The sequence below is a fragment of the Pantoea sp. USHLN256 genome, assembly GCF_037149875.1.
In the GTDB taxonomy this organism is placed as follows: Bacteria; Pseudomonadota; Gammaproteobacteria; order Enterobacterales; family Enterobacteriaceae; genus Pantoea; species Pantoea nemavictus.
Window position 1 is genome coordinate 1 of record NZ_JBBCQO010000013.1, and the last position, 110,894, is coordinate 110,894.

The 110,894-nt window shown below is 55.0% G+C and carries 98 protein-coding genes and 1 riboswitch; of the genes, 33 read left to right on the forward strand and 65 right to left on the reverse strand.

Annotated features, from left to right (window positions below):
* Window positions 1-201: 201 nt before the first annotated feature.
* The 4 genes from WFL93_RS21400 to WFL93_RS21415 form a co-directional block, all read right to left on the reverse strand.
* A complete protein-coding gene (locus tag WFL93_RS21400; RefSeq protein WP_007888570.1) occupies window positions 202-747 on the reverse strand; it encodes a YfaZ family outer membrane protein in 546 nt (181 codons plus the stop codon).
* A gap of 138 nt (window positions 748-885) precedes the next feature.
* Window positions 886-1,431: a YfaZ family outer membrane protein gene (locus WFL93_RS21405; RefSeq protein ID WP_336779000.1), complete on the reverse strand. Its 546-nt coding sequence runs from the start codon at window positions 1,429-1,431 to the stop codon at window positions 886-888.
* 83 nt (window positions 1,432-1,514) lie between these two features.
* Window positions 1,515-2,210 (reverse strand): LrgB family protein, encoded by a 696-nt coding sequence (locus WFL93_RS21410; RefSeq protein ID WP_049851289.1) that lies wholly within the window; start codon window positions 2,208-2,210, stop codon window positions 1,515-1,517.
* Entirely contained in the window at window positions 2,203-2,625 is a 423-nt protein-coding gene (locus WFL93_RS21415; RefSeq protein WP_180822875.1) for a CidA/LrgA family protein, read from the reverse strand. The genes WFL93_RS21410 and WFL93_RS21415 overlap by 8 nt, the downstream gene beginning before the upstream one ends.
* 103 nt (window positions 2,626-2,728) lie before the next feature.
* Between WFL93_RS21415 and WFL93_RS21420 the strand changes: the two genes are divergently transcribed.
* The gene (locus tag WFL93_RS21420) at window positions 2,729-3,631 is read left to right on the forward strand and encodes a LysR family transcriptional regulator (protein WP_180822874.1); all 903 of its coding nucleotides are present in this window, start codon (window positions 2,729-2,731) and stop codon (window positions 3,629-3,631) included.
* 93 nt (window positions 3,632-3,724) lie between these two features.
* On the opposite strand, the gene WFL93_RS21425 is transcribed toward WFL93_RS21420, so the two are convergent.
* The 4 genes from WFL93_RS21425 to soxR form a co-directional block, all read right to left on the reverse strand.
* A complete protein-coding gene (locus WFL93_RS21425; RefSeq protein ID WP_009128655.1) occupies window positions 3,725-5,374 on the reverse strand; it encodes a Na+/H+ antiporter in 1,650 nt (549 codons plus the stop codon).
* Window positions 5,375-5,513: 139 nt separating this feature from the next.
* On the reverse strand, window positions 5,514-6,863 hold the full coding sequence (locus tag WFL93_RS21430) for an NCS2 family permease (RefSeq protein ID WP_049851286.1): 1,350 nt from the start codon (window positions 6,861-6,863) through the stop codon (window positions 5,514-5,516).
* A gap of 297 nt (window positions 6,864-7,160) precedes the next feature.
* Window positions 7,161-7,826 carry a glutathione S-transferase family protein gene (locus tag WFL93_RS21435; RefSeq protein WP_009128649.1) on the reverse strand — a complete coding sequence of 222 codons (666 nt, stop codon included), beginning with the start codon at window positions 7,824-7,826 and terminating at the stop codon, window positions 7,161-7,163.
* Window positions 7,827-7,868: 42 nt separating this feature from the next.
* The gene (gene soxR / locus WFL93_RS21440; protein WP_009128647.1) at window positions 7,869-8,345 is read right to left on the reverse strand and encodes a redox-sensitive transcriptional activator SoxR; all 477 of its coding nucleotides are present in this window, start codon (window positions 8,343-8,345) and stop codon (window positions 7,869-7,871) included.
* 98 nt (window positions 8,346-8,443) lie between these two features.
* Here soxR and soxS point away from each other — a divergent pair, with 98 nt between their 5' ends.
* Together soxS and WFL93_RS21450 are read left to right on the forward strand one after the other, a co-directional pair.
* Window positions 8,444-8,875, forward strand: coding sequence for a superoxide response transcriptional regulator SoxS (gene soxS / locus WFL93_RS21445; protein WP_036621487.1), 432 nt, complete (start codon window positions 8,444-8,446; stop codon window positions 8,873-8,875).
* A 257-nt stretch (window positions 8,876-9,132) separates the two neighbouring features.
* The gene (locus WFL93_RS21450) at window positions 9,133-9,414 is read left to right on the forward strand and encodes a YjcB family protein (protein WP_008109973.1); all 282 of its coding nucleotides are present in this window, start codon (window positions 9,133-9,135) and stop codon (window positions 9,412-9,414) included.
* 56 nt (window positions 9,415-9,470) lie between these two features.
* Here WFL93_RS21450 and WFL93_RS21455 read toward each other — a convergent pair whose 3' ends face one another.
* Together WFL93_RS21455 and WFL93_RS21460 are read right to left on the reverse strand one after the other, a co-directional pair.
* On the reverse strand, window positions 9,471-10,421 hold the full coding sequence (locus WFL93_RS21455; RefSeq protein ID WP_009128641.1) for an ATP-grasp fold amidoligase family protein: 951 nt from the start codon (window positions 10,419-10,421) through the stop codon (window positions 9,471-9,473).
* A gap of 8 nt (window positions 10,422-10,429) precedes the next feature.
* Complete coding sequence (locus tag WFL93_RS21460) at window positions 10,430-11,686, reverse strand: polysaccharide biosynthesis C-terminal domain-containing protein (protein WP_009128638.1); 1,257 nt, start codon at window positions 11,684-11,686, stop codon at window positions 10,430-10,432.
* Between the two features lie 525 nt (window positions 11,687-12,211).
* Between WFL93_RS21460 and WFL93_RS21465 the strand changes: the two genes are divergently transcribed.
* Window positions 12,212-12,607 (forward strand): IS3 family transposase, encoded by a 396-nt coding sequence (locus WFL93_RS21465; protein ID WP_008109970.1) that lies wholly within the window; start codon window positions 12,212-12,214, stop codon window positions 12,605-12,607.
* A 932-nt stretch (window positions 12,608-13,539) separates the two neighbouring features.
* Here WFL93_RS21465 and WFL93_RS21470 read toward each other — a convergent pair.
* On the reverse strand, window positions 13,540-14,493 hold the full coding sequence (locus WFL93_RS21470) for a DMT family transporter (protein WP_336779001.1): 954 nt from the start codon (window positions 14,491-14,493) through the stop codon (window positions 13,540-13,542).
* Between the two features lie 72 nt (window positions 14,494-14,565).
* Window positions 14,566-15,429 (reverse strand): AraC family ligand binding domain-containing protein, encoded by an 864-nt coding sequence (locus WFL93_RS21475; RefSeq protein WP_442955903.1) that lies wholly within the window; start codon window positions 15,427-15,429, stop codon window positions 14,566-14,568.
* Between the two features lie 89 nt (window positions 15,430-15,518).
* Here WFL93_RS21475 and WFL93_RS21480 point away from each other — a divergent pair, with 89 nt between their 5' ends.
* A complete protein-coding gene (locus WFL93_RS21480; protein ID WP_009128632.1) occupies window positions 15,519-16,046 on the forward strand; it encodes an isochorismatase family protein in 528 nt (175 codons plus the stop codon).
* A 101-nt stretch (window positions 16,047-16,147) separates the two neighbouring features.
* Here the strand turns inward: WFL93_RS21480 and ssb1 are convergent, their stop codons facing one another.
* On the reverse strand, window positions 16,148-16,702 hold the full coding sequence (gene ssb1 / locus WFL93_RS21485) for a single-stranded DNA-binding protein SSB1 (protein ID WP_009128630.1): 555 nt from the start codon (window positions 16,700-16,702) through the stop codon (window positions 16,148-16,150).
* A gap of 224 nt (window positions 16,703-16,926) precedes the next feature.
* On the opposite strand from ssb1, the gene uvrA reads away from it, so the two are divergent.
* A complete protein-coding gene (gene uvrA / locus WFL93_RS21490; RefSeq protein WP_336779002.1) occupies window positions 16,927-19,755 on the forward strand; it encodes an excinuclease ABC subunit UvrA in 2,829 nt (942 codons plus the stop codon).
* A gap of 218 nt (window positions 19,756-19,973) precedes the next feature.
* Entirely contained in the window at window positions 19,974-21,038 is a 1,065-nt protein-coding gene (locus WFL93_RS21495; protein WP_009128625.1) for an NAD(P)-dependent alcohol dehydrogenase, read from the forward strand.
* Between the two features lie 6 nt (window positions 21,039-21,044).
* Here the strand turns inward: WFL93_RS21495 and WFL93_RS21500 are convergent, their stop codons facing one another.
* The 7 genes from WFL93_RS21500 to dnaB all read right to left on the reverse strand — a co-directional run bounded on the left by WFL93_RS21500 (window position 21,045) and on the right by dnaB (window position 27,743).
* Window positions 21,045-21,395 carry an MmcQ/YjbR family DNA-binding protein gene (locus tag WFL93_RS21500; RefSeq protein ID WP_009128623.1) on the reverse strand — a complete coding sequence of 117 codons (351 nt, stop codon included), beginning with the start codon at window positions 21,393-21,395 and terminating at the stop codon, window positions 21,045-21,047.
* Window positions 21,396-21,398: 3 nt separating this feature from the next.
* The gene (locus tag WFL93_RS21505; protein ID WP_049851282.1) at window positions 21,399-21,815 is read right to left on the reverse strand and encodes a secondary thiamine-phosphate synthase enzyme YjbQ; all 417 of its coding nucleotides are present in this window, start codon (window positions 21,813-21,815) and stop codon (window positions 21,399-21,401) included.
* Window positions 21,816-21,923: 108 nt separating this feature from the next.
* Window positions 21,924-23,453: a catalase gene (locus WFL93_RS21510; protein ID WP_442955904.1), complete on the reverse strand. Its 1,530-nt coding sequence runs from the start codon at window positions 23,451-23,453 to the stop codon at window positions 21,924-21,926.
* A 178-nt stretch (window positions 23,454-23,631) separates the two neighbouring features.
* Window positions 23,632-24,825 (reverse strand): amino acid aminotransferase, encoded by a 1,194-nt coding sequence (locus WFL93_RS21515; protein WP_336779003.1) that lies wholly within the window; start codon window positions 24,823-24,825, stop codon window positions 23,632-23,634.
* Window positions 24,826-24,873: 48 nt separating this feature from the next.
* Window positions 24,874-25,488, reverse strand: coding sequence for a YitT family protein (locus WFL93_RS21520; RefSeq protein WP_009128614.1), 615 nt, complete (start codon window positions 25,486-25,488; stop codon window positions 24,874-24,876).
* Between the two features lie 228 nt (window positions 25,489-25,716).
* Window positions 25,717-26,208 (reverse strand): Lrp/AsnC family transcriptional regulator, encoded by a 492-nt coding sequence (locus tag WFL93_RS21525; protein ID WP_008109951.1) that lies wholly within the window; start codon window positions 26,206-26,208, stop codon window positions 25,717-25,719.
* A 128-nt stretch (window positions 26,209-26,336) separates the two neighbouring features.
* Window positions 26,337-27,743, reverse strand: coding sequence for a replicative DNA helicase (dnaB, locus tag WFL93_RS21530; protein ID WP_036621482.1), 1,407 nt, complete (start codon window positions 27,741-27,743; stop codon window positions 26,337-26,339).
* Between the two features lie 73 nt (window positions 27,744-27,816).
* Between dnaB and WFL93_RS21535 the strand changes: the two genes are divergently transcribed.
* Complete coding sequence (locus tag WFL93_RS21535; RefSeq protein WP_009128608.1) at window positions 27,817-28,800, forward strand: quinone oxidoreductase; 984 nt, start codon at window positions 27,817-27,819, stop codon at window positions 28,798-28,800.
* Window positions 28,801-28,996: 196 nt separating this feature from the next.
* Here the strand turns inward: WFL93_RS21535 and pspG are convergent, their stop codons facing one another.
* The 3 genes from pspG to traF all read right to left on the reverse strand — a co-directional run bounded on the left by pspG (window position 28,997) and on the right by traF (window position 31,872).
* Entirely contained in the window at window positions 28,997-29,263 is a 267-nt protein-coding gene (pspG, locus tag WFL93_RS21540; protein ID WP_336779004.1) for an envelope stress response protein PspG, read from the reverse strand.
* 251 nt (window positions 29,264-29,514) lie between these two features.
* Complete coding sequence (gene dusA, locus WFL93_RS21545) at window positions 29,515-30,513, reverse strand: tRNA dihydrouridine(20/20a) synthase DusA (protein ID WP_180822867.1); 999 nt, start codon at window positions 30,511-30,513, stop codon at window positions 29,515-29,517.
* Window positions 30,514-30,621: 108 nt separating this feature from the next.
* Window positions 30,622-31,872 (reverse strand): conjugal transfer protein TraF, encoded by a 1,251-nt coding sequence (gene traF, locus WFL93_RS21550; protein WP_009128602.1) that lies wholly within the window; start codon window positions 31,870-31,872, stop codon window positions 30,622-30,624.
* Window positions 31,873-32,324: 452 nt separating this feature from the next.
* Here traF and zur point away from each other — a divergent pair, with 452 nt between their 5' ends.
* Window positions 32,325-32,846, forward strand: coding sequence for a zinc uptake transcriptional repressor Zur (gene zur, locus WFL93_RS21555; RefSeq protein WP_009128600.1), 522 nt, complete (start codon window positions 32,325-32,327; stop codon window positions 32,844-32,846).
* A gap of 72 nt (window positions 32,847-32,918) precedes the next feature.
* On the opposite strand, the gene WFL93_RS21560 is transcribed toward zur, so the two are convergent.
* The 4 genes from WFL93_RS21560 to WFL93_RS21575 form a co-directional block, all read right to left on the reverse strand.
* Window positions 32,919-33,131, reverse strand: coding sequence for a CsbD family protein (locus WFL93_RS21560; RefSeq protein ID WP_009128598.1), 213 nt, complete (start codon window positions 33,129-33,131; stop codon window positions 32,919-32,921).
* A gap of 163 nt (window positions 33,132-33,294) precedes the next feature.
* On the reverse strand, window positions 33,295-34,617 hold the full coding sequence (gene dinF, locus WFL93_RS21565) for an MATE family efflux transporter DinF (protein ID WP_336779005.1): 1,323 nt from the start codon (window positions 34,615-34,617) through the stop codon (window positions 33,295-33,297).
* Window positions 34,618-34,753: 136 nt separating this feature from the next.
* A complete protein-coding gene (lexA, locus tag WFL93_RS21570) occupies window positions 34,754-35,368 on the reverse strand; it encodes a transcriptional repressor LexA (protein ID WP_009128593.1) in 615 nt (204 codons plus the stop codon).
* Window positions 35,369-35,473: 105 nt separating this feature from the next.
* Window positions 35,474-35,842, reverse strand: a complete 369-nt coding sequence (locus tag WFL93_RS21575) for a diacylglycerol kinase (protein WP_009128590.1) — start codon at window positions 35,840-35,842, stop codon at window positions 35,474-35,476.
* Between the two features lie 126 nt (window positions 35,843-35,968).
* Between WFL93_RS21575 and plsB the strand changes: the two genes are divergently transcribed.
* Window positions 35,969-38,392 carry a glycerol-3-phosphate 1-O-acyltransferase PlsB gene (plsB, locus tag WFL93_RS21580; protein WP_049851274.1) on the forward strand — a complete coding sequence of 808 codons (2,424 nt, stop codon included), beginning with the start codon at window positions 35,969-35,971 and terminating at the stop codon, window positions 38,390-38,392.
* 47 nt (window positions 38,393-38,439) lie between these two features.
* On the opposite strand, the gene ubiA is transcribed toward plsB, so the two are convergent.
* The 4 genes from ubiA to WFL93_RS21600 all read right to left on the reverse strand — a co-directional run bounded on the left by ubiA (window position 38,440) and on the right by WFL93_RS21600 (window position 41,122).
* Window positions 38,440-39,324 (reverse strand): 4-hydroxybenzoate octaprenyltransferase, encoded by an 885-nt coding sequence (ubiA, locus tag WFL93_RS21585; protein ID WP_009128586.1) that lies wholly within the window; start codon window positions 39,322-39,324, stop codon window positions 38,440-38,442.
* A gap of 7 nt (window positions 39,325-39,331) precedes the next feature.
* Window positions 39,332-39,850: a chorismate lyase gene (gene ubiC / locus WFL93_RS21590; RefSeq protein ID WP_180822864.1), complete on the reverse strand. Its 519-nt coding sequence runs from the start codon at window positions 39,848-39,850 to the stop codon at window positions 39,332-39,334.
* A gap of 92 nt (window positions 39,851-39,942) precedes the next feature.
* Complete coding sequence (psiE, locus tag WFL93_RS21595; protein WP_008109934.1) at window positions 39,943-40,353, reverse strand: phosphate-starvation-inducible protein PsiE; 411 nt, start codon at window positions 40,351-40,353, stop codon at window positions 39,943-39,945.
* Window positions 40,354-40,423: 70 nt separating this feature from the next.
* Window positions 40,424-41,122, reverse strand: coding sequence for a UTRA domain-containing protein (locus tag WFL93_RS21600; RefSeq protein ID WP_009128579.1), 699 nt, complete (start codon window positions 41,120-41,122; stop codon window positions 40,424-40,426).
* Window positions 41,123-41,346: 224 nt separating this feature from the next.
* Between WFL93_RS21600 and WFL93_RS21605 the strand changes: the two genes are divergently transcribed.
* The 6 genes from WFL93_RS21605 to WFL93_RS21630 all read left to right on the forward strand — a co-directional run bounded on the left by WFL93_RS21605 (window position 41,347) and on the right by WFL93_RS21630 (window position 47,653).
* On the forward strand, window positions 41,347-42,408 hold the full coding sequence (locus WFL93_RS21605; protein ID WP_009128577.1) for an ABC transporter substrate-binding protein: 1,062 nt from the start codon (window positions 41,347-41,349) through the stop codon (window positions 42,406-42,408).
* Window positions 42,409-42,471: 63 nt separating this feature from the next.
* Window positions 42,472-43,281, forward strand: a complete 810-nt coding sequence (locus WFL93_RS21610) for an alkaline phosphatase family protein (protein ID WP_336779006.1) — start codon at window positions 42,472-42,474, stop codon at window positions 43,279-43,281.
* Complete coding sequence (locus WFL93_RS21615) at window positions 43,281-44,126, forward strand: ABC transporter permease (protein WP_336779007.1); 846 nt, start codon at window positions 43,281-43,283, stop codon at window positions 44,124-44,126. Before WFL93_RS21610 ends, WFL93_RS21615 begins: the two co-directional genes overlap by 1 nt.
* 10 nt (window positions 44,127-44,136) lie before the next feature.
* On the forward strand, window positions 44,137-44,922 hold the full coding sequence (locus WFL93_RS21620) for an ABC transporter permease (protein WP_336779008.1): 786 nt from the start codon (window positions 44,137-44,139) through the stop codon (window positions 44,920-44,922).
* A gap of 2 nt (window positions 44,923-44,924) precedes the next feature.
* On the forward strand, window positions 44,925-45,917 hold the full coding sequence (locus tag WFL93_RS21625) for an ABC transporter ATP-binding protein (protein ID WP_336779009.1): 993 nt from the start codon (window positions 44,925-44,927) through the stop codon (window positions 45,915-45,917).
* A 110-nt stretch (window positions 45,918-46,027) separates the two neighbouring features.
* On the forward strand, window positions 46,028-47,653 hold the full coding sequence (locus tag WFL93_RS21630) for a Na/Pi cotransporter family protein (protein ID WP_049851269.1): 1,626 nt from the start codon (window positions 46,028-46,030) through the stop codon (window positions 47,651-47,653).
* Window positions 47,654-47,735: 82 nt separating this feature from the next.
* Here the strand turns inward: WFL93_RS21630 and gntU are convergent, their stop codons facing one another.
* From gntU to gntR, 3 genes are all read right to left on the reverse strand, one after another.
* Window positions 47,736-49,076 (reverse strand): gluconate transporter, encoded by a 1,341-nt coding sequence (gene gntU, locus WFL93_RS21635; RefSeq protein ID WP_009128561.1) that lies wholly within the window; start codon window positions 49,074-49,076, stop codon window positions 47,736-47,738.
* Between the two features lie 2 nt (window positions 49,077-49,078).
* On the reverse strand, window positions 49,079-49,615 hold the full coding sequence (gene gntK / locus WFL93_RS21640; protein ID WP_036621490.1) for a gluconokinase: 537 nt from the start codon (window positions 49,613-49,615) through the stop codon (window positions 49,079-49,081).
* A 142-nt stretch (window positions 49,616-49,757) separates the two neighbouring features.
* A complete protein-coding gene (gene gntR, locus WFL93_RS21645; RefSeq protein WP_336779010.1) occupies window positions 49,758-50,753 on the reverse strand; it encodes a gluconate operon transcriptional repressor GntR in 996 nt (331 codons plus the stop codon).
* A 173-nt stretch (window positions 50,754-50,926) separates the two neighbouring features.
* Here gntR and WFL93_RS21650 point away from each other — a divergent pair, with 173 nt between their 5' ends.
* Together WFL93_RS21650 and WFL93_RS21655 are read left to right on the forward strand one after the other, a co-directional pair.
* Window positions 50,927-52,498, forward strand: a complete 1,572-nt coding sequence (locus WFL93_RS21650; RefSeq protein WP_336779011.1) for an AbgT family transporter — start codon at window positions 50,927-50,929, stop codon at window positions 52,496-52,498.
* Window positions 52,499-52,728: 230 nt separating this feature from the next.
* Complete coding sequence (locus WFL93_RS21655; protein ID WP_336779012.1) at window positions 52,729-53,220, forward strand: GNAT family N-acetyltransferase; 492 nt, start codon at window positions 52,729-52,731, stop codon at window positions 53,218-53,220.
* An 80-nt stretch (window positions 53,221-53,300) separates the two neighbouring features.
* On the opposite strand, the gene ggt is transcribed toward WFL93_RS21655, so the two are convergent.
* Window positions 53,301-55,052, reverse strand: a complete 1,752-nt coding sequence (gene ggt / locus WFL93_RS21660; RefSeq protein WP_336779013.1) for a gamma-glutamyltransferase — start codon at window positions 55,050-55,052, stop codon at window positions 53,301-53,303.
* 206 nt (window positions 55,053-55,258) lie between these two features.
* Here ggt and WFL93_RS21665 point away from each other — a divergent pair, with 206 nt between their 5' ends.
* Entirely contained in the window at window positions 55,259-55,543 is a 285-nt protein-coding gene (locus tag WFL93_RS21665; protein WP_009128550.1) for a DUF2756 domain-containing protein, read from the forward strand.
* On the opposite strand, the gene ugpQ is transcribed toward WFL93_RS21665, so the two are convergent.
* The 10 genes from ugpQ to WFL93_RS21715 all read right to left on the reverse strand — a co-directional run bounded on the left by ugpQ (window position 55,540) and on the right by WFL93_RS21715 (window position 65,620).
* Window positions 55,540-56,283 (reverse strand): glycerophosphodiester phosphodiesterase, encoded by a 744-nt coding sequence (gene ugpQ, locus WFL93_RS21670; RefSeq protein ID WP_336779014.1) that lies wholly within the window; start codon window positions 56,281-56,283, stop codon window positions 55,540-55,542. The genes WFL93_RS21665 and ugpQ overlap by 4 nt on opposite strands.
* On the reverse strand, window positions 56,280-57,353 hold the full coding sequence (locus WFL93_RS21675) for a sn-glycerol-3-phosphate import ATP-binding protein UgpC (protein WP_049851265.1): 1,074 nt from the start codon (window positions 57,351-57,353) through the stop codon (window positions 56,280-56,282). The genes ugpQ and WFL93_RS21675 overlap by 4 nt, the downstream gene beginning before the upstream one ends.
* The gene (ugpE, locus tag WFL93_RS21680) at window positions 57,354-58,199 is read right to left on the reverse strand and encodes a sn-glycerol-3-phosphate ABC transporter permease UgpE (RefSeq protein ID WP_009128544.1); all 846 of its coding nucleotides are present in this window, start codon (window positions 58,197-58,199) and stop codon (window positions 57,354-57,356) included.
* Window positions 58,196-59,083: a sn-glycerol-3-phosphate ABC transporter permease UgpA gene (gene ugpA / locus WFL93_RS21685; protein WP_049851264.1), complete on the reverse strand. Its 888-nt coding sequence runs from the start codon at window positions 59,081-59,083 to the stop codon at window positions 58,196-58,198. The genes ugpE and ugpA overlap by 4 nt, the downstream gene beginning before the upstream one ends.
* A gap of 63 nt (window positions 59,084-59,146) precedes the next feature.
* Window positions 59,147-60,463, reverse strand: a complete 1,317-nt coding sequence (ugpB, locus tag WFL93_RS21690; protein WP_049851263.1) for a sn-glycerol-3-phosphate ABC transporter substrate-binding protein UgpB — start codon at window positions 60,461-60,463, stop codon at window positions 59,147-59,149.
* Between the two features lie 289 nt (window positions 60,464-60,752).
* Complete coding sequence (gene livF, locus WFL93_RS21695) at window positions 60,753-61,466, reverse strand: high-affinity branched-chain amino acid ABC transporter ATP-binding protein LivF (RefSeq protein WP_008109901.1); 714 nt, start codon at window positions 61,464-61,466, stop codon at window positions 60,753-60,755.
* Window position 61,467: 1 nt separating this feature from the next.
* Entirely contained in the window at window positions 61,468-62,235 is a 768-nt protein-coding gene (livG, locus tag WFL93_RS21700) for a high-affinity branched-chain amino acid ABC transporter ATP-binding protein LivG (protein ID WP_009128534.1), read from the reverse strand.
* Window positions 62,232-63,503 (reverse strand): high-affinity branched-chain amino acid ABC transporter permease LivM, encoded by a 1,272-nt coding sequence (locus tag WFL93_RS21705; RefSeq protein WP_049851262.1) that lies wholly within the window; start codon window positions 63,501-63,503, stop codon window positions 62,232-62,234. The genes livG and WFL93_RS21705 overlap by 4 nt, the downstream gene beginning before the upstream one ends.
* Window positions 63,500-64,426, reverse strand: coding sequence for a high-affinity branched-chain amino acid ABC transporter permease LivH (gene livH, locus WFL93_RS21710; RefSeq protein ID WP_008109897.1), 927 nt, complete (start codon window positions 64,424-64,426; stop codon window positions 63,500-63,502). Before livH ends, WFL93_RS21705 begins: the two co-directional genes overlap by 4 nt.
* A 66-nt stretch (window positions 64,427-64,492) precedes the next feature.
* A complete protein-coding gene (locus tag WFL93_RS21715) occupies window positions 64,493-65,620 on the reverse strand; it encodes a branched-chain amino acid ABC transporter substrate-binding protein (RefSeq protein WP_049851261.1) in 1,128 nt (375 codons plus the stop codon).
* A 401-nt stretch (window positions 65,621-66,021) separates the two neighbouring features.
* On the opposite strand from WFL93_RS21715, the gene panM reads away from it, so the two are divergent.
* Window positions 66,022-66,408, forward strand: coding sequence for an aspartate 1-decarboxylase autocleavage activator PanM (panM, locus tag WFL93_RS21720; protein WP_336779015.1), 387 nt, complete (start codon window positions 66,022-66,024; stop codon window positions 66,406-66,408).
* 173 nt (window positions 66,409-66,581) lie between these two features.
* On the opposite strand, the gene rpoH is transcribed toward panM, so the two are convergent.
* From rpoH to ftsY, 4 genes are all read right to left on the reverse strand, one after another.
* Window positions 66,582-67,439 (reverse strand): RNA polymerase sigma factor RpoH, encoded by an 858-nt coding sequence (gene rpoH / locus WFL93_RS21725; RefSeq protein WP_009128524.1) that lies wholly within the window; start codon window positions 67,437-67,439, stop codon window positions 66,582-66,584.
* Between the two features lie 239 nt (window positions 67,440-67,678).
* Complete coding sequence (gene ftsX, locus WFL93_RS21730; RefSeq protein WP_009128523.1) at window positions 67,679-68,662, reverse strand: permease-like cell division protein FtsX; 984 nt, start codon at window positions 68,660-68,662, stop codon at window positions 67,679-67,681.
* Window positions 68,652-69,320, reverse strand: coding sequence for a cell division ATP-binding protein FtsE (ftsE, locus tag WFL93_RS21735; RefSeq protein WP_009128521.1), 669 nt, complete (start codon window positions 69,318-69,320; stop codon window positions 68,652-68,654). The genes ftsX and ftsE overlap by 11 nt, the downstream gene beginning before the upstream one ends.
* A 5-nt stretch (window positions 69,321-69,325) precedes the next feature.
* Window positions 69,326-70,777: a signal recognition particle-docking protein FtsY gene (gene ftsY / locus WFL93_RS21740; RefSeq protein ID WP_180822856.1), complete on the reverse strand. Its 1,452-nt coding sequence runs from the start codon at window positions 70,775-70,777 to the stop codon at window positions 69,326-69,328.
* 231 nt (window positions 70,778-71,008) lie between these two features.
* On the opposite strand from ftsY, the gene rsmD reads away from it, so the two are divergent.
* Together rsmD and WFL93_RS21750 are read left to right on the forward strand one after the other, a co-directional pair.
* Window positions 71,009-71,608, forward strand: coding sequence for a 16S rRNA (guanine(966)-N(2))-methyltransferase (rsmD, locus tag WFL93_RS21745; protein WP_009128516.1), 600 nt, complete (start codon window positions 71,009-71,011; stop codon window positions 71,606-71,608).
* A complete protein-coding gene (locus WFL93_RS21750; RefSeq protein WP_008109883.1) occupies window positions 71,598-71,867 on the forward strand; it encodes a DUF1145 family protein in 270 nt (89 codons plus the stop codon). The genes rsmD and WFL93_RS21750 overlap by 11 nt, the downstream gene beginning before the upstream one ends.
* Window positions 71,868-71,906: 39 nt before the next feature.
* On the opposite strand, the gene WFL93_RS21755 is transcribed toward WFL93_RS21750, so the two are convergent.
* Window positions 71,907-72,263, reverse strand: coding sequence for a DUF2500 domain-containing protein (locus WFL93_RS21755; RefSeq protein ID WP_336779016.1), 357 nt, complete (start codon window positions 72,261-72,263; stop codon window positions 71,907-71,909).
* 164 nt (window positions 72,264-72,427) lie between these two features.
* Here WFL93_RS21755 and WFL93_RS21760 point away from each other — a divergent pair, with 164 nt between their 5' ends.
* Together WFL93_RS21760 and WFL93_RS21765 are read left to right on the forward strand one after the other, a co-directional pair.
* Entirely contained in the window at window positions 72,428-73,057 is a 630-nt protein-coding gene (locus WFL93_RS21760; protein WP_007891292.1) for a lysoplasmalogenase, read from the forward strand.
* A 92-nt stretch (window positions 73,058-73,149) separates the two neighbouring features.
* Window positions 73,150-75,426, forward strand: coding sequence for a zinc/cadmium/mercury/lead-transporting ATPase (locus WFL93_RS21765; protein WP_336779017.1), 2,277 nt, complete (start codon window positions 73,150-73,152; stop codon window positions 75,424-75,426).
* On the opposite strand, the gene tusA is transcribed toward WFL93_RS21765, so the two are convergent.
* Complete coding sequence (gene tusA / locus WFL93_RS21770; protein ID WP_007891299.1) at window positions 75,423-75,668, reverse strand: sulfurtransferase TusA; 246 nt, start codon at window positions 75,666-75,668, stop codon at window positions 75,423-75,425. The genes WFL93_RS21765 and tusA overlap by 4 nt on opposite strands.
* Window positions 75,669-75,976: 308 nt before the next feature.
* Between tusA and WFL93_RS21775 the strand changes: the two genes are divergently transcribed.
* Together WFL93_RS21775 and WFL93_RS21780 are read left to right on the forward strand one after the other, a co-directional pair.
* Window positions 75,977-76,642 (forward strand): 7-cyano-7-deazaguanine/7-aminomethyl-7-deazaguanine transporter, encoded by a 666-nt coding sequence (locus WFL93_RS21775; RefSeq protein WP_049852346.1) that lies wholly within the window; start codon window positions 75,977-75,979, stop codon window positions 76,640-76,642.
* A gap of 239 nt (window positions 76,643-76,881) precedes the next feature.
* Window positions 76,882-77,439 carry a DcrB family lipoprotein gene (locus WFL93_RS21780; RefSeq protein ID WP_007891305.1) on the forward strand — a complete coding sequence of 186 codons (558 nt, stop codon included), beginning with the start codon at window positions 76,882-76,884 and terminating at the stop codon, window positions 77,437-77,439.
* Between the two features lie 108 nt (window positions 77,440-77,547).
* Here the strand turns inward: WFL93_RS21780 and glgP are convergent, their stop codons facing one another.
* The 6 genes from glgP to asd all read right to left on the reverse strand — a co-directional run bounded on the left by glgP (window position 77,548) and on the right by asd (window position 88,449).
* A complete protein-coding gene (glgP, locus tag WFL93_RS21785; RefSeq protein ID WP_007891307.1) occupies window positions 77,548-79,995 on the reverse strand; it encodes a glycogen phosphorylase in 2,448 nt (815 codons plus the stop codon).
* 21 nt (window positions 79,996-80,016) lie between these two features.
* The gene (gene glgA, locus WFL93_RS21790; RefSeq protein ID WP_007891308.1) at window positions 80,017-81,450 is read right to left on the reverse strand and encodes a glycogen synthase GlgA; all 1,434 of its coding nucleotides are present in this window, start codon (window positions 81,448-81,450) and stop codon (window positions 80,017-80,019) included.
* Between the two features lie 59 nt (window positions 81,451-81,509).
* Entirely contained in the window at window positions 81,510-82,805 is a 1,296-nt protein-coding gene (gene glgC, locus WFL93_RS21795; protein ID WP_007891309.1) for a glucose-1-phosphate adenylyltransferase, read from the reverse strand.
* Window positions 82,806-82,815: 10 nt separating this feature from the next.
* On the reverse strand, window positions 82,816-84,795 hold the full coding sequence (glgX, locus tag WFL93_RS21800; RefSeq protein WP_336779018.1) for a glycogen debranching protein GlgX: 1,980 nt from the start codon (window positions 84,793-84,795) through the stop codon (window positions 82,816-82,818).
* The gene (gene glgB, locus WFL93_RS21805) at window positions 84,795-86,981 is read right to left on the reverse strand and encodes a 1,4-alpha-glucan branching enzyme (RefSeq protein WP_336779019.1); all 2,187 of its coding nucleotides are present in this window, start codon (window positions 86,979-86,981) and stop codon (window positions 84,795-84,797) included. Before glgB ends, glgX begins: the two co-directional genes overlap by 1 nt.
* Before the next feature lie 358 nt (window positions 86,982-87,339).
* The gene (gene asd, locus WFL93_RS21810; RefSeq protein ID WP_336779020.1) at window positions 87,340-88,449 is read right to left on the reverse strand and encodes an aspartate-semialdehyde dehydrogenase; all 1,110 of its coding nucleotides are present in this window, start codon (window positions 88,447-88,449) and stop codon (window positions 87,340-87,342) included.
* Between the two features lie 221 nt (window positions 88,450-88,670).
* On the opposite strand from asd, the gene WFL93_RS21815 reads away from it, so the two are divergent.
* Window positions 88,671-89,264 (forward strand): YhgN family NAAT transporter, encoded by a 594-nt coding sequence (locus WFL93_RS21815; protein WP_007891319.1) that lies wholly within the window; start codon window positions 88,671-88,673, stop codon window positions 89,262-89,264.
* Window positions 89,265-89,338: 74 nt separating this feature from the next.
* Here the strand turns inward: WFL93_RS21815 and panS are convergent, their stop codons facing one another.
* The 3 genes from panS to lysC form a co-directional block, all read right to left on the reverse strand.
* Window positions 89,339-90,262, reverse strand: a complete 924-nt coding sequence (panS, locus tag WFL93_RS21820) for a ketopantoate/pantoate/pantothenate transporter PanS (protein WP_007891320.1) — start codon at window positions 90,260-90,262, stop codon at window positions 89,339-89,341.
* Between the two features lie 174 nt (window positions 90,263-90,436).
* Entirely contained in the window at window positions 90,437-91,129 is a 693-nt protein-coding gene (aqpZ, locus tag WFL93_RS21825) for an aquaporin Z (RefSeq protein WP_007891321.1), read from the reverse strand.
* Window positions 91,130-91,393: 264 nt separating this feature from the next.
* Window positions 91,394-92,749, reverse strand: a complete 1,356-nt coding sequence (gene lysC, locus WFL93_RS21830; RefSeq protein WP_049852340.1) for a lysine-sensitive aspartokinase 3 — start codon at window positions 92,747-92,749, stop codon at window positions 91,394-91,396.
* Window positions 92,750-92,860: 111 nt separating this feature from the next.
* Window positions 92,861-93,055: riboswitch (Lysine riboswitch) on the reverse strand.
* A gap of 373 nt (window positions 93,056-93,428) precedes the next feature.
* On the opposite strand from lysC, the gene pgi reads away from it, so the two are divergent.
* The 5 genes from pgi to WFL93_RS21855 all read left to right on the forward strand — a co-directional run bounded on the left by pgi (window position 93,429) and on the right by WFL93_RS21855 (window position 99,393).
* Window positions 93,429-95,075 (forward strand): glucose-6-phosphate isomerase, encoded by a 1,647-nt coding sequence (pgi, locus tag WFL93_RS21835; protein ID WP_336779021.1) that lies wholly within the window; start codon window positions 93,429-93,431, stop codon window positions 95,073-95,075.
* 525 nt (window positions 95,076-95,600) lie between these two features.
* Window positions 95,601-95,849: an exopolysaccharide production protein YjbE gene (gene yjbE, locus WFL93_RS21840; protein ID WP_007891326.1), complete on the forward strand. Its 249-nt coding sequence runs from the start codon at window positions 95,601-95,603 to the stop codon at window positions 95,847-95,849.
* Window positions 95,850-95,921: 72 nt separating this feature from the next.
* Window positions 95,922-96,569: a YjbF family lipoprotein gene (locus tag WFL93_RS21845; protein ID WP_336779022.1), complete on the forward strand. Its 648-nt coding sequence runs from the start codon at window positions 95,922-95,924 to the stop codon at window positions 96,567-96,569.
* Window positions 96,566-97,303, forward strand: coding sequence for a capsule biosynthesis GfcC family protein (locus WFL93_RS21850; RefSeq protein WP_336779023.1), 738 nt, complete (start codon window positions 96,566-96,568; stop codon window positions 97,301-97,303). The genes WFL93_RS21845 and WFL93_RS21850 overlap by 4 nt, the downstream gene beginning before the upstream one ends.
* The gene (locus WFL93_RS21855) at window positions 97,303-99,393 is read left to right on the forward strand and encodes a YjbH domain-containing protein (RefSeq protein WP_336779024.1); all 2,091 of its coding nucleotides are present in this window, start codon (window positions 97,303-97,305) and stop codon (window positions 99,391-99,393) included. Before WFL93_RS21850 ends, WFL93_RS21855 begins: the two co-directional genes overlap by 1 nt.
* A gap of 513 nt (window positions 99,394-99,906) precedes the next feature.
* Here the strand turns inward: WFL93_RS21855 and metH are convergent.
* Complete coding sequence (gene metH, locus WFL93_RS21860) at window positions 99,907-103,590, reverse strand: methionine synthase (RefSeq protein WP_336779025.1); 3,684 nt, start codon at window positions 103,588-103,590, stop codon at window positions 99,907-99,909.
* Window positions 103,591-103,788: 198 nt separating this feature from the next.
* On the opposite strand from metH, the gene iclR reads away from it, so the two are divergent.
* Window positions 103,789-104,622, forward strand: coding sequence for a glyoxylate bypass operon transcriptional repressor IclR (gene iclR, locus WFL93_RS21865; RefSeq protein WP_007891835.1), 834 nt, complete (start codon window positions 103,789-103,791; stop codon window positions 104,620-104,622).
* Here the strand turns inward: iclR and aceK are convergent.
* The 4 genes from aceK to metA form a co-directional block, all read right to left on the reverse strand.
* Window positions 104,619-106,352: a bifunctional isocitrate dehydrogenase kinase/phosphatase gene (gene aceK, locus WFL93_RS21870; RefSeq protein ID WP_336779026.1), complete on the reverse strand. Its 1,734-nt coding sequence runs from the start codon at window positions 106,350-106,352 to the stop codon at window positions 104,619-104,621. The genes iclR and aceK overlap by 4 nt on opposite strands.
* Before the next feature lie 66 nt (window positions 106,353-106,418).
* Window positions 106,419-107,720, reverse strand: a complete 1,302-nt coding sequence (aceA, locus tag WFL93_RS21875; protein ID WP_007891833.1) for an isocitrate lyase — start codon at window positions 107,718-107,720, stop codon at window positions 106,419-106,421.
* 16 nt (window positions 107,721-107,736) lie between these two features.
* A complete protein-coding gene (gene aceB / locus WFL93_RS21880) occupies window positions 107,737-109,335 on the reverse strand; it encodes a malate synthase A (protein ID WP_336779027.1) in 1,599 nt (532 codons plus the stop codon).
* Window positions 109,336-109,598: 263 nt separating this feature from the next.
* Complete coding sequence (gene metA / locus WFL93_RS21885) at window positions 109,599-110,528, reverse strand: homoserine O-acetyltransferase MetA (RefSeq protein ID WP_007891827.1); 930 nt, start codon at window positions 110,526-110,528, stop codon at window positions 109,599-109,601.
* Window positions 110,529-110,894 lie beyond the last annotated feature (366 nt).

Sequence of the window (110,894 nt, forward strand, 5' to 3'; positions counted from 1 at the left end):
CAAAGGTGGGGGTGATCGACCTGAAGAATAAGTCGATCACCATGGGTAAGAATGTTAAAAAGTGTTCACCATGTCCCTGAACACCCGTTTACCATGTCCCCGGACTGTACACCTGTGGAAGAGGGCCGGGGTGAGGGCCAGCGCGCACCCTAACGCAAAAGGGCGACCCATTGGGTCGCCCTTTCTTATCCGATCCTGAAATCAGAAACGCAGTGACGCGCCAACGTATGGGCCATCGACCAGTACGTTGTCTTTGCGGCTGCCTTTGTTGTTCAGCTCGATGTACTGATAACCCACGCGCAGGTTCAGCAGAGAAATTGGCGTGAAGCTCAGGCCACCAGACGCTTCCTGGTAGCTATCAAGACGATCGGAGAACGCTTCCGGCGCATAGTAATATTCGCCGTACAGGCCCCACATGCTGTTGAAGCTGTATTGCGCTGCGCCACCGACTGCGACGGTGAAGCCATCACGGCCATCTTCCGGATGGGTGAACAGGGCTTTCGCGGTTGGCGCAATGCGGAAATCGCCCACGTCGATGTTATAGCCCAGGCCTGCACCGTAGGTGCTGCCATCGTGATCGCTACGCAGCCAGTTGCCTTTCAGGAACAGGCCTGGTGAAGTGGTGCCGAGACCAAGGTTCAGGTTGGTGCTGTGCTCACCCACGTCAACACTGCCCTCAATTGCCTGCGCGCCGCTGCTCAGCAGTGCCAGACCTAAAACGCTTCCAGTAACAAGTTGCTTAAACATGTGATTCCACTCCATGAAGGACATTTAATTCGGCGGCAAGGGTAACAGCCTGATAGCAGGAGACAACTTTATTTGGAAAGCTTTACGTAAAAATGGATTACAGCGGGGAAAACGGCCGGTTAAGGCCGTCTGGATATATCAGAAACGGTAGGCAGCGCCAATAAACACGCCATTGATCAGATTCTGGTCATTCTGACCATATTTGCCATAAGTTGACAGATAACGATAACCCGAACTTAGCGTCAGCCAGTTGGCCGGTTGGTAATGAAGGCCAGCCTCGAACTGGTACAGGTGGTGCATGTGACGCGTGGCGAAATCCGGAGCCACTGAGTAATCAAGATAGAGCCAGATTTTGTCCACTTTCGGCAGAGGAGCCATAAAGCGCACTCCCGCATTCATGCCGCGGCTCCCGGATTTATCGTTATCAAGATCGGCCCAGAACGCGCCCACGCGCGGTGCTACCGATAATGCGCCGAAAGCAAATCCATAGCCAATACTGCCTTCAACCATCTGGGTTTTGCGTTCACCGTTCATGTATTCGGCGCCATACTGCAGGCCCAACGCGGTTTTTTCCGTATTGAGAGTGGCAGAGAAGAAATCGCTGCCCCCTTTAATGCCGATTTCCGCTGCGCTGATCCCAGTGGAGGCCAGCATCAGGCCAACTGCTAAATAATGCTTTTTCATTGTCGCTTCCTTGTTGTTTGCGCGAACAAACAGTAAGCAAAACGACAAGGAAGCAAAATAAGCCCTGGCTTGAAAATGAACCGCTATGCTGCCCACAGCAGATGGCTCAGCAGCGGAGCCAGAATCACCGTCACTACGCCCGACAGCATCATCACCAGGCTGGATACCACGCCCTCCTGCTGGCCGAGTTGATAGGCACGCGCGGTACCCGCGCCATGTGATGCCGCACCAAAACCTGCGCCCTTCGCCACGCCCTGCTTGATGGCGATACGCAGAAACAGCACATCCCCCACCGCCATGCCGAACACGCCGGTGATCACCACAAATAGCGCCACCAAATCGGGCTGGCCGCCAATAGGTTGCGCCGCCGCCAGCGCGAATGGCGTGGTAATCGAGCGCACCGCCAGACTGCGCTGGATGGTTTCCGGCAGCGTCAGCAGACGCGCCAGCCACACCGAGCTGCAGACCGCCACCAGCGTGGCGGTAAGTACGCCGACACTCAGCGACAGCCAGTGACGTTTGATGATCTCGAGGTTCTCATACACCGGCACGGCGAACGCCAGCGTTGCCGGACCCAGCAACCAAATCAGCCAGTGACTTTCGGCAATGTAATTTTTCCAGCTCACATGGGTGAGCAGCAGCAGCGCCACCAGCACCAGCGGCGTTAGCACCAACGGCATCAGCAATAGCGTGCGCCAGCGACGATAGAGCATTTTGTTGATGTAATAGACCAGCAGCGTGAACGCCAGACACAGCAGGCTTATCAGCAGATCATTCATGGTGCGCCTGCTTACGCGCGGCACGCGCCAGTTCGTAGCGATATAAACGATCGACCACCAGAGAAGTGGAAGCCAGCACCAGTAAAGTGCTCACGCCAATCACCACGCAGATGCGCCAGCCTTCGCTGCGCAGCAAGTCGCTGTAGTTCACCACCGCCACGACCGCTGGAATAAAGAACAGCAGCATTTCCGCCAGCAGCCAGTTAGCGCCCGCTTTCACCCAGCGCAGCGGCACAATGCGCGTCATGATCAACCCTAACAGCAGCACCATGCCGACCACGTTTGCGGGCAACGGCAAATGCAGCCAGCTCACCAGCCGGTCGCTGAAGATAAACAAACCCACATACAGCCCCAGCTGCAGCGGAACAAAAGCGTGTTGCAGGAGATCCGTTCTGCGCGGACTTAATGCCATCATTTCTTTTTCCCCGATGAAAAATTCAGGGGGCTAGTATAAATCCGCCGCAAACTGTGAAAGAAATGAATTAAAATCATTCAAACTATGCCAAAAAGGAATGCTTATGGACGTGCGAGCGCTGCGCTACTTTACCGAAGTGGTCCGCCAGCAAAGCTTTACCCGCGCCGCCGAGAAGCTCTACGTGACGCAGCCCACCATCAGCAAAATGCTACGCCAGCTGGAAGAGGAGCTGGGCTGCACCTTGCTACTGCGCGAAGGACGCAAACTGCATCTTACCGACAGCGGCCAGGCAGTTTATCAGCGCGGACTGGCGATTCTGCAGGAGTTTCATCAGCTTGAGGCGCAGCTGGGCGACATCAACCAGCTGAAAACTGGCGAGCTGCGCCTGGGGATTCCCCCGATGGTCGGCATGCAGATGGCCGGATCAATCTCCGCCTTTCGCCGCCGTTATCCCGGTGTTGAATTGAAAATTGCCGAATTTGGCGGCCTGACGGCGCAGCAAGCGGTGCTGAGTGGCGCGCTCGATATCGCCCTCACCGCGCTACCGATCGATGCCGAGCTGCCGCTCAACACGCTGGAGTTGATGCATCATCCGCTGTGCGTGCTTTTACCGCGTAGCGACATCTGGCTCAACCACACTCAAGTCGGACTAAAAGAGTTAGCCAAACATCCGCTGCTGATCCTCAACGAAGAGTTCGCGCTCAATCGCCAGATCAGAAAAGCGTTTCAGCGCCTTAATTTGACGCCGAATATTGCGCTGCGCAGCGCGCAGTGGGATTTTCTTGCGGCGATGGTGCAAGCGGGCATGGGCTTGGCGATTCTGCCGGAGCCGATCTGTCAGCGGCTGGATAAGCAGTCGCTGCTGTGGCTGCCGCTGGAGTCGGAGCTGCAGTGGAGTTTAGGTTTGATTTGGCGGGAAGGCAGCTACTTGTCGCGCAGCGCTCAGGCGTGGATTGATTGCTGCCGTGAACACTGGCCGGATACGGCGCCGCGGCTGTCGGTGTGAAAACGAAAGCAGCACATAGCGTAGCGGCGCGATTTATCGCGCAATAAATTGCGCCGCTACAGTCCGAGCAATAGACATTGCTCAAGGTGACTGCTACTCCTCTTTCTCTATCAGCAGCGCTTCCAGCAGATCGAGATCGTGCAGCAGTTTCTGCATCGTCTCGTTGGAAATTTCCTGGGTGGCACGCAGGTGATACACCTCGGCGCGCTCGGCACGCAGCGCGTTGAGGCGGAAACGACGCTCAAGGTTTTCGGCAAACTGCGCCTGCTCGATATCGTTTTTACCCTCGGCGCGGCGACGCAGATTACCGATCACCCGCAAACTCACTTCCTTCAGCAGCTCCGGATCGATGTTCTCTTCGGTGTCGGTCTCCAGACGCTGCTCCATTTTGTGCAGGCTTTCAATCGCCACGCCCGCCATGGCCGCACGCGCGAATTGAATCTCTCGACGATGACCTACCTTATCGATGCTCTCCACATCGCGCAGCAGAATCGGCAGCAGCACCACGCCAACCAGCAGCGAAATCAGAATCACGCCGGTGGCGATGAACACCAACTCGTAGCGCGCCGGGAACGGATCGCCGTTGCTGAGGAACAGTGGAATCGATAGCACACCCGCCAGCGTGATGGCACCGCGCACCCCGGCAAACGAGGCAATCAGCAGTTCGCGCAGTGAGTAGTTGGTAAACTCCAGCGGCTTCTTCTTCAGCAGGCGCATGCTGGTGCGCTTCATGATCCACAACCAACCAAAACGCACGACCATCAGCGCGGCATAAACCAGGAAGACGTCAGTGAACAGCATCCACAGTTCGACGTTTGGATCGGCGTTGGCCTGCGCAATGGAGGTGGCCAGGATGTCTGGCAGCTGCAGACCGAGCATCAAGAACACCATGCCGTTGAAGACGAATTCCAACATCTGCCACACGCTATTGGCGCGCAGGCGCATGGCGAGCGGCGCCTGACGGATAATGCCGGAGCGCGTGATGGTCATACCCGCCGCCACGGCAGCGAGGATACCCGAGACGCCAAGGTGTTCCGCAATCAGGTAGGAGGCGAACGGTAACAGCAGCAGCAGCACGGTTTGGGTGGCCGGATCGTCCCCGCTCCAGCGGCTGAGCAGACGCAGCGAGCGGCCATACAGCCAGCAGATCACCACGCCGGCAACCAAACCGCCGACCGCCACTTTGAGGAACTCGACGCTGGCGCCGCCCCAGGTAAACACCATGGTGCCCATCGCCACCGCGACGGCAAACTTCAGCGACACCAGGCCAGATGCGTCATTCATCAGGGCTTCGCCCTGCACAATCGACATGATTTTTTTCGGGATACGCCCTTCACCCACAATGCCGGACAGCGCCACGGCATCGGTTGGCGAGAGCACCGCCGCCAGCGCAAAGGCGGGAATCAGCGGAATCCCCGGCACCAGCCAGTAAATCAGGTAGCCAATCCCGACCACGGTTATCAGCACCAGAACCAGCGCCAACCCCATGATTTCACGACCGTGATGGAGAAACTCGTTAATCGGCGTTTTCCAGCCATCTGCAAACAGCAGCGGCGGAATAAACAGCACGAGGAACAGTTCCGGATCAAAATCGACATGCAGGCCGAAGACGGGAAAAGCGAGTAATGCACCGGCGGCAATTTGCACCAGCGGCAGCGGAATTTGGAACGGCAGAATGCGTGCCGCCACGCTGGAGAGTGAAACCACCAGCGTCATGATGAGAATAGTAAAGAAGATTTCCATGCTGTCCTTAGGCGAATCAATTTCATTAAAGCGATGTTGTTGCGTGGGAAAGTGTAAAACAAAACGCCGCACAGCGGGGCAACCCGATGTGCGGCGTGGAGCAGAAAGAGAATAATCTTGAAATTTATTCGCTTTAGAGTCAGATGGCCCAGCCACCGGCATAGAACGCCACCAGAGCGACAGCAATCACCACGGTGCCGACGTTGAGTTTGCGCCACTCGCCGGCAAACAGGCGACCAATCACCAGTGAAGCGAAGCCGAGCATAATGCCGGTCACAATGTTGCAAGTGAGTACGATGAACACCGCGGTCAGCAAGCCAGACATCGCATCAACGAAATCGTTGAAGTCGATTTTGGCCACGTTGCTCAGCATCAGCAGGCCCACGTACATCAGCGCCGGAGCAGTTGCGTAAGCCGGAACCAGATACGCCAGCGGCGACATGAACAGAATCATCAGGAACAGCAAACCGACCACAATCGCCGTCAGACCGGTTTTCCCGCCGGCTGCGGTGCCCGCCGCCGATTCGATATAGACCGCAGCCGGCGATGCGCCGACCAGACCTGCAAACACGCTGCTGAGTGAATCGGTGGTTAACGCGCGGCCGCCGTTGATGATCTGCCCCTCTTTATCCAGCAGATTGGCCTGCCCCGCTACCGCGCGGATGGTACCGGTGGCATCAAACACCGCCGTCATCACCAGCGCCAGCACGCTTGGCAGCACCACCGGTTGCAGCGCACCCATGATATCCAGGCTAAACATCGCCGATTGACCGTTAGCATCCTTCAGGCTTGGCATGGCAAACAGACCTTGATAGGTCACCGCCGGATCGAAAATCAGACCAATAATCGAGATGGCGATGATGGTCAGCAGAATGCCGCCCGGCACGCGCCGTTTCTCCAGGCCGAAAATCGCCGCCAGGCCTACCAGCGCCATGATCACCGGAAACGAGGCGAAGTGGCCCAATGCCACCGGCAAACCTGCCGCCGGGTTCTTCACCACCAAACCAATGCCGTCAGCGGCGATCAGCAGCAGGAATAGACCGATGCCGACGCCGGTCCCGTGCGCGACGCCCATCGGTAAGTTACGCAGGATCCACGCGCGAATGCCGGTTACCGAAATTAGCGTAAACAGTAAGCCCATCAGGAAAACGGCGCCCAGCGCCACCGGTACACTAATGTGCTGGCCGAGCACCAGGCTAAAAGCGGTGAAGGCGGTCAGTGAGATAGCGCAGCCAATCGCCATTGGCAGGTTGGCCCACAGGCCCATGACGATCGAACCGATGCTTGCCACCAGGCAGGTAGCAACGAACACCGCCGTTGGCGAGAAGCCCGCTTTGCCCAACATGCCGGGCACCACAATAACCGAGTACACCATCGCCAGAAACGTGGTGAGACCCGCCAATACTTCCTGACGCACGCTGCTGCCGCGTGCAGAAATGTTGAACCAGGCGTCCAGTTTTCCACTGGCCGGGCGCGATTCGCCAGACATAATCATTCCTCAATATTTTTGTGATGTGAGTCGCCGCACGGCGCACGTTTGCCGCTCCCTGATGAAGCTTTTCCTGAAGAAAATCAGGCAAACGTTTACGTCGCCGCGTATTCCAGGTCGTAAAAGGGGGACACGGAAAAAAGGCAAACGATTATCTGGCCTTTGGCATGGCGTTTTCAACTACTAATCGCGGGTAATACAGGATAAATCCAGCCAATGGGTTTCCCAGGTCGCCATGAATGGCGCCCCTACGATCATGGGCTTTGTCGGGCGTCATTCATGCCGACCTGGCTGCAATCAACTCTGCAGTTGAATCGGGCCGCCCTGCTCTAACGCGCGCTGCCAGGCGGCGCGCTGCTGCATGGTTTCCAGCCAGCGCGCGGTGGCGGGCATATCACGCAGGGAACCGCGCATTTGCAGTGCCAGCAGCGGGAAGCTCATCTGCACATCGGCGATACTAAATCGTGAACCGGCAAAAAAGGGATGCTGCGAGAGATGTTGTTCGATCACGCTGCCGTGCAACGCCAGCTGTTTGTTCAGCCAGGCTTTTTGAATTCCTTTGCTCAGCGCGATCCCCGCCGGACGCAACAGCCACGGCACCGGCTTTTTGCCCAGCTGTGCAAACACCAGCTTCATCACCAGCAGCGGCATCAGCGATCCTTCGGCGTAGTGCAGCCAGTAACGCGCCTGAATCTGCTCCTCTTCATCGCTTAACATCAGCTGATGTTCGCTGTCATATTTCTGCTGCAGGTATTCAAGGATGGCGCCTGACTCAGCAACCACACGATTGCCATCGGTAATAACCGGCGATTTTCCCAGCGGATGCACTTTCTTTAAAGAGTCGGGTGCCAGCAAGCTATTCTCGCGCTGGTAACGTTTAATTTGGTAAGGCACCGCCAGCTCTTCCAGCAGCCATAACACGCGATGCGAGCGGGAATTTTCCAGATGGTGAACGGTGATCATGCGGTTTTCCTTGCCGGTAAGTGTGCTGGCAAGTATAGCGGATTAACGCTTCTGCTCGTCTTGCTCGGGATCGAGTAACACCGCACCCGAACCTTGTTCGCCCAGGCGGTCACCCGGATTGCGCAGCGGGCAGTCACGCATTGATAAACAGCCGCAACCAATGCAGCCATCAAGATCGTTACGCAAGCGGGTGAGCGTTTCGATACGTTTATCCAGCTCTTCACGCCAATGTTGGGTTAGCGCATCCCACTCCTGCGTCGACATACGCTTGTTGGCCGGCACATGGTTCAGACTATCGCTCACCGTGGCGAGTGGAATGCCGATGCGTTGCGCAATTTTAATAATCGCCACGCGGCGCAATACGTCGCGGCTATAGCGACGTTGATTGCCGCCGTTGCGCGAGCTGAAAATCAATCCTTTGGTTTCATAAAAGTGCAGCGCGGAGACCGCTACGCCGCTACGTTTGGCGACTTCGCCCGGTGTCAGCACCGGCTTCGGGTAATTGCGTTCTTTTTTCATTTAGGGCCTTTACCTCAAGTTAACTTGAGGAATTATACTCGCACCCCAGCAAAACTTCGAATTTCTAACCAGGTAATAACCATCAGAAGGATGAGGCTATGATGCAACAGGAAATCATTCATTCGCTGACCCACTGGATCGATCAGAATCTGGATAAAGCGCTATCAATTGATGAAGTCGCAGCAAAATCAGGTTACTCAAAATGGCATCTGCAGCGTATGTTCCGTGCCGTCACGAAACAAACGCTGGGTGGCTATATTCGCGAGCGTCGCCTGACGCTGGCCGCAGAAGCACTGCGTCAAACTCAGCGTCCGGTATTTGATATCGCCATGCAGTACGGTTACGACTCGCAGCAGACTTTCTCGCGCGTGTTCCGCCGCCAGTTCTCGCAAACGCCGACCGCTTATCGTCATACCATGCGCCGTCAGGCGATGATTCAGCGTCCGCGCCTGCTCAGCTTTGACTGTGTGGATAGCAGTATGAACAGCTTTGCCCAGCGTACTACCGGCGAGTGCTGCCCGGTAAGCTAACCTTTTCAGCGCGCCCCGTGCGGGCGCACCTCCCCTTTCCTGCCTGTCTCCTCCCCCAATTTTCGATAAAAATTTTTCTACCATACAAGGTATAAATTTTGTTCAAAATTTAAAATCGAGTGATATAATGTGAGCCAAGTCACACTTTCCTGTTTGCAGTAAGACGGCCAGAAGGGCTTCCCTGACCTTCCTTCTTTGCCGCCCGTGATGTCGATCGAATGTCGGGGATATCACTGATCCTAAGAGGTTTGCTACAGATGGCTACGTTAACCACCAGTTTGATCGTTATGCGCTGGGAACTCCTGAGCGCGGTAATGATGTTCTTCGCCAGCACCATGAAAATTCGTCTGCGTCAAAACAGTCATCACGTAATGGCGCTGCTGTGCGGGGGAATTGGGGTTGGCATGTCCTGCTGGTTTGTTACCGGCCTGCTTGGCATTACGCTGAGCATGGAGAATCTGCACAACTTTATGGAAATCTCGAAGAACGCCTTTATCGAAGTGATGAGCCAAACGCCGACCGACTGGCCAATGCCTTAGTCGCTGCCCATAAAAAACCCCGCTTGCGCGGGGTTTTTTATTTTGCTGTGTGATTCTTAAATTTTCTTCAATACGGCCGGAATAGTCACTTCCGCCACCGTGACGCCCGGTATCTTCGTACCGCGACGATCCTGAATCCACATATCACCCATCATTTGATTTAGCCCGCGATCCAGACCGGTAACCAAGCCAGCGCCCGGCGTGAAGGTTAATTCGCCGAAGTAGATCTGGTCGTTATCGATGTACCAATCCACGCGCACATAATCGAAATCACTCGCCAGCTTTTTACTCAGCGCCAGGGCGTGCTGTAACGAGGCCATCTGCGGCGTAACGTCCAGGCCAGTATCACGAATCTTGTGATACGCCTCGTTAAGATTGTTAACGTAAAAATTCATCGACAACAGCGGATTACAGCGGTTGTAGATCACCTGCAGCACATATTCAAAGCTGCCATCGCGCTTATTGAACATGTGGAATTTGTAATCGATCGGCGCCGTTTTACCATCGCCAATATACTGCTCGACCAGGATGCGCGGCTTAATGTAGCGGTAATGAATCTCACGCGCTTCGTTAGCAAAGTCGGTCTTCAGCCAGCGGTGGCAGTCGCTAATGATCTGCTGCTTCTTCAGTGCATCCGGCTCTTCCAGCAGGATTTCGACCATATTAGACGCGTGATTCGGCTTAATAACCGTGTTTTTCCAGCTCGGCAGCGTATGCAGCGAGCTTGGATCGCTGGTTTCATACACCAGTGGGATCAGGTATTCGCTGCCCACTTTCTCGGCGATGTATTCGCGCACCGAATATTTGTCCGACAGACGGCCATAGATCTGATAATCACCGTGGACAAATTTGCGGTACAGCACCTTCTCGTTAAAGACTTTCGGCTCACGCAGATTGGGCAGCCTGCGGAACTTGTGAAAGTAGTAGATACGATCCTGGGTAGCCCAGGGCATCTTCTTAATGAAGTACTGCACGCTTCTTCTGAGTTCTTCTTTCAACTTGAGCATATCTGACCTCATTTGTAGGTTTTGTAGTTGAGTGAGGAAACCTGGATTTTTTGGATGACGCCGTTTTTGAAGAAGTAATTCATTACGGTAAGGGACAGCAATTCTGAGATGAAAACGCTCCAGGCGGCACCCATGATGCCGTAGCTCTGGATCAGCCACCATGACAGCGGCAAGCTGATAACCATCAGGCAAACAATTTTCTTCAACAGATAATTAAACCCGCCTTCTTTAACCATGTAGCGATACGCCACGGTCCCCATCGCCGAAAAGCAGGTTGCTAACGACAACAACGTAATGAGACTTCCTGACTGTGTGTACTCGTGACCATACAAAGCGATGATGATTTTTTCGCCGTACATCGCGATCACCGCTAACAACAACAATGAAACACCCATGACATAACCATTAAGCCGTGCTGTCAGCTTGATGGCGGCTTCTCCACGCTCACGGAAAATTTCCGAGAAGCAGGAAGTGATGATGGCGACCGGGATAAAAATCCATGAAGCCGAAATAGTATTGGCGGCAGCGAACAGGCCGAGGTCGCGCGCAGAGGCGATACCCGCCAGGAACATCTGTGCCGCTTTCACCTGCACCGAGATAAAGATGCTGGAGATAGCCAGCGGCAGTCCGGCGTACAGCAGATAGCGCAGATAGGTACCGCGCTTCTCTTGTGGCGGCGCCACATCCTGATTCTCGCGATAAAAGTTAAAGCGCTTAATCACGTACGGCACCAGCGTGACGGCGACAATCGAAACGGTCAGCCACAGCGGATTGAGGTGCAGCCAGGCGATGGCAAAACTCAGGGTGAAACCCAGCAGCAAACCGACAGAGTTGGCGATGGTATTTAGCCGCGAAGCCAAACGCGCGTTGTTATAAACGCTGAAAGTGTCCTGCGTGACGAAAACCGAAGAAATAAACGAGGCCAGAGCAAAGGCAAGGAAATTTTCCTGCATGTTGTACCAGACCCAAATCAACACCGGCAGCGAAGTGAGCAGCAGTAACACCATGCGCATGTTGCGCGCTACGGTCATCAGGCGCAGACCTTTCGGCGCACTTTTACTGATGCGCTTAAACAAAATGGTTTCTGTCCCGAAAATCGCCACGGTTTGCACCATGGAGAATAGCGAGGCGGAAAACGCCATTTGGCCAAAGATGGTTGGGCCAAAGGATTTTGCCACGTAGGAGGTCACAAATATGACGCCGAACACGGAGACAATCTTTTCAGACATCATCCAGGCGGCATTAGACATTACGCTCAATTTCATTGACTGATCCTTAGTATTACGAACTACAACAACTTTCGGTACAACATCCTTGAAATGAATTAACAAGCGCTCAGTGGGCCTGACTTATTTTAAGAACTTCAAACCAAACTGGTCCGAAAAATGAGACTCGCGTCGATAATTAGAGAATATATTCAGGAAAATTCTGATTAAATCCGGCGCGAAACTCAGTGGATGTAAACGATTTCAGCCTAAATTCTAAGCAAAGGTTTACTGGCATAGCCCGATATTTCTGTAAGGGGTTTATGCCGTTTTCCATGGAATGTAGTATTTTTCTGCATTTGGGATGGAGAGAATTTATATCAAAAACCTAACGCCCGGAAGGCGTTCATTGGCATTCATAATAAAATAAGATTTATCCCATGATGATATTTCTTATAAATATCTTAATTTAACCCTCGCAATTCAAATCGCGCACTTTAATACTGCATTAATAGTGTTTTTGCAGTGCCAGATATTAATACAGTAATTCTCATCCACTAATTGATAAGAAAGGTAATAGCATTTATGAGAAAGTCACGATATAGCGAAGAGCAAATCACAAATGCCATTAAAGCTTCTGAAACGGGAGTGAAAGTCAGGGAAATTTGTGAGGAGCTTGGCATTTCCGAGGCCACTTTCTATAGCTGGAAGAAGAAGTTTTCTGGGCTATCCTCCGAAGAAGGCAGAAAAATCAAGGAGCTAGAAGACCAGCTTCTTAACCTCACGCGTGAGCTGCAATCACTGAGTTCCGATAAAGAGATGCTGCAAAGCGTATTGAAAAACTTCTTCACCACCAATGAAAAGCGCCAGGCGGTTAACTTCCTGCAAACCACATTCGACATAGGTACCCGTCGTAGCTGTCGTTTACTGGATATTAGCCGTAGCGTTTATCATTATCCTGCAGGTACAGATAATCGCTAACACCATTAAGGCCGATGTTATTTGACTTAATGCTGAGATTTGTTCTTACCAGAAGATATGAAGATCATTTAATTCGGCGTTCACAACATAACAATTCGAACCAATTTTTCCTGATGAATTCCATCGCGGAATTGCTTCCTTTTTTGCGGTAAAATAGATTCACATCAGCAAAAGTCTCTCTATTCAAGCCATTTAAACGAAGTCCAATCTCATTACGGTGAGATTGGCGCTTCGATTATTACTTTATCAACATTAATCATCTGACCTGAATGCAGACATTTCTGTTAAGCATTAATGAACAACTGCATGTAACCGCTCACACACTCACTCTGTTTTAGAGTGGATCTGTTCAGGCATTCATTTGTCATTATGCTGATGCACGTAGACTAAAATTCGTTGCGCGCTGCCAGGAATAGTCCGGATAAGAAACGTTATCTCCCCTAAACAATAACCGCAAAAAAGCGCGAGAAAAGATAAATAGTCGGGGATTAATCATCGCTGCGCTTAATGGTTTTTTATCCGCATCACATCGAATGATTCTTAACACCACACTATCTCCTTAAGCAAAAAGTGGCTTTATAGCCGTTTTATTCAGTGCCAAAGGGCAATAAACGGTAGGTTAGATGCATGTTTTTCGCATTATCTGCATGCGCTTTTGCCGCTTTAGGTCCCCCGCTAGCAGGAATCACAGCCGCTTATTGAAGGTTTAGGTCACCTTAAGGCTAACCTTTAAGCGCCACAGCGCTGCCAGAGCACGATGGCTTATGACAAATGAGCACTAAATTAGTGTCTAAATTCGGCAGGAATGTTATATCGAGGTTCAGATGAAGGGTAGAAATGGCAATAGCGTCCGCAGATCGGGTTGGTCAAATTCTTAAAATACAGGGGAATACGCTGCCGAAATGATTCTTCAGCAGCGTTATTTTGCTGATTTATACCGCTGTGATTTGCGGCTGCGGTTTGATACGCATCGCGTAGATCACACCAATAATCAGACAGCCAATACCCACCGCGGTTAACAGCGGCGGCCAGCTTTGTCGCCAGAGGAAGGTCCACAGCAAACCCGCTAAGGTTTCAAACACGATTAACGGTCCCATGATCACCGTCGGCACGCGCTGACTGGCGGCATTCCAGCACAGCGTGCCCAACCAGGAACAAATCAGCCCAATTGCTAACATCAATAATAGAAAGTGTTGCGGCTGCGGTCCGAACGGCAGATCAAATCCAGGTTGCTGCCAGTAAAGCTGCCCGCAAACTAATAGATAGAACACCAGCGCCAGCGGCAATGTCACTAACCCTTGCGCCGTCGCCCAGCTTGAGGGTTTGTGTTGGGGATGGGCACGCATCCACAAACCGTTGCGCAGCGGATACCATGTCCAGCATGCCACCGCCAGCACGGCTAAAAGCAAACCGGTTAAATAACGCGACCAATCAAAATCCGGCCCCTGGGTTTGCAACTCCGCGGCATTCACACAAGCCAGCCCTACGGCAATAATCAGCAGAGCGGGCGTCAGCTTGCGCCACGGCAAGCGTCCTTCGAGGTGGCCATAGCAGAGATTCGCGGTCACGGTGATCACCACCGGCAAGGTGCCGATAATCATCGTTGAAATCGGTGCGCCGGTGCGTTGAATCGCACTGGCGAGTAAGGCGTAATACAGCAGATTACCGATTAGCGACAGTTTCAGCGCTTCAAACCAATCTTTACGCGTTAGCTGTCGTAAACGACGGCGATCCAGCCAGGCGAGCGGTAACACCACTAAACCAAAGGCCACATAGCGCCCGGCCGATTGTAAGGTGCCCGGATAATCCGGTATTAACAGCGGGCCGACAAAGATCAATCCCCACATCAGCCCCGCAGCGAGGGCAAACAGTATTCCAGCAAACATAAACTCTTCCTTTATAGGCATTCCGCTGCAGTGTGACGCAGCCTGGCGTTAAAGGCTTGTAGCAGATTGCGGTTAGCGCAGTGGGAAGACTTGTTTTTGATAGCGGCCGGGTGTGATGCCGTAGCGATGCGCGAAGGCGCGCGTGAGATGCGCCTGATCGGTCAGGCCGACCGAAGCTGCAACCGTGGCGGCACTCTCACCACGCGCCAGCAGTTGTTTGGCGGCAAACAAGCGAAACGCCATCAGCATTTGATGCGGGGTAACGTGGAAGTGTTGTTTGAAGCTGCGCAGAAAATGCCATGGCGACAGTGACGCCAGCGCAGCAAGCTCTTCGAGGCGCACCGGTTCGGCGAGGTTTTCCCGTAAATAGTCTCTTACCGCATCAAAGCGGTGTGCGCCTTCGATCGGTCGTTGCTGTCCCTGCCGTGCCAGCGGCCGCATTAACTCCAGCAGTTCAAGCAGAATGCTTTCGCGCTCCAGCGCAGTTTGCGCCTGCCACATCTGCGCCAGCAGTTGAGAAAACGGCTGCGCCAGACGCGCATCGGTGCGCAGTGCATCATTGAACCACCAATGACGATCGCCCGTCAGACGATCCATTTCGTGCGGATCAATATAGATCATGCGATAGCGCCAGCCTTCGTCGCAGGCCGATTCGCCGGTATGCAGTTCGTCAGGATTCATCATCACCAGCGAATGCTGTGGCGCGGTGTAGTTGGCGCCACGATAGCGAAAACGCTGAGCACCGGATTCAATCGTCCCGATACCAAAGGCTTCATGCGTATGCGGTTCAAAGGCGTAGCGGGAGATGTGCGCCTGGTAAAGCTCAATGCCCGGCAGCTCAGCGAAATGCTGAAACTGCGCACGATCTTGCTCACAAGGAAAGACTTCAGGAACCACCTTCACCACACACCTCCAGATTAAAACCTCTGTAAGCATGCGCGGCAGTAGCGATAAATGCAAAGCGGATTTGCTTTACCTCATCGCGTATTCACCGGACACTAAAACGACTTAAAAAGGAGATAAATATGGCCAATCGCGTGGTTGTGGTAGTGGATATGCAAAATGGCGTGCTGGCAACGCCGCGTTTTGATCGCGCCGGACGTTGTGAGCGAATCAATCAGTTAACCGCCGCAGCCGATCAGGTGATCTTCATCCAGCACGTTGGTCCCGGTTTAGAGGCTAACTCCGCAGGCTGGGCAATCGTGCCCGAATTACACCAGCCAGCCAACGCCATCTTCGTCAACAAAACCGCCTGCGACAGCTTCTGGCAAACCGATCTCGCCGCCCACCTCGATCAGCTCGAGATTAAAAGCTTTGTGATTTGTGGCTGCGCCACCGATTACTGTGTCGATACCACGATTAAAGTCGGCGCCAGCCTCGGCTATCACATCACGGTCGCCGCCGATGCGCATACCACCGCGGACCGTACTTATGCTTCGGCACAGCAGCAGATCAATCAGCATAACGAAGTATGGGCAGATTTGATTATGCCGGGCAATCCGGTGTTGGTTCGCGAAACGGAAGCGTTGCTGCGGGAATGGCGACCGCATTAATGCAGGAATAGGTTCAGCTCCAGTCGAAAAAAAACTGCCACTCCTCACGGAATGGCAGCTCTGGATTCATTGACAATGCACCCGAGTGTTCAGGCGAATAATCAGAACGGAATATCGTCGTCAAAATCCATTGGCGGTTCGTTGTTCGCCGGTGCGCTCTGCTGCTGTGGACGCTGCTGCGCGCCGCCGCTGAACTGGTTGCCACCGCCTTGCGGCTGCTGTTGTGGCTGCTGTGGCTGGCCCCAACCGTTGTTATTGCCGCCGCCCTGACCGCCCGCCGGTGCGCCACCTGCGTTCGCGCCCTGCTGACGTCCACCCAGCATCTGCATGGTGCCGCCAACGTTCACAACCACTTCAGTGGTGTATTTTTCCTGGCCGCTCTGGTCGGTCCATTTACGGGTACGCAGCTGGCCTTCGATGTAAACCTGGGAACCTTTACGCAGGTATTCACCCGCCACTTCCGCCAGTTTGCCGAACAGCACAACACGGTGCCATTCCGTGATCTCTTTGTTTTCACCGGTGGCTTTATCGCGCCAGCTTTCTGACGTGGCCAGCGTAATGTTGGCTACCGCGCCACCATTTGGCATGTAGCGCACTTCCGGATCCTGACCCAGATTCCCGACTAGAATCACTTTGTTTACGCCACGACTGGCCATGTTGCTGTCTCCCGATGAGTTGATGCTAAAAGTCTAAGCGAAAAATTGTATCACGTCACATTGGCGTGTGCCCACTTTAGAGCGGGATTCCAATTTTTTTCCAGCAAGCAGAATAGCAAAAAACACTGGATATTTATTCAGGTTATTTTTTGTGCCATAATGGAGCGTTTCTGCTGGTCGTGCTGGCAAGGCATGGCGAGTGTTGTTCAATCCGGGAAAGGTGAATGGATAAGATCGAAGTCCGCGGTGCTCGCACCCATAATTTGAAGAACATCAACCTGATCATCCCTCGCGATAAGCTCATTGTGGTCACCGGTCTGTCAGGTTCCGGTAAGTCTTCGCTGGCGTTTGATACGCTGTATGCTGAAGGCCAGCGTCGCTATGTCGAATCGCTTTCGGCCTATGCGCGCCAGTTTCTTTCATTAATGGAGAAACCGGACGTTGACCACATTGAAGGTCTTTCGCCCGCCATCTCCATTGAGCAGAAATCGACTTCGCATAACCCGCGTTCCACCGTCGGCACCATAACCGAAATTCACGACTACTTGCGCCTGCTGTTTGCACGCGTCGGCGAGCCGCGCTGTCCGGATCATGACGTTCCGCTGGCCGCGCAAACCGTTAGCCAGATGGTCGATCAGGTATTGTCGCAGGAAGAGGGCCGTCGCCTGATGCTGCTGGCGCCAGTGGTGAAAGATCGCAAAGGCGAACACACCAAAACGCTGGAAAATCTCGCCGCACAGGGTTATATCCGTGCGCGTATCGACGGCGAAGTGTGCGACCTGTCGGATCCGCCGAAGCTGGAATTACAGAAGAAACACACCATCGAAGTGGTGATTGACCGCTTCCGCGTGCGCGAGGACCTAGCAACGCGTCTGGCGGAATCTTTTGAAACCACGCTGGAACTCAGCGGGGGTACGGCGATCGTCGCTGATATGGACGATACCAGCGCCGAAGAGATGCTGTTCTCGGCGAACTTTGCCTGCCCAATTTGTGGCTATAGCATGCGCGAACTCGAACCGCGCCTGTTCTCGTTCAACAACCCAGCCGGCGCTTGCCCGACCTGCGATGGCTTGGGCGTGCAGCAATATTTCGACCCCGATCGCGTGGTGCAGAATCCAGAGCTGTCGCTGGCCGGTGGCGCCATCCGCGGCTGGGATCGCCGTAATTTCTACTATTTCCAGATGCTGCGCTCGCTGGCAGAGCATCTGCAATTCGATGTCGAAGCTCCGTTTAACAGCCTGAGCGACAATGCGCGCAACGTGATTCTGTACGGTTCCGGCAAAGAGAATATCGAATTCAAATACATCAACGATCGGGGTGATACTTCGGTGCGCCGCCATCCGTTTGAAGGCGTGCTGCACAACATGGAGCGCCGTTATAAAGAGACGGAATCCAACGCGGTACGCGAAGAGCTGGCGAAATTTATCAGCAACCGCGCTTGTGCCAGCTGTGAAGGCACCCGTTTGCGTCGTGAAGCGCGTCATGTCTTTGTCGAAAACACCAACCTGCCGACCATCTCTGAGATGAGCATCGGGCATGCGATGGACTTCTTCGCCAACATGAAGCTGAGCGGCCAACGCGCGCAAATCGCCGAGAAAGTCCTGAAAGAGATCGGCGATCGCCTGAGCTTCCTGGTCAACGTCGGCTTGAACTACCTGTCGATGTCACGCTCGGCAGAAACGCTCTCCGGCGGTGAAGCGCAGCGTATTCGTCTGGCCAGCCAGATTGGTGCTGGCTTGGTGGGCGTTATGTATGTACTGGATGAACCCTCCATCGGTCTGCATCAGCGCGATAACGAACGCCTGTTAGGTACGCTGATTCACCTGCGCGATCTCGGTAATACGGTGATTGTGGTAGAGCACGATGAAGATGCGATTCGCGCGGCTGACCATGTGATCGATATCGGGCCAGGCGCTGGCGTGCATGGTGGTCAGGTGGTGGCGGAAGGCGATGTGCACGCGATCATGGCGAATGAAAATTCACTCACTGGCCAGTTCCTTAGCGGCAAGCGTGAGATCGCGATTCCAAAAGAGCGCGTCAAAGGCGATCCCGCCAAAGTACTGAAACTGACGGGTGCGCGCGGCAATAACCTCAAAGACGTCACGCTGACGATTCCGGTCGGCTTATTTACCTGTATTACCGGCGTGTCCGGCTCGGGTAAATCGACGCTGATTAACGATACGCTGTTCCCGATTGCGCAGCGCCAGCTCAACGGGGCTACCACCATCGAAGCCGCGCCTTATCGTGAGATCGCCGGTCTCGAACACTTCGATAAAGTGATCGATATCGATCAGAGCCCGATTGGCCGTACCCCGCGCTCTAACCCCGCGACCTATACCGGCATTTTCACGCCGGTGCGCGAGCTGTTCGCCGGTGTGCCGGAAGCGCGTTCACGTGGATACAATCCTGGCCGCTTCAGCTTTAACGTTCGCGGCGGACGCTGTGAAGCCTGTCAGGGCGATGGCGTGATCAAGGTAGAGATGCACTTCCTGCCTGACATCTACGTGCCGTGCGACCAGTGCAAAGGTAAACGCTATAACCGCGAAACGCTGGAGATTAAATACAAAGGCAAGAGCATCCACGAAGTGCTGGATATGACTATCGAAGAGGCGCGTGAGTTCTTCGATGCCGTTCCAGCGCTAGCGCGTAAGCTGCAAACGCTGATCGATGTTGGCCTGTCGTATATCCGCCTCGGCCAGTCGGCGACGACGCTGTCAGGCGGTGAAGCCCAGCGCGTTAAGCTGGCGCGTGAGCTGTCAAAACGCGGCACAGGCCAGACGTTGTATATCCTTGATGAGCCGACCACCGGTCTGCACTTTGCGGATATTCAGCAACTGCTGGAAGTGCTGCATCAGCTGCGCGATCAGGGCAACACCATCGTGGTGATTGAGCACAATCTCGACGTGGTCAAAACCGCTGACTGGATTGTCGATCTTGGTCCGGAAGGTGGCAGCGGCGGCGGGGAAATCCTGATTTCCGGCACGCCAGAAACGGTGGCAGAGTGTGAAAAATCACACACGGCACGTTTCCTTAAGCCAATGTTGAAAAAGTGATTTTCTCTCAGGCCCGCTAATGCGGGCCTTATTTTTACTGCCAATTCCCACAGCGAAATGCAGGAACAGGCAAGAATCAGACAACTTCAGGCATATACGCATTTCATCCTGCTGACTATCCTTACAGCGTTCCTTTTGGCGTCCATACGCCCTTTATCCCTTCAGTCCGCTGAACGGGATCCCGCATAAAACTCACGACACATCCGACTGGAGACACCATGAATATTACGCATGCCTATGCCGCACAGGACGCGAAAGCAAAACTCGCCCCGTTCGACTTTAAGCCACGCGAACTGCGCGCTCATGATGTGCAGATTGAAGTGTTGTACTGTGGCGTTTGCCACTCAGACTTGCATACCGCGCGCAATGAATGGCGCAACACCATTTTCCCAGTGGTACCTGGCCATGAAATCGTGGGCCGCGTGACTGCCGTTGGCGCTCACACACACAACTATAAAGTGGGTGACCTGGTCGGCGTGGGTTGTATGGTTGATTCCTGCCGCAGCTGTCCTAGCTGCCAGGAAGGACTGGAGCAGTATTGCGAAAATGGTTTTGTCGGCACCTATAACGGTGAAGACCGCGAAACGGGCGCCATCACCTACGGCGGCTACTCCACCAACATGGTGGTAGATGAAAGCTTCGTACTGCGCGTGCCGGAAAATCTCGATCTGGCAGGTGTTGCACCTCTGCTGTGTGCCGGTATCACGACTTACTCACCGCTGCGCCACTGGAACGTGGGTCCGGGTAAAAAAGTGGGTATCGTCGGCCTCGGCGGTCTTGGCCACATGGGCGTGAAGCTGGCCCATGCTATGGGTGCGCATGTGGTGCTGTTCACCACGTCACCGTCCAAAATTGAAGACGGTAAGCGCCTCGGCGCAGATGAAGTGGTGATCTCGAAAGATGCCGATCAGATGGCACAGCATACCAATAGCTTTGACTTCATCCTGAATACCGTTGCGGCGCAGCACGATCTCAATCCGTTCATCACCCTGCTGAAGCGCGACGGCAACATGACGCTGGTTGGCGCACCGGAACACGATCACCCGGCACCGCAGGTATTTAACCTGATCTTTAAACGTCGTAGCGTCGCCGGTTCACTGATTGGCGGCATTGCAGAAACCCAGGAGATGCTGGATTTCTGTGGCAAGCACGGCATCACCTCGGATATCGAGCTGATCGCGATGAACCAAATCAACGAAGCCTACGAACGTATGCTGAAAAGCGACGTAAAATATCGTTTCGTGATTGATATCAACACCCTGCGCGAAGAGTCTGCGGCTTAACCGGCCTCAGTTCTCATCATGGTTGACGCCCGCCGCGCGCGTGGCGTCAGCCTGTTGCCAGGAGGCATCCACCAGATAGTAAATCTGCGAATCCTTCAGTGAACCATCCAGCCACAGCGTGCTCCAGTGCGACTTATTTAAATGCTCACTGGGAAACACATCGCTATGTTCCTCTCGCAGTAAATCCGCCAGTGCGGGTGACGCTTTCAGCGATAATGCTGGCCGCCCTTTCACCTCATACAGCATGGCAAACAGCACGCCTTCGCTTTTAATTTGCGTCGCTTGCCACACGTCTTTGTAGCTCTGCTCTGCGCCTGGCTTGCCCATGCAGTAAGTCAGTAAATCCGAAGTGTTCATGTTTTATTCCCCTTGTAAGGTCGCAACAATGCGCCGCGCGCCGCCATGTACGCGATGCTCACCCAGCCAGATTCCCTGCCATGTGCCCAGTAACAAGCGCCCGCGACTTACCGGAATCAGGAGTGAAACACCCAGTAACGACGATTTGATGTGAGCGGGCATGTCATCGGCCCCTTCGTAATCGTGCTGATAAGGTGCATTTTCCGGAACATGACGTAAGAAGTGCTGCTCCATATCGCTGCGCACCGTGGGATCACAATTTTCATTCAGCGTCAGTGACGCCGAAGTGTGCTGTAGCAGGAGATGCAACTGACCAATGCGCACATCGGTTAAGCCGTTAAGCTGGCCGACAATCTCGTCGGTGATGAGATGAAAACCGCGCGCTTTGGCGCTCAGCGTCAGAGTTTGTTGATGCCACATGCCAGAATCCTAAAATGAAACACACCGTTTAAGTGTGCAGCATGTCGGCGAAAGGTAAACCCTATGACAAGGAAAAAGCGGCAGAGCGTGAAGTCTGCCGCCTGAAGGTTAGTCGTTCAGCTTAGCGGCCATCGCTTTGATGCTGCCCACATCATCTTTAGTCATCGCGGCCAGACGCTCGCCATACTCTTTATCGGCTTTATAGAAATACGACAGCATGATGGCGCGGCTTTGCACATCGACACCTTTCAGCGCCCCGCCCAGCGAGGTAATCAGATCGCTTTTCTCTTTATCGTTAAAGGAACGATACAGCTCGCCAGCCTGCTTGAAGTTCTGCGTTTTGGCGAGGGTTGCCTGCTGCGTCACACCGCTCAGCGGACTGTGGCTATAACGCGCACTTTGCAGCTCTTCACGTGGATAGATGCGGCTGGGCTGATAGTTCACACCATGATCGTCGGCCTTACCGCTGTTCATGGCGCCATCCTGATTGCCATTACTGACCAGCACGCGCGGCGCGTTGACCGGCAAACTTAGCCCATTAGCGCCGATGCGATACATCTGGGTATCAGCGTACGAGAACAAACGCCCTTGCAGCAGACGATCTTCCGATGCCTCAATGCCCGGCACCAGATTCGATGGCGCCATCGCTACCTGCTCGGTCTCCTGGAAGAAGTTATCGACGTTGCGGTTGAGCTCCATTTGCCCCACTTTCACTTCGGCAATGCCCGGCCAGATTTTGGTCGCATCCAGTGGATTGAAATCGAACTTATCGATATCGCTGGCTTTGATGGTTTGAATGTAGAGATCCCATTTCGGATAGGCTTTATTGTTGATCGCCGCCATCAAATCTTCGGTCATATGACTAAAGGTGCCGCTTTGGATCGCTGCGACTTCAGCAGGATCGAGATTTTTCTCGCCCTGCAGCGTTTTCCAGTGGAACTTCACGTAGTGCACTTCGCCTTTCGCGTTAACGAATTTGTAGGCGTGCACGCTGTTGCCATCCATCTGGCGATAGTTAGCGGGTGTGCCCATGTTGGAGAACAGCATGGTCAGACCGTGCGTGGCTTCTGGCACGTGTGAGAAGAAATCAAAGGTGCGGGCATCATTGCCCAGGTTGGTGCGCGGATCGGGCTTAAAGGCATGCACCATGTCCGGGAATTTGATCGCATCGCGGATGAAGAACACCGGCAGGTTGTTACCGACTAAATCCCAGTTGCCCTGGCTGGTGTAAAACTTGGTGGCAAAACCGCGCGGATCGCGCAGCGTCTCCGGCGAATGTTTGCTGTGCACCACCGACGAGAAGCGCACAAACACCGGCGTCACGCTGCCTGGCTTGAACACGTCTGCCATCGTCAAATCACTGATGTCTTTGCTGGCGCGGAACTCTCCATGTGCGCCGGTGCCGCGCGCGTGCACTACGCGCTCCGGAATACGTTCACGGTCAAAACGCTGCAGCTTTTGAATCAGCTGCACATCCTGCAGCAACACGGCGCCGTGCTCACCCGCGGTTTGCGAATTCTGGTTATCACCGACCGGTGCGCCATTGTCACGCGTCAATTCAGTCGCAAAGGCAGGCAGCGAGAGGGCCAATGTCATGGCATAACAGAGGGGTTTCAGTGCGGTAGAGAAAGGGTTCATGGGGCGATTCCTTATTGTTAGACTTCCTGGTTTCTGGCGGCTTCCGACCAGATAAAAGCCCGCCAAAACTAACGTCGCATCCCACCGCTCCCCACAAGAACCGTCTTAATCATACGCATAAAAAAACCACCCGCGTTAAAGCTGGGTGGTTCAGTTAAACCGCGGCGCGCAAAAAGAGTTACATCACCGCAGCAAACGCCTCAGCAACCTGATTAACGTTACGGCTGTTCAGGCCAGCTACGCACATACGGCCGCTGGCGATCAGGTACACGCCGAACTCATCGCGCAGGCGATCAACCTGCTGTGCGCTCAAACCGGTGTAGCTGAACATACCGCGCTGCTTCAGCAGGTAATCAAAGTTTTGCCCTGGCAGCTTAGTGCTCAACACCTTCACCAGCGCCTGGCGCATCTCAATAATACGCAGACGCATGGCTTCCACTTCGGCCAGCCAGTTGTTCAGCAAAGCCTCGTCATTCAGCACGCAGGAAACGACCTGCGCACCAAAGTTTGGCGGGCTGGAGTAGTTACGACGTACGGTAGCTTTCAGCTGGCCGAGAACACGCGCCGACTCTTCTGCACTGTCGCACACGATAGAAAGTCCGCCGACGCGCTCGCCGTATAGCGAGAAGATTTTAGAGAATGAGTTGCTGACCAGCGCAGGCAAACCGGCTGCCGCAATCGCGCGAATCGCATAAGCATCTTCTTCCATGCCCGCCCCAAAGCCCTGATAGGCGATATCGAGGAACGGAATCAGCTCCTGCGCTTTCAGGATTTCGGTGGTTTCATCCCACTGCGCGTTAGTCAGATCGGCGCCGGTTGGGTTGTGGCAGCACGGATGCAGCAGCACGATGGATTGCTTCGGCAACGTTTTCAGTTTGGCAATGAACGCATCAAACTTCACGCCGTTGGTCTCAGCGTCGTACCACGGATAGGTATCCACGTCGAAACCCGCACCGTTGAAGATCGCGATGTGGTTTTCCCATGTTGGATCGCTCACCCACACGTTTGAAGCAGGGAAGTAGCGCTTCAGGAAATCGGCACCGACTTTCAGTGCGCCCGAACCACCCAGCGTCTGGATGGATGCAATGCGACCCGCTTGCAGCATCGGATGTTGTTTACCAAACAGCAGCGGTGCAATCGCGTTACGGTAAGCGTTCAAACCTTCCATCGGCAGATACAGCGACGCCTGATGCGGCTGCGCCTGCAGACGCTCTTCCGCTGCGGCAACGGCCTGCAGCTGAGGAATAATGCCCGCTTCGTTGTAATAGAGACCAATGCTTAGGTTTACTTTGTTATCGCGCGGATCTTGTTTGAAGGTTTCCATCAGCGACAGAATCGGATCGCCGGCATAAGCATCAACGTTTTGAAACACGGTGCAGATCTCCATGATTGGTCATAAATAAGAGGTAAAGAGGCGTCATTAAACCAGGTAACGGCCGGGACGATGATTCATTGCGATGATGAGATTAAGGATCACCGCGCCCGCAATTGAGGCCAACAGCATGGGTAACGACACCACAAACAGCGAGGCTAACACCACGCAGGTATCGACCGCCATCTGCAGTTTTCCGGCACGCAGACCGATGCGGTCCTGCAACCAGAGCGCCAGAATATTGATGCCGCCGAGGCTGGCTTTGTGACGGAACAACACTATAAACCCAACGCCCATCACCACGTTACCGAACAGTGTCGCATAAAACGGATTTAGCGCAGAAAAATGCACAAACAGCGGGTGCAGATGGGTAAACAGTGAAACCAAACCCACCGCGCAGAAGGTTTTCAGGGTGAATTCCCAGCCCATGCGGCGTACCGCCAGCCAGTAAAATGGCAGGTTGATCAGGAAGAACGCGCTACCAAAGGAGAGCGGCGACAAATAGCTGATCAAAAAGGCAATACCCGCTGAGCTGCCGGTCAACGCGCCGGCTTGTTTCAGCATGATGACACCAAACGACACCATCAGCGTGCCGAGCACGATCGCCAGCGCATCTTCAACGAGTGAGTGAGGAACTTTAGTGGGTTGTACAACGTTATCCATGGGTTAATCTCATTGCAAATGATGCCCTTCAAATGCAAAAAACGCACCACATCGGTGACCTATGTTAGCCGCCGATGGGTGCCAGTGATTATCCAATTGATAACTAAGGCGCTTTATTGCAGGTTTTTGTGCATCAATTAGGGCTCAAACCATCAACTCATGCACAAATCCGTTTTCTGGTGCGCGTTTTTTGCATTAATACGGCAATTATTGCACCAGATTAGCACATCATGCACTTTTTTGGCGCGTTTTGTGCTGGGGAATCATCATCAAACCGTTCTCTTTGAGACGGCTTAAAACCACGGAGGTTTTTACGTGGGCGACACTCTGATGGCCGGCCACTAACTGGCTGATCAACGCGCTGAGTGAGGCTAAATCGGCGACCGCCACCTTCAGCAGATAATCGGCATCGCCGGTCGTTTTGAAGGCATCAACAATCGCCGCTTCCTCTTCCACCATGCGATGGAAGCTCTCTTCATAATCCGGCGTATGGTTTTTCAATCTCACTTCAATTAATCCCACCATGCCCAAGCCAACCGCGTCTGGCGACAGGCGAGCGTGATAGCCAAGAATGAGATTTGCCTGCTCAAGATTGATGCGGCGACGTGAACATTGTGATGCCGAAAGTCCGACTAAATCGCTGAGTTCTTGATTGGTGAGGCGTCCATTAGATTGTAATAGAGTCAATATCTTAAGGTCGTGATCGTCTACCTGAGTCATTCTGCTTCCACAGCGTTATTGAGTGCGCTTTGTTACAGATAACCTGATTAACGCCGAGGTTGTCCAACACTATTTTCTGATGACGTGAAATGCATGCACAAATCGTGCATGCATCTGCGGGGAAAGGATTATTCGTCGTCGTATTGCGGGCCAGCATAGTTATCAAAACGCGACCATTGACCATTAAAGGTCAAACGTACCGTACCGATCGGGCCATTACGCTGCTTACCGAGGATGATCTCGGCGATGCCTTTCAGATCGCTGTTTTCGTGATATACCTCGTCACGATAGATGAACATGATCAAGTCGGCGTCCTGCTCGATCGAGCCGGATTCACGCAGATCCGAGTTGACCGGGCGCTTATCGGCGCGCTGCTCCAGCGAGCGGTTCAGCTGTGACAGTGCGACGACCGGCACATTCAACTCTTTGGCCAGCGCTTTGAGTGAGCGCGAGATCTCGGCGATCTCTAACGTACGGTTATCCGACAGCGCCGGTACACGCATCAGTTGCAGGTAGTCGATCATGATTAAGCTCAATCCACCGTTTTCACGGAAGATGCGTCGCGCGCGCGAACGCACTTCGGTTGGCGTCAGGCCAGAAGAGTCATCAATAAACATGTTCTTCTTCTCAAGCAAAATCCCCATGGTGGCAGAGATGCGCGCCCAATCCTCATCTTCCAACTGACCGGTACGAATACGCGTCTGGTCCACGCGCGACAGCGACGCCAGCATACGCATCATCAGCTGTTCGCTGGGCATCTCCAGACTGAAAATCAGTACTGGCTTATCCTGCAACATGGCGGCGTTTTCACACAGGTTCATGGCGAACGTGGTTTTACCCATCGACGGACGCGCCGCGACGATAATCAGATCCGAGCCCTGTAATCCGGCAGTTTTTTTGTTCAGATCCTGATAACCCGTATCGACGCCGGTGACGCCGTCGTGCGGCGTGGAGACCAACGCCTCAATGCGCGATACCGTGGCTTCCAGAATCTGCTCGATGTTCTGCGGACCCTGATCTTTATTGGCGCGCTGCTCAGCGATTTTGAACACGTTAGATTCGGCGAAATCGAGCAGGTCTTCGCTGCTGCGTCCCTGTGGATCGTAACCCGCATCGGCGATTTGGTTCGCCACCGAGATCATTTCGCGCACGACCGCACGTTCACGCACGATATCGGCATAGGCACCGATATTCGCCGCACTTGGCGTGTTTTTCGCCAGTTCGGCCAGATAGGCGAAGCCGCCCGCCATCTCTAATTCACCCAGCGTTTCCAGTGATTCAGACAGCGTGATCAGGTCGATCGGTTGGCCCGCCTCCAGCAAACGCTGCATCTCTGTGAAAATCATGCGGTGCGAGCGGTTGAAGAAATCGTTGGCGACGACGCGTTCAGAGACGTTGTCCCAGCGCTGGTTATCCAGCATCAACCCACCGAGCACCGACTGCTCCGCTTCTATGGAATGCGGCGGCATTTTCACGCCTTCCAGCTGCCGATCGCGGGGTTCGTTCGATTTGTTGGTGGGTTTATTTCCTGCCATAGTGAATGCATTACCGATCGTGAAAGGGACGCGCAAGTATACCGTCCCAGGATGAACAATCACAGGAGTCAGAATGGCAAAGCGTATTCAGTTCAACCAACACGGCGGCCCCGAAGTACTGCAATGGGCCGATTTCGAGTTAGCCGATCCTGCCGAACACGAAGTACAGGTTGAGAACAGAGCGATTGGTATTAACTACATTGATACCTACGTGCGCAGCGGCTTATATCCGGTAAGCGCATTCCCATCAGGTTTGGGGACGGAAGCGGCCGGCGTGGTTAAGCGTGTGGGATCGGCAGTGACGCGCTTTAAAGCGGGCGATCGCGTGGTGTATTGCCAGGCCGCGCTGGGAGCTTATAGCGAAGCGCATAATGTAGCCGAAGATCGATTAGTGATCCTGCCGGACAGCATCAGCTTTGAGCAAGGCGCAGCCTCGTTCCTTAAGGGGTTAACCGTGCAGTATCTGCTGCGCCAAACCTATAAAGTGAAAGCCGATGAAATCTTCCTGTTCCATGCCGCTGCCGGTGGCGTCGGTTTGATTGCCTGCCAATGGGCCAAGGCGCTGGGCGCGCATCTGATTGGTACCGTGGGGAGCGCGGAAAAAGCGCAAATCGCTAAAGATGCGGGTGCATGGGCGACGATTAACTATCGCGAAGAGGATATCGCTAAGCGCGTCAGCGAGTTGACCAACGGTGAGAAAGTCGCCGTTGTGTATGACTCGGTGGGGAAAGATACCTGGGAACCTTCGCTGGATAGCCTACGTCGTCACGGATTAATGGTGAGCTTTGGCAATGCATCGGGCCCGGTAACGGGCATCGACCTGGGTATTCTGAATAAGAAAGGCTCGCTGTTTGTCACCCGACCTTCACTGTTTGGCTACATCACCAATCGTGAAGAACTGGATGCCGCCAGCAACGAGTTGTTCTCACTGATTGCCAGCCGGGCGATTCAGCTAAACGTGCCGGAGCAGCAGAAATTTGCCTTGAGCGATGCGGTGCGCGCGCATCAGGTGCTGGAGAGCCGGGCAACGCAAGGTTCGAGCCTGCTGATTCCCTGATCGCCTAAAAGCAAACGGGGCTTCCCATTAGGAAGCCCCTTTTTCTTTCTTTTTTATAGTTCGCGCTGGTGTAGGGACAGCGGCGATGAATTCGTTTGTAACAACGCCAATCATCCTGACAGAAAACATAAGTAAAAAATATGTTTAATTGCGGAATTGATCTAAGCAATTTTCGAGTCTGTGATCGTCACCGCAATTAGCGCCAGCTCTTTCTCTCTAAGTCACTGATTTTTCTTTTCAGCCTGCGTAACTTTGCCTCGCCTGATGGCGTAGTAAATGCACGATAAAGCCACACGGCAATGACCGCCAATATCAGCCATGGCAACACTTTGATAACAATTGCCAGTAACCCGCCGAAGAACATCAAAGCAGTGGCAACGACCAATGCCGCGATAACTCCCAGCAGCGAAACGCCGGTAAACAGCAGCATGAGAAAAAAGCCGAGAACAAATAGAATTTCCACGAAGGTTCTCCTGTGTAAGTAACATCAGGAGTATTACAAGATGCGTGCCAGGTAAGAAATTCAGCTAACACGTTGAAATGATTGATAGCGCCAGAATGGCGATGCCTGAGACGTGGTGGAAATTGCTAACTTGTGGCGCAGAAAAAACCAACTGTAAAGGATTATTGTGCTGTGGTTCCGGTGCGCATCAATGCGCACCCTACAACTGGCTTGCTTAGGATCGCCATTCATGGCGACCCAACCCCCGATGATTACAGCGCTTCCTGCGGGATTTTATCCGCAACCAGCGCCAGCGCCGCCTCTACCACGCGCACATCTGCGCCGGGCTTGTGGGCATTCTCACTCAAGTAGCGGCGCCACTGGCGAGCACCGGGAATTCCCTGGAACAGGCCAAGCATATGACGCGTAACGTGGCCGAGATACATGCCTTTCGATAACTCCGCTTCGATATAGGGATACATCGAGCGCACCACTGCCACAGGATCGACAGTTGGCGTATCGCGTCCAAACAGTTCGCGGTCCACCTGCGCCAGAATGCCAGGATTTTGATAGGCTTCACGCCCCATCATCACGCCATCCATATGCTGCAGATGCAGTTTGGCCTCTTCCAGCGTCTTAATACCGCCGTTTATCGCCATGGTCAGTGCTGGAAAATCGCGCTTCAGCTGATAGACGCGTGGATAATCCAGCGGCGGAATTTCACGGTTCTCTTTCGGGCTTAAACCTGACAACCAGGCTTTGCGCGCGTGGATAATAAAGGTATCGCAGCCGCCTTGTTGCGCCACGGTGCCAATAAAATCACACAAAAATTCATAGCTATCCTGCTCGTCAATGCCGATACGGGTTTTTACCGTGACCGGGATGCTCACGACGTCGCGCATCGCTTTAATGCAATCGGCAACCAGCGCGGCATCAGCCATCAGGCAGGCGCCAAAACGGCCGTTCTGAACACGGTCGGACGGACAACCTACATTCAGGTTGATCTCATCGTAGCCACGCTCCTCAGCCAGTTTGGCGCACTGCGCTAGCGCAGCGGGATCGCTACCGCCGAGTTGCAGCGCCAGCGGATGTTCATCCTCGCTGTAGGCCAGATAGTCGCCCTTACCGTGAATGATTGCGCCGGTCGTCACCATTTCGGTGTACAGCAGCGTATCGCCGCTCAACTTGCGGTGGAAATAGCGACAGTGGCGATCGGTCCAGTCGAGCATGGGGGCGATAGAAAAACGTTGCGAGGAGAAAGTATCGGTCATGAAACGCAGTAAATCCGCAGTGAGTTAAGTGATGAGAAACTGCGCAATGATACCACAGCAAAACGGGCGACACAGCCGCCCGTTTACAGGATTAAAACCTTGCTGGGGTTAGAAGTTAAATCCGAGTTGCAACATCGCACCCACGGTATTGTCTTTGCCGACCGAACCGGCCAGATCCAGATGGACCGTATTGTTGAACGGTGACACGCCCAAACCAGCGGTAAAGACATCGGTATCATTCGATTTCAGATCGGCGCGATAACCGGCGCGCAGCGCCAGCCAATCCAGCACACGATACTCTGCGCCCACGCCCGCATATTGGCTGGACTCTTCCGATTTGAAGCGCTTGGTTTCGGTCAGATCAACATCACCCGCCAACGTGAACGGTCCGTTATTCCAGGAGAGCCCGGTAGTTACCAGCGGACGAATTTGATAGGTATCGCGGTAGCCGTTGACCTCTTTGGTGTCGATATCGCGCGAAATCAGGTTTTGACCGGTCACGCCAAAGGTCCAGTTGTCACCAAAATCAGTGGCCACGCCGGCATCCACGTTGAAACCGGTATCGCTGCTGCGATAGCGGCTACTGTTGATGTCGCTCTTGTCGTAGTTATAAATACTGGCGGTGTAGTTATACAACCAGGTTTTCTGCAGTTTTGGCGTAACGCCGACTGAAACCGGATGGCCAGCAATCGAGAATTCATGTGCAACTGCAACACCATAATCCGTGACTAACGCGGCCAGGCCGTTGGCGCTAGAACGCAAATTATCTTCATCTCCCGGTACGGGAATGATGGTGCCATTAGCAACACCGCGTAGGTAGGCAATATCGCTATCAGCTACGTTGGCTCGCACATGCGCCGTTCCGTATGCTTTGGTGATAAAAGCAAAGGGCAACGTTTCATTTGGCACGGTGACTGCCAGCGCCACACCCGCGGTGGCATTCGCTTTATTGCCGCGTAGATCGCTGAGCTGATTAGCCACATCGCCCGCTGCCGCTTTAAGTTGTGGATAACCATTAAGGTAATCTGCAAAGGTCAGGTTATCGATGACATTCTGATAACGATCGACGGTATCGGTGATGTCATCAACGCGATCCAGTAATTTGTCTTTGTCAGTCACCTGCGCCCCTGCTGAAGGGATAATAATGCTGACGTTATCTTCAGGCTGCGCTTTGGTCATCAATGCTGGGTTCGCCAGCACCGCTGAACTCCAGGTAGAAGAAGCTACCCCCGTACCGCCCATCGCATCATTACGCGCGTCATACCATGTTCCTGCTGCCAGAGCCGATGAGGAGAGAAATACCGCATTCAAACCAACAAGATAAGCTACTTTTTTGTGCCTGAATAATGTCTTCACCATGAGTCTGCCATCACCTTTAAAATGTCGCTGAGCCACTCACCGACGGAACAGTTTAGTTAGCCGCTATTCTGAACCCTGGCTAACGCTTCATTGCTGTGAATTAAAAGGAAATAGCACTGCTATTCGCAGAATTGGATGCATAAGCGCCATTCCGCTGTGTTTTTATGCAGAAAAATTAACAGTGAGTAAATTGATACCAGAAATCACTTAAGACCTTTTGAACCATAGACGCTAACCCGGTGAGTTGCAAAGCAAAAACCCGCGCGCCGTTGCGCTGTCTGGCGGTCCGCATTTATCAGGTAAAATCATTGCAGAAAAATCGTGGGGAAGATTCTTAGGATAATTTATTGAATGGCGAGAGTTTTCTGGCCATTTTTAAGGGGAATAAGCAATCACAGCAGGGTAAAAATTTGTGTGATAAAATAACATCACCTGCAACCTGGAGAATGCTTATGTCAAACCTCACGCCCGAACAACTGCTTACTCAGGCAGAATCACTTTGCCTCGACCGCGGCGTGCGTCTCACCACTCAACGCGCCGAAGTGCTGCGCTTAATGGCAGAGCAAAACGGTTCGATAAGCGCTTACGATTTGCTGGATCAGCTGCGCGTGAGTGAGCCGCAAGCCAAACCGCCCACCATCTATCGTGCACTGGATTTTTTGCTGGAACAGGGATTTATTCATCGCGTGGAGTCGAACAACAGTTATGTGGTTTGCCACCATTTCGATGAGCCGGCACATACTTCGGTGATGCTGGTGTGTGATGGTTGTGCAGCGGTCAGCGAAAAGCATGCTCATGGCGTGGAAAAAACTATCGCGGCACTGGCAGACCAAGCGGGGTTTTCACTGCGTCACACGGTGATTGAAGCTCATGGCTTGTGTGAGAATTGCGCTGAGGTTGCGGCTTGTACGCATCACGAAAGCTGCGAACATGACCACCAGGTTGAGGGGAAAAAGCGGGTGAGAAAAGCGTAATGGGCACATCCTTGTGCCGACCCGATCATAATGACCGGTGGGTAGGAGCATCATCCTTAATGGGGTAGTCGACTACCAGCGGTAATCTTTGTTGTGGCTTTCCCAGTCTTTCACTTCGGTCTCTGCCTGATCTTTCGCATAGCCGTAGCGTTCCTGGATTTTACCGACAAGCTGATCGCGTTTACCTTCAATCACGGTCATATCATCATCCGTAAGCTTGCCCCACTTTTCCTTCATTTTCCCTTTAAACTGCTTCCAGTTTCCGCTCGCTTCGTCTTTGTTCATATAATCCTCCACTTCATCCTGAGTGAGATAGATATATCGCCTGTCTATATGGCAATATACCCAGACAACGCGCTACTCATGTGCGCCGTATAAGGTAATTGTAGTAGCAGCTTCGAAGTTTGCAGAGAATTACAGATTAATCTGTAGGTTACGCTTCGCTTAATCAGGCGTTAAACCAGCTATCACGTTGCCAGTGACCCCGCCAGATTAGCCATAGTGTCAGCCCACGTAACGCCAGGAATACCGTTACCGCCAACCATAAACCGTGGTTACCGAGCCACGGCAGCGTCAACAGCGCTACGCCATAACCAATAGCCGCTATTACCATGCTGTTTCGCATCTCTCGTCCGCGCGTCGCGCCGATAAATATGCCATCCAGCAGATAACACCAGACGCCAATCAGCGGCAGTATCACCTGCCAGATGAGGTAGCGATCGGCCATGTCGCGTAGTGCTTCCAGTGAAGTCAGCATCGCTACAATCTGCGGGCCAGTGAAGGCATAAATCAGCGCAAATATCACCGCCACAAAACAGGCCTGTCGACAAGCAGCGTGCCAGATCAGCAATAACCGGCTGCGATCTTTAGCGCCGACCGCTTCACCGGAACAGGCTTCTACCGCATAGGCAAAGCCATCTAATGCGTAGGCAGTAAAGGTGAGGAACATCAGCAGCACCGCATTGACTGCCACGACATCCGGACCAATGCGCGCACCGAGAATGGTGAGAGACGCGAAGCAGATTTGCAGCATAAGGGAACGCAACATAATGTCGCGATTGAGGCGAAACAACCGCGCCGCATCACCGCGCCAGCTATTTTTTAGCAGCGTGAAATGGATACCGCGCAATTTAAGTACCCGCGCTACCATCCACAAACCCACACCCAGCGTGACATATTCGGCCAACGCCGTAGCCGCCGCCGCTCCCGCCACGCCCCAGTGCAGCTTGAGGACAAACAGCAAGTCGAGCAGGATGTTCACCAGATTACCGACGATCAATAACACCATCGGCGCACGTGCATACTGCACGCCCAGTAGCCAGCCAAGAATCACCAAATTAGCCAAGGTGGCCGGCGCACTCAGCCAGCGAATCTCAATAAATATTTTCGCCTGCTGCTGCACTTCCGGACTGCCGCCCATCAGTGCTGCCGCCAAACTGCTTACTGACGTGCGCAACAGCATAAACAAGAGTCCGAAGACTAAAGCGATGAGCAGCGGTTGCGTCAAGGCGCGCGCCAGTGCGCTTTTATCATTCGCACCAAAAGCCTGCGCGGTCAGTCCGGTGGTGCTCATTCGCAAAAACAGCAGAAGCATGAAGATGAAACTGGTTGCCGTGGTACCCACGGCGACGCCAGCGAGATAAATGGGGCTATCAAGATGACCAATGACGGCAGTATCCACCACGCCCAGCAGCGGAACGGTGATGTTGGAGAGGATCATTGGCAGCGCCAGCCGCCAGAGTGCTTTATCTGAAGGGGAAAACAGCTGCATCAGCGCATTCCGTTGTTTGCGGTATCAGCGTGATAATGCGCCCGACAGTGCCGCAGAAAATGTCACAGAGAAATAAAATAGCAGACTGCGGTCAGCGCAGCATACGCCGCCGCAGTTGGGGAGGATCAGAAATTGATCAGAGCCATTCGCCGTTGCGCACAATACCCACAGCCAAACCTTCAACGGTCAGTGACTGCTCGCGGGTATCAACGATAATCGGCTGGAAATCGTTATTTTCCGGCAGAAGATGCACAATCGCGCCCTGCTTTTTCCAGCGTTTAACGGTGACTTCATCATCAATGCGCGCCACCACAACCTGGCCGTTACGCACTTCCTGAGTTTTATGCACCGCTAACAGATCGCCATCCATAATGCCGATATCTTTCATCGACATACCGCTAACGCGTAGCAGGAAATCGGCGCTGGGTTTGAACAGGTTGGCATCAACCTGATAGTGCGCTTCAATGTGCTCTTGTGCCAGCAGCGGCTCGCCAGCAGCGACGCGGCCAATTAATGGCAAACCTTCGCTCGGCTCTTCTTCCATCAGCAGGCGTATCCCGCGCGATGCGCCGGAAACAATTTCAATAACGCCTTTTCGCGCCAGCGCTTTCAGATGCTCTTCAGCAGCATTGGGCGAGCGAAAACCCAGTTGCGCAGCAATTTCCGCACGCGTTGGCGGCATGCCCGTCTGGTTAATATGGTCGCGAATCAGGTCATAGACCTGTTGCTGCCTTGCAGTTAACGCTTTCATCCCGCCCCCTGGTTGTTTATACAGTCGCTGTGAGTATATACAGTTATTCGCGAAATGAAAACCGTAACAGAGGGAAAAATCAGCGCATTGATGAATCTGGAATCCCTATCTCAAATGCGTCCAGAGCAGCGCGATCCAGACAAACAGAGCCAGTAAGATAGTCAGCAACACGGCAGCCGATCCCATATCTTTGGCACGCCCGGCTAACGGATGCTGCTCCTGACCGATGCGATCTACCACCGCTTCGATGGCGCTATTAAGGATTTCAACAATGACCACCAGCACTACCGAACCAATCATTAACACGCGGGAAATGGCATCAACATCCAGCCAACAGGCCACGATAATAGCCACCAGCGCGGCAATCGCCTCTTGGCGAAATGCGGCTTCATGCTGCCATGCGGCACGCAAGCCCTGCCAGGAATAACCGGCTGCTTTCACTATTCTTACAAGACCGGTGACGTTATTTGCCATGTTTATGGAACCCTTGAACTATTTTGACGTCAATGTGTGGCAGTGGGAGGTGGCAGAGCCACAGATCTTCGCTGCGCTTTCTGGTATGCTTGCCGCGCTTTGCTAACAAGAGGCTTTAAGTTGTCTATGTCAGGTTGGCGTAAACTCTATTACAAATTATTGAATTTACCACTCTCTATTTTGGTAAAAAGTAAGGTCATTCCGACCGATCCCGTCTCTGAACACGGGATCGATCCGACACGTCCAGTGATGTATGTTTTGCCTTATGATTCAAAGGCTGACCTGCTCACGCTACGGGCGCAATGTCTGAAACATGATCTGCCCGATCCGCTGGCTCCACTGGAGATCGATGGCACCTTGCTACCGCGCCACGTGTTTATTCACGATGGCCCGCGCGTTATTCCCTATTTCGTGGCGAATCCGGAATCAGTAAAGCTATTCCACGACTATCTCGATTTGCACCGTAGCAACCCACAGCTCGATGTCCAGATGCTACCCGTTGCGGTGATGTTTGGTCGTGCGCCGGGACGTGAAATTCAGGGAGAAGCGACACCGCATCTGCGTATTCTTAATGGCGTGCAGAAGTTCTTCGCCATTTTGTGGCACGGCCGCGATAGCTTCGTTCGCTTCTCGCAAACCGTTTCGCTGCGCCAGATGGCGACCGAACACGGCACCGACAAGTCGATTGCGCAGAAACTGGCACGTGTCGCGCGCATTCACTTTGCCCGCCAGCGCCTGGCCGCTGTCGGACCGCGTCTGCCGGCGCGTCAGGACCTCTTCAATAAGCTGTTGCAATCCAAAGCGATTGAAAAAGCAGTCGAAGATGAAGCGCGTAGCAAAAAGATTTCGCATGAGAAAGCTCAGCAGAATGCCATCGAAATGATGGAAGAAGTGGCGGCAAACTTCTCTTACGAAGCGATTAAAGTGACCGACCGCGTAATGGGCTGGCTGTGGAGCCGCCTTTATCAGGGCATCACCGTCCACGGTGGCGAGCGCGTGCGTCAGCTGGCGCAGGATGGCCATGAGATTGTCTATGTGCCCTGCCATCGCAGCCACATGGACTACCTGCTGCTCTCTTATGTGCTCTATCACCAGGGCCTGGTGCCGCCGCACATCGCCGCAGGTATCAACCTGAATTTCTGGCCAGCAGGCCCGATTTTCCGTCGTCTGGGCGCGTTCTTTATTCGTCGTACCTTCAAGGGCAACAAGCTCTATTCCACGGTGTTCCGTGAATACCTTGGCGAACTGTTTAGCCGTGGTTATTCGGTTGAGTACTTTGTTGAGGGCGGACGCTCACGCACCGGACGTTTGCTGGACCCGAAAACCGGCACCTTATCGATGACGCTGCAGGCGATGCTGCGTGGCGGCAGTCGTCCCATCACTTTTGTGCCGATTTACATTGGTTATGAGCACGTGATGGAAGTGGGTACTTACGCTAAAGAGTTGCGTGGCGCCGCCAAAGAGAAAGAGAGCTTCCTGCAGATGGTGCGCGGCTTACGTAAGTTGCGCAATCTTGGTCAGGGCTACGTCAACTTTGGCGAACCGCTGCCGTTGATGAATTACCTCAACAAAAACGTGCCGGAATGGCGTGACGCAATCGATCCGATCGAACCACAACGTCCTGCATGGATGACGCCAGCCGTGAATGATATTGCGGCGAAGCTGATGGTACGCATCAACGAAGCGGGTGCGGCGAACGCCATGAACCTGTGCGTCACCGCGCTGCTGGCCTCACGTCAGCGTTCATTGACGCGCGAACAGTTGATTGAACAGCTTGAGTGTTACACCCAACTGCTGCGCAACGTACCGTACTCACCGGAAGCAACGGTACCGGATATGAGCGCCGAAGCGCTGCTTGATCACGCCATGGGCATGAACAAGTTCGAGACCGAGCAAGACAACATTGGCGACATCATCATTCTGCCGCGCGAGCAGGCGGTGCTGATGACCTATTATCGCAACAACATTCATCACATGCTGGTGATGCCGTCGCTGATTGCCGCCATTGTGCAGCAGCATCGCGAAATCAGCGATGCTGAGCTGCTGCGCCAGGTTAGCCTGGTGTATCCGATGTTGAAGAGCGAGCTGTTCCTGCGTTGGGATAAAGCGGAATTGCCTGCGGTGCTCAACGCTCTGTGCGCCGAGATGGCGCGTCAGGGGCTGATCACACTGCAAGACGGCATGCTGAAAATGACACCGGCGCGTCACCGTTCGCTGCAGCTGCTGGCGGCAGGTATTCGTGAAACGCTGCAGCGCTTTGCGATTACTTTCGCCATTCTCAGCGCAAAACCGGCCATTAACCGCGGCACGCTGGAGAAGGAGAGCCGCACGTTGGCTCAACGCCTGTCAGTGCTGCACGGCATTAACGCGCCAGAGTTCTTTGATAAAGCGGTATTTACTGCGCTGGTGCTAACGCTGCGTGATGAAGGTTACATCAGTGATAAAGGCGATGCTGATGCAGAACGGAGTCATATGATGTGGCAAATGCTGGCGGAGTTAGTGACCAGCGATGTGCGTCTGACGATTGAGAGCGCGGTCGCGCACGATTAACCTGGCGACCAGCGATAAAAAGGCGCACTTCGGTGCGCCTTTTTTGTTTACAGCAAATCGGCGAACGGTACGGTGCTGAGCAAAATGCCGATAAATAGCACCATGCCCACATAGTTGTTATTCAGAAACGCCTGGAAGCAAGCATCGCGCTCGCGCTGAGCAATCAGCTTCTGCTGATGCACAAATAAGCCTGCCGCCAGCAGTAGCGCCCAGTAAAATGCCCCATTCAGATTGAGCATCATGCCCACCAGTACCATCAGGCCCAGCGTCGCCAGCTGCAGTAAACCGATAATCAGTTTGTCATAGCGACCAAACAGGATCGCCGTGGATTTCACGCCAATCTTCAGATCATCATCGCGGTCCACCATCGCATATTGCGTATCATAGGCCACCGTCCAGCAGATGTTAGCGATGAATACCAACCAACACACCAAAGGTAAGGACTCACTAACTGCCGCCCACCCCATCGGAATAGCCCAGCCAAATGCCGCCCCCAGAACTACCTGCGGCAGATGCGTGTAGCGTTTCATAAACGGATAGACCCATGCCAGCGCCAGACCGCCAAACGACAGCAAAATGGTCATGGTGTTCATGGTCAGTACCAGCATAAACGCCACTATTCCCAGCCCGGCAAACAGCAGTTTGGCTTCCTTCTCCGTTACCGCGCCGCTGGCCAGCGGACGTGATGCGGTACGCTTGACATGGCCATCGATTTTTCGGTCAGCATAGTCATTGATGACGCAGCCTGCAGCACGCATCACGATGACGCCGAGCACAAACACCAGCAGCACCGGTAGCGGCGGAATCGCCATGCCCGAGAGCCACAGCGCCCACATCGTCGGCCACAACAGTAGAACGGTGCCGATCGGTTTATCGATACGCATCAGGCGGCAGTAAGCCTGCCATTTGGTCATGGGTAAGGTGTTTTGCACAGTGGTTTTATCCTTGCTCCAGCGCGCGATACAGCGGCGACGCCGGTAAAAACAGTTCGGTTAGCAGTAGCGGTTTGCCTGATAAACGCAGGCGGGAACGACGTCCCCACAAATCGTCTACCTGGCCAGGATCGATAAAATCGCGACTCAGAGTCGATGAAGAAAACAGATAGCGACCAAGCGGGCGCGTACCCAGCTGTTGCAGCATCTGCTCCGGGCCGTGAAGGGTACTTTCCGGCACCACGGTGCGGCCAATCAGCCAGGGTTCGCCATCGCCGCACAGCACAATTTCGCGTAGCCAAAAGCGTTGATCAGCCGGCAGAAATTCAGCTTCATCCGTTACCTCATCGGCACCAATAAACGCTTCACGAATGAGTTCTACCGTCACTTGCTGGCAATGCTGCTCAAAGCGACGCGTCATGGAATCTTCTTCAAGTAACCAGTCGAGTAAAGGGGCAGAAAGCCGTGGGGAAGAGGCTGGCAGCCAGTGCAGTGCGCGTAACTGGCGCAGCGCGTCATGCGACATCAGGACATCTCCGGAAAAAAAGTTGCCCTAGTTTAACGCAGAGGAGAATGCGTGGCACGGCTCGTTGTGCCACGGCAGATAAAGAAGGGTAATTACTCGCGCTTCAGGCGGTTACTGTTTGCCAGCCACAGCGTCACCACCAGAATCAAAATCGCCGCTGAATAATAGAGCGTATCAAACGGGTTTTTATGGTCGACGATGATCAGGCGAATAATGGCGGTGATACCGATGTAGATAAAATAGCGCAGCGGAAAGTGATAGCCCGACTGAAAGTACTTCACAATCAATGCGATAAATTCGAAATAAAGGAAATAGATCACGATGCCTTCAATCAGCAGATAAGAAGAGGTCTGCTCACCGGTGCTGAACAACACATTGGCCAGATGAATGGTTTCCTTACCGAGAAACACCACCAGAATAATGGCCAGAATAATCAGGCCAATGTTGAGCACCCACTGCAATGCTAATGAAATGTACTGCCCAACCCCTGTTTTTATTGTCATTTTTTCGCGCCTTAGTCTCTCAAGAACTTTCTGACGCTATCATGCTGTAGCGTGATCAAAATCACAATATTTATACTTCAACATCCACGCACAGTGCGTCGTAGCGCCAGAACTCGCAGTCACAATCAATCACTCGCTTGTGCTGATCGCGGTTGATGCGGGTAATCAGTAAGCCCGGCGTACCGCTGGCGACATTGAGCGCAGGCGCAGCGCGCACCGGGAGTGGCCCCGGTAAAATAGTAAAGCGCGCGCCACCGTAGCGGATGCCGTAGCGCTGGTCATAGAGATCGGTGAGTGAACGCGTGAGATCTTCATCCAGCAAGCCCGGGAAATAGGCTGGATTAAGGTAATGCTCAACATACAACACCGCGCGGCCATCAATGCGGCGCAAACGGCGAATGCGGTATACCTTGTCGCCCTCCAGCAGCTGCAGATGATGCGCAATCGCCAACTGGGCTGGCACTTCACGCGCTTCAAGCACTTCGGTGCTGGCAACGCGACCTTGCTCGGCCGCCATCGCATGAAAATGGCTGTGATGCGAAGGGTTATAAACCAGGCGCGGCGGTGCGAGAAACCAGCCACGGCGCAATTCGCGATAAATTATGCCCTGCGCTTCCAGCAAACCCAACGCCTCACGCAGCGTGATGCGCGTGGTGGAATAGTGTTCGCTTAACGCGCGCTCCGCAGGCAAACGACCGCTGGCAAATTCACCGTTTTCAATGCGTTCCCGCACGCCTGCCGCAATCATATCCGCCGTTTTTGACAACATTTTTCAGCCTCATTTTGGGGCAAATCTGCACTATGACAGTTCGATGACTACACTGTGACAAGAGTCAACCCACGCTTTAGCGCGCTGTAACCGCATGTGGATCGTCGCGCCACACCACATTTCACCACCATGGTCATAAAACCTTCATCTACTCGGGCTACATTGGCTCGGTTCTTGCTGGACTAGACCAAGAAGTCCCACAACATATACCGGGAGCAATCGAGATGAAAGCGTTTATCGCCTCTGTAGTAGCCAGTGCCGTACTGCTTGCGCTGCCTGCCGCGCAAGCTGCAGATAATGACCTCGCCGCGTTAGAAAAAGCCGCGCGCGCTGAAGGCCAGGTTAACAGCGTCGGCATGCCGGATAGCTGGGCCAACTGGAAAGATACCTGGAGTGATCTCAGCAGCAAATATGGTCTGAAGCACAGCGACACTGACATGTCTTCTGCGCAAGAGCTGGCAAAATTTGCTGCAGAGAAGGAGAACGCCAGCGCCGATATCGGTGATGTGGGCGCCGCTTTCGGTCCGATTGCCGTCGCGAAAGGCGTAGCACAACCTTACAAGCCAACGCATTGGGATCAAATTCCGAGCTGGGCGAAAGATCAGGATGGCAACTGGATGCTGGCCTACACCGGCACCATCGCCTTCCTGGTCGATAAGCAGCAGGTGAAAGATGTGCCACACAGCTGGGCCGATTTAAAGAAAGGTAAGTATGTGGTCACTATCGGCGACGTCGGTACTGCAGCTCAAGCGGCCAACGGTGTACTGGCGGCCAGCTACGCCATGGGCGGTGACGAGAAGAACGTTAAACCGGCGCTGAGCTTCTTCGGTGACCTGGCGAAAGAGGGCCGTCTTGGCGTAACCGATCCGGTGATTGCCAACATCGAGAAAGGCGAAATTCAGGTTGCCGTGGTGTGGGACTTCAACGGTCTGAACTATCGCGATCAAATCGACAAAAATCGCTACGAAGTGGTGATCCCCTCCGATGGTTCCGTCACCTCAGGCTACAGCACCATCATCAACAAGTACGCTAAACACCCAAATGCCGCCAAGCTGGCGCGTGAATACATCTTGTCTGATGAAGGCCAGATCAACCTGGCGAAAGGCTATGCGCGTCCGATTCGTGCTGAGCATTTAACCCTGCCGGCTGACGTGCAGGCCAAACTGTTACCGCAGTCTGAGTATAAAAATGCCCGTCCAATCAAAGACCAGGCGGCATGGGATAAGACGTCGAAAATGCTGCCGCGCCTGTGGCAGGAGAACGTCATCATCAATATGAAACAGTAACGTTGTTTTGTAGGGTGCGCATTTATGCGCACCTGGATTAACGATTGCCATAAAGGAGAAGGGATGAAAACAATCCTGGTGGTGTTGGATGGCCTGAGTAATCAGGTAGCGCAGCACGCGATGGGCTATCTATTTGCCGAATGCGCGCAGGGCAACGGCCAGTATTACACGCTGACCTGCGAGCTGCCTTCGCTGTCGCGTCCGCTGTATGAATGCATTCTCACCGGCATTCCACCGGTGCGCAGCGGCATTATTCATAATGGCGTCAGCCGCTTGAGTAATCAGCGCAGCATCTTCCATTATGCGCGTGCAGCCGGTCTCACCACCGCTGCGGCCGCCTATCACTGGGTGAGTGAACTCTACAATCACTCCCCGTTCAATGCGGCGCGCGACCGGCATACGGTCGCACCCGACCTGCCGATTCAGTATGGGCACTTTTACTGGGACGACGGCTATCCGGATTCCCATCTGTTTGAGGACGCGGAAAGCCTGCGCCTGCGCCACGATCCGGACTTCCTGCTGATCCACCCGATGAACATCGACGATGCCGGGCACAAACACAGTTTGTCATCGCCGCAATATCGCAACCGCGCGCGCATGGCCGATGGTTACCTGTCGCAGTGGATGCCGGGTTGGCTGGCCGCCGGATATCAGGTGATTGTCACCGCCGATCACGGCATGAACGATGACCGCTCGCACGGCGGCATTTTGCCCGAAGAGACGCAGGTGCCGCTGTTTGTATTTGGCGCCGGTTTCTCACTGCAGTCGGATCTCAAACCCCAGCAGACCGAGCTATGCGGTATCGTTTGCACCTTACTCGGCGTTGAGCATGATAAGCCGGTTTGCCGCGCGTTACTGGCGGAGCCGCAGTAATGAAGGGAAAAACGCTCGCTTCCCTGCTGCTGCTGCCTTTTGCCCTGTTCTGGGTGGCGTTTCAGCTCGCACCGCTGCTGTGGATTACTATCAACAGCTTCTGGAGCGACATGAATGAGCGTTGGGGCATTGATAACTATAGCGATATTCTCACTTCGCCATTCTATTTACAGGCCTTTCGCCTGTCGCTGGATATCTCCATCTGGTCAAGCATTTATGGTCTGCTGATCTCGCTGATTGCTGGATATTCGTTACATCAACTCGGCAGCGGGCGTTTTCAGCGCTTTTTAATGTCATTTACCAACATGACCAGCAACTTCGCCGGCGTGCCGCTGGCGTTTGCCTTTGTCATCCTGCTTGGCCTGAACGGCTGCCTGACGCTGCTGCTGCGCCATTACGGCGTGCTGGAGGGCTTTAAGCTGTTCTCGCGCGACGGCATGGTGCTGGTTTACACCTGGTTCCAAATCCCGCTTGGCATTTTGCTGCTCTATCCGGCGTTTGATGGCTTGCGGCAGGATTGGCAGGAGTCCGCCGCGCTGCTGGGCGCGGGGCGCGGGCGCTATTGGTGGCATATCGGTTTACCGATTCTGTTCCCGGCGCTACTCGGCACCTTCGTGATTTTGCTGGCTAACGCGCTCGGTGCTTACGCCACCATTTACGCGCTGACAACCGGCAACTTTAATGTGGTGCCGGTGCGCATCGCGGCGCTGGTATCCGGCGATATCTCACTCGATCCCAATACCGGCGGTGCGCTGGCGATGCTGCTGGTGCTGATCATGGCGCTGATTACCGTGGTGCAGCAGTATCTGGTGCGCCGCAGCTATCTCAACGCCAAAGCGTCTTAAGGAGCCACACGTGTCTCGCGCGGAAAAATTTTACCATCGCCTGATTGTCTGGCTGCTGCTGTGCATCCTGGCCGCGCCGCTGCTGGCGACGCTGCTGTACGGCATCTCCACCAGCTGGAGCGACACTATTCTGCCGCAGGGCTTTACGCTTAAATGGCTGGCTGCGCTGTGGAGCGATCCACGTTTCCTAACGGCGCTGGGACATTCGCTGCTGGTTTGCTTCGGTGCGCTGCTGTTCTCGCTGGTGCTGGTGCTGCCCGCCATGTTTGTGATCGCTTACTACTATCCGAAGCTGGATGCGGTAATGAATGTGCTGATTCTGATGCCGTTCGCCGTGCCGCCGGTGGTGTCATCGGTCGGCCTGCTGCAGCTCTATTCGTCGTCACCCTTGATGCTGACCGGCACGCCGTGGATTTTGATCGGCTGCTACTTCACCATCGCTTTGCCGTTTATCTACCGCGCCATCTCCAACAACATGCAGGCGATCAACCTGAAAGAGCTGATTGATGCCGCCCAGCTGCTCGGCGCCAGCACCTGGCAGGCTGCGCTGTTTGTGGTGCTGCCAAACCTGCGTAAAGGGGTGTTTATCGCGGTGCTGCTCTCCTTCTCCTTCCTGATTGGTGAATTCGTCTTCGCTAACATGCTGGTCGGCACCCGCTATGAAACCTTGCAGGTTTATCTGTTTAACATGCGCAACGGCAGCGGCCACTTCACCAGTGCGCTGGTGATCTCCTATTTTGCCGTCGTTCTGCTGGTCACCTGGCTGGCGAATGCCCTCAATCCTGAACGAGGCTGACCATGAGTTATCTGAACGTCACTCAGTTGAATAAAAGCTACGGCCCGACCGCCATTTTTGAAAACATCGATTTTAGCGCCGAAGAGGGCGAGTTTGTCACCCTGCTCGGCCCAAGCGGCTGCGGCAAATCCACGCTGCTACGCTGCATCGCCGGATTGACTGACGTTGATAGCGGTAAAGTGCTGCTGCAAGGTCAGGATATCGTGCCGCTGCCGCCGCAGAAGCGCACCATTGGCATGGTGTTCCAGAGCTACGCGCTGTTTCCGAATATGACGGTTGAGAAGAATGTGGCGTTTGGTCTGAAGATGCAGAAGCTGGCCAGCGGCGATATTCAAAAACGCGTGATGGAGGTGCTGGCGCTGGTCGAACTCACCGACTTCGCGCGCCGCTATCCGCATCAGCTTTCGGGCGGACAGTGTCAGCGCGTGGCGCTGGCACGTTCGCTGGTGACGCGTCCGCGCTTGCTGCTGCTGGACGAACCGCTATCGGCGCTGGATGCGCGTATTCGCCGTCATCTGCGCGAACAGATCCGTAATATTCAAAAAGAGCTAAAACTCACCACCCTGTTCGTCACCCACGATCAGGAAGAAGCGTTGACGATGTCCGATCGCATCGTGTTGATGAATCGTGGCAAGATCGTGCAGAACGGCAATGCTGAGAGGCTGTATACCGAGCCAGCCGATCTGTTCGCCGCCGGATTTATTGGCAACTACAACCTGCTGAGCGCCGAGCAGGCATTGCTGCTTACCGGCCAAACATTTAGCGGCCAGGTGGCGATTCGTCCCGAGTCAATTCGGCTATGTGCGCCACAGGATGGCATTCCCGCCACCATCCTCAGCCACAGCTTGCTCGGCAACGTGATCCGCTATCGCGTGCGCGCACAAAACGTCGAGCTCTCGATTGATGTCCTCAACCGTAGCGTGGCAGATTTGCACCCCGCTGGCATGCAGATTGGGCTACAGTTAGAGATGTCGACGTTGCGCCAGGTCGCTTAATTTTAACGAAAAAATGGGCAACGCAACGCGGCGAAGGTTTTACCGGTTGCGCTCACCGTCAGGCTGGCAATCGGTGTTGTTTGCGCCTGACGGATGAGGAGCCTTTAACCGTGTTAACTCTGCTTAATCTACTCTCTGCCGTTGCGCTGCTGGTGTGGGGCACGCATATCGTGCGTACCGGTATCATGCGCGTGTACGGTGCCGATCTGCGTCGTGTACTCAGCCGCAGCGTCGAAAAAAAACCGATGGCGTTTCTCGCCGGGATTGGCGTCACAGCGCTGGTGCAAAGCAGTAACGCCACCACGCTACTCGTCACCTCTTTTGTCGCGCAGAATCTGGTGAGCCTCACGCCCGCGCTGGTCGTGGTGCTGGGTGCCGATGTCGGTACCGCCATCATGGCGCGCATCCTGACCTTTGATCTGACGTGGCTTTCGCCGCTGTTTATCTTCTTTGGCGTAGTGTTTTTCCTCAGCCGCAAGCAGACGCGCGGCGGTCAGCTGGGCCGCGCCAGCATAGGTTTGGGGCTGATTTTGCTGGCGTTGCAGCTGATTGTCGCCGCCGCCAAACCGATTACCCAGGCGGCAGGCGTGCAGGTGCTGTTCTCGACGCTAACTGGCGACGTGATGCTCGATGCGTTGATTGGCGCGGTGTTTGCCATCATCAGTTACTCCAGCCTCGCGGCGGTGCTGATTACTGCTACGCTGACGGCAACCGGCGTCATCTCGTTTAAAGTCGCGCTTTGTCTGGTGATAGGCGCCAACCTCGGCAGCGGCTTACTGGCAATGATCAACGCCAGCGGCTCCAACGCCGCCGGCAAACGTGTTGCACTCGGCAGCCTGCTGTTCAAGCTGATTGGCAGCATCGCCATTTTGCCGTTCGTCAATTTCGTCGCCGACATCCTCGACAAATTACCTGTCAATGATGAGGAGCTGGTGATCTTCTTCCACGTGTTCTACAACCTGATTCGCTGCTTAGTGATGGTGCCGTTTGCCGAGCCGATGGCGCGTCTGTGCCGCCGCATGATTGATGACGATGCGGAGAATGAAACCCATCTGAAACCCAAACATCTCGACAGTAGCGCGCTGGATACGCCGGCGTTAGCACTGGCAAATGCCTCGCGCGAAACGCTGCGTATTGGCGACGTGGTCGAGCAGATGATTGAGTCATTCAATAAAGTGGTGCACGGCGACCTGCGAGAAGAGCGCGCGGTGCGGCGGCTGGATGATGATGTGGATGTGCTCTACACCGCGATCAAACTCTATCTGGCGCGCATGCCGAAAGAGGATTTGCCGGAGGATGATTCCCGCCGCTGGGCGGAGATCATTGAGATGGCGCTCAATCTGGAACAGGCGGGCGATATTATTGAACGCATGTGCGCCGACGTAGCGGATAAGTCGCTGACCGCGCGCCGCGCCTTCTCAGCGGAAGGATTGGAGGAGCTGCAAACCTTGCAGGAGCAGGTGCTGTATAACCTGCGACTGAGTTTGTCGGTGTTTCTGTCGCACGATGTGACCAGCGCCAAACGCCTGCGCCGCTCTAAACATCGTTTCCGCATTCTGATTCGCCGCTTCTCCCACGCGCACGTCGAGCGTTTGCATCTGCAAAATGTGCAAAGCATTGAAACCAGCTCGCTGCATCTTGGATTATTGGGCGATATGAAACGTTTGAATTCGCTGTTCTGCGCCGTGGCGTACACGGTGTTAGATCAGCCGGATGACGAGCGGGATGAGGATTGATAAGTTTAAAAACGCGCGATGAATCGCGCCGCTACAAACATCTGCATTCCGCAGCGGCGCAATTTATTGCGCGGGTTTTACATCACGACAGCAAACTAAACGCAATCATTCCGACAATCGCGCCAGTGGTACCGAGGATGGTTTCCATTAGCGTCCAGGTCTTCAGCGTTTCGGCTTCGGTGGCGCCGGTAAAGCGGCCAAAAAGCCAGAAGCCGGCATCATTCACGTGACTGATAATGATCGAGCCGCCGCCGATACAGATCGACAGCGCCGCCAGCTGCGCGCCGCTGTAGTGCAGCGGTTCAATCACCGGCATCACCAAACCCACGGTGGTTAAACACGCCACGGTAGCCGAGCCCTGAATCACGCGGATCGCACCGGAGAGAATGAAGCACGCCAGCGCAATCGGCATACCTGCGCCAGTCAACGCGTGGCCCAGCACAGGGCCCACACCCGAATCCACCAGCACCTGCTTAAACACGCCGCCCGCACCGATCACCAGCAGAATAATGCCCGCCGGCTGCAGCGCGCTGCCGCACACTTGCATCACCTTCTCTTTATCCATGCCCTGACGGTACGCCAGGCCATAAATCGCCACCAGACAGGCCAGCAGAATCGCCGTGAACGGATGGCCGATAAACTCCAGCCACTCATACAAATGGGTACCCGGCGTGGTGAAGCGCGCGCCGATGGTTTTCAGACCGACCAACAGCAGCGGGAACAGAATCAGCGCCAGGCTAAAGCCAAACGACGGCAGTTTGCCCTCTTCCACTTCCGGTTGGTGATCTTCCGGCGGGGCGCTAAAGCTGACGTGACGTGCGATAAAGTTACCAAACAGCGGACCAGCAATCAGCATGCCCGGGATTGCCGCGCACAGGCCCAGCAGGATCATCCAGCCAAAATCGGCGTGCATTTGCGAAGCCAGCAGCATCGGCGCCGGTCCCGGCAACAGAAACGCCGCCGCCGCTGCCACCCCGGCAAAGAGCGGAATCACCAGCTTGACTAAATTGCCTTTGGTGCGACGCGCCACCGCGAACGCAATGCTAATTAGCAACACCACCGCCACTTCGAAGAACAGTGGCAGCGCGCAAATTAGCCCGGCGACGCCCATCGCATAGTGCGCGCGGCTTTCTCCAAAGGTTTTCAACATGCGGATGGCAATTTGATCGACCGCGCCGGTTTCATGCAGGATTTTACCGAACATCGCGCCCAACGCCACCACAATGGCGAGAAAGCCGAGCGTTCCGCCCATGCCTTTTTCCATGGTTTCGGCGATTTTATCGAGCGGCATGCCGGAAAACAGACCGGCACCAATGGAGACTAACATCAGGGCAACAAAGGCGTGCATACGCGCTTTCATCACCAAAAACAGCAGCAGCAGGACAGAGCCTGCTGCGGTTAACACTAGCGTTGCGGTACTCATGACTAACCCTTGTTGATTGCACCCTCAATGGTCGCAACCGTGGCCGCAACTACCTCATCCAGTGAATGATTGATATCAACCACCAGTACATCGGGCTCATCCGCGCCGGGTTCCTGCAGCGTAGCGAACTGCGTCACCAGCATCTGCGGTTTGAAAAAATGACCTTTACGCGCCTTCAAACGGGATTCGATGGTCTCGAAATCGCCCTGCAGATAGATAAATTTCAGGTTCTCGTTGCCCTGACGCAGGATGTCGCGATAGGACTTTTTCAGCGCCGAGCAGACGATAATGGAGATTTCCTGGGTGCGCTGCATGGCAAACGCCGCATCATTCAGCGCCTGCAGCCACGGCTGGCGATCGTTGTCGTCCAGCGGATGACCATCGGCCATTTTCATGATGTTGCTGCGCGGATGGAGGAAATCGCCATCGAGAAACGCAGTGTTTAACTGGTGAGAGACCTGATTGGCGACGGCAGATTTTCCGCTGCCGGAAACGCCCATCAGGATAAAGACGTGGTGCGATGGAGATGGCGTAGTCATTGTTTTGCGCTCCGGCAGTGATTTCTGCCCAATGTTACCGATAACAAATTCAGTCATCATTGTCGGAGCCCACTCAAAGGCTGGCAACCCTTGTTAGGCGGAAAAGCACGAAAGTGTGAACTGACTCATAAATTCGCCAAAATCAGATGCTGTCACCTTCGGCAATTTCGAAACCGACATCCAATGGTTGCGTGACGCTGCGATCGCCGCCAATGCGCGCCAGCAGCATCGCCGCCGATTCACGCCCCATGCGCTCACGCGGCGTTAACACCGTGGCGAGGCGCGGATTCACCACTTGCGTAATGTCGTGACCGTGAAAACCGGCAATCGCCATCTGCTGCGGCACGCGCAATCCCTGGCGTTGGCACTCAAACATGGCGCCAACCGCCAGGTCATCGTTGGTACAGAACAGGCTATCGGTCTCAGGATAACGCTTCTGCGCTTCGCACAGCAGCTGCGCGCCGGCGCTGAATGAAGAAGCATCTTCCATCATCACGCTGTGCGGCGTCAGCCCGGCTTCGCGCATCGCTTTTTCATAACCTTGCTGTTTCTGTAGGGTACGTTCATCAAGGCGTGCGCCGAGATAAACGGTGTGGCGATGCCCTTTTTTCAGGATAGCATGCGTCATCTGACGTGCCGCCTCGACGTTATCAAAGCCCACCGCCATATCGAGGCACGGCGTTACCGAATCCATCATCTCAATCACCGGAATGCCCGCCACTTCCAGCATGCGCAGCGTGCCTGCCGTGTGAGTGCGTTCGGTGAGAATCACGCCGTCGATGTTCCAGCCGAGCAGCGAACGCAGCTGGAGCTCCTCTTTCTGCGCGTTGTAACCAAAGTGCGCCACCAGCGTTTGATAACCTGCTTCATCGGTGACGGCTTCAATCCCGCGCAGCACGTCTGCAAAAACCTGGTTGGTCAGCGAAGGCAGCAGCACGCCGATAGCGCGACTGGTGGCGTTAGAGAGCATGTCGGGGGCGCGATTGGGGATATAACCGAGCTCATCCAGCGCCACGGCGATTTTGTCGCGCAGCGCCGCTGAGACCTGATCGGGATTGCGCAGGTAGCGGCTGACGGTCATTTTTGTGATGCCGACGCGATCGGCAACGTCCTGTAATACCGGTCTTTTCTTCTTCATCGTGTGCGCCTGAGATCAAAGGTAACCCGAGTTTATCATTTTTTGTCAGGTTCAGGTTTTGTGGGAAACCTTACGGCTGAACTAACGAGAAGGGTCTTGTAGCTAATCAGAGTGAGAACAAAGAGCATCGGCAGTCCTGCAAATTAGCACCTAAAGACATAACAAGGACAATCATGACGGACCAAACTTCTGCATCCACCAGGCGTCCTATTGAACGCTTTCTGAATACCGTTGAGTGGCTCGGTAACCTGCTGCCGCATCCAATAACGCTGTTCGCGATCTTTGCGCTCTTTATTATTGTCGCATCAGCCGTTGCCGCGGCCTTCGGTGTCAGCGTCATGGATCCGCGCCCTATTGGTGCTGCGGGCCGCGCGCCGGATGGGGTGATTCACGTGGTTAGCCTGATGAGTGCCGAGGGTCTGCAGCGTATTGTCAGCAATCTGGTCACCAACTTTACCGGCTTCGCCCCACTCGGCACCGTGCTGGTTGCCTTGCTCGGCGTGGGCATTGCCGAACATTCGGGCTTGCTGTCTGCTGCCATGCGCGCGCTGGTATTTAACGCGCCAAAAAAGCTCATCACTTTCACTATCGTCTTCGCTGGTATTATCTCCAATACGGCTTCGGAGCTGGGATATGTGGTGCTGATTCCACTGGCAGCCATGATTTTCCACTCGCTGGGCCGTCATCCATTGGCGGGGCTGGCTGCAGCGTTTGCTGGGGTTTCAGGCGGCTACAGCGCGAATTTATTGCTCGGCACCATCGATCCGCTGCTGTCGGGTATTACCCAAAGCGCCGCACAGATTATCGATCCGAACTACCATGTTGGCCCGGAAGTGAATTGGTACTTCATGTTTGTCAGCACCTTCGTGATTTCCATTCTGGGTACATGGATTACTAACAGCATCGTCGAACCGAAATTGGGCAAATATCAGGATAGCGAGGGCGATGCGGTGCGTGGCGATATGGGCGCGCTCACAGCGGCTGAACGTCGGGCGCTGAAAGGAGCTGGCTGGGCGGTACTGGCCGTCACAATGCTGCTGATACTAACCGTCATTCCGGGTTACGGCGTGTTGCTCAATCCGAAAACCGGCACGCTGGCGGGCTCGCCTTTCCTGAAAGGCATTGTGGTGTTTATCTTTGTCTTCTTCGCTATTCCAGGCATGGTGTATGGCCGACTCATCGGCAATATGCGCAACGATCGTGATGTGATCAACGCCATGTCTGCCAGCATGAGCAGCATGGGCATGTACATCGTACTGGTGTTCTTTGCTGCGCAGTTCGTGGCGTTCTTTAACTGGAGCAACTTCGGCACCGTGGTGGCGGTGAAAGGCGCCAATCTGCTGGCATCACTGGATATGGGCGCACCGCTACTGTTTGTTTGCTTCATCATGATCTGCGGCTTTATCAATTTGATGATTGGCTCCGCCTCGGCGCAATGGGCGGTTACCGCACCGATCTTTGTGCCGATGCTGATGCTGGTGGGCTTTGCGCCAGAAGTGATTCAAGCGGCTTACCGCATTGGCGACTCTGTGACCAACGTGATAACGCCGATGATGAGTTATTTTGGCCTGATTATGGCGGTGGCGGCGCGCTATCGTCGTGACATGGGCATCGGTACGCTGGTGGCCATGATGTTGCCGTATTCGGTGGTGTTTATGATTGGCTGGACGCTGCTGTTTGTGCTGTGGGTGTTCGTGTTCAATCTGCCGGTTGGGCCCGGCGCGGCAACCTGGTACACCATGTAAAAGCAAAAAAAAAAAGCCAGCACCCGAGCTGGCTAAATAATACTTGGAAGCAATGTGAGCAATGTCGTGCTTACCCAGATGTCAGGAGACGTTTCCGAGCTCGCATGACAATAATAATCATTATCATTCGCGTCTGTAAACCCTTTTAGCGAATTTTTTTGCATTGACGAAGCGCGAGAATTCCTTGATGTTAAAGGGGATTTTATCCATTTTTCACAAGGAGTCGCGCCATGAGTCAGATCGTCATTCGCCACGCTATTCCCGAAGATGCCGCCGCGTTAACGCGCATGTACTGCCAGCCTGAGCCGCAGGCCAGCACGCTGCATCTACCGTTTCAATCGCCGACGCTGTGGCAGGAACGCCTCAGCAATCTGCGTCCGGGTGTGCATATGCTAGTGGCGTGTATTGACGATCAGATCGCCGGACAACTGACTCTGGAAGTGCTGTCGGTAGCGCGCCGTCGCCATACGGCGACCTTTGGGATGGGCGCCGATGCTGCCTATCAGCGGCGCGGCGTCGGTAAAACACTGATGTCAGCGATGATAGATTTGTGTGACAACTGGCTGCAGGTGACGCGTATTGAACTGACGGTGTTCGCCGATAACCATAAAGCGCTTGGCTTATATCAGCAGTTTGGCTTTGAGATTGAAGGCACCGCGCGGCGACATGCTATGCGCGACGGCGAAATGGTGGATACGCATTATATGGCGCGCTTGAAATAACCCTGAAAAACGCGCGATAAATCGCGCCGCTACAAATGCGTGCATATACCGTAGCGGCGCAATTTATTGCGCATTATTGATTAGTATCCCGCGCTTAAATCATCCACCGAACGCGGATCGGATGCGCCATAGCGCGTGCCGTCCGGCCCAATCATGATGCTCTGCGTACTGCCCATCGCAGGCATCACTTTCACATGCTGGCCTTTGGTTTCCAGCAGGCGCAGCGTATCCGGGCTAAAGCCTTTCTCGACCCGCAGCTGATCCGGCAACCATTGATGATGGAAGCGTGGTGCGTTGGTTGCTTCAGCCACGTTCATCCCAAAATCGATGCTGTTGACCACCATTTGCAGCACGGTGGTGATAATGCGGCTGCCGCCCGGGCTGCCGGTAACCAGCCAGGTTTTACCGTCTTTCGCCACGATGGTGGGCGACATCGATGACAGCGGACGTTTGGCCGGTTGCACCGCATTCGCCTCCCCGCCGACTAAGCCATAGACGTTTGGCGTGCCCGGTTTAGCTGAGAAGTCATCCATTTCATTGTTCATCAGGATGCCGCTTTGGCCGGCCACGATGCCGCTGCCGAAGTAGGTATTCAGCGTGTAAGTCACCGCTACCGCGTTGCCCTCTTTATCGACTACCGAGAAGTGCGTGGTTTGATTACTTTCGTACGGTGCCAGTTTGCCCGGTTTGATCTCGCTGGATGGACGCGCTTTGTTGACGTCAATCTGCTGCGCCAGCGTTTTGGCGTAGGCTTTGCTGGTAAGCGCCTGCTGCGGCACGTTGACGAAGTCAGGATCGCCCAGGTACTCCGAACGGTCGGCATAGGCGTACTTTTCCGCCTCCGCCATGACCTGCATCGCATCGGCGCTGCCAAAGCCCCATTTCGCCAGATCGAAGTTTTCCAGGATATTGAGGATCTGCACGATGTGAATCCCGCCGGACGACGGCGGCGGCATGGAGAAGACTTCATAGCCGCGATAGGTGCCGCTCACCGGTTTACGCTCCACCGCGCGGTAGGCCGCCAGATCCGGCTTGCCGATCAACCCACCATGCTGTGCCATTTCACCGGCAATCTCATCGGCGATTTTGCCTTTATAGAACGCATCCGGACCTTGCTGGGCAATCAGCTGCAGGCTATGTGCGAGGTTCTTTTGCACCAGACGTTCGCCCTTCTGATATGGCTTGCCGTCGGCCTTGTAGAAAATCGCGCGGCTATTGTCGTGATTGATTAGCGTCTCTTTGCCGTAGGTGGCGAGATCGTCGGCCAGCGCATCGTTCACTACGATGCCGTTACGCGCCAGTTTGATAGCCGGCGCCAGCAAGGTGCTGAGCGGCAAGGTGCCATATTTCTTTGCGGCCAGCGCAAAACCGGCCACGGTACCCGGCGTGCCTGAGGCTAAGTGAGAAGTGAGTGACAACTTACTATCAGCGTTGCCCTGCTTGTCGAGGAACATATCGCGTGATGCGCGCGCCGGCGCCATTTCGCGGAAGTCGATAGCGGTAGTGCGGCCGGATGCGGTGCGCAGCAGCATAAAGCCACCGCCGCCGAGATTACCGGCCTGCGGATGCGTCACCGCCAACGCGAAGCCAACCGCCACTGCTGCATCGACGGCGTTACCGCCCTGCTTAAGGATATCGACACCCACTTCAGTGGCCAGCGCATCAACCGATGCCACCATGCCATGTTTGGCCTTAACCGGGTGAAAAGTGTCGCTATCGACGCCATAGGAAACCGGCGGTGCACTGGTCGGCGCGGCGTTCGCGCCCTGCACCACGGTAAAACTCATCAGCAATGCCCAGCCGAACTGACGCACGTTGCCTTGTATCCTCATCCTGTCACCACCCTTTTAACGTTATTTACATTTGTTATTAATTGATGCAAGTGTTTGCAAATACAGTAAAAAGCGTAGCAGTAAAGTTAAATTAGGTGCACTCCTGGATGAGGGGTTTGAGATATAGCATAAACTTATGTCAGTAGCCGTTGTTGCCTGTTGCGCAACAACACCACACAGCAGGCTGCATTGATGGAGGAAACACCATGAACAAAAACAAATGGCTAATTGTGATCGCCGCTTTGCTGCCGTTAAGCAGCATGGCGAATATGTTGAATAGCACCAACGATCCGAACCAACCCGGCTATAACCCGAGCCAGCAGCGGATGCAGTCGCAAATGCAGAATCAGCAGCAACAGCAAAAGCGTAAACTGCAGCAGGATCAGCAGCAGCAAAGCCAGGATGTGCAGCGCAAGGTGCAGGAACAGCGTAACAGTGCCCAGCAGCAGGTAATTCAATCGCAGCCGGGCCAGCTTAAGCAGCAGAACTAGCGGAAGTCCGGACCGATAGTGTCGATACGATCGGTGCAGATGGCGTCGACGCCCCAACTTAGCAGCTCGCGCGCGCGCGCGGGCTGATTCACGGTATACACCAGAATCCGCAGACCGGCCGCTTTCAGCAGCGCGGTACGTTCAGCATCGAGTAATCTGTGATTCAGATGAATCGATACGCAATCCAGACGCGCCGTCAGCGCCTGCCAGTCGTCGTGCCACTCATCCAGCAGTAAGCCGCGCGGCAGCTCGGGCGCCGCCTGCATCGCCGCTTCCAGCGCGGCATAAGAGAAGGATGAGAGCAACGGCGCGGTTTGTCCTTGCCACAGTTCGCGTGCCGCGAGAGCCACATTGCGCCCGGTTTCCACATCCTGACCGGTCGTCGGTTTGATCTCGATATTGGCCATCATCTGATGCTGGCGGCAACGTTCTGCCACTTCGCTCAGCAGCGCCAGCGGTTCGCCTTCGTAATCGCGGCTAAACCAACCGCCCGCATCCAGCTGAGACAGCTTATGCCACGACAGCGCACCCGCCACGCCCCAGCCGTTGCTGGTGCGATCGAGCGTGTCATCGTGCAGCAGGAAAATCTGCTTATCTTCCGAGAGCTTGGCATCAAACTCAATCATGGTGTGGCCGTGCTGCGCGCCGACATCAATCGCCGCGAGGGTATTTTCCGGGGCCAGTTTGCCGCCGCCGCGATGCGCGACAATATGCGGATAAGGCCAGTTGTGTTGACTCATTCCAGACGCTTTCCATAGGTTGAATCGAAGAAGTGTAACGCATCTGACGGCAGATGCAGCCACAAGGTGCTGCCCGCCTGCGGGCGCTCACTGTGGGGCAAACGCACCACCATGCGCGCGTTGCCGATGCGGCCATGCGCCAGATTATCGGCGCCGAGCATCTCCAGCGTCTCCACCACCAGCGGAATGCCGCCGGCCTCGCGGCTGCTGAGCTGAATATGCTCGGGACGGATGCCCAGCGTCAGCGGACGGTTGGCCCATTTGGCTTTACTTTCACCCAGCAGCAAGCTGTTAAGTGCATCCAGGGTAAAACGCGTGCCGTCGCTGCTGATTTGTCCCGGCAGCAGGTTCATGGCCGGCGCGCCGATAAAGGAGGCAACGAACTGGCTGGCCGGACGTTCATACACTTCCACCGGCGTACCCACCTGCTCCACTACGCCTTTGTTCATCACCATCACGCGCTGCGCCAGCGTCATGGCTTCTACCTGATCGTGCGTGACGTAGAGGCTGGTGGTTTTTAGGCGGCGATGCAGCTGTTGCAGCTCAAGACGCATCTGCACCCGCAGACGCGCGTCGAGGTTGGAGAGCGGCTCATCAAACAGGAACACAGCCGGTTCACGCACGATGGCGCGGCCCATCGCCACACGCTGACGCTGTCCGCCAGACAATTCGCGCGGACGGCGATGCAGCAGATGATCCAGCTCCAGGCTACGCGCCGCTTCCATCACGCGCTGCTCAATCTGCACTTTACCCATGCCGCGAATTTTCAGGCCATACGCCATGTTTTCGCCCACCGTCATGTGCGGATAGAGCGCGTAGTTCTGAAACACCATGGCGATACCGCGATCTTTCGGCTCCATATTGGTGACGCGTTTGTCGTCGATATAGATATCGCCAGACGATACGCGCTCGAGGCCTGCCACCATGCGCAGCAGTGTCGATTTGCCGCAGCCGGAAGGGCCGACCATCACCATAAATTCGCCATCGTTGATGGTGATATTCAGTGGCTGAATGATCTGATTTTTGCCGTCATACGACTTGGTAACGGTCTGAAGGGTTACGCCTGCCATTTATTTATCACTCTCCACCAGGCCACGCACAAAGGCACGTTGCATCACAAGTACCACCACCACCGGTGGAATCAGGGTTAATAACATTGCCGCCATCACTTCATTCCACTGCGTTGGGCCGCCGCTGGTGTTGATCATACTTTTCACCCCCGCCACAGCGGTGCTGAGGCTGGCATCATTGATGATCAGCAGCGGCCACAGATACTGGTTCCAGCCATAGATGAAGGTGATCACGAACAGCGCGGCGAGATTAGTTTTTGATAGCGGCAGTACGATGTCCCAGAAGAAACGCATCGGGCTGGCGCCGTCGATACGCGCGGCCTCTATCAGCTCGTCCGGCAAAGACATAAAGAACTGGCGGAACAGGAAAGTGGCGGTAGCGGACGCCATCAGCGGCAGCGTTAAGCCGCTGTAGCTGTCGAGCATGTTCAGCGTCGAAATCACCTCCACCGTCGGGAAAATACGCACTTCGACCGGCAGCATCAGGGTGATGAAAATCAGCCAGAAGAACAGCGAGCGCAGCGGGAAACGGAACCACACCAGCGCGAAAGCGGAGAGCATCGAGACGGTGATTTTGCCGACGGTAATACCGAGCGCCATCAGCAGGCTATTAAACATCATCATGCCAAATGCCGGGCCGTTGCCGTTGACGCCGTGCGTCCAGATGCGCGAGATGTTCTCCCACAGATGCGAGCCAGGGACTAAGGTCATCGGCACCTGATACACCGCCTCGTTATCCAGCGTCGCCGCCACAAAGGCGATATAAAGCGGGAACAGAATGGTCAGCACGCCCAGCACCAGCAAGGTATGGCTGAAGATATCCAGCCCGCGTCGATTCTCAATCATTGGTATTGCACCTTACGCTCGACAAAGCGGAATTGCAGGATGGTCAGGCCAATCACCAGCAGCATCAGCACCACCGACTGCGCGGCGGAGGAGGAGAGATCCAGCCCGGTGAAGCCTTCGCGATAGATTTTGTAGATAAGCGTAGTGGTGGCCTGTACCGGACCACCGCCGGTGGCGGCATCAATCACCGGGAAGGTATCGAAGAAGGCGTAAACCAGATTGACCACCAGCAGGAAAAAGCTCACCGGCGTAATCAGCGGCAGCGACAAATTGAAGAAGCGGCGCACCGGACCCGCGCCGTCAATCGCAGCGGCTTCCACCAGCGATTTGGGAATCGATTGTAACGCCGCGAAGAAAAACAGGAAGTTGTAGCTCATTTGCTGCCAGATCGACGCCAATACAATCAGGAACATCGCCTGACCGCTGTTTTGCGCATAGTTCCAGTTGTAGCCCATTTGGTTCAGCAGGTGGCTGAATAAACCGAGGCCCGGATTGAATAAGAACATCCACAGCACCGCCGCTACCACCGGCGCGACCGCGTACGGCAGCAGCAGCAGCGTTTGATATAGCTTGCGCAGGCGAATGACGTAATCCACCAGCGCCGCCAGCAGCAGGGAAAACGTCATGCCGCAAATCGTCACCAGCGCACTGAACTCAATGGTGGTCCAGAAGGATGCCAGATAGTATTCGTCATTGAACAGACGCTTAAAGTTCGCCAAACCCACGAAGGTGCTGGAGATACCAAAAGGATCAATGCTTTGCAGCGAATACCACAGAGCTTCACCGGCGGGCCACAGGAAGAAAATGGCCGTAATCACCAGTTGCGGTAGCACCAGCAAATAGGGCAGAAAACGGGAGCGAAATACGGGGCGCGATGAGGACATAGCAGGCTCAATCAAAGAGAGAAATCGGGGCGAACGCCAGGCGTCGGCCCCGAGATAACAGCGTTACTTCACTTGCTGCTCAAAACGGCGCAGCAATTCGTTACCGCGTTTCACCGCGTTATCCAGCGCGGCTTGTGGTGCCTGTTTGCCGGTCCACACGCCCTCCAGCTCTTCGTCCACGATGGTGCGAATCTGCGGCATGTTGCCAAGACGCATACCTTTGGTGAACGGCAGCGGATCTTTGTTCAGCATCTGACGCGTGGCGATGTCTGCGCCTGGGTTCTTGTCGTAGAAGCCCTGCTGTTTAGTCAGCTCATAGGCTGCGGTGGTGATCGGCAGATAACCGGTTTTCTGGTGCCATTCAGCGGCGATTTCCGGCTGTGCGAGGAACTTCATAAACTCCGCCGCGCCTTTGTAGGTGTTGGCATCTTTGCCTTTCATCACCCACAGGCTCGCGCCGCCAATAATGGCGTTCTGCGGTGCGTTCGGTACGGTTTCATCGTACGGCATCATGCCGACGCCGAAGTTAAATTTGGCGTAGTGTTTGATGTCGGCCAGCGAACCGGAAGAGGCGGTGGTGATGCCGCAATCGCCGTTGTAGAACTTGGCGGTGGATTCATCCTTGCGACCGAAGTAGGTGAAATCCCCCTTCTTGTTCATCGCTTCCAGCATTTCGATGTGGCGCACCTGAACCGGCTGGTTGAATTCCAGCACTGCATCGGTACCGTCAAAGCCGTTGTTTTTGGTGGCCACCGGCAGCGCATGCCAGGCGCTGAAGTTTTCAATCTGAATCCAGCCCTGCCAGCCGCTGGCGTAACCACAGGTCAGGCCGGCTTTGCGCAGCGCTTCGGCGTCTTTCGCCAGCTCCTGCCAGGTTTTCGGTGGCTGGTCCGGGTTAAGACCGGCTTTTTTGAAGGCATCTTTGTTGTAGTACAGCACCGGCGTTGAGCTGTTGAACGGCTGAGAAATCAGCTGGCCTTTGCTATCACTGTAGTAACCGGCAACGGCTGGCACGAACTGCTGCGGATCCATCTGCACGCCAGCGTTTTTAAACACTTCATTGACCGGCACGATCGCTTTTGACGCCATCATGGTCGCAGTACCGACTTCATACACCTGCAGCAGCGCGGGCGCTTTGCCAGAGCGCACAGCGGCAATACCCGCCGCCAGGCTCTGCTCGTAGTTACCTTTGTAAGTCGGGACGATTTTGTAATCGGGATGAGCCTGGTTAAAACGTTGTGCCAGAGAATCAACTTCTTTGCCTAACTCGCCTTCCATTGAGTGCCAGAAAGGGATCTCAGTTGCAGCCAGCGCATTACCGCTGAGCGCCAGACCGAGCACGACACTCATCAGGCGGGGACGAAGCGTAAAAGCGGACATAAGGTTTTCCTGTGCTGTTAGCTACGCGCGAATTCGCGCATTTTTTTGTTCGCGACGTAACATGACACGGGGAAATGACGGATTAATAACAGGTTTATGACGGGGATGTGACAGAGGGATGGGATAATGCGGGTTTAAACATTCGTCCGTGCTGGCTGTCCCCCATCCCGGCCTTCCCCCGCTAGCGGGGGAAGGAGACGCTGCCACATGCAACTCCCAACTCACATATGGCAGCGTCTTCCTCCCCCATTTATGGGGGAGGACCGAGGAGGGGGACAGCGAGCACCAACTACGCGCCTAAATACGCACTCCGCACAGCTTCATTGGATAACAACGCTTCGCCGCTATCCTCCAGCACCACGTGGCCATTCTCCAGCACATAGCCACGATCGGCCAGCTTCAGCGCCTGGTTGGCATTCTGCTCGACGAGGAAGATGGTCATGCCCTCTTTACGCAGCTGCTCAATGGTGTCGAAGATCTGCTGAATGATAATTGGTGCCAGCCCCAGCGAAGGCTCATCCAGCAGCAGCAGACGCGGCTGGCTCATCAGCGCACGGCCAATCGCCAGCATCTGCTGCTCACCGCCGGACATGGTGCCCGCACGCTGTGCTTTACGCTCTGCCAGACGTGAAAACAGCTGATAGACGCGATCGATACGCTCCAGATACTGCTGCCGCGTAGCGAAGAAGCCGCCCATCGCCAGGTTCTCTTCCACCGTCATACGCGAAAATACCCGACGGCCTTCTGGCACGATGGCAATTGCTTCACGCATGATTTTCGCCGTTTGCCAGTCGGTAATCTCTTTGCCATCAAAGGTAATGTTGCCGCTGGTAGCGCGCGGTTCACCGCACAAGGTGCCGAGCAGCGTAGTTTTACCCGCGCCGTTGGCACCGATCAGGGTAACGATTTCACCCTGGTTGATATGCAGATTAATGTTGTGCAGCGCCTGGATCGGACCGTAATGGGCGCTGACATTCTGCAAGGTTAAAATCGGGTTTGCCATGTTACGCCTCACCTAAATATGCACGGATTACATCCGGATTGTTACGCACCTCTTCCGGCGTACCGTTGGCCAGCGGCGTTCCCTGATTCACCACATAAATGCGGTCAGAAATACCCATCACCAGCTTCATATCATGTTCGATTAGCAGCACGGAAACCTTGTGCTCACCGCGCAGCTCGGCGATCAGCTCATCCAGTTCGTGGGTTTCACGCGGGTTGAGGCCGGCAGCCGGTTCATCCAGCATCAGAATCTCAGGACGCGTCACCATGCAGCGCGCGATTTCCAGACGACGCTGCTGGCCATAAGCAAGGTTGCCCGCCTGGCGATTGGCGAGATCCAGCAAGCCGATGCGATCCAGCCAGGTCGCTGCGCGATCCAGCGCTTCGCTCTCGCCGCGACGAAAAGCCGGGGTTTTGAACAAGCCGGAAAACACGCCGCTTTTCAGGTGCTGATGCTGTGCCACCAGCAGGTTTTCAATCACTGTCATTTCGCGGAACAGGCGCACGTGCTGGAAGGTGCGCACAATGCCCATACGCGCAATCTTCTGGCCCGGCAAACCCTGCAGCTGCTGATCGCGCAGTTTGATGGTGCCGCCAGTCGGTTTATAAAAACCGGTCAGGCAGTTGAACACCGTGGTTTTACCGGCGCCGTTCGGGCCAATCAGTGAAACGATTTCCTGTGGATGCAGCTCCAGCGCCACGTTGTTGACGGCTAACAGGCCGCCGAAGCGCATCATCAGGCCTTCAACGGCTAACAAAGGCTGACTCATGCCTGCTCTCCTTGTTTACTGCTTTTCAACTTCAGATGCGGACGCTTCATCGGCAGCAGACCTTGCGGACGCCAGATCATCATCAGCACCATCAAACCACCGAGCACCAGCATGCTGTACTCATTCAAATCACGCATCAGCTCGCGCGAGACCACCAGCAGAATGGCTGCGAGGATCACTGCCAGCTGCGAGCCCATGCCGCCCAGCACCACAATCGCCAGCACAAAGGCCGATTCGACGAAGGTAAAGGATTCCGGGCTAACGAAACCCTGACGTGCGGCGAACAGCGTACCCGCAAAGCCTGCAAACACGGCGCTGATGGTGAAGGCGGTCAGTTTGATGCGCGTTGGGCTCAGACCAAGCGAACGGCAGGCGATCTCATCTTCACGCAGCGCTTCCCACGCACGGCCCAGCGGCATGCGCAGTAAACGGTTGATGACAAACAGCGTCAGCACCACCAGCAGCAGCGCCACCAGATAGAGGAAAATCACGCGGTCGCTGGGATCGTATTTCAAGCCGAAGAAGTCATGGAAGGTGCTCCAGCCGCCTTCGCTAACCCGGCGACCAAACTCCAGACCAAACAGGCTGGGCTTAGGAATCTGCGCGATACCGTTCGGGCCGCCGGTGATCGCCGTGTTATTCAGCAGCAGAATACGCACGATTTCGCCGAAGCCGAGCGTCACAATCGCCAGATAGTCGCCGCGCAGGCGCAGCACCGGGAAGCCAAGCAGCAAACCAAAGGCTCCCGCCACCAAACCGGCCAGCGGCAGGCTTTCCCAGAAGCCAAAGCCGTAATAGTGGTTGAGCAACGCAAAGGTGTAAGCGCCGATGGCGTAGAAACCGCCGTAGCCCAGCACCAGCAATCCTGATAATCCCACCACCACGTTCAGCCCGAGCCCGAGCATTACGTAGATCAGCGTCAGCGTGGCGATATCAACGCTGCCGCGCGACACCAGAAACGGCCAAATCACTGCCGCGGCAATCACCAGTGCCATCAACAACTTCTGCTTCGGCGTCGAACCATCAAAACCCGGCAGCACAAAACCTTTGCCGCTGCGTTTGAATTTGCCCTGTACCAGCGGACGCAGCAGCTGGAAGACAAACACCACCGCACAGCCAATGAAGATCCAGTTCCAGCGTACCGCGCCCGCGTTGGCGACCACAAGTTTGGTGCCATCCAGATCGAGGCGTACGCCCATGAAAAACGTGGCAAGCACCAGCAACATCACCGTGGAGATGACGGCGTTAACCAAACCGAGGCGTTTCATACTTTCTCCACCTCCGGACGGCCGAGAATCCCGGTTGGCATCACCAGCAGCACCACAATCAGCAGCGCGAAGGAGACCACGTCTTTATATTCGGTCGACAGATAGGCCGAAGTCAGCGCTTCCGCAATGCCCAGCACCAGGCCGCCAATCATCGCGCCAGGAATGCTGCCGATGCCGCCCAATACCGCTGCGGTAAAGGCTTTCATCCCGGCCATAAAGCCGATAAACGGATTGATAGAGCCGTAGAATTGACCGAGCAACACGCCCGCAACCGCCGCCATCGCCGCACCAATGATGAAGGTGAGGGAGATAACGCGGTCGGTGTTGATGCCCAGCAGGCTGGCCATTTTCAGGTCTTCCGCACAGGCGCGACAGGCGCGGCCCATGCGCGAATAACGAATGAATAGCGTCAGCGCCAGCATCGACAGGAAGGTCACCACCCAAATCACCAGCTGCATGGTAGAGAGCGTGGCGGCAAAGCCGTTGCTTTCGCCCAGCGTCCATTGCCCGGTGATCAAGCTTGGCAGCGCGAGATCGCGCGAACCTTGCGTCAGGCTGACGTAGTTCTGCAGGAAGATCGACATACCGATGGCCGAGATCAGCGCGATCAGGCGCTTCGACGATCGCACTGGCTTGTAAGCCACGCGTTCGATGCTCCAGCCATAGGCGCTAGAGATAATTACCGCCATCACGAAACCCGCGGCAATCATCAGCCACGAGGTATCGATGCCCATCATCATCAGGGCGGCAATCACGATAAAGGAGACATAGCTACCGATCATGTACACCTCGCCGTGGGCGAAGTTGATCATGCCGATAATGCCGTAGACCATGGTGTAACCAATGGCGATCAGCGCGTAGGTGCTCCCGAGGGTAACCCCGTTGAACATCTGCTGAATGAAATAGAGAAACTGCTCGGACATAGTGAGGACCTGCTCTGGAGCTGAATAATTCCCTCCCCCGCGTGCGGGAGAGGGAATTTTGGGGGATTACTTAACTGCGGTAGAAGAGCCGTCTTTGTGCCATTTGAAGACACCAAATTCGAAGCCCTTCAGATCGCCTTTCTCATCCCAGTTCAGGTTGCCCATCACGGTTGGGACGGCAGCGCCCTCTTTTAAGTTCTTCGCAATCGCATCAGGCTCATCGCTCTTGCTGCGCTCGATACCCGCCACCAGCGACTGAATCGCGGCGTAGGTGGTCCAGACGAACGGACCGGTTGGATCTTTGCGGTTAGACGCGGTGTTGGCTTTAATCGCATCAACGATTGCCTTGTTCTCTGGCAGCTGGTCATAGCGCTTCGGCAGCGTCACGAACAGGCCTTCAGACGCATCACCCGCGATGTTAGACAGTGAGGCGTTGCCCACTCCTTCCGGGCCCATGAAGCCAGCATTCAGGCCAGCAGATTTTGCCTGACGCAGAATCTGGCCCAGCTCCGGGTAGTAACCCCCGTAGTAAACGAAATCGACGTTCTCTTTCTTCAGACGCGCAATCAGCGTGGAGAAGTCTTTATCACCGGCGGTGATACCTTCAAACAGCACCACGTTGCCGCCTTTGGCTTTCAGGGTTTTCTGCACGGATTCCGCCAGGCCCTGGCCATATTGCTGCTTGTCATGCACCACAGCGATACGTTTTGGTTTGATGTGATCGAGGATGTACGTCGCCGCTGTAGGACCCTGATCGGAGTCCAGGCCAGTGGTGCGCAGCACGTCAGCATAGCCACGCGCAGTCAGCTCGGGTGCGGTAGCGGCTGGCGTGATCATCAGTACGCCTTCGTCGTTATAGATGTCTGAAGCGGGCTGAGTAGAAGAGGAGCATAAATGGCCGATAACGTATTTAATGCCGTCGTTAACCACTTTGTTGGCAACCGCAACCGCTTGTTTCGGGTCACAGGCGTCGTCATATTCCACGCCAACCAGTTTGTCACCGTTCACGCCGCCTTTGGCGTTGATGTCCTTAATGGCTTGTGCTGCACCGGTAAACTGCATGTCACCGTACTGCGCGACTGGACCCGTTGATGCGCCAACGATGGCAATTTTGATGTCTTTCGCCAGCGCAGCATGGCTCAATGCCAACGCTACGCAGCCCGCCAGTAATGCGCGTCCTTTACTCATTTTCATGCGAACTTCCCCATCTGTTGTGTCGTGTGTTGTGATTGCTTTATTTTCTGCCAGTCAAAGAGGAAAACTCATTCTGCAATAATGGGTTAGCACGCTTTTCTGGCATTTATTGGTAATAAGGCTTTATTTTTCAGGTTATTAAACAGGAACTTTCTTCTGTAAATCAACTGACATATTCAGAATTGACTGAGTGGATCAGCAGAATCGTCTGGTTGTTATGGCCGAATTTTCAGCAGGATAGCAGCGCGTTATGCTGGGTTTTTCAACGATCGTTGCTGGCTTACTCCACAATCCTGGCAAACCGGCTGGCATTTGACCTATTTTCATCGCAAAAAAGTGACAGCGCTCTGACTGTCTAAATTCGCTACACTATCGCCTTTGCACTAGTACAGGTATTAGGTATGAAGCTGACAATCCAGCGCTTAGCATCGTTAACCGCCCAGGATCGCATCGATTTAGCTAAAGTCTGGCCCGAAATCGATATTGTGCAACTCGAAGCACAATTCAGCGACACGCAGCATCTGTATGCCGCGCGTTTTAACGATCGGCTGCTGGCGGCATTGCAGTTAACGCTTAGCGGCACGCAGGGGAAGATCACCCATCTCAACGTGCGTGAAGTCACGCAGCGGCGCGGCGTGGGGCAATATTTGCTGGAAGAGACAATTGCGCAGAATGGTGCGTTGACGGATTGGTGGATTGCCGATGATGGCGAGGCCGATCAAGGCGTGCGGGCTGCTTTTATGCAGGCCTGTGGTTTTCGCGCGCAGGTTGATGGTTGGGTGAAATAAGTCCTGCCAATCTCGATCGGTAGCGGCGCAATTTATTGCGCATCGTCGGGAATGGGCAATAAAAACAGCGTGATAAATCGCGCCGCTACGGGTCATTGCCTAATGAAATTACGGTGTTTCAGGCAATAAAAAGGGCGACTATCAAGTCGCCCCGTTTTTTCACCTGATAATTATCAGGCTTCAATCGCCACGCGCAATTTCTTCATGGCGTTCTTTTCCAACTGACGCACGCGCTCCGCTGAGACGCCGTATTTATCGGCCAGCTCCTGCAACGTGGTTTTGTTGTCATCGTCCAGCCAACGGGCGCGGATAATGTCCTGGCTACGCTCATCAAGGCTCAGCATCGCATCGCTCAGCTTATCAGCCGCATGTGCATCCCAGTTGTCCTCTTCGATGCCATCGGCAAAGTCAGAGGTTTTATCCTGCAGATACAGCACTGGCGCCATCGGTTTGCCTTCGCCCGCTTCGTCATCAGACGACATGTCGAAAGTCATATCCTGCGCGGCCATGCGCGATTCCATTTCCAGCACGTCTTTGCTGCTCACGCCCAGCTCACGCGCGACCATTTCCACTTCGTCCTGGTTGAACCAACCGAGACGCTGTTTGCTTTTACGCAGGTTAAAGAACAGCTTACGCTGCGCTTTGGTGGTCGCGACTTTCACGATACGCCAGTTACGCAGCACGTATTCGTGAATCTCTGCCTTAATCCAGTGCACGGCAAATGACACCAGACGCACGCCGACTTCTGGATTGAAGCGACGCACCGCCTTCATCAGGCCGATATTACCTTCCTGAATCAGGTCCGCCTGCGGCAAGCCGTAACCGGAGTAGTTACGAGCAATATGAACAACAAAGCGCAGGTGAGACAGGATCAGCGTCTTAGCTGCATCCAGATCGCCCTGGTAATGCAGCCGCTCAGCCAATGCTTTTTCCTCTTCTGCCGTCAGCACCGGCCAGTTGTTGGCAGCCCGGACGTAAGATTCCAGGTTACCCAGAGGAGCAATCGCTAAAGTTTGCATTTCTTTGGTCATTCAAACCCTCACAAATTCAATGGACTTGCTGCACAGTTCCTTGCGCAGACGTTACATTATGTCAACGTCACGAGAAAACCAGAAGCAATCTGTGCTACTTGGACGACAAAGTTATCCACAAGTTCAATTATAGCAGTGAATATTTTACACACAGATGACGGCGGGGGAACCAGGAGAATTCCTCTGCTCCCAGGTCGTCGGCAGCAGAGGAAGAGTATATCAAAAAACGTTGCTTTTGGTTACTGCGGCGTAAAACGACGTAAATGTTGGACCGTTGCCAGCCATGCCGCAATCCAGCCAATGATGGCCGCGATCAGCAGTAACAGCAGCCCTTCATCCCAGGAAAAGCCTTCCAACACAAAGGTGGTACCGAACACCGTGGCGACTTGCGCCACCACCGATTGCAGGCGCAATACCAGCACTTCGGAAAGAATCAGCGACAGTACTGCGCCACCAAACCCGAGCAGCGCTCCGCCGTACAGGAAGGGACGCAGGATAAAGCCATCGGTGGCACCAATCAGCTTCTGCACGTTAATGGTGTCGCGGCGCGCAAAGATGCTCAGTCGCACGCTGTTGCCAATCACCAGGAACACCGCAACGACCATCAGCAAACCAATCATCGAGGCGATCTGCCCCACCAGGCCGGTCAGCGCCGCTAAACGTGCGAACCAGCTATCATCCATGCGCACTTCGTCCACGCCCTGCACTTTCGCTACCCGATCGCGCAGATTCGCCATGGTGTCCGAATTCTGGAAGTTGAGTTTTGGCGTGATGATAGCCACCGCCGGCAGCGGATTCTGCTCCAGCATGTCCATCGAGCCACCAAAACCTGACCAGTTGCGGAACTCATTCAGCGCTTCTTCACGCGTCAGGTAGTTGACGTTATCCACGCCATCCAGCTGCTTAAGCTGCGCGGTGACGTTCTCCGCCGCGGTATCATCCAGCGCTTTATCCAGATATACCGTCAACTGCGGCGCGGGATACCACTGCGTGGCCGCCTGGCTGACGTTCTTCCACACCATGTAGCAGACGCTCGGCAGCGTCAGAGAAATGGCAATCACCATCACCGTCAGCAGCGTCGCCAGCGGCTGACGCCACATATCCGACAGCGTGCCGCGCAGCGCATAGCGCCACTGCTCCTGCCAGCCGCCCTTCAGCGCTTTGCTTTTAGAAGGCTGCTTCGCTTTCGGCGCAGGTGCGCGCTTATTGCGTTTATTGACCATCGTGGCCTCCGTGCAGACGTCCCTGATTGAGCGTCATCACGCGGTAGTTTCGGCGTGCAATCAATCCGACATCGTGCGTTGCCATCAACACCGTGACGCCAACGCGGTTGAACTCTTCGAACAGGCGCAGAATATCTTCCGACAGCGCATTGTCGAGGTTACCGGTCGGTTCATCCGCCAGCAGCACCGCAGGCTTGTTCACCACCGCGCGGGCAATGCCGACGCGCTGCTGTTCACCGCCCGACAGCTGAATTGGGAAGCTTTTCGCTTTGTCGAGCAGGCCCACTTTATCCAGCGCAGCCGACACGCGACGGCGAATATCTTCGCCGCTGGCACCGGAAATAATCAGCGGAATCGCCACGTTTTCATAGACCGAACGATCCATCAGCAAGTGGTGATCCTGAAAAATCATGCCGATCTGACGCCGCAGGAAAGGCACTTCGCTGTGACGCAAACGCGAAATATCGTGACCGCTAAACCAGATCTGCCCAGCGCTCGGGCGCTCAATGCCACAAATCAGCTTCAGTAAGGTACTTTTCCCCGCGCCGGAATGGCCGGTCAGGAACGCCATTTCGCCGGGACGCAGATGGAAATCCACTCCCTGCAGCGCCTGACGTCCTCCCAGGTAAGCTTTACTGACCTCTTCAAAGCGAATCATCCCAATCATTCCTCTCGGGCAAACAGTGCCTCAATAAAGTCTGCGGCCTTAAACGGCCGTAAATCCTCGATGCCTTCCCCAACACCGATATAACGAATCGGAATGCCGAACTGATCGGCAACCGAGAAGATCACGCCGCCTTTGGCGGTGCCATCCAGTTTGGTCAGCGTGATGCCCGTCAGGCCCACCGCTTCATGGAACAGTTTGGCCTGGCTGATGGCGTTTTGCCCGGTGCTGGCGTCGAGCGTCAGCATCACTTCATGCGGCGCCTCTTCATCCAGCTTCTTCATCACACGGGTAATTTTTTTCAGCTCTTCCATCAGGTGCGATTTGTTCTGCAGGCGGCCAGCGGTATCGGCGATCAATACATCCACGTTGCGTGATTTAGCAGCCTGAATCGCATCAAAAATCACTGAAGCAGAATCTGCGCCGGTATGCTGAGCCACCACCGGAATATCGTTACGCTGGCCCCAAACCTGCAGCTGTTCAACCGCCGCGGCACGGAAGGTATCACCCGCCGCCAGCATCACCGATTTGCCCTGCGCCTGATACTGACGCGCCAGCTTACCGATGGTGGTGGTTTTACCCACACCGTTCACGCCTACCATCAGGATGACAAAGGGTGTTTTACCGCCCACTTCCAGCGGCTGATCAACTTTTTCCAGAATGCCGGACATTTCGGCTTTCAGCAGGCCGTACAGCGCTTCGGCATCGCGCAGCTGCTTGCGGTTGGCCTGTTGCGTCAGATTGGTGATGATACGGCGCGTGGTTTCAACGCCAACATCAGCAATCAGCAGCTGCTCTTCCAGCTCTTCAAACAGGTCATCATCAATTTTCTTGCCGCGGAACAGGCTGATAAAGCCAGAACCGAGATTTTCGCGGGTTTTAACCAGGCTGCGCTTCAGGCGGGCGAAAAAGCCCTCTTTGGTAGGACGCTCCTGCTCCTGCGCAATGATTGGCGCAGCGGCCAGCGGCAAATCGCTCACTGTATCCTGAGTTTCTTCTGCTAGTTCAGCATCTTCAGCATAAGTTTCCGCCAAAGCCAGCGCTTCCAGCTCTTCATCGCTTAACGGCGCGTCGTCCTCAGGTTCCGCCTCGACGACTGGCTCGACGGCTAACTCTTCCCGCTGCGGCTCTTCTTCGATCGGCGCCACATCCGGCTGTTCAATCGCTTCCGGCAGCACCTCTTCTTCAATAGCGGTAACCGGCTCAGGTTCTTGCTGCTCAAGTACCGGCTCTGCAATGACTTCCGGTTCATTCTGCTGCTCCGCAACCTGTTCGGTAACGGCAACGGTTTCTTCAGCCTGCGCTTCGGCGCGATCTAACGCACTCTCTTCAACGGCGGGCTCTGGGACCACCTCGGCAGTTTGCTGCTGCTCTTCAGCAGGCTGTTGCGTCTCTTCTTCTTTGCCAAAGCCTAACCAGGAAAAAAAGCCGCGTTTTTTCTCTTTTGCCATTGTGTGACCCTACTCCTCGATGGCTTATTCCCGGTAGCACGCTGTTCCCAGGGGATAAAATATTCATTTTTTAGCGGGTGAGCGGCGTAAAAATCAGGTAATTACGCGCACGATACCAACTCAGTAGTCTAACACTTTCCAGCCAGCGCACCACAGCACCCTTTTTTAACGTTTCTTCTGCCCGCTACGCCCGTTAAACTACGCAACAAATTATGACGAGTTGTGAGCGAAATGAGTAAATCCCCCCGCAGCAGCGGCGCTGCAGGCCAGATCCGCATTATTGGCGGTCAGTGGCGCGGCCGTAAATTACCGGTGCCGGATAGCGCAGGTTTGCGCCCGACCACCGATCGCGTGCGTGAAACCCTGTTTAACTGGTTAGCGCCGGATATTCAGGAAGCACGCTGCCTTGATTGCTTCGCCGGCAGCGGCGCATTGGGGCTGGAAGCGCTGTCACGTCATGCCGCATCCGCCACGCTGCTGGAGCTGGAGCGCTCCGTAGCGCAACAACTGTCACAGAACCTGCAAACGCTGCGCGCCACTCAAGCTAACGTGGTGCAAACCAATACGCTGCAGTGGCTGAGCCAGCCCGGCGAGCCGTTTGACGTGGTCTTTGTCGATCCACCGTTCCGTAAAGGGCTGTTACAGGAAACATTGACGCTGCTGGAGCAAAATGGCTGGCTGGCCGCCGAAGCGCTGATTTATGTGGAGAGCGAAGTGGAAACCGGCACGCCCGTCGCGCCAGCTAATTGGGATCTGTACCGCGAGAAAATTGCCGGCCAGGTTGCGTATCGCTTATATCAACGCCAACGGGAGACGCACGATGTGGCTTAATTTAGGACGTTTGCTGATGATTTGCGTTTGGGCTTTTTTACTGCTCAATCTGGTGCAACCCTTCCCGACACCGCTGCGCTATTTTGTGCATGTTGCACTGTTCTTTATGGTGATTATGCATGGCTTGCAGCTGGTGTTACTGCGCGCCACCCAGCCGAAAGATGCACCCAAGCTGAGCGGCGTGACCCAGGCGAAAATCTTCTTCTTTGGCGTGTTTGAGCTGCTGGCATGGCAGAAAAAGCATTATCCGAAGATGTAGAAAGTGCGGTTTATGACCAGGTCGCCATTAATGGCGACCTTACGGGGACGGGGTAAAACTGACAAACCGCGTCCCTTTCATCTTCAATTCGCCCTTCACGCCCTTATCCATCTGATGATAATCGCTGGCGTTGACCGTCACTTTAATGTCACTCGCACCGTTCAGCGGATGGAACCAGGCTTCGTATTTCATATCCTCAGCCACAATCTCCTCGCGCTGACGCGAACGGCGATTGGGTGACGGGAATTCGCGTTTGGTTTTCACTTCTACGCTCAGCGAGCGCACCGGCGAGGCATCGTTCACCGCCGTTTCGCGGCGCTGTTTAATAAACTGACGGGTCGCCAATACGGCAATAATGGCCAGTACGATGAAAAAGATTAGCGGTGGTTTGCTCATGATTTATCTCGTGCTTTGCGTTAAGTCGGAACAGGAAAAGACGACAAAGCATACAACCAGAGTCGGCTGATTGTCACATTTGGCGCCGGTAACTTACACTGAGTGAGTGATTTTGGGAAAATTCATCAAACTGGCGGACATTTCGTCCAGAAAAGGGAGAAAACATGCTTTGGTCTTTTCTTGCCGTACTTTTTTCCGGCTGGCTGTACGTCGATGCATCCTACCGCGGTCCGCAATGGCAGCGCTGGCTATTTAAACCCGTCACCTTACTGTTGCTCGTCGCCTGGGCATGGCAAGCGCCAACCTTCAACACCACCGATTATTTGATTCTGGCTGGCCTGGTTGCCACGCTGGTGGGTGATGCGTTGATGCTGTTGCCGCGTCAGCAAATGCTCTATGCGCTGGGCGCATTCTTCCTCTCGCATCTGCTTTACACCATCAGTTTTGCAGCGCATATGACCATGAGCTTCTTCTGGCCGATTCCTCTCACCTTCCTGATTATTGGCGTCATCGTTATCGGGATTCTGTGGACCAAACTGGAAGAGCTGCGCTGGCCAATTTGCACCTTGATCGGTATGACGCTGGTGATGAACTGGATGGCGGCGGAAAACTACTTCTTCCGTCCAACTGACTTCAGCTTCTCGCTGCTGGTCGGCGCCGCGTTGCTGCTGTTGGCCAACATCGTCTGGTTTATTTCGCATTATCGCCGCCGTTTCAGCGCCGATAGCGCCATCGTTGCCGCCTGCTACTTCGCCGGTCACTTCATGATTGCGCGTTCACTGTGGCTTTACTGAAGAAAAGCTAACCTTCCGCTTGACTCTGGAGTGGACTCCAGAGTGTAGCATTAGGGCGCGGGCATTAGCCCGCCCCTGATTCCGGAGGTTATATGCATCAACATGCTCATCCGTGCCGCTGTGGAAAATCCCACAGCCAGCCGCAGCCGCTGTGTTCCGTTCGCAGCATAAAACCCACGACCTTAAAAATCTCCGCCGCACAGCCTGTGACTGTTGAAGGTGATTGTGGCTGTTGCGACAGCGATAGCGGCTCGCCCGGCGGCGATAGCGACGCCGAAAGCGACAGGCCCGCCCTCACCTCACACCAATTCCGCTGGCAAATAGCGGGCATGGATTGCCCCAGCTGCGCACGCAAAATCGAAACTGCCGTACAACGCGTACCGCAGGTACAGCAAGCACGGGTGATCTTCGCCAGTGAGAAACTGGTGGTCGATGCGGATCAGGACATCCGCACCACCATAGAACAGGTGGTGAAAAATGCCGGCTTTACGCTGACGGCTAACGATCCCCAATCAATCTCGTCCCCCGCAAGCCGCTGGCGGGAAAATGCCGGTTTGCTGCTGCTCGGCGTGCTAATGCTCGCCAGCTGGCTGCTGAGCCAGGTTTCACCGCTGTGGGGCGATCGTCTGTTTATTGCCACTACGCTGGTTGGTTTGGCACCTATTGCTCGCAGCGCGTGGCAACTGCTGCGCAACGGTTCGCCCTTTAGCATTGAGATGTTGATGAGCATCGCCGCTGCCGGCGCGCTGGTGATTGGTGCGCATGCTGAAGCCGCCATGGTGCTGCTGCTGTTCCAGCTGGGCGAACGCCTGGAAGCCTACGCCGCTGCGCGCGCGCGTCGCGGTGTCACCGCGCTGATGGCGTTGCGTCCCGATACCGCCACGCGTATTACGGGTACGCAGCGTGAAAACGTCCGCTTAGAAGTGCTGCAGCCTGGCGATGTGATTGAAGTGGCGGCCGGTGGCCGTTTACCGGCAGATGGCGAATTACTGCATGCCAGCGCCAGCTTTGATGAAAGTGCATTGACTGGCGAATCATTGCCGGTAGCACGTGAGCCTGGCGAACAGATCATGGCCGGCGCCACCAGCCTGGATCGTCTGGTGACGCTGAAAGTGATTTCCCAGCCCGGCCAAAGTGCTATCGACCGCATTCTGCAACTGATTGAGGAAGCCGAAACGCATCGCGCGCCGGTTGAGCGCTTTATCGATCGCTTCAGCCGCATCTATACGCCCGCCATTATGCTACTGGCACTGCTGGTGATGGTGCTGCCGCCGCTGCTTGGCTTCGGTGACTGGCTGCCGTGGATTTATAAAGGGCTGACGCTGCTGCTGATTGGCTGCCCGTGTGCGCTGGTGATCTCCACGCCGGCCGCCATTACCTCGGGATTAGCCGCCGCCGCACGTCAGGGCGCGTTGATCAAAGGCGGCGCGGCGCTGGAGCGTCTCAGTCGCGTAAGCCTGATGGCGTTCGACAAAACCGGCACGCTGACGGCGGGCAAACCGCAAGTCACCCATATTCAATCGTTTGGCGAAACAGCGGAAAATAGCCTGCTCAGCATCGCTGCTGCGGTAGAACAAGGCTCCACACATCCGCTGGCTCAGGCGATTGTCAGCGAAGCCGAGCGTCGTCAGCTCACCATTCCGCCCGCCTCACAGCAGCAAACGCTGGCGGGCAGCGGTATTCGTGCCGAAATCGATGGCGTGTCGTATCAGTTACTTACGCCCCGTGAAGCCAAATATCTCGACGAGGTACAGCAGCAGCAGGTGGCCGAACTGGAGGCGCAGGGGCAAACCGTGGTGCTGCTATTGCAGCAGCAACAGGTGCTCGGCGCATTAGCGCTGCGCGATCGGTTGCGTGAAGAGGCGATTAGCGCGCTGGCTGAGCTGCAAAAACTTGGCATAAATAGCGTGATGCTGACCGGTGACAACCCGCGCGCAGCCGCCGCGATTGCCGCCGAGTTACGCATTGATTATCGCGCGGGTTTGCTGCCAGCCGATAAAGTTGCGGCAGTGCGACAGCTGGGCGCACAGCAATCATTGGCGATGGTAGGCGACGGCATCAACGATGCGCCCGCCATGAAAGCCGCGAGCATGGGCATTGCCATGGGCAGCGGCACCGATGTCGCGCTGGAGGCCGCCGATATGGCGCTGACGCAAAATCAGCTGGCGATTTTGCCGCGCGCGGTGGTGCTGGCACGGCGCACGCGCGCCATCATCCGGCAGAACGTGGCGTTGGCGCTGGGCCTGAAGGCGATTTTCCTCGTCACCACGCTGCTCGGCTTTACCGGTTTGTGGTTGGCGGTGCTAGCTGATTCCGGTGCCACCGCATTGGTTACGGCGAATGCACTGCGCTTACTGCGTCAGCGTTAAGCGCCTTTTTTGATGAGAAACTGGTACGGCAGGCTTTCGGTCTGTTGTGCCAGCAGCTGATGTTCCATAAAACGGCAGAAACCGGGAATATCGCGCGTGGTGGCGGGATCATCGGCGATGATCAGCAAAGTTTCACCGGCCTGCATGCTGCGCACGGTTTTGCGCACCATCATTACCGGTTCCGGGCAGCGCAGGCCAAGGGCATCAAGCTGATGGTCAGGCGCAGAAAAGGGATCGCTCATGATTCTCTGTCTGTTGTTAATGATGGGCGCACATTCTAGCGCGCAAATTAGCCAACGCAAGGCGATAACGATTGCGTTAAAATTAACCATTGCATAAATTGCGCAACGCGTTAAGATGCCGCCGATTTTTAAATTGCTACCATATTCCGCCCTAAATAATTCGAGCTGTAGCAAGGCGTCAAGTGCGAGCAACCCCAGGAGCTTACTGTGAAGTAAGTGACTAGGGTGGACGCACGCAGCCAACGCATCTACAGCTTGAAGTATGACGGGCAATGGGTTCCCTCACCCCACTATTAAAAAGGTTAGACATGATCAACTTCTCTGCACGTCAGCGCATGCATGCGCTGTTTTGGCTATCGCTTTTCCATCTGCTGGTGATCACCTCCAGTAACTATCTGGTACAGCTGCCGGTTTCTATCTTCGGCTTCCACACCACCTGGGGCGCGTTCAGCTTTCCGTTTATTTTCCTCGCTACCGACCTTACCGTGCGCATCTTTGGCGCGCCGCTGGCTCGTCGCATTATTCTGGCGGTGATGATTCCGGCGCTGGTGATCTCCTATCTTGTGTCGTGTGTGTTTTATCAGGGCGAATGGCAAGGTTGGGCTTCACTGGAAGAGGTGAATCTATTCGTCGCGCGTATCGCCTGCGCCAGCTTTATGGCTTATGCGCTGGGCCAGATTCTCGACGTACACGTTTTTAACCGTTTGCGCCGTTTATCACAGTGGTGGATTGCCCCGGCAGCAGCGATGTTCCTCGGTAATATTAGCGATACGCTGGCCTTCTTTTTCATCGCTTTCTACAAGAGTCCAGACCCGTTTATGGCCACGCATTGGGTCGAGATCGCTCTGGTGGATTACAGCTTCAAGGTGCTGATCTGCATGATCTTCTTCCTGCCCGCTTACGGCGTGCTGCTGAATGCCATGCTGAAGCGATTAGCAGAGCGTTCCGCGCAGCAGCAGATCAATTTCGGCTAATTGCACTTATACATAACGTCATGGCACGCTAAGATTTCCTGACATACCGGCGGTTGCTTTTAACCGCCGATTCCGTTTTTATAGCCGTCATACTTCAAACGGCAGATGCGTTGGCTGCGCGCGTTCACCCAATCACTTACTCATGTAAGCTCATGGGTTCACGCGCTTACCGCCTTTCTGCCGCTTGAATTATTTAGGCTTTAAACCTAAACGACTGGAATCATGTAAAAGGGAAAAGAATGCGTAACGTAGTGAAATATGTGGGTATTGGCCTGCTGGTGATCGGCCTGGCGGCATGTGACCAGAAGAAAGATGATGCAGCAGCAAACAGCAACGGTGCCAGCGCCAGCCAGTCTGCTCAGACGGTTAATCTGATGGACGGCAAGCTGAGCTTCTCACTGCCGGCGGGCATGTCTGACAAGAGCGGCAAACTCGGCTCTGAATCGACTAACATGCACGTCTATGCCGACGAAACCGGGCAGCGCGCAATTATCGTGATTGCAGGCGATCCAACTAATGAAGCGCTTGATGCGCTGGCGCAGCGTCTGGAACAGCAGCAGCGCAGCCGCGATCCGCAGCTGCAGGTGGTGTCGAACAAAGCGGTTACGTTGAAAGATCAGCCGGCTCAGCAGCTGGATACGGTGATTGCTGCCAACAACCAGACTTCATGGTCTTCAGTGATTCTGGCGAAAGTGGACGGCAAACTGCTGACGCTGCAAATTACCTTGCCAGCGGATAACCAGCAGCAGGCACAGAGCGATGCTGATGGGATCGTGAAGAGCATTACTTTGAAGTAATCCTTAAAACCTGAACACATTGGTCGCCATGAATGGCGACCCTACAATGGTTCAGTGCGGTTTGGTAGGGTCGCCATTCATGGCGACCTGGTTCAGGAACACCCCGCTTTACAACCTCACTGGCGAAATGTGCCAGATCTCATCCGCATACTCCTGAATGGTTCGGTCCGACGAGAAATACCCCATATTGGCGATATTCAGCGCCGCGCTGCGTTGCCACTTATCCGGTTGACGATAAAGCTTGTCCACCTTGTCCTGCGTGTCCACATAGCTGCGATAATCCGCCAGCAGCTGATAGTGATCGCCGAAGTTCACCAACGCATCGAACAGATTGCGGTAGCGGCCTGGCTCCTGCGGACTGAACACGCCGCTGGCGATTTGCGTCAGCGCCTGATGCAGCTCGGGATCGTCCTCGTAATACTTACGCGGGTTGTAGCCGTCGGTACGCAGCTTCTCGACCTGCGGCGTGGTGTTACCGAAGATAAAGATGTTCTCCTTGCCGACATGATCCAGCATCTCAACGTTGGCGCCATCCAGTGTGCCAATCGTTAACGCGCCGTTCAGCGCAAACTTCATGTTACTGGTGCCCGATGCTTCGGTGCCAGCAGTGGAGATCTGCTCAGAGAGATCCGCCGCAGGAATAATGATCTGCGCCAGGCTCACGCCATAGTTGGGAATGAACACCACCTTCAGCTTGTTCTTCACCTGCGGATCGTTGTTGATCACGTTGGCGACGTCGTTGATCAAGTGGATGATGTGCTTCGCCACGTAATACGCCGAAGCGGCCTTGCCGGCGAAGATATTCACGCGCGGCACCCATTCAGCGGTGGGGTCAGCCTTGATGCGGTTATAGCGCGTAATCACGTGCAGGACGTTGAGTAACTGACGTTTATATTCGTGGATACGTTTGATCTGCACATCAAACAGCGCATGCGGATCGAGCACGATATCCATGTTTTTCGCCACCCAATCCGCCAGACGTTTTTTGTTGGCGAATTTGGCATCGGCGATCTGCTCGATAAAGGCCGGATAGTCGACCTGCGACGTCAGTTCGTTGAGCTGGCCGAGATCGGTACGCCAGTTGCGACCAATCGCCTCATCCAGCACCTCAGACAGCGCCGGATTGGCCAGCGCCAGCCAGCGACGTGGCGTCACGCCGTTGGTTTTATTGCAGAAACGGCCAGGGAACAGCCGCGCGAAGTCAGCGAACAGCGATTGCACCATCAAGTTGGAGTGCAGCTCCGACACGCCGTTGACCTTGTGGCTCACCACCACCGCCAGCCACGCCATGCGGATGCGGCGGCCGTCGTTTTCGTCGATGATCGAGATGCGCGACATCAAATCCCAATCATCCGGATAGTATTCCTGGATGGTTTTCAGGAAGTAGTCATTGATTTCAAAGATAATGCTGAGATGACGCGGCAGGATCTTGCCGATCATATCCACCGGCCAGGTTTCCAGCGCTTCGGTCATCAGCGTGTGGTTGGTGTAGGAGAACACCTGGCAAGTCACTTCAAACGCATCGTCCCAGCTGAACTTCTGTTCGTCGATTAACAGACGCATCAGTTCAGGGATCGCCAGCACTGGATGGGTATCGTTGAGGTGGATGGCGATTTTGTCCGGCAGATTGTCCCATGTTTCATGCATCTGCCAGTGACGATTGAGAATATCCTGCACCGTCGAGGAGACGAGGAAATACTCCTGACGCAGGCGAAGCTCGCGGCCGGAATAGGTTGAGTCATCGGGATAGAGCACGCGCGAGACGTTTTCCGAGTGGTTTTTATCTTCCACTGCGGCAAAGTAATCACCCTGATTGAACTTACCGAGATTGATTTCGTTACTGGCCTGCGCGCCCCACAGGCGCAGCGTGTTGGTGGCATCAGTGTCAAATCCGGGGATGATCTGATCGTAAGCCATCGCCACAATCTCTTCGGTTTCCACCCAGCGCACCCGCGCACCTTCATGTTGTAAACGGCCGCCAAAACGTACTTTGTAGCGCGTGTTAAAGCGCTGGAATTCCCATGGATTGCCGTATTCCAGCCAGTAATCCGGCGATTCGCGCTGCTGGCCGTCGACAATATTCTGCTTAAACATACCGTAATCGTAACGAATGCCGTAGCCGCGCCCCGGTAAACCGAGCGTGGCGAGCGAATCGAGGAAGCAGGCCGCTAAACGTCCCAAGCCGCCGTTGCCGAGGCCAGGATCGTTCTCCTCTTCCATCAGCTCGCTGAGGTCGAGTCCCATCTCGTCCAGCGCCTGATTGAGATCGTCATAAATGCCCATCGCCAGCAACGCGTTGCCGAGCGTGCGCCCCATCAGGAACTCCATCGACAGGTAATAAACCTGCCGCACATCCTGCGAGAGCTGCGCGCGGCTGGAGCGCAGCCAGCGTTCCACCATGCGATCACGCACCGCCAGCAGCGCGGCATTCAGCCACTCATGCTTATTCGCGATCGATGGATCTTTACCAATAGTAAACATCAGCTTATAGGCGATTGAGTGCTTCAGCGCGTCAACCGTCAGCGTGGGTGAGGCATAGGTGAAAGGTGCATTCATATCAAGTATCCCAATCTCTCATTACAGCAAACGTTGATAAAGATCGCGGTAGGCTTGTGCTGCCACCTGCCAACTAAAATCCATCCCCATTGCCTGCCGCTGAACGTAACGCCAGAGTGCAGGTCGAGACCACAGAACAAATGCGCGCCGAATCGCCCGCAGCAGCGACCAGGCATTACTGTCTTCAAAGGTAAAGCCGCTGGCGACGCCGTCTGCCAGGTTTTCCAGTGAACTGTCTTGCACCGTATCCGCCAGCCCGCCGGTACGACGCACCAGCGGCAGCGTGCCGTATTTCAAGCCGTACAGCTGAGTTAAGCCGCACGGCTCAAAGCGGCTCGGCACCATGATCACATCCGCGCCGCCAACAATGCGGTGCGAGAAGGCTTCGTGGTAACCAATCTGCACGCCCACGCGACCCGGATGTTCCGCCGCTGCGGCGAGGAAACCTTGCTGCAGCTCGGCATCGCCCTGGCCAAGCAGCACCAGCTGCCCGCCCTGCGCCAGCAAGCCCGGCAGCGCTTCCAGCACCAGATCCAGCCCTTTTTGTTTGGTCAGACGACTGATCACGCAGAACACCGGCGCTTTATCATCGACCTTCAAGCCCATAGCAATCTGCAGCTGGCGTTTGTTTTCAGCTTTGCTCTCCAGCGTTTCGCTGTCGTAGCGCGCGGTGAGCAGTAAATCATGCGCCGGGTCCCAAATCCCCGGATCGACACCGTTCAGAATCCCGCTAAGCCGCCCTTCGCGCAGCCGCTGTTCCAGCAGCGACTCCATGCCGTAACCAAACTCCGGTCGGGTAATTTCCAGCGCATAAGTGGGGCTGACCGCCGTAATATGATCGGCATAGAACAGTCCCGCCTTGAGGTAGGAAATTTGCCCAAAGAACTCCAGCCCATGCATGTCGAAGAAGGCGCGCGGAATCTGTATTTCATCCAGATGGCGCGCGGAAAACAGCCCTTGATAGGCCAGGTTATGCACGGTAAACACCGTTTTCGCCGGGCCACCGCGCGCCGCGATATAGGCGCAGGTTAAGCCCGCATGCCAGTCATGCGCGTGCACGATATCGGGCTGCCAGTTCATATCCAGCCCGCTGGCAATCTCCGCACCCATCCAGCCGAGCAGCGCGAAACGCAGGTAATTATCCACATAGGCGAATTGCGATGTGTCGTGATAAGGACTGCCGGGACGTTCATACAGTCCCGGCGCATCAATTAAATAAATACCAACGCCGTTAAATTGTCCAAAAAGTAAACGAACCGGCCCGGCAAAAGTTTGTAGCTCCGCCACAATTTCAGTATCAGGAATCCCTTTACGCAGATCCGGATAAGCGGGAATCAGCACCCGCGCATCCGCTCCTTCGGCGATTTGCGCCTGTGGTAATGCACCGACCACATCAGCCAATCCGCCCGTTTTCAACAGCGGGAAAAGCTCTGAACAGACATGTAAAACCAGCATCCTGAACCCCTATTGTTATCGCATGCGTTCCACGCGGCAATTATCTCTATGCTCTTTCGTCACTTACTGACCGCTGCGGCCAATTTGGCCAGCATGGCGCGCGTCACCAGTACGATGCCCTCTTCTGAACGGTAAAAACGTCGGCTGTCTTCATCGGGGTTTTCGCCAATGACCATGCCTTCTGGTAATTCGCAGGCGCGATCGATCACGCAGCGACGCAGACGACACGATCGGCCAACCACCACATCGGGCAGCAATACAGCTGAATCAATATTGCAAAACGAGTTAATGCGGATACGTGGGAATAGCACGGAGTTCACCACCACCGAGCCGGAGATGATGCAGCCGCCAGAGACCAGCGAGTTCATCGTCATACCGTGGCTACCGGAACGATCCTGCACAAACTTCGCCGGTGGCAGCGGCTCCATATGGGTGCGAATCGGCCAGCTGTGGTCGTACATATCCAGTTCTGGCGTAACGGAAGCCAGGTCGAGGTTAGCGCGCCAGTAAGCTTCCAGCGTTCCGACATCGCGCCAGTACGGCTCGGCGTTTTCATCAACCTGCACGCAAGAGAGCGTGAATGAGTGCGCATACGCCTCGCCGCTGGCCACGATTTTTGGCAGCAGATCTTTGCCGAAATCGTGGCTGGAATCGGCCACCTGCAGGTCTTCTTCCAGCAGCTGATACAGATAATCGGCGTTGAACACGTAAATGCCCATGCTGGCCAGCGCTCGGCTGTCGTCACCCGGCATTGACGGCGGCTGCGGCGGTTTTTCCACAAAATCGATCACGTTGTTCTCGGCATCGACCGCCATCACGCCAAACGCCGTGGCTTCGGCCAGCGGCACCGGCAAACAGGCGATGGTGCATTTGGCACCGCGATCGACGTGGTCGAGCAGCATGCGCGAGTAGTCCATCTTGTAGATGTGATCCCCGGCGAGAATCACGATGTACTGCGCGTTGTAACGGCGAATAATATCGAGGTTTTGCGTCACCGCATCGGCGGTACCGCGATACCAATGTTCGGTGGCGGCACGCTGCTGCGCGGGCAACAGATCGACAAATTCGTTCATCTCTTCGTTAAACAGCGACCAGCCGCGCTGGATGTGCTGCACCAGCGTATGTGACTGATATTGAGTGATCACGCCGATGCGCCGGATGCCCGAGTTGATGCAGTTGGACAGCGCAAAGTCGATGATGCGGAACTTGCCGCCGAAGTGCACGGCAGGTTTAGCGCGTTTCGCGGTGAGATCTTTCAGGCGCGTACCGCGCCCGCCAGCAAGGATCAAGGCAACCGTTTGTGTAGGGAGCTGGCGCGCCAGCATCAGATGATCTGTTCTATCTAATTTCACCATGTCTGACTCCTTATGATTGCTTTAGGAACACGCACACACCGTGTGCGGGACCGTGCCAGACAGTTGTCAGGATGGGGTTATCTTCCCCGGCGAAAGGAGGAATGGCACGCCACTCTCCGTCTGGTAAGGCGATATTACTCACCGATTCCGTGGCGTTTATTGTTATTAACCAGCGGCCGGAGAGCAGGATCTGCATTCTGTGCGTCCCCTGTTCCCACTGCTCTTTTTCCAGTGGTTTGCCGCTGGCATTACACCACTGCACGTTGCCATCGCCCTCCTGCCACCAGCGATCCGCCGTCAGCGCAGGGATGCGCTGGCGCAGGCGGATTAACGCAGCAGTGAAGTCGACCAGTCCAAAATCATCGTGTTGCCAGTTGAGCCAGGTGAGCGGATTGTCCTGGCAATAGGCGTTGTTGTTACCGTGCTGGCTGTGACCGCGTTCGTCGCCCGCCAGCAGCATCGGCGTGCCCTGCGCCAGCAGCAGCGTGGTGAGCAAGCCGTGCACGCTGCGCCGCCGCCGTTCGACAATATCGAAGTTGACCTGCAGCCCCTCTTTGCCATGGTTATGGCTGAAGTTGCTGCTGCTGCCATCACGATTGTCTTCGCCGTTGGCCTGATTGTGTTTGTTGTTGAAGCTCACCACATCGCGCAGCGTGAAGCCGTCGTGCGCGGTGATCAAATTGATGCTGGCATGCGGCAGACGCGCCTCACGCTGAAATACGTCGCTGGATGCGGCAAAACGGCGGGCAAAATCGCCATTATTCAGCTGACCATGCAGCCAGTAACGGCGCGCCGCATCGCGAAAATGGTCGTTCCACTCGGCAAAGTCCGGCGGGAAATTGCCTACCTGATAACCGCCGGGACCGATATCCCACGGCTCAGCAATCAGCTTCACCTGCGAGAGCAGCGGACACGCTTTGATGGCGGCAAACAGCGGCGCATCCTGCTGAAACGCCGGCGTGCGGCCCAGCACGCTGGCAAGGTCAAAGCGGAAGCCATCAATGTGGCAAGCGCGCACCCAGTAGCGCAGCGCTTCCAGCACCCACTCCATCACCTGTGGATGGCTAAGGTTCAGGGTGTTGCCGCAGCCGGTCCAGTTTTGATAATTGCCGTTGTCATCAAGCCAGTAATAGCTGGCGTTATCCACGCCGCGCTGGGAAATCGTCGGCCCGATCTCTTCCAGTTCAGCGGTATGGTTGAACACCACATCCAGAATCACTTCAATGCCCGCCGCATGCAGCGCTTTCACTGCCTGCTGAAACTCCTGCAGCGGTGATAAACCGTTCTCACCGGATGCGTAACGTGCATCCACCGCCCACAGAGCAAACGGGTTATAGCCCCAGTAATTGCTCAACCCTAAGCGGCGCAGGCGCGGTTCGCTGGTGAATTGGGCAATCGGCAACAACTCCAGCGCGGTGATTCCCAGATGACGCAGGTACTTCACCATAGCAGGATGACCTAGCGCCGCATAAGTCCCGCGCAGCCTTTCCGGAATTTCCGGATGCTGCTGCGTTAAGCCGCGCACGTGCGCTTCATAAATCACCGTATTGCCCCACGACGTGCGCAACGGTTGATCCGCTTCCCAGTCAAAATCTTCAGCGATCACTAAGGATTTCGGCGCAACAGCGGCGTTATCCTGGTTATCAGGCTCACGTTCGCCGCCGTGAAAACGCGCATCGTCCAATACATCGCCCGCCACCGCTTTGGCGCAGGGATCGACCAGCAGCTTGGCAGGATTAAAGCGATGCCCTTGCTGTGGTGCCCAGGGGCCGTGTACGCGATAGCCATAGCGCTGGCCTGGCTTTAGCGCAGGAAAATAGCCGTGCCAGATATCACCGCTACGCGCGGGCAGCGGAAAACGGCGCTCAGCACCGTGCGCGTCAAACAGGCATAGCTCGACCTGCTCGGCGTGCTGGGAAAACAGCGTGAAATTAACGCCGTGCCCATCGTAATGTGCACCTAACGGTTTCGGCTGCCCCCGCTCCAGCATCAGTCGCTCTCCCGCACCAGCCAAAGCGTTGCCAGCGGTGGCAAGGTCAAACTCAGCGATTGCGGCCGACCGTGGCTTTCAATCTCATCGGTGTGCACCACGCCGTGATTGCGCGTGTCGCTGCCGTGGTAGTCGTGCTGGTCGGTGTTCATTATTTCGCGCCAGCCGCCACGCTGATTAACGCCAAAGCGATAGCTATTTCGCGCCACCGGCGTGAAGTTACTCACTACAATGATTTCGTTGCCCTCGCGATCGTGGCGCGCAAAGACAAACACCGAATTCTCGTGATCGTCGACCACCAGCCACTCAAAACCTTGCCCATCGAAATCGAGCTGATGCAGTGGCGTGAAGTGGCAATAGGTGTGGTTGAGATCGCGCACCAGACGCTGCACGCCGTTGTGCCAGTTATCCTCGCCTTCCAGCAGATGCCAGTCGAGGCTGCTGTCGTGATTCCACTCGCGCCCCTGAGCAAATTCGTTGCCCATAAATTGCAGCTTCTTACCCGGGAAGCCCCACATCCAGCCGTAGTAGGCGCGCAGGTTGGCAAATTTCTGCCAGGCATCGCCCGGCATGCGATCGAGGATTGAACGCTTGCCGTGCACCACTTCGTCGTGCGACAGCGGCAGCACAAAGTTTTCGGTGTAGTTGTAGAGCATACCGAAGGTCATCAGCTGGTGATGGTAGCGACGATGCACTGGATCGAGCTTCATGTAATCCAGCGTGTCGTGCATCCAGCCGAGGTTCCATTTGAACCAGAAACCGAGGCCGCCATCTTCCGATGGCCGCGTGACGCCGGGATAGTCGGTAGATTCCTCCGCCACCGTCACGCTGCCCGGTGCGGCGTGGCCCAATATGCGGTTGGTGTGCCGCAGGAACGAAATCGCTTCGAGGTTTTCACGGCCGCCAAACTGGTTGGGTACCCATTCACCTTCGGCGCGGCTGTAGTCGCGGTAGATCATTGAAGCCACCGCATCGACGCGCAGCCCATCAATACCAAAGCGTTCCATCCAGTACAAAGCATTACCGGAGAGATAGTTGCTCACCTCGCGACGCCCGAAGTTGTAGATCAGCGTGTTCCAGTCCTGATGAAAACCTTCGCGCGGATCGCTGTGTTCGTAGAGTTCGGTGCCGTCAAATTTCGCCAGACCAAAGTCATCGCTTGGGAAGTGGCCCGGCACCCAATCGAGCAGCACGTTGATGCCGGCATCATGCGCGGCCGCGACAAAGTGGCGAAACTCATCGCGCGTACCGAAACGGCGTGTGGGCGCATACATGCCAAGCGGTTGATAGCCCCAGCTGCCATCGAACGGATGCTCGTTAATCGGCATCAATTCGATGTGAGTAAAACCCATCTCTTTGACATAGGGAATCAGCTGTTCCGCCAGCTCTTTGTAACTTAACCAGAAGTTGTCATCGGTATGACGTCGCCACGAGCCGAGGTGCACTTCGTAAATCGAAATCGGCTGGTCGAACCCATTTGCGGCTTTGCGCTGCGGCTGCATCTCGGTTTTCGGCGGCAGGCCGCAGATCATCGAAGCGGTTTGCGGGCGCATCTGTGCTTCAAAGGCGAAGGGATCGGCTTTGATGCGCATCTGGCCGGAATTATCCACGATTTCAAATTTATACAGTTGGCCATTCACCGCGCCCGGCACGAACAGTTCCCAGACGCCCAGTTCACGGCGGAAACGCATCGGATGGCGTCGACCATCCCAGAAGTTGAATTCGCCCACCACCGACACACGACGCGCGTTCGGTGCCCAGACGGCGAAGCGCGTACCGTGCACGCCATCAATGGTGGTGCCGTGCGCGCCAAGGGTTTCGTACGGACGCAGGTGCGTACCTTCGCCCAGCAGCCAGGCATCCATTTCGGCCAACAGCGGGCCAAAGCGATAGGCATCATCAATCAGGTTTTGCTGGCCGTGCCAGTTCACCGCCAGCTGATAGCCAAACAGATTTTTACGGCGCGGAATCACGCCACAAAAGAAGCCGCGTGAGTCAAGACAGGTCAGTTGGGCGCATTTGCGTCCAGTATTGGTTTCAATCACCCACACATCGGAGGCATCGGGCAACAGCGCGCGAACTTCAAGGCCTGCGGCAGTTTGGTGCATCCCCAGTAAGGAAAAGGGATCGGCATAATTCCCGGCAAAAAGGGCATTGATCGCCTGGCGATCGGGAAGCTCTGACATGACTTTCTTCCTATGATTTTGCGCAGGCGACCAGAGTCGGCAGGATTATCGCCTCGGGTGCGCTGCTTTTCATTGAGCCATAGGTACACCGCGAGGACACAACCGTCCGTGGGAAAGATCATCGCCGTGTACAACAAACCATTCAGTTCGAAAAAACGAAAACAGTTAACAACCGGCACATCTCTGTTAAATCATAGCTTGGGGATGGCAGAAGCCATGGAGGATTGCGAAAAATTGTTGTCGGGCGAGCAAAAAAGGGAAGCGGATCACTTGTCAGGCGCAATTTGTACGATTTTTTGCAGCCTGGATGACACAAAAAAGGCCGGGAAACCCCGGCCTGTCTGGTTTGCCGCTGCGCTTAGTCGATCAGCAAACGCAGCATGCGACGCAGCGGTTCAGCCGCGCCCCACAGTAACTGATCGCCTACGGTGAAGGCGGAAAGGTATTCCGGCCCCATGTTCAGTTTGCGCAGGCGCCCCACTGGCGTAGTCAGCGTGCCGGTGACGGCAGCTGGCGTCAGTTCACGCATGGTGATGTCGCGATCGTTTGGCACCACTTTCACCCACTCGTTGTGGGAAGCCAGCAGCTGTTCAATTTCGTTCAGCGGCAGATCTTTTTTCAGCTTCAGGGTGAATGCCTGGCTGTGGCAGCGCAGTGCGCCAACGCGTACGCACAGGCCATCAACCGGAATCACACTACTGGTACGCAGGATTTTGTTGGTTTCCGCCTGACCTTTCCACTCTTCGCGGCTCTGGCCGTTATCCAGCTGCTTGTCGATCCATGGAATCAGGCTGCCCGCCAGCGGTACGCCGAAATTATCGGTTGGCAAGGTGCCTGAACGGGTGAAATCAGTGACGCTGCGCTCGATATCCAGAATCGCCGAAGCGGGGTTCTGCAGCGAGGTGGCAACATGGTCGTGCAGCATGCCCATCTGCGTCAGCAGTTCACGCATGTGGCGTGCGCCGCCGCCGGATGCCGCCTGATAAGTGGCTACCGAAGCCCACTCAACCAGATCGTTGGCAAACAGGCCGCCCAGCGACATCAGCATCAGGCTGACGGTGCAGTTACCGCCGACGAAGGTTTTGATGCCGTTGTCGAGGCCCTGACGAATCACGTTATGGTTGACCGGATCGAGAATGATGATGGCGTCATCTTTCATACGCAGCGTGGAAGCCGCATCAATCCAGTAACCCTGCCAGCCGCTTTCGCGCAGCTTCGGATAGACTTCACTGGTGTAATCACCGCCCTGGCAGGTGATAATAATATCCAGCGCCTTCAGCGCCTCGATATCAAAAGCATCCTGCAGCGCACCGGTCGACTTACCGCCGAACGTCGGCGCCGCCTGACCAAGCTGTGACGTGGAGAAAAAGACCGGATTGATGACATCAAAATCGCGTTCTTCGCTCATACGTGACATCAGCACTGAGCCGACCATGCCACGCCAACCAATAAAACCTACATTCTTCATTTTCTGTCCGTCTCGGGTGTTCTCGAAGGAAGCCCTAAGTGGTGCGAGGAAAAGACGGGCCGGATAATCCTGCCCGTCTGCGTAATAATCAGGTTTACCTATGACCGTCAACTCTACAAAATGCAGCCTTTCTGGCAAGTGAATTAATTCGATTGCGCTAACTTTTTCAGCAATACAACTAATAATGGCCCCGGCCAAATAGATAGGATGGTTTACCTGACATGACTGAGATGATATCCGCGACCATATTGCTGCTGTTAATTATGGACCCGCTGGGCAACCTGCCGATCTTTATGTCGGTACTGAAGCATCTGGAACCTAAGCGCCGCCGCGTGGTGCTGATGCGTGAAATGCTGATCGCGCTGGCCCTGATGCTGCTGTTTTTATTCGCCGGTGAACGCATTCTGACGTTTCTTAACCTGCGCACCGAAACCGTGTCGATCTCCGGCGGTATCATTCTGTTCCTGATCGCCATCCGCATGATTTTTCCCTCCGCCGAAACCAGCACCAGCGGCTTGCCGGCCGGCGAAGAGCCGTTCCTCGTGCCGCTGGCAATTCCCTTAGTGGCTGGCCCGTCACTGCTGGCGACATTGATGCTGTTGTCGCATCAATATCCCAATCAGATGACGCATCTGGTTGGCGCGCTGCTGATTGCCTGGGGCGTAACGGTGGCGATCTTGCTGATGTCGGGGCTATTTTTACGCCTGCTCGGCGATAAAGGCGTTAACGCGCTGGAACGCCTGATGGGTTTGATTTTGATTATGCTGGCAACGCAGATGTTTCTGGATGGGATTCGTACTTATCTGAAGCTGTAATGCAAAACGGTGCGCATAAATGCGCACCCAGGATATAGAGGTCGCCAATCATGGCGACCGTTACAGATTTAACGTTATTTCTGCTGTTTATCGATCGGTTTACCCGACCAGTAGCCAGCCAGCAGCGAACCTGACAGGTTGTGCCACACTGAGAACAGCGCGCCCGGCAGTGCTGCCAGCGGCGAGAAGTAGAGTTTGCCCAGCGTCGCCGCCAGACCGGAGTTCTGCATGCCCACTTCCAGCGCCAGCGTGCGGCAGGTGGATTCGTCGAAGCCAAACAGTTTGCCGCCCCAATAACCGCCCAGCAGACCAATCGCGTTGTGCAGAATCACCGCCACAATCACCATCAAACCCACCGAACCAATAAAGCTTTGGCTACCCGCCACCACCGCGCTGATGATCAGCAGAATACAGAGCATGGAGAACGCTGGCAGATAAGGCTCAACGCGGCGCACCACGCTGTTCATGGAGTGGTGGACAATCAGGCCGAGGCTAATCGGAATCACCACGATTTTCACGATGCTGAGCAGCATGCCAACCACATCAACCTGAATGTGCGTATCAACGTAGAAGCGCGTCAGCAGCGGCGTGGCAAATACGCCCACCAGCGCTGACACCGATGAGATAGTGACTGACAGCGCCACATCGCCCTTCGCCAGATAGATCATCACGTTAGATGCGGTGCCGCTCGCCACGCTGCCGACCAGAATCATGCCCGCTGCCAGATCCGGCGGCATCTGGAACAGTTTCGCCAGGCCCCAGGCAGCCAGTGGCATCACCAAATAGTGCAGAAAGGTGCCAGCAATTACCGGCGCCGGACGCACCAGCACTCGTTTGAAATCATCAATATTGAGCGTTACGCCCATGCCGAACATAATCAGCATTAGCAGATAGGTGACCCATGGACCGATACCGAGAAAGGTGGAGGGCGAGTAATAAGCAGCGACCGAGAGCAGCACGGCCCAGAGCGGGAACAGGCGGGTAAGTTTGCCGAGCATAACCAGACTTCCTTAGGGATTTTTTAATATTGCCACAGATGAAATGTCGCGCAGGGAACGACCACAGCGACGGACGCGGGATCATAACATTTCGTTATCTTGACGTAAGGCGGGAAGTCACTTGCAGAGGAAAATGCGGATCGGCTGCTGCCGATCCGCGGAAATACGACGAAGTTACTCTGCTTTTTCCAGTAAAAAGCGGTAGATCGCACCACCAATCGCGGCACCAATAATCGGTAACAACCAGAACATCCACAGCTGATCCAATGCCCAGCCACCCTGGAAGATGGCAACGCCGGTACTACGCGCCGGGTTCACGGAAGTATTGGTTACAGGAATGCTCACCAGATGGATCAGCGTCAGCGCCAGACCGATAGCAATCGGTGCAAAACCGGCCGGTGCACGTTTATCGGTTGAGCCCATGATCACAATCAGGAATACCGCCGTCAGCACCAGCTCGGTGATCATCCCCGCAGTCAGGCTAAAACCGCCTGGTGAGTGCTCACCATAACCGTTAGAAGCAAAACCGCTGGCCGCCGCATCGAAACCGGCTTTACCGCTGGCGATCAGATACAACACGCCCGCTGCGGCGATGGCACCGACTAATTGCGCGATAATATAGGGCACGACCTGTGACACCGGAAAACGGCCGCCCACGGTCAGACCGATGGTGACCGCCGGGTTAAAATGGCCACCTGAGATATGGCCAACGGCAAAGGCCATCACCAATACTGTCAAACCAAATGCCAGCGCCACACCCGCAAAACCGATGCCCAACTCTGGAAACGCCGCCGCCAAAACCGCACTACCACAACCGCCTAAAACCAGCACAAAAGTGCCGAGCGTCTCTGCCACTAATCTTTTCATCTTTATTCCCTCAAATAATTTAATGTTTTCTCGGCGGGATTATCGTTTTTGGCGATTAAAGCGCAACCGCTGAATGAGAGAATAGTGTGATTTTTAGGCAATTCCAGCGTAATCAAGACGTGTCTTGCCCGTCATCAGAGGAATCTTCAGAAATGTCTGGAACGAAGAATATGGTATCGCTGCGCTTAAATTATTGTTTAAGAAAATTAACCAATAAAAAAGCCGGACCAGGTCCGGCTTGATTTATTGCGCGAAAAATTTGCCTTAAGAACCAAAAAGATTCTTGTGCAGTGCGCGTACCACCTCTTCTGCATCTGGCGTTGGCACCAGGAAGCACAGGTTATAACTGCTGGCACCGTAGCAAATCATGCGCAGATTGAACGGCTCCAGTGCGCCAAACACCTCTTTGCCCACGCCGCAGGCTTTCGACAGGTTGTTACCGATGATCGCCACCAGCGCCAGATTCTCTTCTACCTCCACACGGCACAGTGAAGAGAGTTCAGTCAGCAGCGCCTGCGTCAGCAAGCTGTCGCCGGTGGTGGTGGAGCCGGTGCTATCCAGCGTCAGCGCGACGCTCACTTCCGAGGTAGTGACCAGATCTACCGAAATGCTATGGCGTGCCAGAATATTGAACACCTCGGCCAGGAAGCCGTGTGCATGCAGCATGTTCAGACTGTGCAGCGTAACCAGCGTCTGCTTACGACGCAGTGCCAGCGCGCGGAACAACGGTGGATTTTTGGTTTCGTTGCACACGCGCGTACCGCCCGCAGCCGGATCTTTACTCGAACCGACGAACACCGGGATATCGCTGCGCACCGCCGGCAGCAAGGTGGCCGGATGCAGCACTTTGGCTCCGAAAATGGCCATTTCCGCCGCTTCCTCGAACGTAATCTCTTCGATACGTTTTGCGGTGGAGACCACGCGAGGATCGGTGGTGTAAATACCGGCGACATCGGTCCAGATATCAATGCGTGCCGCCTGCAACGCTTCGCCCAGCAGCGCGGCGGTGTAATCACTGCCGCCACGGCCCAGCGTGGTGGTGCGGCCTTTGATTTCGCTACCGATAAAGCCCTGAGTGACCACCAGCGCTTCAGCAATGCGCGGCTGCAGCTGCGTTGCCGCCAGCTCTTTCACCGTCGCCACTTCGGGTTCCGCGCGGCCAAAGCGGTCGCTGGTACGCATCACTTTACGCACGTCAAACCATTCGCTGTTGACCTGGCGCTCGCGCAGGATCTCCACGAACAGCAGCGTCGACATCAGCTCACCGTGGCTCACCAGTTCGTCGGTTAGCGCATGCGAAGTGGCCAGCGAGGTCGCTTCAGACAGCATGGTGATGTTTTCCAGCATGCGATCAATCTCTTCGCGAATGACATCCGGCGACTGTAGACGATCGATGATGGCGTATTGAATCCGGCGAATTTCATCCAGCAGGTAAGCGCGTTGCGCTTGTTCCTGGCCTTCAGCAAGGGCAACCAGCAGGTTGGTGACGCCAGCGGAGGCAGAGAGCACCACTAAGCGGGTATTGGCATCCGACAGCACAACATCTGCGCTGCGGTTCATAGCATCAAAATCGGCAACGCTGGTGCCGCCAAATTTAGCCACGATCAGATTTTGAGACATGTAACGAACCCCGTGTCAGGTTATCTTTCTTCCGTTTTTGGGGCGGAAGACATAGTAGCAGCCTAGGCACAAGAGAAGAGCAGAATTGGGCAGACAAGATCAGTAGACAAGTCACCCAGAAGCGCTTCACCTTGCGAAGCGTCCGACTGTGGACGATTCTGGTGACAACCCAGAGGATTCAGCCCCTGCAGCCGACAGTGCAACACCCCGCGTGTTGCCCCACCTCGGCGTCACACCCCCTGATGTGTTATCTGCGGATACGGATCCTCAAACACACTGCCTGGGCGACGCGCCTCTTCTGGCTTACACCCGGAGGTGTAAGTAGCGCGCATAAAGTACTGATTATTTTCCCCCCTGTCCATCCCTGCACTTTGAGGATTTCTCACTTTTACACTTCGGTAAACGCATCGTTGAACAAACGCGGTTGCCAACACCGACCTAAAGTAGAGTCCGAATCAGACAAATGCCGCTTTTTGCTGATGCGGCACAGGGAAATTTCCTGCTGCTGCGCTGACAATCGCCGCCGGATTTACCTGAAACACTGCGGCCACGGTCACAAATTTTTTCCCTTAGATAGTAACTGTAGTCATACTCAACCCCGTGCAAGAGTGCTAAGGATGCCGGGCGAGCAGGATGCCCCGGATGGAATGACGGTTCTTATATCAACTAGAGTGTTGCCATGAAAAATATCAATCCGACCCAAACCGCAGCCTGGAAAGCGCTGCAGCAGCATTTTGACCAGATGAAATCGGTGCAAATCGCCGATCTGTTTGCGCAAGATGCCGATCGTTTTGCGAAATTCTCTGCCACTTTCGATGACCAGATGCTGGTGGATTTCTCTAAAAACCGCATCACCGAGGAAACCCTCGAAAAATTACAGGCGTTGGCTAAAGAGACCAATCTGGCTGGCGCGATCAAATCGATGTTCTCTGGCGAGAAGATCAACCGCACTGAAGAGCGCGCGGTACTGCACGTTGCACTGCGTAATCGCAGCAACACCCCAATTGTGGTCGACGGCAAAGATGTGATGCCGGAAGTCAACGCGGTACTGGCGAAGATGAAAGGCTTTTCCGAGCGCATCATTAGCGGTGAGTGGAAAGGCTATACCGGTAAAGCGATCACCGATGTGGTTAACATCGGCATCGGCGGTTCCGACCTCGGCCCGTTTATGGTGACCGAAGCGCTGCGTCCGTACAAAAATCACCTCAACATGCACTTTGTATCCAACGTTGATGGCACGCACATCGCTGAAACGCTGAAAGATCTCAGCCCGGAAACTACGCTGTTCCTCGTGGCATCAAAAACCTTCACCACGCAGGAAACCATGACCAACGCCCACAGCGCGCGTGACTGGTTCCTGAAAACCGCGGGCGACCAACAGCACGTGGCGAAGCACTTCGCAGCGCTGTCGACCAACGGCAAAGCGGTGGGTGAATTCGGTATCGATACCGACAACATGTTCGAATTCTGGGATTGGGTTGGCGGCCGCTATTCACTGTGGTCAGCAATCGGCTTATCGATCATTCTGTCTATCGGCTTCGAGAACTTCGAGCAGCTGCTGAGCGGCGCACATGCGATGGATAACCACTTTGCTAATACGCCTGCCGAGCAAAACCTGCCGGTGCTGCTGGCGCTGATTGGCATCTGGTACAACAACTTCTTTGGTGCCGAAACCGAAGCGATTCTGCCGTACGACCAGTACATGCATCGCTTTGCTGCTTACTTCCAGCAGGGCAACATGGAATCCAACGGTAAATATGTCGATCGTGAAGGCAAGCCGGTGGATTATCAGACTGGCCCCATCATTTGGGGTGAGCCAGGCACCAACGGCCAGCACGCGTTCTACCAGCTGATCCACCAGGGCACCAAACTGATTCCGTGCGACTTCATTGCACCGGCCTTGAGCCACAACGTGCTGACCGATCACCATCCGAAGCTGCTGTCGAACTTCTTTGCGCAGACCGAAGCGCTGGCGTTTGGTAAGTCGCGTGATGTGGTAGAGAAAGAGTTCACCGATGCCGGCAAATCGGCCGCATCCGTGGCACACATCGTGCCGTTCAAGGTGTTCGAAGGTAACCGTCCAACCAACTCAATCCTGCTGCGTGAAATTACGCCGTTCAGCCTAGGCTCGCTGATTGCGCTGTATGAACACAAAATCTTCACGCAAGGCGCAATTCTCAACATCTTCACCTTTGACCAATGGGGCGTTGAATTGGGCAAACAGCTGGCAAACCGCATCTTGCCAGAGCTGGAGAATGACGCGGAAATTAGTAGCCACGATAGCTCCACTAATGGCTTAATTAATCGCTACAAATCCTGGCGTTAATTTCCCACCCACCCAGTGAATAAGGCGGCATGGTTGCCGCCTTTTTTATGCCAAATAGGCAACAACCCGCGCAATACGGTTATTTTAGTCTGCTGCTCCGCTTAGAAAATTCTTAAAATACGCTAAGGATAATCGGAAGTTTGCCCTATTACCCGCCACCCTTTTAATTAAAAAATGGCCCTATTTTACGGTCAGCCTCTCGCTATCCATATGATTGATTTATCATTTTTATTTAACCTGCTTCAGGAAATTCTGATTATTCCTATTCCGTACCAATAGTTAATGCAAAAGTGAAAAATTCTGCCCTGCTATAGACAATCAAATAATTATTCCACCCTCAGAAAAAACTGCATTTAAAAAAAGCAGCTAACGCCAATTCGCCGTATTTATCACCAGAAATGTCTCAGGTTTGCGCCCTCTTTTACTCATGCTGAACTCTGGTAATTTGTTGCCCTATACTGAACGCGCCCGAATTCTGGGTAGATCCTACATTCATTGATTCATATAAATGCAGGAAACGTTGTTATGAAAAAACTGATGGTTGCCGGTGCAGCCTTACTTTACGTTGCCGTTTCTTCCGCTGCGATTGCCGCGCCGGAAGAAGCTGGTGCTGCAGCAGGCGCGCAGGCGGGAGCAATCTCTGCCGGTGCGTCTACCGCTGTCGGTATCGGCGCGCTCGGTGCGTTAGTGGGTCTCGGCATTGCTGCTTCTGGCGGCGGTGACGGTGCAAATACCGGTACAACAACAACCACCACAACGAGCACCACTCGTTGATGTAGCACCTTTAAGCATAACCACACACCCGTGTGGTTATTTTTTGCTTGGCTTATTTAACAGGGATACACAGTGCGCCGACTCTCTTTGCTACTTCTTTGCCTGTTGTTGCAGGCCTGCACACAAACGCAAAAAGGCCTTGAACAAACCGTGATGCTGGCCGTTAACGGCCCGGATGATGTCACGGTTACCGATGAACAGGTTGCTAACCTGCCCTACGCCAGCCTCTATGCTCACATCAATGATGGTCCGCGCATCTTCGTGGTGCTCGGTTACAACGAAAACGGTCAGCAGAAGTGGATCACCCAGGATAAAGCGATGCTGGTGATGCAGCATGGCCGCCTGGTGAAAACCCTCGGGCTACCGAGCAACCTCGCTGACGTCAGCAACCTGCCGCAGGATCCGCTCGCCGATGCGTTACACCTGCAAAACGGTGCCAGCTGGACGCGCGTGGTGCAGTGGCGCGAACAGGATAACGTGCGCGCCGCGACAGCCGTTTCCCGCTTCCAGCGCGGTGACGATACGGTGCTGGATATCACCGGCGAACGCGTGCCGTGCCGTGTCTGGCATGAGACCGTTCGTATGGAGAGCTTGGGGACCGAGTGGCAAAATACGTTCTGGATCGATAACCGTGACGGCACGGTGCTGCAGGCCAGCCAGATGCTGGCCGCCGATGCATTCCCTGTTGAAACCACCATTCTGAAGCCGGCGAAATCATGAATAAAATAACTCCAATGCTGGCAGCGTTGATGCTGCTAACGGCTGGCCATGCGCTGGCCGCGGCTCAAGTCACCGTGCACGATGTGCAGGGTAAAAACGCACTGCAAATCGATGATGCGCAAAACCTCTCTCAATTACTGACAAATCCTGCACTGCGCAGTTGGTGGCCGGGCACGGTGATTGCCGAACGCGGTGCAACCGCGGTAGCACAGCAACAGCAGAAACAGCTGCTGGCCGATCTGCGCGCCTGGCAAGCCGACAGCGGCGAGTCGCTGGCCGCCACCATTGGCGCTGTCATCCACCAGCTTAACGACATAAAAGTCACTGGCCGCCAGTTCACCTCACTCGATCCCGATGAGGTGCGTCTGCGTCCGCAGGCTAACCGCACGCTGCAGGGCAGCTATGACCTCTACACGCTGGCACAACCCACGCAGGTGCTGGTGCTGGGTGCGCTGAGCAATCCAGGAAAAGAGAGCTGGCAGCCTGGCCGTGAAGTGCGTGATTACCTCGACGGGCACGATCGCCTTTCCGGTGCGGAACGCAGCTTTGCCACGGTGATTGCGCCGTCTGGCAGCACACAACACGTGCCAATTGCCTACTGGAATCATCGCCATATCGAAGTGGAGCCCGGCAGCATTATCTGGCTCGGTTTCACCTCATGGAGCCTGCCTTGGGGCCAAAGCGATTTGAATGCGCGCATGCTTTCCGTTCTGACTCACCGGATACCAGACTGATGAAAAAACAATTAATTATCAGCCTGCTGGCTGCTTCTGTTTCCGCTGCCTGCCAGGTGCATGCGGAGACCTGGCCGGAACCGGTCGGCCCTTCGCAATCTGATTTTGGCGGCGTAGGCCTGATGCAGACGCCAACTGCGCGTATGGCGAAAGAGGGCGAATTTAGCGTTAACTTCCGCGATAACGATCAATATCGTTACTATTCGGCCTCACTGCAGCTGTTCCCGTGGCTGGAAACTACCGTGCGTTATACCGACGTGCGAACCCGTCGCTACAGCGCAGTGGAAGGCTTCAGCGGCAATCAAAGTTATAAAGATAAAGCCTTCGATGTGAAGCTGCGCCTGTGGCAAGAGAGCTACTGGCTGCCGGAAGTGGCCGTGGGCTCGCGCGATTTAGGCGGTACCGGTTTATTCGACAGCGAATATCTGGTGGCCAGCAAAGCGTGGGGACCGTTTGATTTCACTTTAGGTCTGGGCTGGGGTTATCTCGGCAATAGCGGCACCATCAAAAACCCGTTCTGCTCCTACAGCGACAGTTTCTGTAGCCGCACCGGTAACGGCGAAGCGGGTTCAATTAACGGTTCGCAGATGTTCCACGGTCCTTCAGCACTGTTTGGTGGCGTGGAGTATCAAACGCCATGGCAGCCGCTTCGCCTGAAGGTGGAGTACGAAGGTAACAACTATCAGGATGATTTTGCTGGCCGTCTGGATCAGCGCAGTAAGGTTAACGTCGGCGCGATTTATCGCATCACCGATTGGGCCGACATCAACGCCAGCTACGAGCGCGGCAACACCTTTATGTTCGGCTTTACCCTGCGCACTAACTTCAACGATCTGCATCAGTCGCACATTGATAGCGAGAAACCGGCCTACAACCCGCAGCCGCAGGGCGACCTGCTGCAACCGACGGTGGTGGCGAATCAGCTGACGGATCTGAAGTACAACGCCGGACTGAACGGCCCGCATATCCAGACCAAAGGCAGCACGCTGTACGTTTCCGGCGAGCAAACCAAATATCGCGACACGCGCGAAGGCGTCGATCGTGCCAATCGCATCATCATGAACAACCTGCCTGCCGGTATCGATACCATCGATGTCACCGAGTCGCGCTTCAATATGCCGCAGGTGAGCACGCGCACCAACGTCGCCAGCCTGCACAACGAGCTGGCCGGTTATCCGCTTGGGCATGAGCAGCCGCTGCAGCAAACGCGCGACAATCCGGTTGATCCCGGCACCACCGAGCAAGGTTTCTTCATCCGCAAAGATCGCCTGAACTACAGCTTGTCGCCGGTGCTGAATCAGTCGGTCGGCGGACCGGAAAGCTTCTACATGTATCAGGTTGGCGTGATGGCCAACGCCGATTACTGGCTCACCGATCATCTATTAGTCGGCGGCAGCCTGTTCGGTAACATCGCCAATAACTACGACAAGTTTAACTATAACGGCGCGCCAGCCGACTCCACGCTGCCACGCGTGCGTACCCATATTCGTGATTACGTTGAGAACAACGTTTACGTCAACGATCTGCAAGCCAACTATATGCGGTCGCTCGGCAACGGTTTCTACGGCCAGGTTTACGGCGGTTATCTGGAAACCATGTATGGCGGCGTCGGTGGCGAGGTGTTGTATCGTCCGATTGATAGCAACTGGGCATTCGGCGTTGATGCCAACTACGTGAAGCAGCGTGATTGGGACAACATGATGCAGTTCACCGACTACAAAGCGCCAACCGGGCATTTCACCGCTTACTGGCATCCGTGGTTTATGCAGGATGTATTGGTGAAAGCCAGCGTCGGTGAATATCTGGCAAAAGATAAAGGCGTGACGTTGGATGTGTCGAAGCGCTTCGACAGCGGTGTGATGGTTGGCTTCTACGCCACCAAAACCAATGTGTCGGCAGAAGCGTATGGTGAAGGCGACTTTACCAAAGGCTTCTACATTTCGGTACCGATGGATCTGTTTACCGTGACGCCTACGCGTGGCCGTGCGCAGGTGAACTGGGTGCCGTTAACGCGTGATGGCGGCCAGATGCTGGGCCGTAAGTATCAGCTGTATGATCTAACGTCAGATCGCGATGCGCGCTTTAATTGATTGATTCATCTATATTAATCGTAGGGTCGGCATTTATGCCGACCTTTTTTTGTACATATATTTAAGAAGGTCGCCATCAATGGCGTAATGCACGTCAGTTAAGCAGCGCACTTGCTCTGCGTGGGTTACCTGGTCGCCATGAATGGCGACCCTACAGGCGTTCCAGCGAAGATAATTCAGGAATAGGCATTGATGCTGCAGCGCGGGTGTTGAGGCGACATCCCAGCCCGCTGAGCGAGTGAGGGATTCCAGGGCGAGCCGCAGGGATGCGGCGAGAGGCGGCGCTGAGCAGGAGCGAATCGCCGCCGGTCCGTCAGGAATCGTGAGGAAGCGAAGGCACCGCGAAGCGGCGGGATGGGCTGGCGCAGGGCCCGGGAGTGCAGAGGGCGCGGCCAGGCGTCCTCTGCTCGGTCGCCGCACGGCATGACTGAAACTGCCTCAGCCGATGGCGAACGAAAGTCGCTCAGCGCTTAACTGATCGGCATTACGCGATAAATTGCGCGTTACCGAATATTAATCCGCGTCATAACCCAGATTCGGCGCCAGCCAGCGCTCAACTTCGGTCACACTCATCCCTTTACGCGCCGCGTAATCTTCTACCTGGTCGCGTTGAATCTGCGCCACGGCAAAATATTTACTGTCAGGATGACTGAAATACCAGCCGGAAACCGCCGCGCCTGGCCACATAGCGAAAGATTCGGTCAGTTTCATACCAGTATTGGCTTCCACATCCAGCAGCTGCCAGATCGGTGCTTTCTCGGTATGTTCCGGACAAGCGGGATAGCCCGGCGCGGGACGAATGCCCTGATAGTTCTCGCGAATCAGCTCTTCGTTGCTCAGATTTTCATGGGCGGCAAAGCCCCAAATCACCTTGCGCACCCGCTCGTGCAGATACTCGGCAAACGCTTCCGCCAGACGATCCGACACCGCTTTCACCATGATTTTGTTGTAATCATCGTGCTGTTTGTCATACGCCTCAGCCAGCGCATCCTCTTCAATTCCAGCGGTAACGGCAAACGCGCCGAGGTAATCGGCTTTACCGCTGGATTTCGGCGCCACGAAGTCGGCCAGACAATAGTTAGCAAAGTCAGTTTTCTCGGTCTGCTGACGCAGATGATGGCTCACGCACAGCACCTCGTTGCGGTTCTCATTGCGATAGATTTCAATGTCATCGCCGACGCGGTTAGCCGGAAAAATCCCCACCACGCCGCGAGGATTGAGCGTGCCGCTAGTGCTCAGCATATCCAGCATCGCGTTGGCATCGGCAAACAGCCGCTTGGCCTCTTCGCCCACCACCTCATCTTCCAGGATGCGCGGATATTTCCCCGCCAGCGACCAGGTCATAAAGAATGGCGTCCAGTCGATGTAATTACGCAGCGTTTCAATGTTGGCTTGCACTGCGCTCACGCCGAGACGATGCGGCACCGGCGGCGTATAGCTTTCCCAATCGATGGAGTAATCGTTATCGCGCGCGGTTTGCAGGCTGACCGGCGGCGTGCGCGGCTTTTTACGTGCGTGCTGAATACGCACCGTGTCGTACTCTTTGCGCGTGCGTGCCACGAAATCTTCTTTCAGCGTAGCGGAGAGCAACGATGACACCACGCCCACGGTGCGCGAGGCGTTCTGCACATACACCGTTGGACCGCTGTAATTCTGCTCAATCTTCACCGCTGTGTGCGCTTTCGAGGTGGTCGCGCCGCCAATCAGCAGCGGGATAGTGAATCCCTGGCGCTCCATCTCTTTCGCCACGTTAACCATTTCATCCAGCGACGGCGTAATCAGCCCAGAAAGCCCGATAATATCGGCGTTCTCGGCAATCGCGGTTTTAAGGATTTTGTCGCTCGGCACCATCACGCCGAGGTCGATAATTTCGTAGTTATTACACTGCAGCACCACACCAACGATGTTTTTGCCGATGTCGTGCACATCGCCCTTCACCGTCGCCAGCACGATCTTGCCGTTGCTGCGTCCGGCCTCTTTGCTGGCCTGAATGTAAGGTTCGAGATAGGCCACCGCCTGCTTCATCACGCGCGCCGATTTCACCACCTGCGGCAGGAACATTTTGCCCTCGCCGAACAGATCGCCAACCACGTTCATGCCGGACATCAGCGGGCCTTCAATTACCTGGATCGGGCGTTCAGATGCCTGACGCGCTTCCTCGGTATCCAACTCAATAAACTCGGTGATGCCTTTCACCAACGAGTATTCCAGACGTTTTACCACGTCCCAGCTGCGCCATTCGGCCTGCTGTTTCTCCTGCTCGCCGTCACTTTTACTGCCGCGATATTTCTCCGCCAGCTCCAGCAGGCGCTCGGTGCCATCATCACGGCGGTTAAGAACCACGTCTTCCACAGCGTCGCGCAGCTCGGCCGGCAGATCGTCGTAAATCGCCAGCTGTCCGGCATTGACGATGCCCATATCCATGCCGTTGCGGATGGCGTAATAGAGGAACACCGCGTGAATCGCTTCACGCACCGGTTCATTGCCGCGGAACGAGAACGATACGTTGGAGACGCCGCCAGAAATCATCGCATGCGGCAATTCGCGCTTGATGTCGGCACAGGCGCCGATAAAGTCCATCGCGTAGTTGTTGTGTTCTTCGATGCCGGTGGCAACGGCAAAAATATTCGGATCGAAAATGATGTCTTCTGGCGGGAAACCGACCTCTTCGGTGAGGATCTTGTAGGCGCGGCGACAGATTTCGATTTTGCGCGCGCGCGTATCTGCCTGGCCGACTTCGTCAAACGCCATCACCACCACCGCCGCGCCGTAGCGACGCACTTTCCGCGCGTGCTCAATGAAAGGTTCAACGCCCTCTTTCATCGAGATGGAGTTAACGATGCCTTTGCCCTGAATGCACTGCAGGCCCTTCTCGATGACCTCCCATTTTGAGGAGTCGATCATGATCGGCACACGCGCGATGTCGGGTTCACCGGCAATCAGATTGAGGAAGCGCACCATGGCCGCTTCCGCATCCAGCATGCCTTCATCCATGTTGATATCGATGATTTGCGCACCGCTCTCAACCTGCTGACGTGCTACATCCAGCGCTTCGTTGTATTTCTCCTCTTTGATCAGGCGTTTGAACTTAGCCGAGCCGGTGACGTTGGTACGTTCGCCCACGTTAACGAACAGCGAGTCGGCGTGAATGTTGAGCGGTTCCAGGCCCGCCAGGCGACAAGCCACCGGAATCTCCGGCAGCTGGCGCGGCGCAACACCTTCCACCGCAGCCGCCATCGCCGCGATGTGTTCCGGCGTGGTACCGCAGCAGCCACCGATAATATTGAGGAATCCGGCGCGTGCCCACTCACCAATCTGCTCGGCCATAACGGCGGCATCAAGATCGTATTCACCAAAGGCGTTGGGCAAACCGGCATTCGGATGCGCGGTGACGTAGCCTTCGGCAATGCGCGACAGCTCCGCCACATATTGACGCAGTTCGTCCGGCCCCAGCGCACAGTTAAGACCAAATGACAGCGGCTCGGCGTGGCGCAGCGAGTTATAGAAACCTTCGGTGGTTTGACCGGAGAGCGTACGACCGGAGGCATCGGTGATGGTGCCGGAGATCATCAGCGGCAGCTTAACGCCCATCGCTTCCATCTCGGCCTGCACCGCATAAATCGCCGCTTTGGCATTCAGCGTATCGAACACCGTTTCGATCATGATCAGATCAGAACCGCCAGCGATCAGCGCATGTGTGGATTCGCGATAGGCTTCCACCAGCTGATTGAAGGTGACGTTACGATAAGCGGGATCGTTAACATCCGGTGAGATAGAACAGGTGCGGTTGGTCGGGCCCAACACGCCCGCCACGTAGCGTGGACGATGCGGTGTTTTTGCCGTCCAGGCATCGGCGCTGGCACGTGCCAGTTTGGCGGCTTCGAAGTTGATCTCCGCCGACAGCGCTTCCATCGCGTAATCCGCCATCGCAATGGTGGTGGAGTTAAAGGTATTGGTCTCCAGAATATCCGCGCCCGCGGCGAGATAGGCATCGTGGATTTCGCGAATCACATCCGGCCTGGTGAGCACCAACAGATCGTTGTTACCCTGCAAATCAGTCGGCCAGTCGGCAAAGCGGCTGCCACGAAAATCCTGCTCGCTCAGTTTATAACTCTGGATCATGGTGCCCATGCCACCGTCCAGAATCATGATGCGTTGCGCCAGCTGCTGCTGCAGCATTTCTGTTTTGTTGCTCACTGTTGCCCCGTCCACGTCATTGCGTTGGCTAATATGCCAGCCAGACATACTGGCATATCTTTTAGATGAGCAAAAGTCAGCTCAGATGAGACATTTTCAGCCATGATGCCTGACAGATCCGACCAGAAAGCGAACGTTTGCATTCGCACCATTAAAAACGAAAATGGTTTCCATAATTAATGCGATTGTGGAGAAGTTATGGCAACCCCTGCGCCCGTAAAACGTGGCAAGAAACCGCGTGCCACCACCACGACCACCAGCGCGCCCGTTGGCGGGCAAGTTCAATCTCTTACGCGCGGCCTGCGTCTGCTGGAGTTGATTGCCGAATCCCACGGCAGCGTGGCGCTCACCGAACTGGCACAACAGGCCGGTTTACCCAACTCCACCACGCATCGCCTGCTCACCACCATGCAGCAACAAGGCTTTGTCCATCAGGTGGGCGACTTAGGGTTATGGACCATTGGTTCGCACGCCTTTGTAGTGGGTAGCAGCTTCCTGCAGAGCCGCAATCTGCTGGCGATTGTGCATCCGCTACTGCGCAAGCTGATGGAAGATGCCGGTGAGACGGTGAATCTGGCGGTGCTGGATCTCAGCGATTATCAGGCGGTGATTATCGATCAGGTGCAGTGTACGCAGCTGATGCGGATGTCCGCACCCATTGGCGGCAAGCTGCCGATGCATGCCTCCGGCGCCGGCAAAGCATTTCTGGCACATCTGAGCGATGAGCAAGTAACAGCGCTGCTGCATCAAAAAGGTTTGCACCATTACACGCCGAAGACGCTGATTTCGCCGCACAGCCTGAAGGAAAATCTGGCGCTGATTCGTAAGATGGGCTTCTCCCATGATGACGAGGAGCACGCGTTGGGCCTGCGCTGTGTCGCTGCGCCGATCTATGACGAGCATGGCGAACCCTTCGCGGCAATCTCCATTTCCGGCCCGATTGCACGCATGACAGACGACCGCATCACCGAACTTGGCGCGCTGGTGATTCGCGCCGCCAAACAGGTGACGCAAACCTATTCTGGCCGTTAAGCGGCCACCGCAGGATAGCGCGCGCTGAAACGCTGGCTCGCGCGCCAGGCAATTACCTCTTCAATATGCCCTGCGCGGATGCGCGTTTGCAGCGCGCGCCACCAGTTGGGATCAAACAGTTGTGGATGCAGCGCCTGCAGTAATTTACCGGTCGCCGGTTCACTGCATAGCGCATAGCGGAAGGTTTCCGGGAACACGTCATCCGGGCCGACGCTGTACCAGGGTTCGGCCTGCAGCTCATCCTCTTCATAACGCGCCTGCGGTACATCGCGGAACACCAACTCACTCATCGGGCGAATCTCGTCGTAGTCGTAAAACACCACGCGACCATGGCGCGTCATACCAAAGTTTTTGAACAGCATGTCACCGGGGAAAATATTCGCCGCCGCCAGCTGGCGAATCGCATCGCCGTACTCGCCAATCGCATGCTGCCGCTGCTCCGGCGTCGCCTGTGCCAGCCACAGATTGAGCGGCTCCATGCGGCGCTCCAGCCACAAGTGGCGAATAATCACCACATCGTCACGTACTTCCAGCTTCTGCGGAATATCGCGCTCAAACTCCGCCATCAGCTCGGCAGGAATACGGGCGCGCGGCAATGCAAAGTGTTCAAACTCTTGCGTATCCGCCATGCGTCCGACGCGATCGTGCTCTTTGACCATGCGATAGCAGTCACGCACCTGCGCATCGGTGACCTCCTTTTGCGGCGCGAAACGGTCCTTAATCACTTTAAATACGCGATCGAAACCCGGCAGCGTGAACACCATCATCACCATACCGCGAATGCCGGGCGCGACGGTGAAATCCTCCTCGCTGTGCGCCAGATAGTGCAGGTATTCACGATAACATTCGGTTTTACCGTGCTTCTGACAGCCAATCGCCATGTAGCGCTCAGCCACAGTTTTGCCCGGCAAAATCGGTTGCAGCCACGCTACCAGCGCAGCAGGCACCGGCGCGTAAACCATGAAGTAGGCGCGCGCAAAGCCAAACACGATGCTGGCATCATCGCTATCGGTCAGACAGGTATCGATCCACAAGCGTCCGGCATCATCACGCTGGATCGGCAACAAGCAGGGCACCATGCCATCATTGAGCTGCAGGCGCGCCACAATCCACGCGGTTTTGTTGCGATAAAACAGCTCGCTAGCGACATCCAGCGTCGCGTTTGCCAGCTGCGCGGCGCCAAACTGTTCATGCAGATGACGCACAATCCAGCCGATATCGCGTGTTTGATCCTGCCACGTTAGGCGCAGCGGCATGTCATTCAGCACCTGACGCAATGTCTCCTGCCAATTCTGCTGCGGACGATACAGGCGCGACAGCGGGCGCTGTGCAACGGGTGCCGGCGCGTAAGGCTGCGACGGGAAGATAAACAAGCGTTCAGGCGACAAATGGCTGTGGCCCTGTAAGCGACAATAGACCGAATTGAAGAAGCTCTCGGCAATTTCGTGGCGCGGATAGCCAGGCAGCAGGGTTTCATAATGACTTTTGACGCGCAGCCAGAAAGCTTCATCCCAGTCCGAAGTATCATTGAGAATGCGCAGCTGATTGGTAACCAAGCCAACGTGGTGATCGTAGAGATGAATACGCGCTTTCATCGCCTGCTGCACCGCGTGCCAGTCAGCCTGTTCAAAGCGCTGCTGTGCGCCGGCAGTGATATCCAGAAAGCGACCATACTGCGCGTCGAAACCCTGCAGAATGGTGTGGGCGATTAACGATTCTCTCGGTGTCATTGGTAACGCTCCGGGGGAAACGGTCGCCATAAATGGCGACCCTACAAAGGCAGTATCGGTGTGAGATTAGAACTGCGAGGCTTCGGTGGAACCGGTTAATGCAGTTACTGAGGATTGTCCACCCTGAATCACATTAGTGATGCGATCGAAGTAGCCGGTCCCCACTTCCTGCTGATGCGACGAGAAGGTGTAGCCTTTGTCGCGCGCCGCAAATTCCGGCTGCTGCACTTTTTCCACGTAATGCCGCATGCCTTCACCCTGCGCATAGGCGTGCGCGAGATCGAACATGTTGAACCACATGCTGTGAATGCCGGCCAGCGTAATAAACTGGAAGCGATAGCCCATGTCGCTCAGCGCCTGCTGGAAACGTGCGATAGTGCGATCGTCGAGATTCTTCTTCCAGTTAAACGACGGCGAGCAGTTATAGGCCAGCAGTTTGCCGGGGTACTGCGCGTGAATTGCATCGGCAAAACGCTGCGCCAGCTCGAGATCCGGCGTCGAGGTTTCACACCACAGCACGTCGGCATAAGGTGCATAGGACAGCCCGCGACTGATCGCCTGCTCAATACCTGCGTGCGTGCGAAAGAAGCCCTCGGCAGTGCGCTCACCGGTAATGAATGTCGCATCGCGCGGGTCGCAGTCGGACGTGATCAGATCGGCGGCATCGGCATCAGTGCGCGCAATTAATACCGTCGGCACGTTCATTACGTCAGCCGCCAGACGTGCCGCCACCAGTTTCTGAATCGCTTCCTGAGTCGGTACTAATACTTTGCCGCCCATGTGTCCGCACTTTTTCACTGCCGCCAGCTGGTCTTCAAAATGCACCGCACCGGCACCGGCCTGAATCATCGATTTCATCAGCTCGAAAGCATTGAGCACGCCGCCAAAACCGGCTTCCGCATCGGCCACAATCGGCAGGAAGTAATCGATGAAGTCCTCATCGTCTGGCGAGACGCCGCTGGCCCACTGAATCTGATCGGCGCGCTGGAAGCTTTGGTTGATACGTTCCACCACGTTTGGCACCGAATTCACCGGATACAGAGACTGATCGGGATACATCTGCCCGGCGAGGTTGGCATCGGCCGCCACCTGCCAGCCTGAGAGGTAAATCGCCTCAATGCCTGCTTTTGCTTGCTGCACCGCCTGACCGCCGGTCAGCGCACCGAGGCTATTGATGTAGCCTTTGCTGGATTCGCCATTAAGCAACGACCAGAGTTTGGTGGCGCCGCGTTCCGCCAGCGTGCAGGCTGGATTCACCGAGCCGCGCAGGTTGATAACGTCCTCTGCACTGTACGGACGAGTAATGCCTTCCCAGCGTGCATCGTTCCAGCTCGATTCCAGCAGTTTGATCTGTTGCGTACGATTCATAGCCATATCTCCGGGTTCAAGGCAGCAGGCGGTAGCCTGGCAGAGTGAGGAAAGAAACCAGTTGGTTATCGGTGGTGATTTGCGCCATCAGCGCGGCGGCATCCTCAAAACGTCCGTTGCGGCAACGTTCTGCGCCAAGGGTTTGCTGCAACGCAGCTAACTCTTCTTCCAGCAGCCGTTCGAACAGCGCTACCGTTACCGGCTGACCATCGCTGAGAATCTGTTTGTGATGAATCCATTGCCAGATCGAAGTACGTGCGATTTCAGCAGTGGCGGCATCTTCCATCAGGCCATCAATCGGTACGCAGCCATTGCCGCTGATCCAGGCTTCCAGATATTGCAGCGCCACGCGAATATTAGCGCGCATGCCCGCTTCGGTGCGCTTGCCGCGACACGGTGCCAATAAACGTTCTGCGGTGATTGGCGCATCCTGCTCACGCGTAATATGCAGTTGATTGGGCTTATCGCCGAGCTGACGGTCAAATGCTTCCATCGCAATGTCTGCCAGACCGGGATGTGCCACCCAGGTGCCGTCGTGACCGTTGCCGGCTTCACGCGTTTTGTCTTCCTGCACCTTCTGCGTTACCCATAAATTGCGTTCCGTATCTTTGCTCGGAATCAACGCTGACATGCCGCCCATCGCCAGCGCGCCGCGGCGATGACAGGTTTTGATTAGCAGGCGGGAATAGGCATCCAGGAATGGTTGGTCCATGCTGATTTGCTGGCGGTCCGGCAGGATGCGATCGGGATGTTGTCCGAGCGTTTTGATGTAGCTGAAGATGTAATCCCAGCGGCCACAGTTGAGGCCAACCACGTGATCGCGCAGTTCCCACAGGATCTCATCCATCTGAAATACCGCGGGCAGCGTTTCGATCAATACCGTGGCTTTGATCGTGCCGCGTGGCAGATCGAAGCGATCTTCACTGAAACGGAAGATCTCACGCCACCATGCCACTTCAGCCGCATGCTCGGTTTTCGGCAAATAGAACCATGGCGCATGGCCCTTCTCCCGCAGCGCTTCAACGTTGTGGAAAAAGTAGAGCGCGAAATCAAACAGCCCGCCGGGAATGGCTCGATCGCGCCACTCAACATGCTTTTCATTCAGATGCAGACCACGTACACGGCACATCAGCAGCGCCGGGTTGGCGCGCAGCTGGTAGATCTTGCCGGTTTCACTGGTAAAGCTCAGCGTACCCTTAACCGCATCGCGTAGCGTTAGTTGTCCATCAATCAGCTTCTGCCAGGTCGGTGACAGCGAATCTTCAAAGTCGGCCATAAAAACGTTGACGTTCGCATTAAGCGCGTTGATCACCATTTTGCGATCCGGCGGACCGGTGATCTCCACACGACGATCTTGCAACAGCGGGGGGATTGGCCGCACCTGCCACTCATTTTCACGAATGGAAGTGGTTTCCGAATCAAATCCAGGTAGTTCGCCTTGGTCGTAGTGCTGCTGGCGTTGCTGGCGTGCTTTCAGCAGACGCTCACGCTCAGGTGCAAAACGCACCACCAGTGAATGGATAAAATCGATCGCTTCCGGGGTAAGCAGCTGCTTTTCCGCGTGGGTAAAGGGCTGGCTAAAGGTTAGCGTATTGCTGATAACCGAGTCTGTCATGCGGGCTGCCTCCTGAGTTGATCCATCGTCTAACGATAGGATCCGGATGTAGGGTGTTTTTTAACCTGCAAGATCAGAGCATAATGGTTTTTATTTTATTTTCAAAAACTATTTCCATTTTTATATTAGATGGCATTTATGACATTGATATTTGTATAATTTAATTCATCGAATTAAAGGCAATAGGTTCCACTAGATACAGAAAGCAAAAAAAACCGCGATAGCTTTCGACTATCGCGGCAGGATAAAACGAGGCGTTGGATTTATTCGAGCGTGGGATTCATACGGCGCAGATCGAACGGCGTGATCTGATAAACGTAGTAGTTGAGCCAATTCGAGAACAGCAGATTGCCATGGCTGCGCCAGGTGGCGCGCGGTGGCAGTTCAGGATTGTCCTGCGGGAAGTAGTTGAACGGCACTTCCGGATGTAAGCCCGCATCGTAATCACGATGATATTCGCCAGAAAGCGTCAGCGCATCATACTCAGGATGGCCGGTAACAAATGCTAAACGCTTGTCTTTACTCGCCATCAGGTAGGCGCCGGTAGATTCCGCTTCGGCGAACAGCTCGAGATCGGTGTAGTCACGAATTAACTGGCTGGGGAAATCCGCATAGCGTGAATGTGGCGCCAGGAAAGTGTCGTCAAAACCACGCGTTAGCAGTGCATGCGGATGCAGGATCTGATGCTCATAAACACCGGATAATTTGTTCTGTCGCGTCTGCTTAGGAATGCCATAGAGAATGTTTAATGCCGCCTGTACCGCCCAACAAACAAACAGCGTCGATGTGACATGTTCGTTTGCCCAATGCAGCACGCGCTGAATCTGCGGCCAGTAGGCTACATCATTGAAATCAACCAGTCCCAGCGGGGCACCGGTGACAATTAGCCCATCGAAATTATCGTTTTGGATGTCTTCAAAGTTGCAGTAGAAGTTGTTCAGATGCTCGGTCGGGGTGTTGCGTGACTCGCGGCTATCAATACGCAGGAGCTGCACGTCAATCTGCAGCGGCGAGTTTGATAACAGCCGCAGGAACTGGTTTTCCGTCTCGATCTTCTTTGGCATCAGGTTAAGAATCAGCACTTTAAGTGGACGAATTTCCTGAACACTGGCGCGCGATGACGTCATGACAAAGACATTTTCATCACGTAAAAAATTCACTGCCGGTAATTCGTCGGGAATTCTGATTGGCATAACCTGCTCACCTCTTTCTTACAACCGTATAAACGTTTAGACATCCAGATGCCCGACATTAGCCTGGTATGCTGTGAATGTCGAGTCTTCATGCGGTTTATGAAAATGTTTCAGCTTTAGGTGGGAATTGGGACGAAGAGCAGCAAGATTATTAAAATTTGATGAGTTATTGGGAGAATATGATCCGGTTTTTGACTATTTAGCTGTGATTTTCTCTGAAAATTGCACTAAAACACTGCATTTTTATAGAGATATAGACGTAAAAAAGCCCTGAACTTCCGTTCAGGGCTTCTTCACCTAATTAATGCCTGGCAGTTCCCTACTCTCGCATGGGGAGACCCCACACTACCATCGGCGCTACGGCGT

What these genes read in the sequence shown, in the direction of transcription:
- WFL93_RS21400 (WP_007888570.1), bottom strand. Translation starts at nt 747, where the DNA reads ATGTTTAAGCAACTTGTTACTGGAAGCGTTTTAGGTCTGGCACTGCTG.
- WFL93_RS21405 (WP_336779000.1), bottom strand. Translation starts at nt 1,431, where the DNA reads ATGAAAAAGCATTATTTAGCAGTTGGCCTGATGCTGGCCTCCACTGGG.
- WFL93_RS21410 (WP_049851289.1), bottom strand. Translation starts at nt 2,210, where the DNA reads ATGAATGATCTGCTGATAAGCCTGCTGTGTCTGGCGTTCACGCTGCTG.
- WFL93_RS21415 (WP_180822875.1), bottom strand. Translation starts at nt 2,625, where the DNA reads ATGATGGCATTAAGTCCGCGCAGAACGGATCTCCTGCAACACGCTTTT.
- WFL93_RS21420 (WP_180822874.1), top strand. Translation starts at nt 2,729, where the DNA reads ATGGACGTGCGAGCGCTGCGCTACTTTACCGAAGTGGTCCGCCAGCAA.
- WFL93_RS21425 (WP_009128655.1), bottom strand. Translation starts at nt 5,374, where the DNA reads ATGGAAATCTTCTTTACTATTCTCATCATGACGCTGGTGGTTTCACTC.
- WFL93_RS21430 (WP_049851286.1), bottom strand. Translation starts at nt 6,863, where the DNA reads ATGTCTGGCGAATCGCGCCCGGCCAGTGGAAAACTGGACGCCTGGTTC.
- WFL93_RS21435 (WP_009128649.1), bottom strand. Translation starts at nt 7,826, where the DNA reads ATGATCACCGTTCACCATCTGGAAAATTCCCGCTCGCATCGCGTGTTA.
- soxR (WP_009128647.1), bottom strand. Translation starts at nt 8,345, where the DNA reads ATGAAAAAAGAACGCAATTACCCGAAGCCGGTGCTGACACCGGGCGAA.
- soxS (WP_036621487.1), top strand. Translation starts at nt 8,444, where the DNA reads ATGATGCAACAGGAAATCATTCATTCGCTGACCCACTGGATCGATCAG.
- WFL93_RS21450 (WP_008109973.1), top strand. Translation starts at nt 9,133, where the DNA reads ATGGCTACGTTAACCACCAGTTTGATCGTTATGCGCTGGGAACTCCTG.
- WFL93_RS21455 (WP_009128641.1), bottom strand. Translation starts at nt 10,421, where the DNA reads ATGCTCAAGTTGAAAGAAGAACTCAGAAGAAGCGTGCAGTACTTCATT.
- WFL93_RS21460 (WP_009128638.1), bottom strand. Translation starts at nt 11,686, where the DNA reads ATGAAATTGAGCGTAATGTCTAATGCCGCCTGGATGATGTCTGAAAAG.
- WFL93_RS21465 (WP_008109970.1), top strand. Translation starts at nt 12,212, where the DNA reads ATGAGAAAGTCACGATATAGCGAAGAGCAAATCACAAATGCCATTAAA.
- WFL93_RS21470 (WP_336779001.1), bottom strand. Translation starts at nt 14,493, where the DNA reads ATGTTTGCTGGAATACTGTTTGCCCTCGCTGCGGGGCTGATGTGGGGA.
- WFL93_RS21475 (WP_442955903.1), bottom strand. Translation starts at nt 15,429, where the DNA reads ATGCTTACAGAGGTTTTAATCTGGAGGTGTGTGGTGAAGGTGGTTCCT.
- WFL93_RS21480 (WP_009128632.1), top strand. Translation starts at nt 15,519, where the DNA reads ATGGCCAATCGCGTGGTTGTGGTAGTGGATATGCAAAATGGCGTGCTG.
- ssb1 (WP_009128630.1), bottom strand. Translation starts at nt 16,702, where the DNA reads ATGGCCAGTCGTGGCGTAAACAAAGTGATTCTAGTCGGGAATCTGGGT.
- uvrA (WP_336779002.1), top strand. Translation starts at nt 16,927, where the DNA reads ATGGATAAGATCGAAGTCCGCGGTGCTCGCACCCATAATTTGAAGAAC.
- WFL93_RS21495 (WP_009128625.1), top strand. Translation starts at nt 19,974, where the DNA reads ATGAATATTACGCATGCCTATGCCGCACAGGACGCGAAAGCAAAACTC.
- WFL93_RS21500 (WP_009128623.1), bottom strand. Translation starts at nt 21,395, where the DNA reads ATGAACACTTCGGATTTACTGACTTACTGCATGGGCAAGCCAGGCGCA.
- WFL93_RS21505 (WP_049851282.1), bottom strand. Translation starts at nt 21,815, where the DNA reads ATGTGGCATCAACAAACTCTGACGCTGAGCGCCAAAGCGCGCGGTTTT.
- WFL93_RS21510 (WP_442955904.1), bottom strand. Translation starts at nt 23,453, where the DNA reads ATGAACCCTTTCTCTACCGCACTGAAACCCCTCTGTTATGCCATGACA.
- WFL93_RS21520 (WP_009128614.1), bottom strand. Translation starts at nt 25,488, where the DNA reads ATGGATAACGTTGTACAACCCACTAAAGTTCCTCACTCACTCGTTGAA.
- WFL93_RS21525 (WP_008109951.1), bottom strand. Translation starts at nt 26,208, where the DNA reads ATGACTCAGGTAGACGATCACGACCTTAAGATATTGACTCTATTACAA.
- dnaB (WP_036621482.1), bottom strand. Translation starts at nt 27,743, where the DNA reads ATGGCAGGAAATAAACCCACCAACAAATCGAACGAACCCCGCGATCGG.
- WFL93_RS21535 (WP_009128608.1), top strand. Translation starts at nt 27,817, where the DNA reads ATGGCAAAGCGTATTCAGTTCAACCAACACGGCGGCCCCGAAGTACTG.
- dusA (WP_180822867.1), bottom strand. Translation starts at nt 30,513, where the DNA reads ATGACCGATACTTTCTCCTCGCAACGTTTTTCTATCGCCCCCATGCTC.
- traF (WP_009128602.1), bottom strand. Translation starts at nt 31,872, where the DNA reads ATGGTGAAGACATTATTCAGGCACAAAAAAGTAGCTTATCTTGTTGGT.
- zur (WP_009128600.1), top strand. Translation starts at nt 32,325, where the DNA reads ATGTCAAACCTCACGCCCGAACAACTGCTTACTCAGGCAGAATCACTT.
- WFL93_RS21560 (WP_009128598.1), bottom strand. Translation starts at nt 33,131, where the DNA reads ATGAACAAAGACGAAGCGAGCGGAAACTGGAAGCAGTTTAAAGGGAAA.
- dinF (WP_336779005.1), bottom strand. Translation starts at nt 34,617, where the DNA reads ATGCAGCTGTTTTCCCCTTCAGATAAAGCACTCTGGCGGCTGGCGCTG.
- lexA (WP_009128593.1), bottom strand. Translation starts at nt 35,368, where the DNA reads ATGAAAGCGTTAACTGCAAGGCAGCAACAGGTCTATGACCTGATTCGC.
- WFL93_RS21575 (WP_009128590.1), bottom strand. Translation starts at nt 35,842, where the DNA reads ATGGCAAATAACGTCACCGGTCTTGTAAGAATAGTGAAAGCAGCCGGT.
- plsB (WP_049851274.1), top strand. Translation starts at nt 35,969, where the DNA reads ATGTCAGGTTGGCGTAAACTCTATTACAAATTATTGAATTTACCACTC.
- ubiC (WP_180822864.1), bottom strand. Translation starts at nt 39,850, where the DNA reads ATGTCGCATGACGCGCTGCGCCAGTTACGCGCACTGCACTGGCTGCCA.
- psiE (WP_008109934.1), bottom strand. Translation starts at nt 40,353, where the DNA reads ATGACAATAAAAACAGGGGTTGGGCAGTACATTTCATTAGCATTGCAG.
- WFL93_RS21600 (WP_009128579.1), bottom strand. Translation starts at nt 41,122, where the DNA reads ATGTTGTCAAAAACGGCGGATATGATTGCGGCAGGCGTGCGGGAACGC.
- WFL93_RS21605 (WP_009128577.1), top strand. Translation starts at nt 41,347, where the DNA reads ATGAAAGCGTTTATCGCCTCTGTAGTAGCCAGTGCCGTACTGCTTGCG.
- WFL93_RS21610 (WP_336779006.1), top strand. Translation starts at nt 42,472, where the DNA reads ATGAAAACAATCCTGGTGGTGTTGGATGGCCTGAGTAATCAGGTAGCG.
- WFL93_RS21615 (WP_336779007.1), top strand. Translation starts at nt 43,281, where the DNA reads ATGAAGGGAAAAACGCTCGCTTCCCTGCTGCTGCTGCCTTTTGCCCTG.
- WFL93_RS21625 (WP_336779009.1), top strand. Translation starts at nt 44,925, where the DNA reads ATGAGTTATCTGAACGTCACTCAGTTGAATAAAAGCTACGGCCCGACC.
- gntU (WP_009128561.1), bottom strand. Translation starts at nt 49,076, where the DNA reads ATGAGTACCGCAACGCTAGTGTTAACCGCAGCAGGCTCTGTCCTGCTG.
- gntK (WP_036621490.1), bottom strand. Translation starts at nt 49,615, where the DNA reads ATGACTACGCCATCTCCATCGCACCACGTCTTTATCCTGATGGGCGTT.
- gntR (WP_336779010.1), bottom strand. Translation starts at nt 50,753, where the DNA reads ATGAAGAAGAAAAGACCGGTATTACAGGACGTTGCCGATCGCGTCGGC.
- WFL93_RS21650 (WP_336779011.1), top strand. Translation starts at nt 50,927, where the DNA reads ATGACGGACCAAACTTCTGCATCCACCAGGCGTCCTATTGAACGCTTT.
- WFL93_RS21655 (WP_336779012.1), top strand. Translation starts at nt 52,729, where the DNA reads ATGAGTCAGATCGTCATTCGCCACGCTATTCCCGAAGATGCCGCCGCG.
- ggt (WP_336779013.1), bottom strand. Translation starts at nt 55,052, where the DNA reads ATGAGGATACAAGGCAACGTGCGTCAGTTCGGCTGGGCATTGCTGATG.
- WFL93_RS21665 (WP_009128550.1), top strand. Translation starts at nt 55,259, where the DNA reads ATGAACAAAAACAAATGGCTAATTGTGATCGCCGCTTTGCTGCCGTTA.
- ugpQ (WP_336779014.1), bottom strand. Translation starts at nt 56,283, where the DNA reads ATGAGTCAACACAACTGGCCTTATCCGCATATTGTCGCGCATCGCGGC.
- WFL93_RS21675 (WP_049851265.1), bottom strand. Translation starts at nt 57,353, where the DNA reads ATGGCAGGCGTAACCCTTCAGACCGTTACCAAGTCGTATGACGGCAAA.
- ugpE (WP_009128544.1), bottom strand. Translation starts at nt 58,199, where the DNA reads ATGATTGAGAATCGACGCGGGCTGGATATCTTCAGCCATACCTTGCTG.
- ugpA (WP_049851264.1), bottom strand. Translation starts at nt 59,083, where the DNA reads ATGTCCTCATCGCGCCCCGTATTTCGCTCCCGTTTTCTGCCCTATTTG.
- ugpB (WP_049851263.1), bottom strand. Translation starts at nt 60,463, where the DNA reads ATGTCCGCTTTTACGCTTCGTCCCCGCCTGATGAGTGTCGTGCTCGGT.
- livF (WP_008109901.1), bottom strand. Translation starts at nt 61,466, where the DNA reads ATGGCAAACCCGATTTTAACCTTGCAGAATGTCAGCGCCCATTACGGT.
- livG (WP_009128534.1), bottom strand. Translation starts at nt 62,235, where the DNA reads ATGAGTCAGCCTTTGTTAGCCGTTGAAGGCCTGATGATGCGCTTCGGC.
- WFL93_RS21705 (WP_049851262.1), bottom strand. Translation starts at nt 63,503, where the DNA reads ATGAAACGCCTCGGTTTGGTTAACGCCGTCATCTCCACGGTGATGTTG.
- livH (WP_008109897.1), bottom strand. Translation starts at nt 64,426, where the DNA reads ATGTCCGAGCAGTTTCTCTATTTCATTCAGCAGATGTTCAACGGGGTT.
- WFL93_RS21715 (WP_049851261.1), bottom strand. Translation starts at nt 65,620, where the DNA reads ATGAAAATGAGTAAAGGACGCGCATTACTGGCGGGCTGCGTAGCGTTG.
- panM (WP_336779015.1), top strand. Translation starts at nt 66,022, where the DNA reads ATGAAGCTGACAATCCAGCGCTTAGCATCGTTAACCGCCCAGGATCGC.
- rpoH (WP_009128524.1), bottom strand. Translation starts at nt 67,439, where the DNA reads ATGACCAAAGAAATGCAAACTTTAGCGATTGCTCCTCTGGGTAACCTG.
- ftsX (WP_009128523.1), bottom strand. Translation starts at nt 68,662, where the DNA reads ATGGTCAATAAACGCAATAAGCGCGCACCTGCGCCGAAAGCGAAGCAG.
- ftsE (WP_009128521.1), bottom strand. Translation starts at nt 69,320, where the DNA reads ATGATTCGCTTTGAAGAGGTCAGTAAAGCTTACCTGGGAGGACGTCAG.
- ftsY (WP_180822856.1), bottom strand. Translation starts at nt 70,777, where the DNA reads ATGGCAAAAGAGAAAAAACGCGGCTTTTTTTCCTGGTTAGGCTTTGGC.
- rsmD (WP_009128516.1), top strand. Translation starts at nt 71,009, where the DNA reads ATGAGTAAATCCCCCCGCAGCAGCGGCGCTGCAGGCCAGATCCGCATT.
- WFL93_RS21750 (WP_008109883.1), top strand. Translation starts at nt 71,598, where the DNA reads ATGTGGCTTAATTTAGGACGTTTGCTGATGATTTGCGTTTGGGCTTTT.
- WFL93_RS21755 (WP_336779016.1), bottom strand. Translation starts at nt 72,263, where the DNA reads ATGAGCAAACCACCGCTAATCTTTTTCATCGTACTGGCCATTATTGCC.
- WFL93_RS21760 (WP_007891292.1), top strand. Translation starts at nt 72,428, where the DNA reads ATGCTTTGGTCTTTTCTTGCCGTACTTTTTTCCGGCTGGCTGTACGTC.
- WFL93_RS21765 (WP_336779017.1), top strand. Translation starts at nt 73,150, where the DNA reads ATGCATCAACATGCTCATCCGTGCCGCTGTGGAAAATCCCACAGCCAG.
- tusA (WP_007891299.1), bottom strand. Translation starts at nt 75,668, where the DNA reads ATGAGCGATCCCTTTTCTGCGCCTGACCATCAGCTTGATGCCCTTGGC.
- WFL93_RS21775 (WP_049852346.1), top strand. Translation starts at nt 75,977, where the DNA reads ATGATCAACTTCTCTGCACGTCAGCGCATGCATGCGCTGTTTTGGCTA.
- WFL93_RS21780 (WP_007891305.1), top strand. Translation starts at nt 76,882, where the DNA reads ATGCGTAACGTAGTGAAATATGTGGGTATTGGCCTGCTGGTGATCGGC.
- glgP (WP_007891307.1), bottom strand. Translation starts at nt 79,995, where the DNA reads ATGAATGCACCTTTCACCTATGCCTCACCCACGCTGACGGTTGACGCG.
- glgA (WP_007891308.1), bottom strand. Translation starts at nt 81,450, where the DNA reads ATGCTGGTTTTACATGTCTGTTCAGAGCTTTTCCCGCTGTTGAAAACG.
- glgC (WP_007891309.1), bottom strand. Translation starts at nt 82,805, where the DNA reads ATGGTGAAATTAGATAGAACAGATCATCTGATGCTGGCGCGCCAGCTC.
- glgX (WP_336779018.1), bottom strand. Translation starts at nt 84,795, where the DNA reads ATGCTGGAGCGGGGGCAGCCGAAACCGTTAGGTGCACATTACGATGGG.
- glgB (WP_336779019.1), bottom strand. Translation starts at nt 86,981, where the DNA reads ATGTCAGAGCTTCCCGATCGCCAGGCGATCAATGCCCTTTTTGCCGGG.
- asd (WP_336779020.1), bottom strand. Translation starts at nt 88,449, where the DNA reads ATGAAGAATGTAGGTTTTATTGGTTGGCGTGGCATGGTCGGCTCAGTG.
- WFL93_RS21815 (WP_007891319.1), top strand. Translation starts at nt 88,671, where the DNA reads ATGACTGAGATGATATCCGCGACCATATTGCTGCTGTTAATTATGGAC.
- panS (WP_007891320.1), bottom strand. Translation starts at nt 90,262, where the DNA reads ATGCTCGGCAAACTTACCCGCCTGTTCCCGCTCTGGGCCGTGCTGCTC.
- aqpZ (WP_007891321.1), bottom strand. Translation starts at nt 91,129, where the DNA reads ATGAAAAGATTAGTGGCAGAGACGCTCGGCACTTTTGTGCTGGTTTTA.
- lysC (WP_049852340.1), bottom strand. Translation starts at nt 92,749, where the DNA reads ATGTCTCAAAATCTGATCGTGGCTAAATTTGGCGGCACCAGCGTTGCC.
- pgi (WP_336779021.1), top strand. Translation starts at nt 93,429, where the DNA reads ATGAAAAATATCAATCCGACCCAAACCGCAGCCTGGAAAGCGCTGCAG.
- yjbE (WP_007891326.1), top strand. Translation starts at nt 95,601, where the DNA reads ATGAAAAAACTGATGGTTGCCGGTGCAGCCTTACTTTACGTTGCCGTT.
- WFL93_RS21850 (WP_336779023.1), top strand. Translation starts at nt 96,566, where the DNA reads ATGAATAAAATAACTCCAATGCTGGCAGCGTTGATGCTGCTAACGGCT.
- WFL93_RS21855 (WP_336779024.1), top strand. Translation starts at nt 97,303, where the DNA reads ATGAAAAAACAATTAATTATCAGCCTGCTGGCTGCTTCTGTTTCCGCT.
- iclR (WP_007891835.1), top strand. Translation starts at nt 103,789, where the DNA reads ATGGCAACCCCTGCGCCCGTAAAACGTGGCAAGAAACCGCGTGCCACC.
- aceK (WP_336779026.1), bottom strand. Translation starts at nt 106,352, where the DNA reads ATGACACCGAGAGAATCGTTAATCGCCCACACCATTCTGCAGGGTTTC.
- aceA (WP_007891833.1), bottom strand. Translation starts at nt 107,720, where the DNA reads ATGAATCGTACGCAACAGATCAAACTGCTGGAATCGAGCTGGAACGAT.
- aceB (WP_336779027.1), bottom strand. Translation starts at nt 109,335, where the DNA reads ATGACAGACTCGGTTATCAGCAATACGCTAACCTTTAGCCAGCCCTTT.
- metA (WP_007891827.1), bottom strand. Translation starts at nt 110,528, where the DNA reads ATGCCAATCAGAATTCCCGACGAATTACCGGCAGTGAATTTTTTACGT.